Genomic DNA, 111342 nt, shown 5'->3' on the forward strand with positions numbered 1-111342 from the left:
AGGCAGGCGCGGGCGACCACCCCCACCCCCGCCCAGACCACCCCGCCGGAGGCGATCCCGAGTGAACGACGTGTCCGACGTCGCCCTCCGCCTGGCCATCGTCTTCGCCGTCTTCCTGGTCGCCCCGCTCCTCGTGGGGCAGACGGAACACAAGGTGATGGCCCACATGCAGGGCCGGCTCGGCCCCATGTACGCGGGCGGCTTCCACGGCTGGGCCCAGCTCGTCGCGGACGGGGTGAAGTTCGCGCAGAAGGAAGACGTGGTTCCGGCCGCCGCCGACCGCCGCGTCTTCCAGCTCGCCCCCGCCGTCGCCCTCCTCCCGTATCTCCTCGTCCTCGCCGTCATCCCGGTGGGGCCCGGCGACGGGGCGGTGGGCCAGGCCGTCGACGCGGGCATCTTCTTCGTGCTCGCCGTCATGGGCGTCGGCGTGCTCGGGTCGCTCATGGGCGGCTGGGCCTCCGCCAACAAGTTCTCCCTCCTCGGCGGCCTCCGCACCGCCGCGCAACTCCTCTCCTACGAGCTGCCGATGCTCCTGGCCGCCGCCTCCGTGGCCATGGCCGCCGGCACGGTCTCGCTCACCGGCATCCTCGACGGCTTCCAGTGGTGGTGGCTGCCCTGGCAGATCATCGGCGCGCTGGTCTTCTTCACGGCCGGGCTCGCCGAACTCCAGCGGCCCCCGTTCGACATGCCCGTGGCCGACTCCGAGATCATCTTCGGCGCGTACACCGAGTACACGGGGCTGCGGTTCGCCCTGTTCCTCCTCGCCGAGTACGCGGGCATCGTCGTCCTGTGCGCCCTGACCGCCGTCCTCTTCCTGGGCGGCTGGCACGGCCCGTTCGGCGCCGACGGGCTCGGCTGGCTCTGGACGCTGCTCAAGACCGCCGTGCTCGCGTTCGTCGTCATCTGGCTGCGCGTCAGCTACCCGCGTCTGCGTGAGGACCAGTTGCAGAAGCTCGCCTGGACCACGCTCGTTCCGCTCGCCCTCGCGCAGATCGCGCTGACCGGCATCGTGAAGGTGGCGATCAACTGATGCCCCCGCTCCCCGGATCCGGCCTGGCCAAGGGCCTCGCCGTCACCCTGCGCACGATGACGAGGAAGACCGTCACCGAGCAGTACCCCGAGGTCCAGCCCGAACTCCCGCCCCGCTCGCGGGGCGTCATCGGGCTGTTCGAGGAGAACTGCACGGTCTGCATGCTCTGCGCCCGTGAGTGCCCCGACTGGTGCATCTACATCGACTCCCACAAGGAGACCTCCCCGCCCGCCGCCCCCGGTGGCCGCGAGCGCAGCCGGAACGTCCTCGACCGCTTCGCCATCGACTTCTCCCTCTGCATGTACTGCGGCATCTGCATCGAGGTGTGCCCCTTCGACGCGCTGTTCTGGTCGCCCGAGTTCGAGTACGCGGAGACGGACATCCACGAACTCACCCACGAGCGCGACAAGCTCCGCGAGTGGATGTGGACCGTGCCGGAGCCGCCCGCGCTCGACCCGGCCGCCGAGGAGCCCAAGGAGATCGCCGCCGCCCGCAAGGCCGCGGACAAGCTCGCCGCCCAGCTCGCACAGGAGCAGCGGGAACAGCCGGCGGGGCAGGACGAGAACGGAGGGACCCCGTGACGTCGCACACCGCCCCTCTCACGCTCGCCTCAGCCGCCGGCGGCCACCCCGGCTTCCTGTCCCCGTCCGGCGTCGAGATCGCGTTCCTCCTCGTCGGCCTCGTCACCCTCGGGGCCGCCGTCATCACCGTCACGACCAGGCAGCTCGTGCACGCCGCGCTCTGGCTGGTCGTCGCGCTCGGCGGGCTGGCCGTCGAGTACCTGCTGCTCACCGCGGAGTTCATCGCCTGGGTGCAGGTACTGATCTACGTCGGATCCATCGTCGTCCTCCTCCTGTTCGGCCTGATGCTCACCCGGGCCCCCGTCGGCCGCTCCCCGGACGCCGACTCGGGCAACCGCCCGGTCGCCCTCGGGGTGGCCGTCGCCGCCGCGGCGGCCCTCGTCTGGGTCGTGACCGACGCCTTCCGCACCACGTGGATCGAGCTCGACGGACCGGCCCAGGGCTCCACCGAGGTCACCGGCGCCTTCCTGTTCCGCAACTGGGTCCTGCCCTTCGAGGCCCTCTCCGTACTGCTGCTCGCCGCCCTCGTCGGCGCGATCGTCCTCTCCCGCAAACGCGACACGGACGCGGATACGGGCACGGGCACGGCCGCCGACACGAAGGCCGAGGCCCCAGGGGCCGAAACCGCGGGCACCGATACGAAGGCCGAGGCCCGTCCCGCCCCCGGCGACAGGTCCACCCCCTCCCGCGCCCGTACGCCCCGTGAGGCCGACGCACCCGGCCAGGAGGAGCAGCGCTGATGCACCTCGCCTATCCCGCCGTGCTCGCCGCCCTCCTCTTCTGCGTCGGTCTGTACGGTGTCCTCGCCCGCCGCAACGCGATCCTGGTCCTGATGTCCGTCGAGCTGATGCTCAACGCCGTCAACCTCAACCTCGTTGCCTTCGACGTCTGGCTCCGCGACACCCTCCACTCCGGTCAGGCCCTCACGCTCTTCACCATCGCCATCGCCGCCGCCGAGATCGGCATCGGCCTCGCGATCGTCCTGGCCGTCCACCGCAACCGGGGCACCTCCGACATCGACCGGCTCCGCGACACCGCCGAGACCGACGCCGCCGAAGACCTCCCCGAGACCTCCGGGGCCGACGACGCGGACCGTCGGGGGCCCGCGACCCCGGCCGACGGGCCGGGCGGGAACGCGGGCACCACGAAGAAGAACGCAGGCAGGACGAAGAAGGCCGAGGCCACCGCGTGACCACCACGACCCTCGCCGCTCTCGTCCCCCTCCTCCCGTTCATCGGCGCCCTCGCCGTCCTCGCCGCAGGCCGTACCGCCCCCGGGTTCGTCCGGCCGCTCGCGATCCTCCCGACCCTCACCGCCGCCGTGCTCGCGGTGCTCGTCGCCGTCCGCCAGGGCGGCGGACGGGCCGTCGACGCCGCCACCCAGCTCACCCCCACCGGCTCGGTCCCCATCGACCTGGCGCTGCACCTCGACGGGTTCGCCGTCCTGGTCGCCGTCCTCGTCACCGTCGTCGCCACCTGCGTACAGCTCTACTCCACGGCCTACCTCCGCGACGACGCCCGCTACCCCTCCTACGCCGCCCTCGTCTCCCTCTTCACCTCCGCCATGCTGCTGGTCGTCTACTCCGGCGACCTGATGGTGCTCCTGGTCGGCTGGGAGGTCATGGGCATCTGCTCGTACTTCCTCGTCGGGCACTACTGGGAGACGCCCGAGGCCCGTGCCGCCTCCCTCAAGGCGTTCCTGGTCACCAAGCTCGGCGACGTCCCCTTCCTGATCGGTCTGTTCGCGCTCGCCGCCGACACCGGCAGCTTCCGCATCACCAAGGTCCTCGCGGCGGTCGGCAACGGCGGACTCGACCACCCGACCCTCATCGCCCTGCTGCTCCTCGCGGGCGTCGCGGGCAAGTCGGCCCAGTTCCCCCTGCACACCTGGCTGCCCGACGCGATGGCCGGCCCCACCCCCGTCTCCGCGCTCATCCACGCGGCGACGATGGTCGCCGCCGGCATCTACGTCGTGGCCCGCCTGCTGCCCGTCTTCGCGGCCTCCGGCGCGGCGCTCGTCGTCCTCGCCGCGATGGCGGCCGTCACGATGGTCGGGTCCGGGCTCGCCGCCCTCGCCCAGGACGACATCAAACGCGTCCTCGCCTACTCGACCATCGGCCAGCTCGGCTACATGTCGGGCGCCCTCGCGGTCGGCGACCGGGGCGCGGCCGTCTTCCACCTGATCTCGCACGGTGCGTTCAAAGCCGTCCTCTTCCTCGCCGCGGGCGTCGTCATCCACGCCGCCGGCACCAACTCGCTGGCCGTCATGGCCCGGACGGGCGGACTCGCCCGCCGCGTCCCGGACGCCTACTGGACGATGACGGTCGCCCTGCTCGCGCTCGCCGCCGTCCCGCCGTTCGCCGGCTTCTTCTCCAAGGAAGCCGTCCTCGTCGCCGCCGAGCACACCGCGCTGGGGGACCGGACCGTCGCCCCGGCCGCCGCGGGCTGGACGATCCTGGTCGCCGGGCTCCTCGCCGCCGTCCTGACCGCCGCCTACGCCGTACGCCTCTGGCTCCTCGCCTTCCGCGGGCGCGGGGCCGAGGCCCCCGACCACGGCCGGCAGCCCCTCGCGATGACCTCCGTCCTGTGGATCCTGACCGTGCCCACCATCGGCTTCGGCCTCACCGCCGGCCTGCTCGGCGACTGGTTCGACGGGCACGCCCTCACGCCGTCCCTCACCACCGCCGTCCTGTCCACCGGCGTCACGCTCGTCGGCGGACTCGTCACCTACGGCGCCTGGCGGCACACCACCGCCCTCGCCGCCCGCACCCCCATCGGCGCCGTCACCGCGCACCCCGGCGCGGAGCCCGCCCTCGTCGAAGCCGAGGCCATGAGGTCCCACACCGCCGTCTACGGCACCATCGCGGGCGCCCCCGACCCGGCCGACCCCGGCAGGCTCCTCCTCGGCCCCCTCCACCGCCACGCGGCCACCGGATTCCACCTCGACGCGCTCTACTCGGCGCTGTTCGTCCGGCCCGTCCAGGGGGCGGCACGGATCGTCCGCTTCCTGGACCGCGCGGTCGTCGACACCTACGTCAACGGAACGGGCGCCGTCACCCGCCTCCTCGGCACCGCCGTCCGCCGGGCTCAGACCGGCAACGTGCAGACCTACGTCAGCGCCCTGCTCGCCGGGTCCCTCGTCCTGGCGATCGCCGCCGTCGTCTTCGCCAACGTCAACGCGGGGTCGTGACCGTGATCGATATCAGCCCGTCCGTGATGCAGTTCCTTCTGGCGTTCATCGTCGTCGGCCCGCTCCTCGGCGCCGTCGCGGCCCTGCTCCCGGCCCCGCCCGGCCTCAAGGGCAGGAACCCCGACCAGGCCGTGCTCCGCCACGGCGTGACCGTCACCGGCGCCGTCCTCATCGCCGCGATCGTCCTGGCCGTCGGCTTCGACCACGACCACCCCGCCACGATGCAGGCCACCACCGACATCAGCTGGATCCCGGCGCTCGACGTCCGCATCCACCTCGGCATCGACGGCATCTCGCTCCCCCTCCTGGTCCTGACCGCGCTGCTGACCTTCCTCTGCGCGCTGTACAGCTACTTCAAGCCGCCCGCGGGCCCCTCACCGAAGGCGTTCGTCGCCCTCGTCCTCCTCCTGGAGTCCGGCACCCTCGCCACCTTCGCCGTCCTCGACCTGCTGCTCTTCTTCCTCGCCTTCGAGATGGTCCTCATCCCGATGTACTTCCTCATCAACCGCTGGGGCGGCGACCAACGGCAGGCGGCCGCCTGGAAGTTCATCCTCTACACACTGCTCGGCTCGGTCGTCATGCTGCTGGGCCTGCTCCTCGTCGGGCTGAAGAGCGGCACCTTCGACATGGTGGCACTCGCCACTGACAACGGCCGCGGTCTCACCACGTCCGTGCAGGTCATCGCCGTTCTCGCGATCGGACTCGGCCTCGCCGTGAAGACCCCGATGTGGCCGTTGCACAGCTGGCTGCCCGACGCCCACACCGCCGCCCCCACGGTCGGATCGGTGCTCCTCGCGGGCGTCCTGCTGAAGATGGGAACGTACGGGTTCGTCCGCATCCTGCTCCCCGCCGCCCCGGACGGCATGCGGACCTTCGCGCCGTACCTCGCCGCGTTCGCCGTCGTCGGCATCGTCTACGGCTCGCTCGCCTGCCTGGCCCTCGCCCGTACCGGGGCCAAGGGGGACCTCAAGCGGCTCATCGCCTACTCCTCCGTCGGCCACATGGGCTTCGTCCTGCTCGGCATCGCCACCATGACGCCCACCGGCGTCAACGGAGCGCTGTTCGCGAACATCGCCCACGGCCTCATCACCGGCCTGCTCTTCTTCCTGGTCGGCGCGGTCAAGGACCGCTACGGCACCGCCGACCTCGACACCCTCGCCGGAGCGACCGGCGCGGCGCTCTACGGCCGCGCGCCCCGCCTCGGCGCGCTGCTCGCCTTCGCCGCCGTCGCCTCGCTCGGCCTGCCCGGACTGGCCGGATTCTGGGGCGAGATGCTGACCCTGTTCGGCGCGTACAGCCCGGCCGAAGGGCTCAGCCGCCCGGCGTTCCGCACCTTCATGGCCATCGGGGCGTTCGGCACCCTGCTCACCGCCGCGTACATGCTCATCGTGGTCCGCCGCGTCTGCATGGGCGAGCACGCCCTCCCCGCCCGTACGACCCCGGCCACCACACCGACCCCGTCAGCTGCATCAGCCCCGGACGCCCCGCAGGCCCCAGCCGCACCAGGCACCCCGCAGCCCCCGGCCGCCACTCCGGCCCCGGCTGCCTCACCAACCTCCGGCCCCCTGCAAGCCCCGACCACCCCCGGCACTCTGCAAGCCCCGCCCACCCCCGGCGCCCCGCAGGCCCCGCCCGCCCCGCAGCTCGCCGACGTCCAGCCGTACGAAGCCGCCGCCTGGACCCCGCTCGTCGCCCTCACCGTCCTCGCCGGACTCTGGCCCGCCGTCCTCCTCGGCCTCACCGACCCGGCCGTGCAGAAGCTCCTCTCGGGAGGCAAGTCGTGACGGCGGCCCTCGGCGCCACCGCCGGCACCCTCATCGCGCACTCCCCGGGCCCGGCCGCCGTGCCCGCCCCGGGCGGCCCCGGCATCGGCGCCACGGCCGGAAGTCTCGCCGCGGCCGACGCCCCCAGCCTCGTCCAGTCCATCGACTGGCTCGCCATCGCGCCGCCCACGCTCACCGCGCTGGCCGCCCTGGTCGTCCTGGTGGCCGACCTGTTCCTGCCCGCGCCCCGCAAACGGCTCCTCGGCTACGGGGCCCTCACCGCCCTCGCCGCCGCCCTCGCCCTCCTGATCCCCCTGCGCGCCGGCGACCGCTCCACCTTCTGCCTCACCACCGGCGTCCAGGCGTGCAGCTACACCGTCGACCACTTCACCGTCGTCATCCAGGCCCTCGTCCTCGGCGGCGCGTTCCTCACCGTCCTCCTCTCGCTCGACGACACCCGCAGGCTGCCGGCGGGGGAGTACTGGTTCCTGCTCCTGGCCTCCGCCTCGGGAGCGGCCCTGCTGCCCGCCGCCCGCGACCTCGCCACCCTCGTCGTCGCCCTCGAAGTCGCCTCCCTGCCCGCGTTCGCCCTCGTCGGCATCAAACGCGGCGACCGGCGCTCCTCCGAGGCCGCGCTCAAGTTCTTCCTCTCCTCCGTCGTCGCGACCGCGGTCATGCTGCTCGGCGTCAGCTTCGTGTACGCGTCCACCGGCACCCTGCACCTCACCGAGATCGCCGCCCGGCTCGACGACGTGACCCCGGTCCTCGACACCCTCGCCAAGACCGGAGTGACCCTGACGCTCGTCGGCTTCGCCTTCAAGACGGCCGCCGCGCCCTTCCACTTCTGGGTCCCCGACACCTACGTCGGCGCGCCCCTCCCGATCGCCGCCTACCTCTCCGTCGTCGGAAAGGCCGTCGGGTTCTCGGGCCTCATCCTGGTGACCGTCGTCGCCTTCCCCTCGTACGCCGACGTCTGGGGGCCCGCCCTCGCCGTCCTCGCCGCGCTCACCATGACCGTCGGCAACGTCGCGGCCGTCCGGCAACGGGCCGACCGCGCCCGCAGCGCCGTCCGCCTCCTCGCCTGGTCCTCCGTCGCCCAGGCCGGCTACCTCCTCGTCCCGATCGCCGCCGCCGCGTACTCCAGCGACGAACAGATCGGCTCGACCGTCGCGTACGCCCTCATGTACGCCGTCGTGAACCTGGGCGCGTTCGCGGTCGCCGCCCTGGTCTCCCGTACGCACCCCGGCAACCGGCTCACCGACTACCGGGGCCTGTACGCCACCCGCCCCCTGGCCGCCCTGGCGCTCGGGTTCTTCCTGCTCTGCCTGGCCGGACTGCCGCCCGGCATCATCGGGCTCTTCGCCAAGGTGACCGTCTTCTCGGCGGCGGTGGACGCGGGGCTCGGCTGGCTCGCCGTCGTCATGGCCGTCAACGTGGTGATCGCCCTGTACTACTACCTTCAGTGGACCGCGAGCCTCTTCCGTACGCCGGAGGGAGCCCCGGAAACGGCCGCTCCGGACACCGGGGAAGAGCCCCGTGCCCGCCCGCGCCGATTCCGCGCCCCCACCCCCCTCACCACCGCGATCGTCCTCACCGCCGCCGCCGGAATCCTGCTCTCCGGAGCCCCGCAGGCGGTCCTGCGCTTCGCCTCCGTCAGCCTGTTCTGACCCCTCCCGCCCCCGCAAGATCGGTTTGCCCGCGGCCCCCGCCACAGGGCATGGTCTTGGCTGCATACGTCACGTATTCGACGTGGACACGTCGGGCTCAGGAGGAGAGAGAGCAGTGCTGAACGGGTTCAAGGACTTCATCCTGCGCGGGAACGTCATCTCGATGGCGATCGGCCTCGCCGTGGGAGCCGCCTTCACCGCCGTCGTCACGGGCTTCAGCAACGCCTTCATCACCCCGCTGATCGGTCTCGCCACCCGCGGCACCGGAGACTTCAGCAAGGCCCACTACACGGTCGACGGCGTCGACTTCCCCTACGGCCTCTTCGTCAGCGCCGCCATCGCCTTCCTGATCACCGCGGCGGTCCTCTACTTCTGCGTCGTGGTCCCCATGGCCAAGGTGCAGAACCGGTTCGCGAAGGAAGAGGCGCCCGACATCAAGGCCGCCCTCCGCGACTGCCCGCGCTGCTTCAGCGAGATCCCCGCCGTCGCCTCCCGCTGCGGGTACTGCACCAGCGAGGTCCAGCCCGACCCCGAGGCGCTCGCCCTGGCCAAGCTCCCCGCCCAGCAGCACTGACCGGGGACACACCCGCACAGCGCCACCGGGACGCATCACGGCGCCACCGGGACGAACCTCAGCGCCGGCGGGCACGCCACTGAGACGAACCTCACCACCGCGACGCACCGGCCCACCGGCACCCCCAGCTCCTCCACGGCGCACCCCGCCACCCGTACGGCCCAGCGCCCCTCCGTACGGGTCCGGGGGCCCGACCGGCCCGAACACGCGGCACCGTCCCCGCCCTCCGGCCGCACGCACAAGGGAACTAGCTCCTCCCGCCTGGCGTTGACCAGTGCAGGAGGCTCCACTGGGAGTGGAGCACCACCACGCAAAGGGTTCCCCTGCTGCACCACTTGGAGGGCGTACCGTGCACCGCCGGCACAACGGGCTGAAGACCGCCGTACTCCTCGGGGGACTGTCCGCACTCATCATCGTCATCGGCAGTTTCTTCGGCCGTACGGGACTCGTCGTCGCGCTCCTCGTAGCCGTCGGCACCAACGCGTACGCCTACTGGAACAGCGACAAGCTCGCCCTGCGCGCCATGCGCGCCCGCCCCGTCAGCGAGTTCGAGGCGCCGCAGATCTACCGGATCGTCCGCGAGCTGTCCACGGCGGCCCGCCAGCCGATGCCGCGCCTCTACATCTCGCCGACGCAGGCGCCCAACGCGTTCGCCACCGGCCGCAACCCGCGCAACGCCGCGGTCTGCTGCACCGAGGGCATCCTCCAGATCCTCGACGAACGGGAGCTGCGCGGCGTCCTCGGCCACGAGCTGAGCCATGTCTACAACCGGGACATCCTCATCTCGTCCGTCGCCGGGGCCCTGGCCTCCGTCGTGATGTTCCTGGTCAACTTCGCCTGGCTGATCCCGGTGGGCCGCTCCAACGACGACGAGGGGCCCGGCCTGCTCGGCATGCTCCTGATCATGATCCTGGGGCCGCTCGCCGCCTCGATCATCCAGCTCGCCGTCAGCCGCTCCCGCGAGTACGAGGCCGACTCCTCCGGGGCCCAGCTCACCGGAGACCCGCTGGCCCTCGCCGCCGCCCTGCGCAAGCTCGACGCCGGGACGAAGCAGCTCCCGCTGCCGCCCGAACCGAAGATCGAGACCGCGAGCCACATGATGATCGCGAACCCGTTCCGCCCCGGGCAGGGCATGGCGAAAATGTTCTCCACCCATCCGCCGATGGCGGAGCGCATCGCCCGACTCGAACAGATGGCAGGTCACCGCCCATGAAGACCCTTCTGAACATCATCTGGCTGATCCTCTGCGGGTTCTGGATGTTCCTCGGCTACCTGCTCGCAGGGGTCCTGCTCTGCATCACGATCATCGGCATACCCTTCGGGCTCGCCGCCTTCAGGATCGGCGTCTACGCCCTCTGGCCCTTCGGGTACACCGTCGTCGACCGCCGCGACGCCGGGTCGCCCTCGTGCGTGGGCAACGTCCTGTGGCTGGTCCTCGCCGGTTGGTGGCTCGCCCTGGGGCACATCACCACCGGCATCGCCCTGTGCATCACGATCATCGGCATCCCCCTGGGCATCGCCAACTTCAAGCTGATCCCCGTCTCCCTGATGCCCTTCGGCAAGGAGATCGTCCCCACCGACCAGCCCTTCGCTGCCCGCTGACCGACCGCCCCGCGCGGCGTTCCCGCCACCCCGCCGAAGCCCCTGAGCGGAACCGCCGCGCGGCCCCCGAGCAACCGAACACCTGCCCGCCGCGTCTTCGAGTCCAAGACCAAGCAAGGGGTAGGTGCAACGACATGAGCATCATCAGTTGGATCGTTCTCGGCCTGCTCGCCGGACTCATCGCCAAGATCCTCCTCCCGGGGCGCGACCCGGGCGGCGTCATCGGCACGACCCTCATCGGGATCGCCGGGGCCTTCGTCGGCGGCTGGCTCTCCAGCCAGTTCCTGGACCGGCCCATCAGCAACGACTTCTACGACACCGCGACCTGGATCGCCGCCATAGCCGGCTCCCTGGTCCTGCTGATCGCCTACCGGCTGCTGTTCGGCCACTCCCGCGACCGCCGCTGACCGGACTTCGACCGGTCCCGCTCACCCAGGGCCTGCCGTCGGACTGCCGCCTGCCGAGCGGCGACCACAGGCCCTACGCGTCCCGCGACGCCATCCCGGTCTCCCGCAGCGTCAGATTCAGCCGGCCGGCCCGCAGCCCCGCTGCCGGGTCGGCCGTTCCCGGGTACACCTTCGGCACCCCGTGGAACGCGAACCGCGACGGCCCGCCGAACACGAACAGATCCCCGGACGCCAACTCCACGTCCGTGTACGGCCGCCCCCGCCCCTCCGTGTTGCCGAAGCGGAACACGCACCGCGCCCCGATGCTCAACGACACCACGGGAGCGCCCGACCGCTCCTCCTTGTCCTGGTGCATGCCCATCCGCGCCGCGTCGTCGTAGAAGTTGATCAACGCGGTGTCCGGGGCGTACGCCCGCGCCGCGTCCTCGTCCCCGTACGCCTCGGCCACCGCGGCCCGCCCCAGATCGCCCAGCCACTGCGGGAAGGGCGCCACCCGCGCGCCGTTCACGTCGTCGGCCGTACGCGCGTACCGGTACGGCTGCCAGTGCCACCCCAGGCACACCGTCCGCACCGACATCACCCCGCCGCCGGGCAACACCGTCTGCCGGAACGGGACGGGCCCTCGCGCCCACTGACGGCACGCCACCACCAACTCCGCCCGCCGCTCCGGCGACAGCCACTCCGGCACATGGACGGCCCCCGGCGCCACCACCTGCCGGGGCCGTCGGAACAGCCCGTCGAGAGAGGGCCCGCCCAAGACCGGATCGTCCGGGACAGCGCCGCCTGGGACGGAGCCACCCGGGACGGGACCACCCGAAACCGGCCCGCCCAGGACCGGATCGTCCGGGGGCGGGCCGTCAGAAGGCGGACCGCCCGGCGAAGGGCTGCCGGAGCCCGGCCGGGGAGAGGGCGTCACGCTTCGGCCCGCCCCGCCCCGCCCTCGATCCCCAGCAACAGCTTCTTGCGCTCCAGCCCGCCCGCGTAGCCCCGCAGCGCCCCGTCCGCGCCGATCACCCGGTGGCACGGCCGCACGACCAGCAGCGGATTGCGTCCGATCGCCGTCCCCACCGCCCGCACCCCGGCGCCCGAGGCCCCGACCCGCGCCGCGACCTCCCCGTACGACACCGTGCTCCCGTACGGGATCGACTCCAGCGCCGCCCAGACGCGCCGCTGGAACTCCGTACCGACGCCCTCGGCCAGCGGAACGTCGAACCGGGTCGAGCGCCCCGCGAAGTACGCCTCCAACTGCCCGGCCACCTCCGTGAACGCCTCCGGGGCGTGGAGCCAGCCGTCCCGGACGACCGCCCCGCCCTTCTGCTCGGGCACCGACAGCGAGACCAGCCGGACCGAGCCGCCCCCGTCCATCGCCGCGCCTTCCGGCACCTCGCCCACCAGCAGCAACTCGCCCAGCGGGCTCTCCACCCGTGCGTACACCGTCGTCGTCATCGCCTGCTCACCTTCCCGATCCGTACCGCCAGTGTGCGCCCGGGCCACGCCCTCCCACTGGCGGTATTCGGACATCACGCCCGCACTCGGGGCCGCGCGCTGAGCGGGAGACGGGAACGCGGCGGGAGACAGGAAGAGGCACGCCGTCGAGGTCGGCCTCGGCGGTGTGCCCCCTGGTGCAGCGCATCCGGCTGCCGTGACTACCGGTAGTTCACGAACTGGATCGCGAACTCGAAGTCCTTGCCCTTCAGCAGCGCCTGAACGGCCTGCAGGTCGTCCCGGCTCTTCGAGCTGACCCGCAGCTCGTCTCCCTGGACCTGCGCCTTGACGCCCTTCGGGCCCTCGTCGCGGATCGTCTTCGCCACCTTCTTGGCGTTCTCCTGGGAGATGCCCTCCTCGATGGAGGCGAAGATCTTGTACTCCTTGCCGGAAAGCTGCGGCTCACCGGCGTCCAGCGACTTCAGCGAGATGCCGCGCTTGATCAGCTTGGACTGGAAGATGTCGAGGATCGCCTTGACGCGCTCCTCGCCGTTCGCCTCCATCAGGATCTTCTCGCCCGACCACGAGATCGAGGCGCCCGTGCCCTTGAAGTCGTAGCGCTGGGAGATCTCCTTGGCGGCCTGGTTGAGGGCGTTGTCGACCTCCTGCCGCTCGACCTTCGAGACGATGTCGAAACTGGAGTCGGCCATGACGTGTGGCTCCTTGCGTCGTATGTGCGGGGGATACAGCGCAAGCCTAGCCACCGCCACCCCGGGCAGCCGCCGATCAATGAGGTGGCGGAGCACCCCTGGTCATCAGGTATTGTTTACGTCGTCGCCAAGGAGCTCACCACGAGATCCGACGCGTCGTTCCAGGCGGTGTGCCCGAGTGGCCAAAGGGAGCAGACTGTAAATCTGCCGGCTCAGCCTACCCAGGTTCGAACCCTGGCGCCGCCACAGGACGAAAAGCCCCCGACCGGTTCTCCGGTCGGGGGCTTCTTCGTTGTCCGAAGGAGGCGCGGGACTCGGGCGGACGCCCTCCGCCGCCGCCCGGAGAGGCGCGAGGCCCGAGCGGATGCCTTTTCCCGCTGCCCGGAGAGAGGCGCGAGGTGGGCGGACGCCTTTCCCCGGCGCCCGCCCCGGGATGCCCCAACCCTGCGGTCAGTTGCCCGCGATGTCCTTCACGGCCACCGTGATCGGCTTGCCGCCCGATATCGCCTCCAGTGTGAGGCCCGCCGTCGCCGGGGTGTCCAGCAACTCCACCAGCGTGGCCGCCACGTCGTCGCGGGGGATCGGGCCGCGGCCCGTCGAGGCGGCCAGCAGGACCTGGCCGGTGCCCGCGTCGGTCGTCAGCATGCCGGGGCGCAGGATCGTCCAGTCCAGCGCGGTACGGGCGCGAACGGCGGCGTCGGCCGCGCCCTTGGCCCGCAGGTACACGTCGAAGACCTCGTCCCCCGCGTGATCGGGGTCCGCGCCCATGGCGGAGACGACGAGGAAGCGGCGGACGCCCGCCGCCTCGGCCGCGTCGGCGAACAGCACGGCCGCGTCGCGGTCGACGGTGTCCTTGCGGGCCGTGCCGCTGTTCGGGCCCGCGCCCGCCGCGAAGACGGCCGCGTCGGCGCCGCGCAGCACCTCCGCGGCCTGTTCCACGGTGGCCGATTCGAGGTCCAGCACGGCGGGTTCGGCGCCGGCGTCGGTCAGGTCCTGGCTCTGTTGGGGGTTGCGGATGATCCCTACGGCTTCGTCTCCGCGTGCGGCGAGCAACCGCTCCAGCCGCAGTGCGATCTGTCCGTGTCCACCTGCGATGACAATGCGCATACCCACGACCGTACGCCCGGCGGCGGGGTCGCGCTCAGTTCCTCGGCCCGCCGCCGGAACCCGGGCCCGGATCGGGGCGGCCCTGGCGCGGCAGTCCGCCGGGCCCCGCAGCGGCGTCCGGGTCGGAGTCGCAGTACTCCCGTACGGCGCTGGTGCGGGCGACGATCCGGCCGCGGTGGACCACGATGCGGCTGTAGCCGAGGGAGAGCGCGGCGGAGAGCCGGTCGCCGCGTACGGCGAGGAGTTCGGCGGGGAAGCCCGCCTCGACGCGCACGTCGGGCAGGCCGAGGGCCGCGCGGGCGGTCGTCGAGATCAGCTCGTACGCCTGCTCGGCGCGGAGCCCCGCCTGCGAGGCGAGGAGGTACGCCGCCTCCAGCGGATCGCCCCGGCCCACCGGGTTGGCCGAATCCCGCAGCGCCCCGCTCCCCGCCGCGACGCGCACGCCCGCCGAGCGCAGCAGCCGTACGGGGGCGGTCGTGCGGCGCTCCGAGCCGGCGCAGCCGCCCTGGGGGAGGCAGACCACGGTGATCCCGGCGGCGGCGAGCCCGTCGGCGGCCCGGGTCGCGGCGTCCAGGGGCAGGTGGGCCAGGCCGGCGCAGGGGCCAAGGACGACGCCGGGGCGCAGGCCGGCGGCCATCGAGGCGAGCCGGGCCAACCGGGCCGGATCGTCCCCGTCGGTGTGCAGGTCCACCGGGCAGCCGTGCTCTGCGGCGATCTCCAGGACGGCCTCGGTGTAGCCCGTCGGGTCGGGGTCGAGGTCGGGGCAGCCGCCGACGACGGCCGCGCCCATCTTCACCGCGTCCTTGAGCATGGCGAGGCTGTCCGCCCCGGCGATGCCGGTGAGCAGCCGGGGGACCGCGACCGGCAGGACGTCGGCGAGCCCGCGCAGGGCCCGCCGGGACTGCAGGACGGCCTCCAGCGGGGCGAGTCCCCGAACGTCGCCGATGCGGACGTGGGTGCGCAGGGCGGTGGCTCCGTGGCCGAGCTGGAGGAGAGCGGCCTCGGTGGCGCGGCGCTGGATGTCCTCGGTGCGGTGGGAGGCGGGTCCTGGGCTGCCGGGGCCCGCGCTGTCCGCGGTGAGGGCGGTGTCGCCGTGGGCGTGAACCTCGGCGGGTGCGGGGAGCAGGAGGTAGCCGCGGAGGTCGACGCGGGGGCCGCGGCCGGCGAGGCTGCCCGCGGTGCCGACGGCCTCGATCCGGCTGCCGCTGAGGCGTACGTCCACGGCCCGGCCGTCGATGAGCCTGGCGCCGCCGAGGACCAGGGCGGGGGGCTCGGCGGGGGAGGCCGCGTCCGCGCTGTCGGGCGCGTTGTCGTCGGGCCGCCGTGGCTGGCTGTCGGGCATCGCGCTCCTGGGGAGGGGGCAGATCTGAGGGGAGGGGGCAGATCACACGGAGTGACCACACCCTAGGTGGGTGCGGGGGCGGCGTCCGGGAGGAGCGAAATAGTCGTACCGGTGAGCCTGCTCCGGCCGCCGGACCGGCACGTTCCGCAGGGGCGTTCGAGCTGGATCAAGCCCTGATCAGCGGGTGTGGACGGCCCCGGAGCGAGGGGCCGAGGGCGGGGGAGAAACGGATTTGGGCAACGGGCCGGGGACCGTGTAATGTCTTCCTCGCTCGCCCCAATAGCTCAGTCGGTAGAGCGTCTCCATGGTAAGGAGAAGGTCTGCGGTTCGATTCCGCATTGGGGCTCTGGTGATCGGGAAACCCCGCTTCGGCGGGGGGACTCAGTCATCAAAGCGGTGTAGCTCAGTCGGTAGAGCAAGCGGCTCATAATCGCTGTGTCACCGGTTCAAGTCCGGTCACCGCTACTAACGGTAGCCGATGGTTGGGTCGGTCCTTCGATCGGCTACCCTTTTATGCGTTCATCCGTTCATCGTCCGTCCAAGGAGCACTCACGTGGCTGCCACCGACGTCCGCCCGAAGATCACGCTGGCCTGCGTGGAGTGCAAGGAGCGGAACTACATCACCAAGAAGAACCGGCGTAACAACCCGGACCGTCTTGAGATGAAGAAGCACTGCCCGCGCTGCAACTCGCACACCGCGCACCGCGAAACGCGCTGAATCAGGCTCGTACACGAGGCCGTCCCCTCTGGGGGCGGCCTCGTGTCGTTGTACGCGGCCGCCCTCGCACGGGGTGTGCCCGTACGTATTCGTTTTTCACCAGGTTTCTTTTCACCAGGTTCCATCAGGAGGTAGCGAGCTCATGGCGCTCGACCAGTCCTTCGTGGGGCGGACCTATCCGCCCACCCCGGCGTACGAGGTCGGCCGGGAGAAGATCCGCGAGTTCGCCGAGGCGGTGGGCGACGCCAACCCGGCGTACGTCGACGCGGAGGCCGCCCGTGCGCTCGGTCACGCCGATGTGATCGCGCCGCCGACCTTCGTCTTCTCGATCACCTACCGGGCCGCCGGGCAGGTCGTGCAGGACCCGCAGCTGGGCCTGGACTACAGCCGGGTGGTCCACGGGGACCAGAAGTTCTCCTATGTGCGGCCGGTGCGGGCGGGAGACCGGCTGACGGTCACCTCGACGATCGAGAGCATCAAGTCCATGGCGGGCAACGACGTCATCGACATTCGCGGGGACGTGCACGACGAGACCGGTGAGCTGGTGGTCACCGCGCTCACGAAGCTGGTGGCGCGCGCCGCCGAGGAGGCGTGATGACGGCGAAGGTCTCGTACGGTTCGGTCGAGGTCGGCACGGAGCTGCCGGCGCAGTCGTTCCCGGTGACGCGGGCCACGCTCGTGCAGTACGCGGGCGCCTCGGGCGACTTCAACCCCATCCACTGGAACGAGAAGTTCGCGCTGGAGGTCGGGCTGCCGGACGTGATCGCACACGGCATGTTCACGATGGCCGAGGCGGTCCGGGTGGTCACGGACTGGGTCGGCGACCCGGGTGCGGTCGTCGACTACGGGGTGCGGTTCACCAAGCCGGTCGTCGTGCCCAACGACGACAAGGGCGCGCTGATCGAGGTCAGCGGCAAGGTCGCGGCGAAGCTGGACGACAACCTGGTCCGGGTGGACCTGGTCGCCCTGTGCGACGGCAAGAAGGTGCTGGGGATGTCCCGGGCCGTGGTCCGGCTCGCCTGAGGCGTACCGGACCCGCCGCGCCGGCCGGGACACACCGGTCGGCACACGGGGACGGACGAGGGGCGCCCCTCCGCGGAACGCTGCGCGGAGGGGCGCCCCTCACTTGTGTGCGTTCGCCCCGTGGCCTTGCAGTCATGGTTATTGAGCAATAACTTACTTCCATGGCCAGGATGAGTGCGGAAGAGCGGCGCGAGAGCGTCGTACGGGCGGCGATCACCGAGTTCGCCCGGGGCGGCTACCAGGGGACCTCCACCGAGGCGATCGCCCGGCGGGTCGGTGTCTCGCAGCCGTACCTCTTCCGGCTCTTCCCCAACAAGCAGGCCATCTTCCTCGCCGCGGCCGAACGCTGCCTGGAGGACTCCCGAGAGGTCTTCGCCGAGGCGTCGGACGGGCTGGAGGGGGAAGAGGCGCTGCGCGCCATGGCGGAGGCGTACCACCGGCTGATCGTGGACGACGGCGACAAGCTGCTGATGCAGATGCAGATGTACGCGGCCGTCGCCGCGGCGGAGGCGTCCGGGGACCATGCCTTCGGGGAGTCCCTGCGGGCGGCCTGGACGCGGATGTGGGACGACGCGCACCTGGCGCTCGGGGCCGACGAGCACGGGACGACGTCCTTCCTGGCGTACGGGATGCTCATCAACACCCTCGCCTCGCTGGGCTTCCCGGCCGATCACCGCGTCTGGACCGGGTTCGCCTACGCGCCGCGGCTCTCCGAGTGAACGGCGCGACCCGGGCCCGCCCGGTTTCCTGCCCATAGAAGTTAGTGATCGATAACTCATCAGCAGGGGGAGAAGTGAAGGCACAGCACGACAGAGCCGGCCGCGGGGGAGCGGTCTGGGTCCTGGTCATCACGAGCGTCGCCGGATTCATGGCGGCCCTCGACAACCTCGTCGTCACGACGGCCCTCCCGTCCATCCGCGAGAGCCTCGGCGGCGGTCTGGAGGAGCTGGAGTGGACGGTCAACGCGTACACCCTGACCTTCGCCGTGCTGCTGATGCTCGGGGCCGCGCTCGGTGACCGATTCGGCAGACGGCGGCTGTTCATGTCCGGACTCGCCCTCTTCACCGCCGCCTCCGCAGCGGCCGCCCTCTCACCGGGCATCGAGGAGCTGATCGCCTTCCGGGCGGTCCAGGGCGTCGGCGCGGCCGTCATGATGCCGCTGACGCTCACCCTGATCGGCGCGGCGATACCGGCCGAACGGCGCGGGGCGGCCCTCGGGATCTTCGGCGCGGTCACTGGCGTGGCGGTCGCCAGCGGTCCGCTGATCGGCGGCTCGCTCACCGAGCACATCTCCTGGCAGTGGATCTTCTGGCTGAACGTGCCGATCGGCCTGGTGCTGCTGCCGCTGGCCCGTCTCCGGCTCACCGAGTCGTACGCTCCGAAGGCGCCGCTGGACATCCGCGGCACGGTCCTGGTCAGCGCGGGCCTCTTCGGCATCGTCTACGCCCTCGTCAACACCGCGAGCCACGGCTGGACCAGCCCCGTCGTCCTGACCGGGCTCATCGGCGGGGCGGCGGTGCTCGGCCTGTTCGTCCGCCACGGGCTGCGGGCCGCGCACCCGATGCTGCCGATGCGGCTCTTCCGGGGCCGGGCCTTCCTCGGGATCAACGCGGCGAGCCTGCTGATGTTCCTCGGGATGTTCGGGTCGATCTTCCTGCTCAGCCAGTTCCTCCAGTCCGGCCTCGGATACTCGCCCACCGAGGCCGGACTGCGGATGCTGCCCTGGACCGGGATGCCGATCCTGGTGGCCCCCGTCGCGGGCCTTCTCTCCGACCGCTTCGGCGGCCGTCCGGTGGTGGTCACCGGGCTCGCGCTCCAGGCCGTGGGCCTCGCCCTGTTCGCGCTGATCATCGACCCCGGGATGAGCTACGCGGCCCAGCTCCCCGCCCTGATCATCGGCGGCGTCGGCATGGCGCTGTACTTCGCGCCCGCCGCCAGTCTGGTGCTCTCCGGCGTCCGGCCGGAGGAGCAGGGCATCGCCTCCGGCGCCAACAACGCGTTGCGCGAGGTCGGTGGAGCGCTCGGGGTCTCCGTGCTCGCCGCGGTCTTCGCCGCGCGGGGCGGGTACGGCTCGCCGCGGCTGTTCGTGGACGGGACCGCGCCCGCGCTGTGGATCGGGGCCGGGGCGGTCGCCCTGGGCGCACTGGCCGCACTGCTGATCCCGGGGCGCCGCGCCGCCGGGCATCGGAGCCCGGATCAGGGGGAGCGGCCAGGACCGGTCGGGAGCCGGGAGGAGGGGCGGGGCCTGGGGCAGCGGAAGGCCCGGGACCCGGAGGAGCCGGGGCCGTATCCCGTGGCGGTCTGAGGCTCCTCACCGGCCGTGTGCCCGGCCCGGAGTCCGGGCCGGGCACACGGCCGGGCGGCCCCGTCCGGGCCTCGGACCGGGCGCACGGTCCGAGGCCCTCCGGCCGGCGACCCGGTCCGAGCCTCCGAACCCCAGGCCGGGCGTACGGCGCGGCCCCCGGCGCGCGGCCCGGGCACCGGCGTACGGCCTGTGGCCCCGGCGTACGGCGCGGACCCCGGCGTGCGGTCCGTGGCCCCGCACCGGCTGCGGGGCCACGGACCGTACTCTTGTCCCCGTGCAGGAACTCCACGACGCCCCCCTCGCCCCCCTGACCACCTTCCGGCTCGGCGGCCCCGCCACCCGGCTGCTGACCGCCACCACCGACGCCGAGGTGATCGCCGCCGTGGGCGAGGCCGACGCGAGCGGCACCCCGCTGCTGGTGATCGGCGGCGGCTCCAATCTGGTCATCGGGGACAAGGGCTTCGACGGAACCGCGCTGCGCATCGCCACGAAGGGCTTCACGCTCTCGGGCACGTCCCTGGAGCTGGCGGCGGGCGAGGTGTGGACCGACGCCGTCGCCCGCACCGTCGAGGCGGGCCTCGCGGGCATCGAGTGCCTGGCCGGCATCCCCGGATCGGCGGGTGCGACCCCCATCCAGAACGTCGGGGCGTACGGGCAGGAGGTGTCCTCCACCATCACGGAGGTCGTCGCCTACGACCGGCACACCCGGGCGACCGTGACGATTCCGAACGAGGAGTGCGCGTTCTCGTACCGGCACAGTCGTTTCAAGGCCGAACCCGACCGCTTCGTGGTGCTGCGTGTCCGATTCGAGCTGGAAGAGGCGAACGGGCTCTCCGCGCCGCTCAAGTACCCCGAAACGGCCAGGGCCATGGGCGTCGAGCAGGGTGAGCGCGTTCCCGCGTCGGCGGCCAGGGAAACCGTGCTGAGGCTCCGCGCCGGCAAGGGCATGGTGCTCGACCCGGAGGACCACGACACCTGGTCGGCGGGGTCCTTCTTCACCAACCCGATCCTCGAACCGGACGCCTTCCAGGACTTCCTCGTACGGGTCCGCGACCACCTCGGTCCGGACGTGGCGCCCCCGGCGTTCCCCGCCGGGGACGGCCGTACCAAGACCTCGGCGGCCTGGCTGATCGACCGGGCCGGCTTCACCAAGGGGTACGGCGACGGCCCCGCCCGGATCTCCACCAAGCACACCCTCGCCCTCACCAACCGGGGCACGGCCACCACCGAGGACCTGCTCGCCCTGGCCCGCGAGGTCGTCGCCGGGGTGTACGCGGTCTTCGGCGTCACCCTGGTCAACGAGCCGGTGACGGTCGGCGTCAGCCTGTAGGGCCCGGGAGCGCGGCCTCGGCCTGCAGGACCCCCGGCCCCCGCCGGGACGGACCGCCCCGGCCTCGGCCGCCCCGCGGAGGCCGGCCTCAGCCCGCCAGCCAGCCGTCGATCCCGGACAGCAGCTTCTCCCGTACGTCCACGGGGGCGGCCGATCCGCGCACCGACTGCCGGGCCAGCTCCGCCAGCTCCTCGTCGGTGAAACCGTGGTGGCGGCGGACCAGGTCGTACTGGGCGGCCAGCCGCGAACCGAACAGCAGCGGGTCGTCCGCCCCCAGCGCCATCGGCACCCCCGCGTCGAACAGCGTGCGCAGGGGGACGTCGGCCGGCTTCTCGTAGACGCCGAGCGCCACGTTGGACGCCGGGCAGACCTCGCAGGTGACCCCGGACTCGGCGAGCCTGCGCAGCAGCCGGGGGTCCTCGGCGGCCCGCACCCCGTGGCCGATGCGCGAGGCGTCCAGGTCGTCCAGGCAGTCGCGCACGCTGGAGGGACCCGACAACTCGCCGCCGTGCGGGGCCGCCAGCAGCCCGCCCTCCCGGGCGATGGCGAAGGCCCGGTCGAAGTCGCGCGCCATGCCGCGCCGCTCGTCGTTGGAGAGGCCGAAGCCGACGACGCCCCGGTCCGCGTACCGCACCGCGAGCCGGGCCAGCGTACGGGCGTCCAGCGGGTGCTTCATCCGGTTCGCGGCGATCACCACGCGCATGTCCAGACCGGTGTCCCGGGAGGCGCTGTCCACCGCGTCGAGGATGATCTCGATGGCCGGGATCAGCCCGCCGAGCAGCGGGGCGTACGAGGTGGGGTCGACCTGGATCTCCAGCCAGCCGGAGCCGTCCGCGACGTCCTCCTGGGCGGTCTCGCGCACCAGGCGCTGGATGTCCTCGGGGGACCGCAGGCAGGACCGGGCGATGTCGTAGAGGCGCTGGAAACGGAACCAGCCGCGCTCGTCGGTCGCCCGCAGTTTCGGTGGCTCGCCTCCGGTCAGGGCCTCGGGGAGGCGGACCCCGTACTTGTCGGCGAGTTCGAGCAGGGTGGTGGGCCGCATCGACCCGGTGAAATGCAGGTGCAGGTGGGCCTTGGGCAACAGACGTACATCACGCTCCATCGGAAGATCCTGCCGCACGAGCGGCCCGGAGCGGTAGCCGCTTTCCCCTCCAGGGGGTGGCTCGAACAAAAAAAGCGCCCCGGCCGCCGGATCTCTCCGGCGGCCGGGGGCGCTTCCCGTGCGCGGTGGGCGGGAGGGGTCAGGCCTTGGCCTCGCCCAGCAGCTTCTGGATCCGCGAGACGCCCTCGATCAGGTCGTCGTCGCCCAGCGCGTAGGAGAGCCGCAGGTAGCCCGGGGTGCCGAACGCCTCGCCCGGGACGACGGCGACCTCGGCCTCGTCCAGGATCAGGGCCGCCAGCTCGACCGTGGTGGCCGGGCGCTTGCCGCGGATCTCCTTGCCGAGCAGCTCCTTGACCGCCGGGTAGGCGTAGAACGCGCCCTCGGGCTCGGGGCAGAACACGCCGTCGATCTCGTTGAGCATCCGCACGATGAGCTTGCGCCGGCGGTCGAAGGCGGACCGCATCTCGGCGACGGCGTCCAGCGAGCCGGAGACGGCCGCGAGCGCCGCGACCTGGGCGACGTTGGAGACGTTGGAGGTGGCATGCGACTGGAGGTTCGTCGCGGCCTTGACGACGTCCTTGGGGCCGATGATCCACCCCACGCGCCAGCCGGTCATCGCGTACGTCTTGGCCACGCCGTTGACGACGATGCACTTGTCGCGCAGCTCGGGGACGATCGCGGGGAGCGAGGTGAAGGTCGCGTCGCCGTAGACGAGGTGCTCGTAGATCTCGTCGGTCATCACCCACAGCCCGTGCTCGACGGCCCAGCGGCCGATGGCCTCGGCGTCGGCCTCGCTGTAGACCGCGCCGGTCGGGTTGGACGGCGAGACGAACAGAACGACCTTGGTCCGCTCGGTGCGGGCGGCCTCCAGCTGCTCGACGGAGACCCGGTAGCCGGTGGTCTCGTCGGCGACGACCTCGACAGGCACACCGCCCGCGAGCCGGATCGACTCGGGGTAGGTGGTCCAGTACGGGGCGGGGACGATGACCTCGTCGCCCGGGTCGAGGATCGCGGCGAACGCCTCGTAGATGGCCTGCTTGCCGCCGTTGGTCACCAGGATCTGGGCGGGGTCGACCTCGTAGCCGGAGTCCCGCAGCGTCTTGGCGGCGATCGCGGCCTTGAGCTCGGGGAGCCCGCCGGCCGGGGTGTAGCGGTGGTACTTCGGGTTGCGGCACGCCTCGACCGCGGCGTCGACGATGTAGTCGGGCGTCGGAAAGTCGGGCTCGCCGGCCCCGAAGCCGATCACCGGACGCCCGGCGGCCTTGAGGGCCTTGGCCTTGGCGTCGACGGCGAGGGTCGCGGACTCGGAGATCGCACCGATGCGGGCGGAGACCCGGCGCTCGGACGGTGAAGTTGCAGCGCTCATGGGCCCCATGCTCCCAGACCGCGAAAGCCGTCGGCACAGGGGTTTCAGGGACCGGACAGGACTCGGACAGCATCCGGACAGGACCGGTCGGCAATGGTCTGTTCGACGCGGCGGCCCCGAGCACGTACACTCACCTGTCGTTGGCCTTCACCAGCCGAACCGTCCCACTCCCGGTACCCGGGAAAGATGGGGTAGGTTGGTGGAAACCACCAAAGGGTCGTAGCTCAATTGGTAGAGCACTGGTCTCCAAAACCAGCGGTTGGGGGTTCAAGTCCCTCCGGCCCTGCTACACACTCCTTCGCCAGGATGTGTGCGCATGTACGTACTTCATTGCACAGCCGTGCGGCTCCACCGGGCGCGGCACGGCCACGACCCGGAATCAGGTGAGTAGCGTGACGGACGCCGTGGGCTCCATCGACATGCCTGATGCCGATGATGAGGCTCCCGAGTCGAAGAAGAAGGCTCGGAAGGGCGGCAAGCGCGGGAAGAAGGGCCCTCTGGGCCGACTCGCGCTGTTCTACCGCCAGATCGTCGCTGAACTCCGTAAGGTCGTCTGGCCGACGCGCAGCCAGCTCACGACGTACACCACCGTGGTGATCGTGTTCGTCGTCGTCATGATCGGTCTTGTTACCGTTCTCGACACGGGCTTCGCCCGGGTCACCAAGTACGTCTTCGGCTGAGTCACGCGGAAGGCGTCGGACTCGGCGTCCCTTTCGCACGTTCCACCCTTTGTATCCAGGAAGAAGCAGCCATCGTGTCTGACCCGAACCTGAACGACGCCGTCGAGCCCGAGGCTGGCGCCTTCGAGTCCGCCAAGGACGAGCTCGACATCGTTGAGGCTGCTGATTCCGTGGACCCGGACCAGGCCGAGGCCGCGGACCTCGCCGCCGGTGAGCCCGCCGAGGAGGCCGCGCTCACCGTCGAGGGCGAGGAGTCCGACGAGGTCGAGGAGTCCGACGAGGACGCCGCCGCCGTCGAGGCCGTCGAGGACGAGGTCACCGAGGACGCCGACGAGGAGGAGGCCGAGCCGGTCGACCCCGTCGCCGCCCTCCGCGAGGAGCTCCGCACCCTTCCCGGCGAGTGGTACGTCATCCACACGTACGCCGGTTACGAGAAGCGCGTGAAGGCCAACCTGGAGCAGCGCGCCGTCTCGCTGAACGTGGAGGAGTTCATCTATCAGGCCGAGGTGCCTGAAGAGGAAATCGTCCAGATCAAGAACGGCGAGCGCAAGAACGTCCGGCAGAACAAGCTTCCCGGCTACGTGCTGGTGCGCATGGACCTGACGAACGAGTCCTGGGGCGTCGTGCGGAACACGCCGGGCGTCACCGGCTTCGTGGGCAACGCCTACGACCCGTACCCGCTGACGCTGGACGAGATCGTCAAGATGCTCGCCCCGGAGGCCGAGGAGAAGGCCGCCCGCGAGGCCGCCGAGGCCGAGGGCAAGCCGGCCCCGGCCCGCAAGGTCGAGGTCCAGGTGCTGGACTTCGAGGTCGGCGACTCGGTCACCGTCACGGACGGCCCGTTCGCCACGCTGCAGGCCACGATCAACGAGATCAACGCCGACTCGAAGAAGGTCAAGGGCCTCGTCGAGATCTTCGGCCGCGAGACCCCGGTCGAGCTCAGCTTCGACCAGATCCAGAAGAACTAGCACGTCCCGCCAGTATCTGGACACATGCCTACCCAGCAGGTCAGAGGGGCTTCGCGGCCGCTCTGACCTGCTGGGTTTTTGGTCGCACAGCTATACCCGTTATCGTTGTGCGGTATGCCTCCATCCGGATGACCGGAATGGCGGCGAAACACTCTCACTAGGACCCGGAGAGAGCAATGCCTCCCAAGAAGAAGAAGGTCACGGGGCTTATCAAGCTCCAGATCAACGCCGGTGCGGCGAACCCGGCCCCGCCGGTCGGCCCCGCGCTCGGTCAGCACGGCGTCAACATCATGGAGTTCTGCAAGGCCTACAACGCCGCGACCGAGTCGCAGCGTGGCATGGTCGTGCCGGTGGAGATCACGGTCTACGAGGACCGCTCCTTCACCTTCGTCACGAAGACTCCGCCGGCCGCCAAGCTGATCCTCAAGGCCGCGGGTGTGGAGAAGGGCTCCGGCGAGCCGCACAAGACCAAGGTCGCCAAGCTGACGGCCGACCAGGTCCGCGAGATCGCCACGACGAAGCTCCCCGACCTGAACGCCAATGACCTCGACGCCGCGTCGAAGATCATCGCCGGCACCGCCCGTTCCATGGGCATCACGGTCGAAGGCTGATTCAGCCCCGTAACCCCCAGTGGTAGGGCCAAGCGCTGGTCCGCACCACGACTCCGCACTCTGACACCACAGGAGCAGAAGTGAAGCGCAGCAAGAACCTCCGCGCTGCGGACGCCAAGATCGACCGGGAGCGCCTGTACGCCCCGCTCGAGGCCGTCCGTCTCGCCAAGGACACCGCCACCACGAAGTTCGACGGCACCGTCGAGGTCGCCTTCCGCCTGGGCGTCGACCCGCGCAAGGCCGACCAGATGGTCCGCGGCACCGTGAACCTCCCGCACGGCACCGGCAAGACCGCCCGGGTCCTGGTCTTCGCGACCGGTGACCGTGCTGCGGCCGCGGAAGCCGCCGGAGCCGACATCGTCGGCGCCGACGAGCTCATCGACGAGGTGGCCAAGGGTCGTCTGGACTTCGACGCCGTCGTCGCCACCCCGGACCTCATGGGCAAGGTCGGCCGCCTCGGCCGCGTGCTCGGTCCGCGTGGTCTGATGCCGAACCCGAAGACCGGCACCGTCACCCCCGATGTCGCCAAGGCCGTCACCGACATCAAGGGCGGAAAGATCGAGTTCCGCGTCGACAAGCACTCCAACCTGCACTTCATCATCGGCAAGGTCTCGTTCGACGAGACCAAGCTGGTGGAGAACTACGCAGCGGCGCTGGAGGAAGTCCTCCGTCTGAAGCCGTCCGCCGCCAAGGGCCGCTACATCAAGAAGGCCGCCCTGGCGACCACGATGGGCCCCGGCATCCCGCTGGACGCCAACCGCACCCGCAACCTCCTCGTCGAGGAGGACCCGGCCGCCGTCTGAGCCACCGTGCTCACCCGGTAGTCGCGTCGTACGCGTGCACGGTGTGGACGGGCCCCGCAACCTTTCGAGGTGCGGGGCCCGTCCTCGTATCCGGAGGGCCCCGGACGACGGTTCCGCGGGACTCCGCAGGACGGCCCCTGCCTGTCAGTGCGCTGTGACACTGTGGTGCGGGGGACGAAAGCCGATACGAGGGGCGGGACCGACACCATGAGGACGACCACGGCACGACGGATGGGTACGGCGCTGGCCGTCGCGGCGGCGCTGACGTCGATGGCCGCCTGCAGCGGCTCCGGGGGCACGGGGGGCTCCGACGGCTCCGGCAAGGCCGAGGCGGGCTCCGCGGCGGGCAAGGCGAGCCCCGTGGCCGCGCTGAAGCAGGTGCAGCAGAAGACCGGCGGCATCCGGTCCGCCAAGGTGGACGGCACGATCGAGATGGGCGACACCGTCTCCATGAAGCAGTCCGGGGCCATCGACTGGGCCGACGGCCTCACCGGCGAGATGAGCATCACGTACACCGGCGGCGCGATGGGCGAGGCGCTCAAGAAGTCCGGCGGCGACGGCTCGATGAAGGCGCGGTACTTCAAGGACGAGTACTACGCGAACATGGGCGCCGCCATGGCCGCCAACACCGGCGGCAAGAACTGGATCCAGTACTCCTACAAGGACCTCGCCGAGTTGGGCGGGGCCTCCGGCGAGGTCATGCAGGACCAGGCCCGCAACAGCACGCCCGAGCAGGGCGTGAAGGCGCTCCTGGCCTCCGGCGACGTGAAGAAGGTCGGCCAGGAGGACGTCCGCGGGGTCTCCGCGACGCACTACTCCGGCACGGTCGACGTGGCCGAGCTGACCGCGAAGAACAGCGAGCTGGACGAGAAGCAGCTCGCCGAGTTCAAGGAGCAGCTGGCCCTCGCCGGGGTGACCACCCAGACCGTCGACATCTGGGTCGACGAGAACGACCTGCTGGTGAAGAAAGCCGAGCGCGGCGAGATGAAGACCGGCGCGTTCAACTCGACGTTCTTCTACAGCGACTACGGCACCCAGGTCTCCGTGGAGAAGCCGGCGGCCTCGGACACCGTGGACTTCACCGAGCTGCTGAAGCAGGGCGGTACCCCGGGCGGCACCTCCTGACACCTGCCGCGGGGCACGGATTTGCCCGTCGCCCTTCCGGTCGCGTACGCTCACCAGGAAGCCAAAGACCGCTGGTCGTCGCTGTGCCTCGCAAGGGGACGGTGACCGAAGGTTCCGCTAAACCGGACGACCTGCGCAGGTGACTGTGGAACGCTCCCGGACTTGTTCGGTCGAGCTGCGCCCTGGCACTTGTGCTGGGGCGTTTCGTCTTTTCCGGCCCCTTCTGAGCGGTCCTCATCACCCGGAAGGAGGCCGACGCTCATGGCAAGGCCCGACAAGGCTGCCGCGGTAGCCGAGCTGACGGACCAGTTCCGCAGCTCGAACGCCGCCGTGCTGACCGAGTACCGGGGTCTCACCGTGGCCCAGCTCAAGCAGCTGCGCCGTTCGCTCGGTGAGAACGCCCAGTACGCCGTGGTGAAGAACACGCTGACCAAGATTGCGGCCAACGAGGCCGGGATCGACGCGCTCGACGACCTGTTCACGGGTCCGACGGCGGTTGCCTTCGTCACCGGTGACCCGGTGGAGTCGGCGAAGGGTCTTCGTGACTTCGCCAAGGACAACCCCAACCTCATCATCAAGGGCGGTGTCCTCGATGGCAGGGCGCTGTCCGCCGATGAGATCAAGAAGCTCGCGGACCTCGAGTCCCGCGAGGTTCTGCTCTCCAAGCTGGCCGGTGCTTTCAAGGGCAAGCAGACGCAGGCGGCGCAGGTCTTCCAGGCCCTGCCCTCCAAGTTCGTCCGCACCGCGGAAGCTCTTCGCGCCAAGAAGGAAGAGCAGGGCGGTGCCGGTACTCCGGCTCCCGCCGAGGCCGCCGAGTAATCACGCTCAGCGGTCCAGCGGGCTCCACGTACGCCCGCCGACATATACATCCGGCACCTGCCGAATAGTGGAAGGACGCCTGTCATGGCGAAGCTGTCCCAGGAAGACCTGCTCGCGCAGTTCGAGGAGATGACCCTCATCGAGCTCTCCGAGTTCGTGAAGGCCTTCGAGGAGAAGTTCGACGTCACCGCCGCCGCGGCCGTCGCCGTCGCCGGTCCGGCCGGCCCGGGCGCCGTCACCGAGGCCGCTGAGGAGCAGGACGAGTTCGACGTCATCCTCACCGGTGCCGGCGAGAAGAAGATCCAGGTCATCAAGGTCGTGCGTGAGCTGACCTCGCTGGGTCTGAAGGAGGCCAAGGACCTCGTCGACGGCACCCCGAAGCCGGTCCTCGAGAAGGTCGCCAAGGAGGCCGCCGAGAAGGCTGCCGAGTCCCTCAAGGCCGCCGGCGCTTCCGTCGAGGTCAAGTAACACCTCGGGAGTCCTCCGGGCTCCCCGGGCGCCGCAGGCGCCCACCTCCGGGCGCGTCAGCCGCCCGTGCCAAGGGCGATCACCCATCCGGGTGGTCGCCCTTCGGCGTGCCCGGGACGGTTGCCTTGCTCTTCCACCGGTGACGAGTAGGGTGATCTTCGCCGTGCGCCTCCCGCGGACGCCTGGCGGGGGTCTCGCGGGTCTTCCGGGAGTGGCCGGTGAAGGCGCCCGGCGGGTCCGATCGGACCGGTGGGCCTTGACGAACCGGGCGGGGCGCGCAATTCTCAGGACGCGTCATCATCTCGATCCGTATCCGAGGCATGGATCGAGAGTGAAGAGGGAAGTAAAGAAGCGCGCACCCCGTGCGGGGCTGCGAGGAGCAGGGCTAGACATAGGTGTTGAGAACAGCTGTTGAGAGCGACGCGGGTCTCTGAGAACCCCGACTGGACATCAGTGTGCCACTTGGCTACACTGACCCTTTGCGCTGCCTGTTAGCTGCCTCCTGCCCGTCACCAGGGGCATGCCCACGCTGAAGCACCGATGACCGACCCCCTCCGACCTGGTCGTTTGCGACCGATTCGGAACGGTCTGTCTATGTGCTCGGAGTGGGACCGGTACGCGCGTAGTGAGTCCGAGCCCTCGGAAGGACCCCCTCTTGGCCGCCTCGCGCAACGCCTCGACCGCGAATACGAACAACGGTGCCAGCACCGCCCCGCTGCGCATCTCTTTTGCAAAGATCAAGGAGCCCCTCGAGGTTCCGAACCTCCTCGCGCTGCAGACCGAGAGCTTTGACTGGCTCCTCGGCAACGCCGCCTGGAAGGCTCGCGTCGAGGCTGCTCTGGACAGTGGACAAGACGTCCCCACCAAGTCCGGCCTCGAGGAGATCTTCGAGGAGATCTCCCCGATCGAAGACTTCTCCGGGTCGATGTCGCTCACGTTCCGCGACCACCGCTTCGAGCCCCCGAAGAACTCGATCGACGAGTGCAAGGAGCGCGACTTCACGTTCGCCGCGCCGCTCTTCGTCACGGCCGAGTTCACCAACAACGAGACCGGCGAGATCAAGTCCCAGACGGTCTTCATGGGCGACTTCCCGCTCATGACCAACAAGGGCACCTTCGTCATCAACGGCACCGAGCGTGTCGTCGTGTCGCAGCTGGTCCGCTCGCCGGGTGTCTACTTCGACTCCTCCATCGACAAGACGTCCGACAAGGACATCTTCTCCGCCAAGATCATCCCCTCCCGGGGCGCCTGGCTGGAGATGGAGATCGACAAGCGCGACATGGTCGGTGTCCGCATCGACCGCAAGCGCAAGCAGTCCGTCACCGTCCTCCTGAAGGCTCTCGGCTGGACCACCGAGCAGATCCTCGAGGAGTTCGGCGAGTACGAGTCCATGCGCGCCACCCTGGAGAAGGACCACACCCAGGGCCAGGACGACGCGCTGCTCGACATCTACCGCAAGCTGCGTCCGGGCGAGCCGCCGACGCGCGAGGCCGCTCAGACGCTGCTCGAGAACCTCTACTTCAACCCGAAGCGCTACGACCTCGCGAAGGTCGGCCGCTACAAGGTGAACAAGAAGCTCGGCGCCGACGAGCCGCTGGACGCCGGGGTGCTCACCACCGACGACGTCATCGCGACCATCAAGTACCTGGTCAAGCTGCACGCCGGTGAGACCGAGACGATCGGCGAGTCCGGCCGGGAGATCGTCGTCGAGACCGACGACATCGACCACTTCGGCAACCGTCGTCTGCGCAACGTCGGCGAGCTCATCCAGAACCAGGTCCGCACGGGTCTGGCGCGGATGGAGCGCGTCGTGCGCGAGCGCATGACCACCCAGGACGTCGAGGCGATCACGCCGCAGACCCTGATCAACATCCGGCCGGTCGTCGCCTCCATCAAGGAGTTCTTCGGCACCAGCCAGCTGTCGCAGTTCATGGACCAGAACAACCCGCTGTCGGGTCTTACCCACAAGCGCCGCCTGTCGGCGCTTGGCCCGGGTGGTCTCTCCCGTGAGCGGGCCGGCTTCGAGGTCCGAGACGTGCACCCGTCCCACTACGGACGCATGTGCCCGATCGAGACCCCCGAAGGCCCGAACATCGGTCTGATCGGTTCGCTCGCCTCGTACGGCCGCGTCAACGCGTTCGGCTTCATCGAGACGCCGTACCGCAAGGTCGTCGACGGCCAGGTCACCGACGACGTCGACTACATCACCGCCGACGAGGAGGACCGCTTCGTCATCGCCCAGGCGAACGCGACCCTCAACGACGAGCTGCGCTTCACCGAGCCGCGCGTCCTGGTCCGCCGTCGTGGCGGAGAGGTCGACTACGTGCCCGGCACGGACGTCGACTACATGGACGTCTCGCCGCGCCAGATGGTGTCCGTCGCCACCGCGATGATCCCCTTCCTGGAGCACGACGACGCCAACCGCGCGCTCATGGGCGCGAACATGATGCGGCAGGCGGTGCCGCTGATCAAGTCCGAGGCCCCGCTGGTCGGCACCGGCATGGAGTACCGCTGCGCCACCGACGCCGGCGACGTCCTCAAGGCCGAGAAGGACGGTGTGGTCCAGGAGGTCTCCGCGGACTACATCACCGTCACGAACGACGACGGCACGTACACCACGTACCGCATCGCCAAGTTCATGCGCTCCAACCAGGGCACCTCGGTCAACCAGAAGGTCGTCGTCTCCGAGGGCGACCGGATCGTGGCCGACCAGGTGCTCGCCGACGGACCGGCCACCGAGAACGGTGAGATGGCCCTCGGCAAGAACCTGCTCGTGGCGTTCATGCCGTGGGAGGGTCACAACTACGAGGACGCGATCATCCTGTCGCAGCGCCTCGTGCAGGACGACGTCCTCTCCTCGATCCACATCGAGGAGCACGAGGTCGACGCCCGTGACACCAAGCTCGGCCCCGAGGAGATCACCCGGGACATCCCGAACGTCTCCGAGGAGGTCCTCGCCGACCTCGACGAGCGCGGCATCATCCGTATCGGTGCCGAGGTCGTCGCCGGCGACATCCTCGTCGGCAAGGTCACGCCCAAGGGTGAGACCGAGCTGACCCCCGAGGAGCGCCTGCTCCGCGCGATCTTCGGTGAGAAGGCGCGCGAGGTGCGCGACACCTCGCTGAAGGTGCCGCACGGTGAGATCGGCAAGGTCATCGGCGTCCGCGTCTTCGACCGCGAAGAGGGCGACGAGCTGCCGCCGGGCGTGAACCAGCTGGTCCGCGTCTACGTCGCGCAGAAGCGCAAGATCACCGACGGTGACAAGCTCGCCGGCCGTCACGGCAACAAGGGCGTCATCTCCAAGATCCTGCCGATCGAGGACATGCCGTTCCTGGAGGACGGCACCCCGGTCGACATCATCCTCAACCCGCTGGGTGTCCCGTCCCGAATGAACCCGGGACAGGTCCTGGAGATCCACCTCGGCTGGCTCGCCAGCCGCGGCTGGGACGTCTCCGGCCTCGGTGACGAGTGGGCCCAGCGCCTGCAGGCCATCGGCGCCGACCAGGTCGCCCCCGGCACCAACGTCGCCACGCCCGTCTTCGACGGTGCGCGCGAGGACGAGATCTCCGGTCTCTTCGAGGCCACGATCCCCAACCGCGACGGCGACCGCCTGGTCCAGCCCTCCGGCAAGGCCCAGCTGTTCGACGGCCGCTCCGGCGAGCCGTTCCCGGACCCGGTCTCGGTCGGGTTCATGTACATCCTCAAGCTGCACCACCTGGTCGACGACAAGCTCCACGCCCGTTCGACCGGCCCGTACTCGATGATCACCCAGCAGCCGCTGGGTGGTAAGGCGCAGTTCGGTGGTCAGCGCTTCGGTGAGATGGAGGTGTGGGCCCTTGAGGCTTACGGCGCCGCGTACGCCCTCCAGGAGCTCCTGACGATCAAGTCCGACGACGTGACCGGCCGCGTGAAGGTCTACGAGGCCATCGTCAAGGGCGAGAACATCCCCGAGCCCGGCATTCCCGAGTCCTTCAAGGTGCTCATCAAGGAAATGCAGTCGCTCTGCCTCAACGTGGAGGTGCTGTCCTCGGACGGCATGTCCATCGAGATGCGTGACACCGACGAGGACGTCTTCCGCGCGGCGGAGGAGCTCGGTATCGACCTGTCCCGGCGCGAGCCGAGCAGCGTCGAAGAGGTCTGACGGGCCGGTCGGCCGCCTCGCTCCGAGGCGGCCGGCCCTCCCCGGACCCGTTCAGACCATTGATTGAGACGAGACCCCGAAAGAGGGATTGACGACAAGTGCTCGACGTCAACTTCTTCGACGAGCTGCGGATCGGCCTTGCCACCGCGGACGACATCCGGACCTGGTCGCACGGCGAAGTCAAGAAGCCGGAGACCATCAACTACCGCACGCTCAAGCCCGAGAAGGACGGACTCTTCTGCGAGAAGATCTTCGGTCCGACCCGGGACTGGGAGTGCTACTGCGGCAAGTACAAGCGTGTCCGCTTCAAGGGCATCATCTGCGAGCGCTGCGGCGTCGAGGTCACTCGCGCCAAGGTGCGTCGTGAGCGGATGGGCCACATCGAGCTTGCCGCTCCCGTCACCCACATCTGGTACTTCAAGGGCGTTCCCTCGCGCCTCGGCTACCTGCTGGACCTCGCGCCGAAGGACCTGGAAAAGGTCATCTACTTCGCCGCGTACATGATCACGTTCGTGGACGAGGAGCGTCGTACCCGCGACCTGCCGTCCCTGGAGGCCCACGTCTCCGTCGAGCGCCAGCAGACCGAGAACCGCCGCGACGCCGACCTGGAGGCCCGCGCCAAGAAGCTCGAGACCGACCTGGCCGAGCTGGAGGCCGAGGGCGCCAAGGCCGACGTGCGCCGCAAGGTGCGCGAAGGCGCCGAGCGCGAGATGAAGCAGCTGCGCGACCGTGCGCAGCGCGAGATCGACCGTCTCGACGAGGTGTGGAGCCGCTTCAAGAACCTCAAGGTCCAGGACCTGGAGGGCGACGAGCTGCTCTACCGCGAGCTGCGTGACCGCTTCGGCACGTACTTCGACGGCTGCATGGGCGCCGCCGCGCTGCAGAAGCGGCTGGAGTCCTTCGACCTCGACGAGGAGGCCGAGCGCCTCCGCGAGATCATCCGCACCGGCAAGGGCCAGAAGAAGACCCGTGCGCTCAAGCGCCTCAAGGTCGTCTCCGCGTTCCTGCAGACCAGCAACAAGCCCAAGGGCATGGTGCTCGACTGCGTGCCGGTCATCCCGCCGGACCTGCGTCCGATGGTGCAGCTGGACGGTGGCCGCTTCGCGACCTCCGACCTGAACGACCTGTACCGCCGCGTGATCAACCGCAACAACCGCCTGAAGCGCCTTCTCGACCTCGGTGCGCCCGAGATCATCGTGAACAACGAGAAGCGCATGCTCCAGGAGGCCGTCGACGCGCTGTTCGACAACGGCCGCCGCGGTCGCCCGGTCACCGGTCCCGGCAACCGTCCCCTGAAGTCCCTGAGCGACATGCTCAAGGGCAAGCAGGGCCGCTTCCGTCAGAACCTCCTCGGCAAGCGCGTGGACTACTCCGCGCGTTCCGTGATCGTCGTCGGTCCGCAGCTCAAGCTGCACCAGTGCGGTCTGCCGAAGGCGATGGCGCTGGAGCTCTTCAAGCCGTTCGTGATGAAGCGCCTGGTGGACCTGAACCACGCGCAGAACATCAAGTCGGCCAAGCGCATGGTCGAGCGTGGCCGCACCGTCGTGTACGACGTCCTCGAAGAGGTCATCGCCGAGCACCCGGTGCTGCTGAACCGTGCGCCCACGCTGCACCGCCTCGGCATCCAGGCGTTCGAGCCGCAGCTCGTCGAGGGCAAGGCCATCCAGATCCACCCGCTCGTCTGCACCGCGTTCAACGCGGACTTCGACGGTGACCAGATGGCCGTGCACCTGCCGCTCTCCGCGGAGGCGCAGGCCGAGGCCCGCATCCTGATGCTGTCCTCGAACAACATCCTCAAGCCGGCCGACGGCCGTCCGGTCACCATGCCGACCCAGGACATGGTGCTGGGCCTCTTCTTCCTCACCACGGACGACGAGGGCCGCGACGTCAAGGGCACGGACCGCGCGTTCGGCTCCACGGCCGAGGCCACCATGGCCTTCGACGCCCGCGAGCTGTCGCTCCAGGCGAAGGTCGACATCCGCTTCCCGGTCGGCACCATGCCGCCCCGGGGCTGGGTGCCGCCGGTCGCCGAGGAGGGCGAGCCGGAGTACCAGCCCGGCGACTCCTTCCGGCTGCGGACCAGCTTGGGCCGCGCGCTCTTCAACGAGCTGCTGCCCGAGGACTACCCGTTCGTCGACTACTCGGTGGGCAAGAAGCAGCTCTCCGAGATCGTCAACGACCTGGCCGAGCGCTACCCCAAGGTCATCGTGGCGGCGACGCTCGACAACCTGAAGGCGGCGGGCTTCCACTGGGCGACCCGTTCGGGCGTCACCGTGGCCATCTCCGACGTCGTCGTGCCCGAGGCCAAGAAGGCCATCGTCAAGGGCTACGAGGAGCAGGACGAGAAGGTCCAGAAGCAGTACGAGCGCGGTCTGATCACCAAGGACGAGCGCACGCAGGAGCTCATCGCGATCTGGACCAAGGCGACCAACGAGGTCGCCGAGGCGATGAACGAGAACTTCCCCAAGACGAACCCCATCTTCATGATGGTTGACTCGGGTGCCCGAGGAAACATGATGCAGATGCGGCAGATCGCCGGTATGCGTGGTCTGGTGTCGAACGCGAAGAACGAGACCATCCCGCGTCCGATCAAGGCGTCCTTCCGTGAGGGCCTCACCGTTCTGGAGTACTTCATCTCCACGCACGGTGCCCGTAAGGGTCTGGCGGACACCGCCCTGCGTACCGCCGACTCGGGTTACCTGACCCGTCGTCTGGTGGACGTCTCGCAGGACGTGATCATCCGCGAGGAGGACTGCGGCACCGACCGCGGCCTGAAGCTGAAGATCGCGGTCAAGGGCGCCGACGGCGTACTCCGCAAGACGGACGACGTCGAGACGTCGGTCTACGCCCGCATGCTCGCCGAGGACGTCGTGGTGGACGGCAAGGTCATCGCGCCTGCCAACGTCGACCTCGGTGACGTCCTGATCGACGCCCTGGTGGGCGCCGGCGTCGAGGAGGTCAAGACCCGCTCGGTTCTGACCTGTGAGTCCGCGGTCGGCACCTGTGCCTTCTGCTACGGACGCTCGCTCGCCACCGGCAAGCTGGTCGACATCGGTGAGGCGGTCGGCATCATCGCCGCCCAGTCCATCGGTGAGCCCGGTACCCAGCTGACGATGCGTACCTTCCACACCGGTGGTGTGGCCGGTGACGACATCACCCAGGGTCTGCCCCGTGTCGTCGAGCTCTTCGAGGCCCGTACGCCGAAGGGTGTCGCCCCGATCTCCGAGGCCAAGGGCCGCGTGCGGATCGAGGAGACCGAGAAGACCAAGAAGATCGTCGTCACCCCGGACGACGGCAGCGACGAGACGGCGTTCCCGATCTCGAAGCGCGCCCGTCTGCTCGTGGGCGAGGGCGACCCGGTCGAGGTGGGCCAGAAGCTCACCGTCGGTGCGACCAACCCGCACGACGTGCTGCGCATCCTCGGCCAGCGCGCGGTCCAGGTCCACCTGGTCGGCGAAGTCCAGAAGGTCTACAACTCGCAGGGCGTGTCGATCCACGACAAGCACATCGAGATCATCATCCGGCAGATGCTGCGCCGCGTGACGATCATCGAGTCCGGCGACGCGGAGCTGCTTCCGGGCGAGCTGGTCGAGCGGTCGAAGTTCGAGACCGAGAACCGTCGTGTGGTCACCGAGGGCGGTCACCCCGCCTCCGGCCGTCCGCAGCTGATGGGTATCACCAAGGCCTCGCTCGCCACCGAGTCGTGGCTGTCGGCGGCGTCCTTCCAGGAGACGACCAGGGTTCTCACCGACGCGGCGATCAACGCCAAGTCGGACTCCCTGATCGGCCTCAAGGAGAACGTCATCATCGGTAAGCTCATCCCGGCCGGTACGGGTCTGTCCCGCTACCGCAACATCCGGGTCGAGCCGACCGAGGAGGCCAAGGCCGCGATGTACTCGGCCGTCGGCTACGACGACATCGACTACTCGCCGTTCGGCACCGGCTCCGGCCAGGCCGTCCCGCTGGAGGACTACGACTACGGTCCGTACAACCAGTAAGCGAGTCGGTTGAAACGCCGGAGGGCGGCCATCCCCGTGGGTCAGGGGGTGGCCGCCCTCCGGCGTGTGCGGGGCCGGGGCCGTTCAGCGGGACGGGCCGCCGCCTCCCTGGGGAGGGAGCTGGGGCCGCGGGCCGGTCTGGTGGGCCGGACCCCGGGGCGCCGCGGTCGGCTGAGCGGAGGTCGGGGGAGCGCCGGCCGCCGGTCCGGCGGCACCGCGCAGCCGGGCCGCGGCGGCGATGGAGGGGACGGCGGCCGTGGTGACCGCCGTGGCGGCTGCGGTCCGGTCCGTCGTGAACCGCGCCCGCTCCAGGTAGGGGCCCGGCGTGACCTTCCAGGAGACGACGTCCGGGTCGACCTCTTGGCGGACCACCCGTTCCATGAGGGTGGCCATCTCGACCGGGCCGATGCCGCCGGGGACGGGCGTGAGGTTCTGCGGGATGCCGTACGCCTCGGCCCGTACGTCTCCGCGCACGCTGCCGTCCGCCTGCGGTACGAAGCCGGAGTCGATCACGACGCGGTGGTGCGGCTGGATGTGGTCGGGGGTGAGGATGCCGGGGCTGCCGGTGACGGAGATGACGATGTCGGCGTCACGGACCCGCTCCAGCCGGTCGCCGTGGTCGAGGGTCATGGGGTCGTGTCCGTCGGCCCGGAGCATGGTCACGACTCCCTGCCCGACGAACCCCTTGCTGCCGACCACGGCGATGGCGGGTCGGTCGGTCGCGAAGGGCTCCGCGACCCGGTAGATGCCTTCGGCGGTCGCGCAGGCGGGGTAGGGGGACCGGCCCTTGAGCAGGGCGTCGATGTCCTTGGCCGGGTCCATGCCGTCCACGACGGGGGCCAGGTCGCGCGGTGGGGGGAACTGCACGATGATCGCGCGCGTGGCGGGGTCCGCGTTGTAGCCCTCCAGGACCTCGCGGAACTCGCCACGGCCGACGCCGGGCGGCAGGACGACGTGGTCCGCCCGGAAGCCGAGGTGCTCGAAGCTCTTGATCTTCTGTTCGGCGGAGATCCGGGAGGCTTCCAGGCGGACCCGCCAGTCGGGCGGGTCGGTGGCGGCCGGAGTGAAGCGGATGACCGCCACCTTCATGCCGGTCGGTTGCACGGCGGGCCGGTAGTGCGCGTACAGCTCGCGTGCCTGTCGCAGTACGTCCCGGCCCGAGACCAGTTCCGTCACGTCAAGGGCTCCAGCCCGGCCAGCACGTCGGGCACCGGAGCCAGGGGGCGGCCGTGGAAGAGGCGGGTCACCTCGTCGGCCGTCAGCCTCCGGTCGCCCTGATCGTCGTCCCGGTACCCGTCCCCCTCGACCTTCAGGGCGATCGCGGTGAAGGTCTCGGGGCCGCCGGGGTCGTGGGAGGAGAAGTCCCCGAAGTGCGCGATCCACAGCAGGGAGGCGAGATGGGGGCTCAGGTTCGCGCGGAGCAGCGGGAGCGCGGCGTCGGCGACATCGGCGAAGTCGTAGGTGATGCCGTGGGCCGGGCTGTCGGCCAGCTCGGAGACGACGGCCACGGCGTGACCGGTGTTCGGGTCGTACACGGCGCGCAGCAGGGAGTACGCCTGGCCGTTGAGCCGGTGACGCCAGCGGAACAACTGCGTGATCTGAGGAGGGGACACGTGACTCTCCAAGGTCGGACCAGGGCCGTCACTTCTGCTTGAGGACGGAGATGAGCAGACCGTTCACCGGGTTGGGCGTCAGGAAGACCCCGGCGCCCGGCAGGGCCCACTCGGGGACGCGCGTGCCGTCGGGGAGGAGGCGCGGGGCGCCGTCGCCGGCGGACAGATCGATCTCGACCGCCCCGGGGTCCTTCCCGGGGCCCGTGGCGAGTTCCCCGTACGCGGTCCCGTCGTCGGTGATCGACCGGACGAGCACGTCGGCCTTGCGGCTCTCGCCCGCGTCCAGGCAGGTGCCGTGGCGGCGCTGGAGGTCGAAGGCGACGGTGCCGGCGGCGATGAAGCGGCCGTTGGGGGAGGAGACGGCGTCGTCCCCTCGCGGCCGCTCGCAGACGATGCTCGCCTCCAGCTTGCCCGTGGCGGCGTCGTGGACGGCGACGAGCGGGGTGGAGAAGTTGCCTCCGGCCTCGGTGTGCCAGCGGGTGAGGAGGTGGCCGCCGATGGTCGAGACGTACTGGCCGTCCATGGAGGACTTGTCCATCATCGACCAGCCGCCGGGCGGGGCGTCGTCCTGGATGTGCCAGGATCCCGGCATCTCCGCCAGGTCGAGGACGTAATTGCTCACGACCCAGCCCTTGGCGGTCCTCACCTGCCCCCGCCCCTCGGCGCACGCGTCCGCGCACGCGTCGATGGTGCCGCTCGTCACGTCCACGGCGACGGCGCCCTTCTTCAGACCGTTCCAGTGGACCTGGAGCCCGCCGCCGTAGTCCTCGACGCGCAGGTCGTCCTGGCCCTTCCCCTTCTCGGAGTTCGGTCCGTACACCTCCACGGGGATGTCGATCCGGCGCTTCGGCGCCACGGCGGAGCCGGACGCGTCCATCGGGAAGACCAGGAGGCGGACCACCTCCTTGCCCTTGGCGAGGGCGTCCCCGCCCTGAACGCCGTGGGCCCACAGCACGACGTACTCGCGGCCGTCCTGGAAGGCGGTCGACACGGAGGGCAGTTCCGCCTCGTCGCCGTCGTAGGTGCCGTTGCCGGCCTCCGCCATGGAGGTGGGCGGCTCCCACGGCTCGCTCGTGAAGCGGATCCGGCCGGACGACGCGTCGCGGACCTGGACGACATACCCGTCCTCCGTCGTGTTGACGTAGGCGACGGTGCCGCTCCGGGCGCCCACGGCCACCGGCGGCTTCGAGGAGTACTTCGCCGGCATCCAGGCGAGCGACTGCTCCCAGCCCTTGTCGGCGGAGTAGGCGGGCGGGACGGTGAGGAGGACCGACGGGCCGGAAGGGGTAGGGGGCGCCGCGGACGTCTCCTTCCCGCCCTCGCCGCCCTTACCGGTCGGCGCCGGGTCGTCGGCGCCACCGCATCCGGTCAGAAGCACACCGGCCAGCGCGGCTCCCGCTACGACCTTCGGCATACGCATCATCGTCACGGCCTTTCTCGGTTCTCGTATCAGAACGCTTCGACCACCGGCACTGCTTTGGGCCGGTGGGAGCCCTGCTTGCACCCGGCGAACGGGCCCGAGGGGCTGCGGAGTTCGTGCATGACCGCCCCCAGGTGGTCGCGGTGCCACAGGGCGGGGCCGCTCGGGCCGGCCGCCGGGTCGGTGAGTTCCTGCCAGGCGAGCCAGAGACCGTGCAGCCGCGCGATCGCCTCCTGGTGCTCCCACCAGCGGGGGCACCAGGGCTCGGCGGAGGTGACCTCCCGGGCGTACACGGGCAGCAGGAGGGCGTGGACCCAGGTCGCCAGAAGCCGCAGCTCCTCCTCGTACGCCTCGCCGTCGAGGTAGAGGATGAACTGGGGCTCGGCCTGGCCCGGGTCGGCGGGGGTGCTCATCGGGACAGCTCCTTCGCGGCGCGGACGGTGATGGCGTGCTGCTCCGCCGCCGCGGCCGCCTGGATGCGCTCGGCGCCCGGCTCCGCGTACCACGGGCGCAGCCGGATGAGGGCGGGGCGCACCCCGGTGGCGAGGAGCAGCGCCGTGCCCTTGGGCAGCGCGCGGATCCGGTCGGCGGGAAGGATGCGCTGCAACCGGTACGAGGTGGAGCGGGTCCGGCCCTCCTTGCTCCGGGAGTGGCTGACGGTGCGTACGTCGTGCTCGCCGACCAGCCGGGAGACCTTCTCCACGAAGTCGGCGTCGTCGAGGCCCGCGCCGAGGAGCTTGACGGTCGCCGCGCCCCAGAGGGCGTCCATGCCGGCCTCGCCCCACACGCGGGAGCCCTGCCGGTAACTCTGGAGCAGGGTGACGATGTTGATACCGCGCGAGCCGAGGTGCGAGTAGAGGTCGGGCAGGTCGGAGATGCGGCAGACGTTGGCGGCCTCGTCGAGGATCGCGGTCATCGGGGGTTCGAGCCGCCCGCCCATCCGTTCGGCGGCGCGGACGCCCGCGCGCAGGACGGAGTCGGCGACGGCGGCGATGACGCCCGCGGCGGAACCGCCGCCGTCCTTGGAGAGCAGGTACAGGGTCCCGGAGCCGAGGACGTGGTGGTCCGGCCGGAACTCCGGCATCACCGGGTCGGGGGTCACCCACGCGGCGATCCGCGGATCGAGCAGGCAGCTCACGCACTGGCGGGCCGTCTCGTAGATGCCGTCCCGCGTCTCGACCGCCCCCTGGACGGTGCCGCGGAGCTGCTCGGCGAGGGCGTGCATGCCGGCGTCGCGCAGCAGGTCGATCGGGGTGCGGTCGGCCGGGTCGGCGAGCCAGCCGAGGACCTCGTCCACCTGCCGGCCGCCCCTGGCGGCGGCGTGGAAGAGGGCCGTCAGGGTGTTCTGGGCGGCGGAGATCCAGAAGTCCCGCTTGGAGGCGTCGTCGTTGACCGCGCCGACGAAATGGCCCGCCAGCCGTCGGGCGCCCTCGATGTCGCGGGCGTCGGCGAGCATGTCCCACCACAGGGCCCGGGGGGTGTGCGCGATGCCCTGGGGGTCGAACGTCCAGACCTGCCCGGCCCGTTCGCGTTCGGCCCGGGTCACGGTGTAGACGTCGGACTTGTTGGAGGTCAGCAGCACGCAGCCGCGGGCGCGCAGAACGCGGGGGACGGCGATGCCGGTGGACTTGCCCGCGCGCGGGGCCATCAGATCCAGCTCCACGTCCTCGTAACTGGAGCGCAGTTCGGGCCCGTTGGGATCGAGGTCGCCGAGGAGGTTGCCGGTGTCGTCGGGGGCGGGTTTGCCGCCGGTCGCCTTCTTCAGGCCGGGGCGGAGCTGGAGGGCGCGGGCCGCCGCGCCCTTCGGGAGCATCGCGGCGAGTTCCTTGCGGCCGGCGAGGCCGGGGGTGCGGCGGCCTCGCCCGCGGAACAGCAGGACGACGACCACGATCAGGCCGATCAGCAGCCCCGCGGTCACGGCGATGCCGGCGATCACGGAAGCCGCCGAGGCGTCCGGCCAGAGGGCGGCCGGCCCGTCCTGGACCAGTGAGGACAGGGTCGTGAGGCCGAACGGGGGCGGGTTCCAGCCCGATCCGGACACGGCGGCGCCGAGCGTCCCGCCCAGCCACACGCCGAGGAAGCCGAGGAAGACCACGGCGGCGGCGCCCACGATCAGCCAGGGCAGGTAGTCCTCGGCTGAGCTGGAGCCGCCCCGCGGCGGACGGTCGCTCATGGGCGTCCTCCCGAACGCGGCTGGGACGGACGGCCGGTCATCGGTGCTCCCCCGAGCGCGGCTGGGGCAGGTCCTTGCCGGCCCAGCGGGTGTTGGTGTTGTGCAGGTTGCGCTCGGTCTCGGTGATGGCGACCTTGATGGGGATGCCGGGCCGCCCGCCCACCTTGATCAGGAAGCGGCCCCGGCCGGGCGGCTCCGAGCTCGCCTCCGGGTTGGCCCAGCCGGGGGGTGACGACCAGGACGAGACCAGGTCGATCTCCCGCTGGGACATGCCGATCACCTTGCCGAGCTCCTCCATCTCGGTACGGGGCAGACCGGCGCACACCACCATGCCCGCGCGCTCGACGAAGCCGCGGGCCTTGGCCCGGTCGGCCTCGTTGCCCAGCGCCTCGGCGTCCTTCAGGGTGTGGGTGATCTTGGCGTCGCCGAGGCCGAGGGAACGGTTGAGGCGGGTGAGCGCGTCGATCCGCTCCACGATCCCGGAGGCGGCACGCAGGGGACGCCACAGCTCGTCGAGCACGGTGAAGAACCAGCGCTGCGGGGCGAGCCCGGCGTCCGCCAGGGCGTGCGCGGCGGCCACCGTGCCGAGCCCGTCGGACCAGGCGGCGAGCATGGCCGCCGCCGTGAGCTGGGTGTCCGCCTCGCCGATGCGGGAGATGTCCACGCACACGGCGGGTGCGTTCGGGTTGATACGGGTCGAGGTCTCCGAGGCGAAGGTGTCGCCCAGCGGACCGTCGAGCACGCCGATCAGCGAGCGGTGCAGGGGGTCGACGGCCTTCTGGTAGCGCTGCCGGTCGCCCCGGTCGAGGGTGACGGCGCGGACCCGGTCGGGGCCCTCGTCCAGCACCCTGAGCAGGTCGGGCAGGAGCGGCGGCCGGCCGGGCGTCGACCGTTCCCTCAGGTGGTGCAGGCAGGCCGAGAGGACCGACTGCTCGTGGTCGTCCATGGGGCGCCCGCGCATGATCGTGATGAGCGCGGCGACCATGTTCAGGACGCGGCCGTGGGCCTCGGCCAGCAGGACGCGGCCGGCCTCGCCGCCGATCCGCTCCGCGGCCTCGCCCATGGCCCCGGGGTCGAGGACGTTGATGCCGCCGACGCCGCGGCCGATGGAGATCACCTGGCCGCCGAGCGCCCGTACGGTGTCCGCGTAGTCGGGCTTGAGGTCGCCGAGCACCAGGGGGACCACGCCGGTGGCCGTCATGCCGATCAGCATCCGGTTGACCAGCGTCGACTTGCCGAGTCCCGGCATGCCGAGCATGAACAGGGACGGGTTCGAGATGTACCGGGCGCGGGTGAACCAGGAGATCGGGTCGCCGCAGACCGTGGCACCGGTGTGCAGGTGCTGGCCGAGCGGGACGCCGGTCATCGGCGCCCCCGAGCCGGCCGCGAACGGCCACAGACCGCATGCCTGGACCGTGGTGGCGCGCCACATCGAGGGCGGGTCCATATGGGCGACCTGTCCGCCGCCGGGGCCGGGCCAGCCGCGCGGGGGCGCGACCGGAGTCCGTCGGCGGGCGGCCTGCCTGGCCTGTGCGAACTCCTCCGCCTCCCCGGACCGCTTGGCGTTCTTCCTGCTCACAGCGTCTCCCTGAGCTGGTACGGGATGAGGGTGTACTCCCACGGAAGGAGGCCGACGGGCAGCGTGCAGGTGAAGGCGGACGCCTGCATGCGGTCGGCGGGGCGCATCAGGATGCGGGAGGACGCCTGGAGGTTGCGGATGGTGATCGACGCGTCCTGGAGCTCCTCCTCGTCGTCCACCGTGACCGTGACCATGAGGGAGAACTCGACCAGGCCGGCGCCGGACGCCTCCTCGGCCGCGGTCTGTTCGGCGGCCTGCATCTCGGAGGCGGCGCGGGCCTGCACCAGACCCCGGCGGGAGCCCGCCATGAAGTGGGCCGCGCGCCGGTCGGCCTCCACGATGCGGGCGGAGGTCGCGGGATCGATGGGCCGGTAGACGAGGGAGACGCGCTTGCGGCGGGTGCCCTGGGCGGGCTCCAGGAGACCGCGCAGCACGCTGGAGCGGACGGTGCCGCGTGGTGCCAGGGTGAGCATCCAGGTGCGGGAGACGCCGGAGTCGTGCTTGTAGCCGTCCACGGTCTCCACGGCCACGGCGGGGCCCGCGTCCTGCCAGCTCACGCCGGTGGACGCCTGGCCCGCGCGGACGGACAGCACGTCGGGCGCGATGGCCGGGTCGTAGGCCACCCGGACGATCTCCGCGATCCGCTCCTCGGACAGCGGCGAGGCGGAACCGCCGCCGGCCGCGACCAGGCCGGCCAGCAGTCCCGGCAGGCGCATCGCGAGGTCGGTGACCACGTCCTCGGGCTTGCGGCGCGGGCCGGGCAGGGTGCCGTAGGTGAGGGCGACGTACGTGTGCATCTCGGAGGAGGCGGACGGGTAGCGTGCCACGACCTCCTCCATCACCGCGCGGGCCGCCTCGGGGGCGTCCGGGGTGATCCGGGGCAGCACCTCGGCGGCCAGCCGGGTGCCGGTGTCGGGGGCCGTCTCCACCACGACCTGGGCGCCGCGCAGACCGGGCTCGTGCGACAGCCGGGACAGCCAGTCGCCCCAGGAGGCGACCCAGATGTCCACCTGCTCGGGGTCGACGAGGGAGCCGCCGTCGGGCTCGCAGGCGAGTACGACGGTGTAGAGGTTCCGGCCCGGGTGGTGCAGGACGCCGAAGGTACGGCCGTACGCGTCGGTGCCGTGCAGCATCTTCACGCGGGCGAGCAGCCCGGGCGGGGAGAAGTTGCCGCCGGGACGGCGTGAGAGCGGCCCGGAGACGTAGGTGTGCGAGCCTTCGGCCTTGCGCTTCAGCCAGCCGATCCGGATGGCGACCAACTGGTAGACGTTCCTTCCGTCCGCGGTCCGCAGGGCGAGCGGGCCGAGGAAGAGGGCGAGCGGGACGAGGACGGTGAGGGCGACGGAGATCGACACCAGTGAGGCGAGCAGGACGACCACGAGACCGCCGAACGCGACGACGGTCCCGAGCAGGCCGAGGGGCCCCAGCCCGGGCCGGCGGGGGCGCCGCCAGTTCCCGTAGGTGGGCCGCGCCATGGATTCGGTGGCCACGGGGATCCTTTCAGGTGAGGGGTGTACGGGTACGGGGGCTCCGTGCCCGGTCAGCGGGTGGGGCCGCCGGGGGTGGGCGTGGGTTGTCGGCGGTCAGCCGCGTGCGTGCTTCCTTCGCACGATCTCGTCGAGGTCGTCGTCCGTGATGGTGCCCAGCAAGGCGGCACCGTTGACGACGGCGAAGACGTTGTCCTGACCTGTTGATTCGATGACCAGGTCGTCGTGGATCTCTTCTTCGAAGTCCCAGGCGGCGCTGTCCGTGATCATCTCCTCGCGGGGGATGCCGCCCTTGGCGTAGCGCCTGAGGTACTCGTGGAGTGAGGGCTTCTCGGCCATGGGCGGTCTTTTCCTTGCTTCCAGCGGTTCGTTCAGCGGCGCGCGTTCTTGCGGCGCAGGATCTCTTCCGCGTCCTCGTAGGTGATGTCGCCGAGTACGACAGCGCCGTTGAGCAGGGACACGACGTTGTCCTGACTCGTGGGTTCGATGAGCAGCGGGTCGTGGATCTCTTCTTCGAAGTCCCAGGCGGCGATGGTCGCGATCATCTCCTCGCGGGGGATGCCGCCCTTGGCATAGCGCCTGAGGTATTCGCGGAGTGAGGGCTTCTCGGTCATGGGTCGGTCCTTCCGTGCCGTGCCGTCGTCGGTGGGTGAGGCTTGTGCGTTGTGTCGAGTCAGCGGGCCGGGCGACCGGGGGAGGGCGGGGTGTGCCGCGGGGTGGTGGGGCGGGTGCCCTGGTTCTGGTTCTGGGCCGGGGTGGTCTGTGGTGCGGCGGTTCGGGGGGAGCGCAGCTTTCCGGCGGCGGCGATACCGACGGAGAACTCGCCCCGGGCGTACGTGGGAGCCGTCTGCCGCGCGGGGACCGCCGTGCCGCTGCCGGTGGGGGTGAACGCACCGCGTTCGGTGGTGATCAGCCCGGTGGCCAGTCCCTGCTCGACGAACTTCTCGGCGTTCTGGCGGCTGATGGAGTGGCCGAGGCCGGTGGTGTTCTTTGCGTAGAGGGCGCGGATCATCTCCTGCGGGGCCATGCGGCCGCCGTAAGGGTCGGTGCCCTGTTCGTAGGCGATGCGGCCGGTCTGCCAGCGGGAGGCGTTCTGTGCGAGGGAGGTCTCCAGAGGGACCTCGACGGAGAGGATGACGCGCTGGTCGTATCCGCTCCGGGCGAGGTCGTTGAGGCGGGCGACGCCGGCCGTCTCGTTGGCGAGGGTGGCGTCGATGAGGAGGTTGTAGCCCTCGCGTTGGGCCCATTCTCCGACCTGGTCGTGGAGCGCCGACGCTTCGCGGTGGAGCAGCCCGGACATTTCGGCCGGGGTGAGTTCACGGCCGAAGGACAGGGCCATCTGCTCCGGGGAGAGCTGGGGCATGCCTCCGGCCTCGTAGAGGGCGCGCTTGAACTCGTCCGGGTCGAGGGCGACGTAGTCCTCCACTTTCAGACCGTGGGCGGAGGTGAGCAGCCGCCCCAGTTCGGAGTCCTCGTTCTGCCAGGAGCCAAGCCGGTGCTGCACCGTGCTCTTCCCCGCGCCGGGTGCGCCCGCCGTCAGCAGAACGGCGTTTCCCCCTCGCGGCCGGCCGGCGTACTCGGCTTTGAAGCGTTCGACGATGGAGGCATGCAGGGCGAGGCGTTCGCGGTGGTAGAGACCCTGGACGGTGAACTGTGCGGCGGTGTCCCCCGCACCAGGCGAGAGGTCTCCGCCTCGTCCCATACGTTGCTGCAACTCGGCGTACAGCTGAACGTATTCCCCCGTCAGCATTGGCTTCCCTTCGTTTCGACCACTGTCCGATCCGAATCAACTACGCGCGTTCTTGAGACAGAGGATCTCTTCTTCGAAGTCCCAGGCGGCGCTGTCCGTGATCATCTCCTCGCGGGGGATGCCGCCCTTGGCGTAGCGCCTGAGGTACTCGCGGAGTGAGGGCTTCTCGGTCATGGGGCGGTCCTTCTGCGTGGTGTCGCCGTCGGTGGCTGGAGCTTGTGTGTCGGGTTCGCGGGTGGGGCGGCACGGGTGCCGCACAGCCCCACCCACTGACGGCGCTACTGGTTGTGGCCCTTCATACCGTCGTTGTCGTCCAGCGAGCCCGCGACCTCGTTGGCCGCGTTCATGCCCGCCTGGGCGACCACCGCGGCGGCCTGGACCGCGACCATCGCGGGGCCCGCGGCCGCTGCGGCGCCACCGGCCGCCGCACCGCCACCGGCCGCCGCACCTCCGCCACCCGCGCCACCGGCACCGCCCGCGCTGGACGACGGGGCCGCGCCGGCTCCGGACGAGGGAGAGCCCGCGGGGCCCTTCGAGCCGCCGCCGCCCCCTCCGCCACCGCCGCCGCCCCCTCCTCCGCCTCCACCGCCACTGGCGATGCTGACCGCACCGCTCGCGATGCTGTTGGCGAAGTTGAGAGCCACGGTTCCGCCCGAGGTGCCGCCGAGCGCGGCGGTCGCCGGGACGATCAGCTTGAGCAGGGCGGGCAGGGCGAAGACGGAGAGGATGAGCATGCCCATGCCCGCGATGGTGTTCTCCAGCCCCGGGTCCTTCCTGCTCTGGGTCATGGACGTGGCCGAGTAGATGATCAGTGCCGCGGCAGGCTTGTAGAGCAGCCAGGCGATCAGCCAGCCGATGTGCTTCTTCCACCAACCGTCACCCCAGCCGGTCATGGAGGCGGCGGCGGCGATGGGGAGGGTGCCGATCAGCATGATGAGCACGCCGAGCCGGATGTACATCAGGATGATCTGGACGAAGCTGGCGAGCATGACCAGCAGGCCGAAGATCAGGATCAGGCCGGGGCTGGTCAGCGCGGTGACTCCGAGGATGGTCTCGGCGTTCTCCCCCAGGTTCGCCTTCCTGTACACCTCTTGGGCGTACGCGTCCGACGCCTGGTACAGCAGGGCGGCCAGCACGGGAGTGAGGGTCGAGACGAGGATGACCTTCCACATGCCCATGAACGCCTGCTGCATGGACTGGCCCTTGCGCTCGTAGGCCATCCTGATCGCGGCGACGAGGAGGGAGGCGACGGCCACGTAGGCGACGATCCACCTCGTCTCGCCGATGATCATGTCGAGCCCCGTGCCACCCTCGGGGTTGAGGCTGCTGCCGGTGCCGACCTTCATCCAGACGCCGTTGAGCGCTTTGAGGACTTCGGACGCGGCTTCCCCGATCGCGTTCGCGAAGGATTCGACGGCGCTTCCGACCACGCTGTCGACGGCGCCCTTGGCACCGTCCGTGAGGCAGTCCTTGAGGTTCTTCCCGCACTCGACGACGTCCCCGGGGCTCGGCAGGTTAGCCGCCATCCTTGCCTCCCCAGAGGACGAACCCCTCCGGCCCTCCCACGAAGCTGATGTTCTCCGTGAGCGAGCCCTTCAGGGTGGGGCGCAGCTTCCAGTCTCCGTCCTCCCAGACCACGGACGCGGTGGCCGTGCCGTACTTCCCGTCGGCGATGCGGATGAGGAGCATCGCCGTGGCCTGGTCCTTGGTGTACGTGAGCATGGAGAACCCGATATAGGTCCCGTCGCTGCCCGGGGCCCCTGCGGCGTCCTCGTCGGCCTCCTTGGACCGCGTCGCCATGAACGCGTCCTTGCCGGGGCCGGCGGCGACCTGCCGGTCGGCGACCGACCTCCACTCGCTCCCGCTCATCTTCGAGGTGATGGAGTGCACCGCGAGTACCGCTCCCAGCGGGGTACGTGCGAAGCAGGACCAGACGACGCCGTCGTACAGGAGGGGGCCCGCCGTCGCGGATACCGGGACGAGGTCCGCCTGGTAGACCTTCCACTTCAGGTCCGCCGGACTCTTCGGCGGGACGGCCTGGTCGCTGTCGTCCGTGCGGCAGCCTTCCGGCCGGGGGTCCTCCGCCCCGTTCGACTGCTTGCCCGAAGGAGTGCTCCGCGTGGGGTCGGCGGAAGGAGCCGCCGTCGCCTCCGCCCCCGGGCCGGCGTTCGTGTCCTCGTCGTCGCCGGCGAACACGACGAAGCCCCCGAGCAACGCCAACACCAGGAAGAACCCGGCGGACAGCAGCCATCCCGGCTGCTGCCAGAACGGCTTCTCCCACTCACCACTGCCGCTTCGCTTGCTACGAGGCATCATGGTTCCCTCTGCCCGGGTCAGTTGAAGACGAAGGAGACGAGCGGCCCCGCGGTCGCGACCAGGACGCAGCCGGCCAGCACCATGCCGAGCCGGCCCATGTGCTCCGAACCCTCGCCCCGGCGCATCGAGATCGCCATCATGGCTCCGGTGATCAGCACGCCCGCGACACCCGCCGCGGTGCCCGCCCAGGCGACGACGCCCAGTACGTCATTGACCTTGTCGGTGAGTTCCGCCGGCGCGTCCATGCCTGGATTGGGCACTTCGGCCGCGAGTCCGACGTCGCGGATCTTGCTCAACATGGAGAATCTTCCCCCCGTGGAAGTGAGTGGTTCCGGCTCAATTGTTCAGTGGCCGACGACGCTTCGGAGGAGCCGTCGCCGCCGCATCATGACAGGACTTCTTCGAGACGCGCCCGTTTACGGTCGCATCGGTGACGTACTCGGAACAGATAATCGGGCGAAAGGTCCCTAGAACAACAGGAATTCGACCAGCGGCCCCGCCGTTGCCCCGATGACGCACGCGCCCATCACGACTGCGAACTGCGTGAGATGCTCGTCACCGCTCCCTGACCGCAGGGCGATCGCCATCCGCGAGCCGATGATCAGGATGCCCAGGATGCCCGCGGCGCTGACCAGCCAGGCTAGGTAGCTGAGCAGCTTGTTGAGTGGCCCGGTCACACCCGCGCCGGGGGCGGCCAGCAACAGTTCCATCATGGTGACTTCCTAGAGACCGGTTCAGTTGCCGGCGACGAGTCGGCGGAGTGCGGCGACCTCGCGCGGCAGGGGCCCGGAGAGGTTACCGGTCCGCCAGGACGGCACCCAGGGGACCCGGTGGACGTCCACCACCGAGCCGATCACCTTGATCCGCCGGCCCAGCTCCCTCGGCAGGCGGCCGGGCGCGTCCGCGACCAGGACGACCGCGGAGAGCGTCACTCCCGGCGGAATCTCGTTCTGTCGAGCCGTGTTGAGGATCCGGGACACGGCCTGGAGGCCCGAGGCGTGGGTACGTGCCACCAGCAGGACACCGCCCGGCCGACCGGCTGCCACGTCCGGCCAGGCGAGACCGGAGTCGTGCCCTCCGAACAGCTGCGCCAGAGTGGAAGCGCCCGCCCCGCCATGGGCGTTCATCCACGAGAACCCGCCCTCCGCCGCGGAGGGTGCGGAGCCGCCGGGTGCGCCGATTTCGGCCTGCTGTGGGGCACGTGGGGCGGAGTGGCTCGGGGGCGACGGGGTCACCGGTCCGCGGAGCCAGATCTCCGGCCCGCCGATCGTTTCCACTTGCATACGTCATTGCCCCCCGTGTCGACGTCCGACAGCTCTCTCGCGTAGCGTCCGACAGTAATAACGTACTGCGAATCGCAGCTTGTTGGGCGCACCAGTGGTGTGAAGGGGGCGCCGGGCGGGCGGGAACGCGGCGCGGTGGAAGACATCGGGAATGCACTGACGGGGGAGCGATGTCGGAAAAGGGGGGAAGTGCCTTCGCGTGGCTCGCGGGAGGCACCGTGGCGCTGGTCGTCGTGCCGGTGTTCCTGTTCGCGGGGGTGGGGGCGGGAGGCGTCGGGCCCGACATGGCGGGCGTCAGCGGCGGTGTGCTGAACCCGAAGCACGTACCGCCGGAGTACCTGCCGTGGGTGCTGAAGGCGGGCTCCATGTGCCCCCAGATCACCGCGCCGGTCATCGCCGCGCAGATCGAGGCCGAATCCGGCTGGGTGAACGGTCTCACCTCGCCCGTCGGGGCCCAGGGGCTCTCCCAGTTCATGCCCGGAACCTGGGTCACCTGGGGCCGGGACGACGACGGCAACGGGCGGGTCGACCCCCTCGATCCGGGGGACGCGATCATGGCCCAGGGGCGCTACGACTGCGCCCTGGCCAAGCAGGTCGAGGGGTACAAGGCCCGGGGAGATGCGAACGGGCCAACGCTCGACCTCACCCTCGCCTCCTACAACGCGGGCCCGGGCGCGGTGCTCAAGTACGGTGGCATACCCCCGTACCAGGAGACCCAGGGCTACGTCGTCAAGATCAAGGCGGCCATGGCGAAGTACACGGCGATCAGTTCGGGCCCCGGCACGGGCACGATCCCCGCCGGGCAGCGGCTGGCCATGCCGCTCTCCGGCAACCCGCCGGTCACCTCGCCCTTCGGTATGCGCGTGCACCCCATCACCGGGGTCCGCAAGCTGCACTCCGGTATGGACTTCGGCGTGAAGCAGGGCGTGCCCATCCTCGCCGCGAAGGAGGGCGTCGTCACCTTCGCCGGCATGACGGCCGGTTACGGGAACCGCGTGATCGTCTCCCATGGTTCGATCGGCGGCAAGCAGATCGCGACGACCTACAACCACATGTCCGCCATCAACGTCTCCAAGGGGCAGAGCGTCGGTGTGGGATCGGTGGTCGGGCTCGTCGGCAGCACGGGCTACTCGACCGGCGCCCACCTCCACTTCGAGGTGCAGGAGAACGGCCAGTACGTCAACCCCGCTCCGTGGATCGGCAAATGAGCGGGTATCGGACGACGGGCGGGGACGGAAGGAGGACCACCGTGCGGAAGGGCATCGCCACCGTGCTCGTGACCGCCGTGGGGGCGGCCGTGCTGGCCGGCTGCGGTCTGAAGGACCTCCGGGAGGAGTCCGACGGCGCGGGCGGGGGGACGGATCCCGGCTCGGCGGCCTCCGACACCTTCACGCCCAAGGCGCCCGTCCCCCGGGGGAAGCCGCTGGACGGGGGGAGCCGGCTTCCCGCCGCGCCCAAGCCGGACGACGGGGACCCGACCTCGGTCGCCCGGACCTGGGCGACCGTCGCCTACGGCTACGACACCGCGTACGACCAGGGGCGCCAGGACGCGGTGCTCCGGACCCTGCCCTTCCTCACCACCGCACGCGCCTCCGCCGAGCGCGAGCACGTCTCGGCGGGGGGCACCGGGGGAGACTGGAACGTCTGGGCGGGGCACCGGGCGTGGACCACGGTGCGACTCACGTTCGAAGACGGCGACGACGACCTCCCTCCTGACACCCCGGTGCTGGCCTACCGCGAGATCTTCGTCGAGGGCACGGCGCACGGCCGGGACGGCTGGACCGGCCCCGGGCCCCGGCTCATGGCCTCGGTGAAGCTGACCCGCACGGTCGGCGGACCGTGGCGGGTCGCCGACGTCCGGGTGGTCGAGGAGGCACTGCCCCCCGCCGCCCGGCCCTCGGCCCCGGCCTCCCCCTCCGTCACACCGCCCGTACGAAAGAACTGAGTGAGGCATCCATGTCCGTGTTCAGCCGCCGAAAGCGGACGGAAGAGACTCCGCCGTCGGCTTCCGGGCCGACGGCGGTCGAGGTGCGGGTGCGCGCCGACGGGTACGCCGAGGTCGACGGCCGGCCCGTCGTGGCGGGCGTGGGGGAGACCCCCCAGGAGGCCGTGCTCGACTACGTTCACCGCATCGCCCTGACGTCCGGGCGGGCCGTGTCGGTCACGGTGCGCGACGAGCGGATCGGGTCGGTCGTGCCGCTGTGGGTGCTGGAGGACGGCGCGAGCGTCTTCTCGGGCCCCCCGGCGCCGCTGTCGGACGCGGGGGCCGGAGGCGCACCCGCACCGGCTCCCGTACAGGCCGCCGCACCAGCACCAGCACCAGCACCGGCCCCGGCACAGGCTCCCGCACCGGCCCCCGCCCATGGCTCCGCCCCCGCCCCGGCACAGGCTCCCGCCCATGGCTCCGCCCCGGCACCGGCCCCCGTAGAGGCCGCCGCCCCGGCACCCACGCCCGTCCACGGCTTCGTGCCCGAGGCGGTTCCGGCGGAGCAGCCCCCATCGCCCGCCGCCCCGGAACAGACACCCCGGAGCCCGCAGGAGCCCCCGGTCACGCCCTCGGAGCCCCCGGTCACCCCCTCGGAGCGGCCGGTTCCACCCCCGGCTCCGGTCCCCTCCCCGGCACCGGAACCCGCCCGGGCGGCGGCACCGCCCCCCGCCCCCCGGCCCCCCGCCGACGACCCGTTCGCCGGGCCCGTCGCCCGGATCCACGAGGCGCTCCAGACCGGGCGCATCGAGTGGGCCGCCACGCTCGCCCTGCAGAGCGTGGCCGAGGCCGCCGAGCGCCTCGGCCACGAAGCGCCGGAGACGCTGCGGCTGCGCGAGCTCAACGCGTACGTCGCCTTCGTCGCGGGGGACACCGGCCGGGCCTTCGAGGGCTCCCTGGAGATCGCCCGGATACGCGCCGCGCACGGCGACCCGCAGGCGCTGCAGAGCGTGCTGAACGCGGCGGCCGCCTGGCTCAAGGTCGCCGACCCCCGCGAGGGGCTCCGGATGGGGCGTGACCTGATCGCCCTCTGGTCCACCCTGCCCGCCGCAGACCAGGACCGGCTGGGCTCGGCCCGGGCCCGGATCGAGCGGCTGGAACAGCGCCAGGCGTAGAGGTCGGGGCCGGCAGGCCCCGAGGACGCGCGCCGGGACGGGTTCGCCGGGGCGATCGGGCAGCCTCCGCCCGCCCGATCGCAGGCCCCCACCCGGCCCTGTCCCATTTGTTTTGACCCAGGTCCGTGAGGTAGGTACGCTCAACCCTGTGCCTGGGGTGTGCCTGGGCTCGTGTGCGTGTCCTCAACCGCCTGCGAGCCCGTCGGTGGCCACCGCAATCTGCGCCCTTTCGCCTCCTCGGCGGCAGTCTGCAGTATTCGACACACCCGACCGCGTGGGTCGGCGATGTTCCAGGTTAGTTTCACGAACGGCACACAGAAACCGGAGAAGTAGTGCCTACGATCCAGCAGCTGGTCCGGAAGGGCCGGCAGGACAAGGTCGAAAAGAACAAGACGCCCGCGCTCGAGGGTTCGCCCCAGCGTCGCGGTGTCTGCACGCGTGTGTTCACGACCACCCCGAAGAAGCCGAACTCGGCCCTCCGTAAGGTCGCGCGTGTGCGTCTGACCTCCGGTATCGAGGTCACGGCCTACATCCCGGGTGAGGGACACAACCTGCAGGAGCACTCCATCGTGCTCGTGCGTGGTGGCCGTGTGAAGGACCTGCCGGGTGTTCGTTACAAGATCATCCGCGGCTCGCTCGACACCCAGGGTGTCAAGAACCGCAAGCAGGCCCGCAGCCGCTACGGCGCCAAGAAGGAGAAGTAAGAATGCCTCGTAAGGGCCCCGCCCCGAAGCGCCCGGTCATCATCGACCCGGTCTACAGCTCTCCTCTTGTCACCTCGCTGATCAACAAGATCCTCCTCGACGGCAAGCGTTCCACCGCCGAGCGGATCGTGTACGGCGCCATGGAGGGCCTCCGCGAGAAGACCGGCAACGACCCGGTCATCACGCTGAAGCGCGCGCTTGAGAACGTCAAGCCCTCGCTCGAGGTCAAGTCCCGCCGTGTCGGTGGCGCCACCTACCAGGTGCCGATCGAGGTCAAGCCCGGTCGCGCCTCCACCCTCGCTCTGCGCTGGCTCGTCGGCTACTCCCGCGCCCGTCGCGAGAAGACGATGACCGAGCGCCTCATGAACGAGCTGCTGGACGCCTCCAACGGCCTCGGCGCCTCGGTCAAGAAGCGCGAGGACACCCACAAGATGGCCGAGTCCAACAAGGCCTTCGCGCACTACCGCTGGTAGTCGCTACCCCATCGAGACCGAGAGAAGACTGAGCCATATGGCCACCACTTCGCTTGACCTGGCCAAGGTCCGCAACATCGGGATCATGGCCCACATCGACGCGGGCAAGACGACCACCACCGAGCGGATCCTCTTCTACACCGGTGTGAGCTACAAGATCGGTGAAGTCCACGACGGCGCTGCCACGATGGACTGGATGGAGCAGGAGCAGGAGCGCGGCATCACGATCACGTCCGCCGCGACGACCTGCCACTGGCCGCTCGACAATGTTGACCACACCATCAACATCATCGACACCCCGGGTCACGTCGACTTCACCGTCGAGGTGGAGCGTTCGCTCCGCGTCCTCGACGGCGCCGTCACCGTGTTCGACGGTGTCGCGGGCGTCGAGCCGCAGTCCGAGACCGTCTGGCGTCAGGCGGACCGCTACGGCGTTCCGCGTATCTGCTTCGTCAACAAGCTCGACCGCACCGGTGCGGACTTCTTCCGCTGCGTCGACATGATCGTGGACCGCCTCGGCGCGACCCCGATCGTCATGCAGCTCCCCATCGGCGCCGAAGCGGACTTCACGGGCGTCGTCGACCTCGTGTCGATGAAGGCCTTCGTGTACCCCGAAGAGGCCGCCAAGGGCGAGATGTACAACGTCGTCGAGATCCCGGACAACCTGCAGGAGTCCGCCGCCGAATGGCGCGGGAAGCTCCTGGAGGCCGTGGCCGAGAACGACGACGCCATGATGGAGCTGTACCTGGAGGGCAACGAGCCCACCCAGGAGCAGCTGCACGAGGCGATCCGCCGCATCACCCTGGCGTCGAAGGGTGGCGCCGACTCCGTCACCGTCACCCCGGTGTTCTGTGGCACCGCGTTCAAGAACAAGGGCGTCCAGCCCCTGCTCGACGCGGTCGTCCGCTACCTGCCCTCCCCCCTGGACGTCGAGGCCATCGAGGGCCACGACGTCAAGGACCCCGAGGTCGTCATCAAGCGCAAGCCCTCGGACGACGAGCCGTTCTCCGGCCTGGCGTTCAAGATCGCGAGCGACCCGCACCTCGGCAAGCTCACCTTCGTCCGGATCTACTCCGGTCGCCTGGAGGCCGGCACCGCGGTGCTGAACTCCGTCAAGGGCAAGAAGGAGCGCATCGGCAAGATCTACCGCATGCACGCGAACAAGCGTGAGGAGATCCAGTCGGTGGGCGCGGGCGACATCATCGCCGTCATGGGCCTCAAGCAGACCACCACCGGTGAGACGCTGTGCGACGACAAGAACCCGGTCATCCTGGAGTCCATGGACTTCCCGGCGCCGGTGATCCAGGTCGCCATCGAGCCCAAGTCCAAGGGTGACCAGGAGAAGCTGGGTGTCGCCATCCAGCGCCTCTCGGAGGAGGACCCCTCCTTCCAGGTGCACTCCGACGAGGAGACCGGCCAGACCATCATCGGTGGTATGGGCGAGCTTCACCTCGAGGTGCTCGTCGACCGCATGAAGCGCGAGTTCCGCGTCGAGGCGAACGTCGGCAAGCCCCAGGTCGCGTACCGCGAGACGATCCGCAAGGCCGTCGAGCGCATCGACTACACGCACAAGAAGCAGACTGGTGGTACCGGCCAGTTCGCGAAGGTGCAGATCGCCCTCGAGCCCATCGAGGGTGGCGACGCCTCCTACGAGTTCGTCAACAAGGTCACCGGTGGCCGCATCCCCCGTGAGTACATCCCCTCGGTGGACGCGGGTGCTCAGGAAGCCATGCAGTTCGGCATCCTGGCCGGTTACGAGATGGTCGGCGTCCGCGTCACCCTTCTCGACGGTGGTTACCACGAGGTCGACTCCTCGGAGCTCGCCTTCAAGATCGCCGGTTCCCAGGCGTTCAAGGAGGGTGCCCGCAAGGCCTCTCCCGTGCTCCTGGAGCCGATGATGGCCGTCGAGGTCACCACGCCCGAGGACTACATGGGCGATGTGATCGGCGACCTCAACTCCCGCCGTGGCCAGATCCAGGCCATGGAGGAGCGCAGCGGCGCTCGCGTCGTGAAGGGCCTCGTGCCCCTCTCGGAGATGTTCGGCTACGTCGGAGACCTCCGCAGCAAGACCTCGGGTCGCGCAAGCTACTCGATGCAGTTCGACTCCTACGCCGAGGTTCCGCGGAACGTCGCCGAGGAGATCATCGCGAAGGCCAAGGGCGAGTAACTCTCCCGAGCTCACGCTTTAGGCTTGTCACCGGAGCCTGGCGGGCATACGGCACAGCGCGCGAGCACTGTGCCGTATGCCCCCGGCGCCGGCACCCCAGCAAAGATCACCTGGCGCCGATGAAGCAAGGCGTACAGAACCACTCAGGAGGACCCCAGTGGCGAAGGCAAAGTTCGAGCGGACTAAGCCCCACGTCAACATCGGCACCATCGGTCACATCGACCACGGTAAGACGACCCTCACGGCCGCCATTACCAAGGTGCTGCACGACGCGTACCCGGACCTGAACGAGGCCTCGGCCTTCGACCAGATCGACAAGGCTCCCGAAGAGCGCCAGCGCGGTATCACCATCTCCATCGCGCACGTCGAGTACCAGACGGAGTCGCGTCACTACGCGCACGTCGACTGCCCGGGTCACGCGGACTACATCAAGAACATGATCACCGGTGCCGCGCAGATGGACGGCGCCATCCTCGTGGTCGCCGCCACCGACGGCCCGATGCCGCAGACCAAGGAGCACGTGCTCCTGGCCCGCCAGGTCGGCGTTCCGTACATCGTCGTCGCCCTGAACAAGGCCGACATGGTGGACGACGAGGAGATCCTGGAGCTCGTCGAGCTCGAGGTCCGCGAGCTGCTCTCCGAGTACGAGTTCCCGGGCGACGACGTTCCGGTCGTCAAGGTCTCGGCGCTCAAGGCGCTCGAGGGCGACAAGGAGTGGGGCGAGTCCGTCCTCAACCTGATGAAGGCCGTCGACGAGGCCATCCCGCAGCCCGAGCGTGACGTCGACAAGCCGTTCCTGATGCCGATCGAGGACGTCTTCACGATCACCGGTCGTGGCACCGTCGTCACCGGTCGTATCGAGCGTGGTGTCCTGAAGGTCAACGAGACCGTCGACATCGTCGGTATCAAGCAGGAGAAGACCACCACCACGGTCACCGGCATCGAGATGTTCCGCAAGCTGCTCGACGAGGGCCAGGCCGGTGAGAACGTCGGTCTGCTCCTCCGTGGCATCAAGCGCGAGGACGTCGAGCGCGGCCAGGTCATCATCAAGCCGGGTTCGGTCACGCCGCACACCGAGTTCGAGGCGCAGTCCTACATCCTGTCGAAGGACGAGGGTGGCCGTCACACCCCCTTCTTCAACAACTACCGCCCGCAGTTCTACTTCCGTACCACGGACGTGACCGGCGTCGTGACCCTCCCCGAGGGCACCGAGATGGTCATGCCGGGCGACAACACCGTCATGAGCGTCCAGCTGATCCAGCCGGTCGCCATGGAGGAGGGCCTGAAGTTCGCCATCCGTGAGGGTGGCCGGACCGTGGGCGCCGGCCAGGTCACCAAGATCGTCAAGTAGTTTCTGCTTGGCCTTCGGCCTGGTAGCTCGCTGAGCTGCAAGAAGGGCCCCGCACCTCGCAAGAGGCGCGGGGCCCTTCGTCATGTCCGGGGACGGGCGGGAGACCGCTACGGGCTCCGTGGGCGGGGGACAGCCGCGTCGTGCGCCGGGCCGCGGGAGACGGCCGTGGCGGGCGCTACGGGCGGGCCGGGGCCGGTGCGGTGGGCAGCGTCGCCGTCACGGTGAACGCCCCGCCCTCGGCGGTGGCGGTGAACGTCCCGCCGAGCGCGAGGACCCGGCCCGTCAGCCCCGCCAGTCCGGTGCCGTGCCGCTCGGACGCGGGCTGCCCGGGGGCGCGCTGTCCCGGGGCGGCCGGTCCGCCCTCCGGCGGCGCGCCGTCGTTGCGGACGGTGAGCCGGACCGTCCCGTCCTCCGCCCGCAGCGTGATCGCACAGTGGGTGGCCCGACTGTGCTGGAGTACGTTGCCCACGGCCTCGCGCAGGACGAAGCCGAGGCAGTCCACGGCCGCCGGACCGGGTTCGGCCCGGGGCGGCAGCACCGTCCGCACCTCCACACCGGACGCCGTGAGTACGCGCTGGGCGTGCGCCAGCTCCTCGGACAGCGAGCGCGCGCCCCCGTCCGGCCGGCTGATCGAGCGCACGTCGTCGTGGAGCCGCCGGGCCAGGGCGATGATCTCGGTGAGCGCGTCGCGGTCCCGTTCGCCGTCCCGGTCCCGTTCACCCCCGGGCGACGGGTCCGCCTCCCGCAGCGCGGCCTCGCCCCGCAGCGCGATCGCCGCCAGCGACGAGCCGACCATGTCGTGCAGGTCCTGCCGCATCCGGGCCCGCTCCCGCTGTTCGGCCAGGCGCGCCGTGTGTTCCCGGTTGGCGCCCAGCCGGGCCGCGAGGAGGGCGAGGTGGGCCACGGCGAAGACGGTGCTCGCGGTGATCGCCGTACTGAGCAGGATGCTCAGCGGACTGCGTTCGGTGGTGATCAGGTCGGTGGTGGAGAGCACGGGCCCGCTCGCGCCGACCGCCAGGGCGAGCGGCACGGAGGCGTTCGGCGGCAGGGTCAGCAGGACCGCCCCGGCGAGAAAGCCCAGCAGGCTCAGCCACCGGTAGTTGAAGAGCAGCAGCGGGAGGTACGTCAGCACCGCCTGGAGGAGCAGCAGCATCCACCGCAGGCGGTAGGGCAGCCGGTACGGCGGTGGCGCGTACTGGCCCAGCATCACCGCGGGCATGAGCACCAGCACGGTCAGGCCGGCCACGACCGTACGCCTGCCGAGCGGCGAGGAGGCCACTTCCAGGGCGACGAGCGCGAGCGACCCGACCACCAGCACGGCCAGCGCCCCGAAGGCCACCCCGAAGCCGTGCGGCGCGCCTGTTCCAGGGCGCACTGTGCCCCGCATGTCATCCCCCTGGGTGTCGCGGTGTTCTTCCTGACCCGGTCGATTCTCCCGCAGCGGCCGACGCTCACCGCTCCGGGAACGGGGGAGAAGCGCCGAGGTCCCGGTGGGAGCGGGCCCTGGCCACCGGCCGACAGGGGGCGGGCTGCGACAATTCACCCCGTGATCGAGGTGCTGGTGGTCGACGACCACGACGTGGTGCGATCCGGCCTGACGGCGCTGCTGTCGGCCGAGATCGGCATCGACGTCGTGGGCCAGGCGGCGGACGGCCCGGCCGCGCTCGACGCGGCGGAGCGGCTGCGTCCGGACGTGGCGCTCCTCGACATCGATATGCCGGGACTGGACGGGATCGCGGTCGCCGCCGCGCTCGCGGAGCGGCTGCCCGGCTGCCGCGCGCTGATGCTCACCGCCCTCGACCGCCCCGGTCACCTGCGCCAGGCGCTCGACGCGGGCGCCGCCGGATACCTGCTCAAGAGCGCCACCCCCGCCCAGACCGCCGACGCCGTCCGCCGGATCGCGGCGGGCGGCCGGGTCGTCGACCCCCGGATGCGGGGCGGTGAGCGGTCCGCCCCCAGCCCGCTCACCGGGCGCGAGACCGAGGTGCTGCGGTTGGCCGCCGCCGGGGCGCACTCCCGGGAGATCGCCGCCGACCTGTTCCTCAGCGTCGGCACCGTACGCAACCGGCTCTCGTCGGCGGTCGGCAAGCTTCACGCCCGTACCCTCGTCGACGCGGTGCGGATCGCGCAGGGCCAGGGATGGGTGTAGGGCCCCGGTACCTCAGGGCGGCGAGGTACGGGGGCCCTACGGTTCAGGGGGACGGCGGGCCGGTCAGGTGCCCGCCGTCCCGGTCGGCCGCGTCGGTCAGACGCCCGCGATCGACTGGATCCAGGACCGGTACGCGGTGACGTTCGTGTACGCGGTCGTGGTCTGCCGGTCGCTGGTGGAGGCGACGCCGACCTGGATGCCGTTGGCGGTCATCGGGCCGCCGGAGTCGCCGCCCGCGGTGATGCCGTTGCCGCGCCGGGCGCAGATCGCCGAGCCGCCGTACGCGTCGCTGCAGCCGCCGGTGACCGTCACGTTGGCGACCTTCAGGTAGCGCGACTGGCAGTTGGCCTCGGAGCCGCACTGCGAGGTGGCGCCCCAGCCCCAGACCTGGACGCTCTGCCCGACGCTCACCGAGCCGGGCGAGCCGAGGCGGGAGTAGGTCGCCTGCACGGAACGGTCGAGGCGCACCAGCGCCAGGTCCGAGCTGTGCGTGTAGGTCTGGGCGCCGTTGGCGACGACGCCGCCGCTGTGCTGGTCGAGGCTGCCGATGCGGAACGACAGGCCGCCGCCGGTGACGCAGTGCTTGGCGGTGAGGATCCAGGTCGGCGCGATGATCGTCGCCGAACAGGTCTCCCGGCCGTTCGAGAAGAGGCGGGCGGCCCAGGGGGCGTTGGTGGCCTGGCCGCCGCCGATGATCTGGGTGGTGGGCGGCGGGGCGTCCTGGAGCGGGGGCTCCGGGGCGGCCGACGCGGACGGTGCGAAGAGGGCGAGGACGCAGGCCGCTGCGGCGGCGGCAGCGGGCACGAGCCTGGATATACGCATGTTTCCTCGTTTCGCGCGACACGCTGGGGTGGGCGTGTCCGTGGGGGATGGTGGGCAACAGGGTGCCGGAGCGCGACGAGGCGGGGGTACTAACGTTTGGGCATAACGCCGGTTTATGGGGCGGGAGTTGACGCGGTGCCGTCCTCCGTGCGCGGCCGCCACGCCCAGGGCGCCGCGTCCGTCCCGAACCCCACGACCACCGGCCGCCCGTCCGCGCCCACGTGGAGCGCGGCGCCGTCCAGGGCCACCGGCCCCCGCGACCGTACGGCGGAGCCCCCGGCGGTCCGCAGCCGGATGCGGCCCTCCGGGGTCCGGCCCAGCAGGACCGGGCCGCCCGGCGCGGCGGCGGCGGTCACCGGACCGTACCCCCCGAAGCGCGGCGCGGCCCCGCCGGCGGACCGTACGACGGCGAGCCCCGGCCGGGCGGCGGGCCGGTAGTACAGCTCCACGGACCCGTCCGGCGCGGGGAGCGCACCGGGGGCGTGCGCCGGCGTGGGGGCGTCGGTGAGCTGAGCCCGGGCGGTGACCTCGGTGTCCGGGGCGTCCTGGGTCCAGTGGTGCACGGAGTGGTGCCCCGCCGCGTACACGTGGACCCGCCCGGCCGTGTCCACGACCGCGGTCGGTGCGTCCTGCACCTCGCCGCCGCCCAGATCGCGCCACGCGCTCCAGCGCCCGGACCCGGCGTCGCGCACCCGGGTGCTCAGCCCCTTCTCCGCGTTCCGTACGAAGAGGTGGACGCGGCCGTCGGGGGCCGCCACGGCGACGGGCACGCCGATCCGCCGCCCGTGGTCGGCGGACGCGGCGGGGTTGCCGAGCCCCCGCCAGGCGCGGAAGGGGCCGCCCGGTCCGCCCTGCTCCAGCAGCACGATCTCGCGCTCGTTGTCCGAGCCGTGCCCGCCGAGCGCCGCGAACCGCAGCCCGAACAGCAGGTGCCGCCCGTCCGCCGTCGCCGCCGCGCCCAGCACCGGGGCGAGCGGGCCGCCGCCGAGGTCGTCCGCCGCCTCGAAGAGCCCGCTGCCGGGCGCGCTCTCGCGCCACCGGACCGCGCGCAGCCCCAGCACCCCGTACACGGTGAGCCGCCCGTCCGCCCCGGCGGCGACGTGCGCGCGGGGCCCCGGATAGCGGTGGTGGGTGGAGCGCACCCAGCCCTTCCGGTTGGTCAGCGGCCGGTCGCCGCCCACGTTGTAGTCCCCGCAGCCGGACGGGTTGCCGCACTCCCAGTCGGCTGCGCCGCCGTACGGGACGAGGTGGGCGGCCTTGCGCTCCAGCACCTCGGGCGGCAGGTTCTTGGGCCAGTGCCGGTTGTAGTAGCCCCGGAAGGAGGCGACGGCGAACCCGGGCACGGGCTCCCCGGCCGCCGTGGTCCGCGCCACCCAGCGGATCAGCGCCGCCCAGGCGAAGCTGCCGGCGGCGGTGTGGTCGGCGTGGTCGGAGTACCCGCGCTGCTCGCTGTCCCGGCGGCGCTCGTACTCGCTGCTGAACTGGAGGTCGGGGTCCGGGTCGAGGGTGTGCACGACGGTCGGCCGGTACTGCTCCAGCAGCCCCGCGAGCACGTCGACGAGCCCGTCGTACGTGTACGAGCCGGCCCGCTCCAGCGGGGAGCCGTCCGCCACGACCGTACGCAGCACCAGCCGGCGGTCCTGCCAGAGGCTGGGCAGTCCGAGGCGGCCGCGCGCGGTGTGCATGGCGGTGTTGAGGAAGACCAGCTCGACCCGGCGCGCCCCGTCGGCCAGCACGTCGAGTTCGGCCCGGTGGCCGCCGGCCAGGGTGACCACGGACCTCTGCCACGGCGTGAACCGGTCGAGGCCGAGCAGCTCGGCGTACGCCTGGCGCAGCCCCTGGTGGCGGGCGGAGGAGTACGCGGCCCGGTCGGGGGCCGGGCGCGGGGCGCCGGGGATCTTGTTGACCCCGTCCGCCTCGCCCGCGGTGAGGTAGACGCAGACCACCGGGGTGCCCGCGTCGAGGGCCTCACGGGTGTCCGGGTTCATGAAGTACAGGTCGTCGTCCGGGTGGGCCAGCAGCTGCATGACCAGCGCCCGCCGGCCGCTCGCTATGGCCAGCCCCGGCGCGGGATCGGCGACCGGCCCGCGCCGCCGGGGGGCCGGCACGGAGCATCCGGCGGTGGCGGCGGCCGCGGTGGCCGCGAGGAGCAGGGCCCGCCGGGGCATCCGTATCCGGTCCGGGACAGATCGATCCACCACGCCGCGCACTCCGTCCGCTCCCGCTTCCCCCGCAGCGGGCGAACGGCCGCCCTGTCCTGCGTCACTCCCGCGTTCTTCGCGCAGGCCGGCGGCCGGTCGAGCCGCGCCTGCGGGGGAGTAGACGGAGATCGCGACGGCCGGGTTGCCCGGCCGGGGCGTGGAGTTGCGCACGGGGCGCACGGCCACCGGGCGCGCGCCGCGCGGGGAGCGAGAAGGACGAGGGCCGCATCCACAGGGGCGGTGTGATCGCCGCCATGGCCGGATTCCGGCAGGTCCGTCAGGCTGGTCCGCGGGGGTTTTGGTGCCGCCGGACGCGTGCCCGCGTTTGAGCCGACGCCCGCTCGGGGTAGTATTCCCGGCTCGATTGGCCAGGCCCGCGCCCCGTATGGCACACTGACCAGGTTGCTCGGTTGAGTGTCAATGCTGCGCGCCTCCCGCCGGGAGGACCGGAAGCGAGTCCCACAGTACTCGTCGGCCCCCAGGGCCGGACGTACGGGAATCTTCCGGGAAGCAAGGCAGGGCGCCGGCCAGGCACCCGGTGGGTGTTCCGCCCCCGGTTCCGCGGTCCTCGGGCCCGCACCCCCTTGGTTGGGATCTCTCCGGAGATTTTCGTAGAGGGGATGCGACACGCCCGACCGCGTGGGTCGGAGGGGGAGTCCAGAGAACCCCCGGGTTCCAGAGCGTTAAACAGAGAGACAGGACTACTAGTAGCCATGGCGGGACAGAAGATCCGCATCCGGCTCAAGGCCTACGACCACGAGGTCATCGACTCCTCGGCGAAGAAGATCGTCGAGACGGTGACCCGCACTGGTGCGTCGGTCGCGGGCCCGGTGCCGCTGCCCACTGAGAAGAACGTGTACTGCGTCATCAAGTCGCCGCACAAGTACAAGGACTCTCGCGAGCACTTCGAGATGCGCACCCACAAGCGCCTCATCGACATCCTCGACCCCACGCCGAAGACGGTTGACTCGCTGATGCGTCTCGACCTCCCGGCCGGCGTCGACATCGAGATCAAGCTCTGAGGGGACGGGCCGAGATGAGCAAGAACATCAAGGGCGTCCTGGGCGAGAAGCTCGGCATGACCCAGGTCTGGGACGAGAACAACCGGGTCGTCCCGGTGACCGTCGTCAAGGCCGGTCCGTGCGTCGTGACGCAGGTTCGCACCAACGACAGCGACGGCTACGAAGCGGTCCAGATCGCCTTCGGCGAGATCGACCCGCGCAAGGTGAACAAGCCCCTCAAGGGTCACTTCGCCAAGGCCGACGTCACCCCGCGCCGCCACCTGGTCGAGCTCCGCACCCCTGACGCCAGCGAGTACACGCTGGGCCAGGAGGTCACCGCCGCAGTGTTCGAGTCCGGCGTCAAGGTCGACGTCACGGGCAAGAGCAAGGGCAAGGGCTTCGCCGGTGTCATGAAGCGTCACAACTTCAAGGGCGGCAAGGCGTCCCACGGTGCCCACCGTGTGCACCGCATGCCCGGCTCCATCGGTGGCTGTGCCACCCCCGGCCGTGTCTTCAAGGGCATGCGCATGGCGGGTCGCATGGGCAACGAGCGCGTCACCACCCAGAACCTGACCATCCACGCGGTTGACGCGGAGAAGGGTCTGCTCCTCATCAAGGGCGCGGTCCCCGGTCCGAACGGCGGCCTCGTCCTGGTCCGTACCGCGGCCAAGGGGGCTTGAGGTAATGAGCACCATTGACATCCTTTCGCCGGCAGGCGACAAGGCCGGTACCGTCGAGCTCCCCGCGGAGATCTTCGACGCGAAGACCAGCGTTCCGCTGATCCACCAGGTCGTCGTCGCGCAGCTGGCGGCTGCCCGTCAGGGCACGCACAAGACCAAGACCCGCGGCGAAGTCCGCGGCGGTGGCAAGAAGCCGTACCGCCAGAAGGGCACCGGCCGCGCCCGTCAGGGCTCGACCCGCGCCCCGCAGTTCGCCGGCGGTGGCGTCGTCCACGGCCCGCAGCCGCGTGACTACTCGCAGCGGACCCCGAAGAAGATGAAGGCCGCCGCCCTGCGCGGTGCCCTCTCCGACCGGGCCCGTCACTCCCGCATCCACGTCGTCTCCGGCGTGGTCGAGAGCGAGATCTCCACCAAGGCCGCCAAGACGCTGTTCGGCAAGATCTCGGAGCGCCCCAACGTGCTCCTGGTCGCCGAGCGCTCCGACGAGGCCGCGTGGCTGTCCGCGCGCAACCTGCCCCAGGTGCACATCCTGGAGCCGGGCCAGCTCAACACGTACGACGTGATCGTCTCTGACGACGTGGTCTTCACCCAGGCCGCCCTCGAGTCCTTCGTGTCTGGCCCCCAGACCGCTGAGACCGAAGGGAGCGCCGCCTGATGAGTGAGGCGACCGTTACCAGCAAGACGTACTCGGACCCGCGTGACGTTCTCGTCAAGCCCGTGGTCTCCGAGAAGAGCTACGCGCTGCTCGACGAGAACAAGTACACGTTCATCGTCGCGCCCGGCTCCAACAAGACCCAGATCAAGCAGGCCGTCGAGGCGGTCTTCTCGGTCAAGGTCACCGGGGTCAACACGATCAACCGGCAGGGCAAGCGCAAGCGCACCCGCACCGGTTTCGGCAAGCGCGCCGACACGAAGCGCGCCATCGTGACCCTCGCCGAGGGCGACCGTATCGACATCTTCGGCGGCCCGACCTCCTAACGGAGGTCGAGTCGTCCGGAATCGGACGAGGACTGAGAAATGGGTATCCGCAAGTACAAGCCGACGACCCCGGGCCGTCGTGGCTCCAGCGTCGCCGACTTTGTCGAGATCACGCGGTCCACGCCGGAGAAGTCGCTGGTCCGCCCCCTGCACAACAAGGGCGGCCGTAACAACGCCGGTCGTGTGACCGTTCGCCACCAGGGTGGTGGCCACAAGCGCGCCTACCGCGTGATCGACTTCCGTCGTCACGACAAGGACGGCGTGCCGGCCAAGGTCGCGCACATCGAGTACGACCCGAACCGCACCGCGCGCATCGCGCTGCTGCACTACGCGGACGGCGAGAAGCGTTACATCGTCGCTCCCCGTGGCCTGTCGCAGGGTGACCGTGTCGAGAACGGTCCGACCGCCGACATCAAGCCCGGCAACAACCTGGCGCTGCGCAACATCCCGGTCGGTACGACCATCCACGCCATCGAGCTGCGGCCCGGCGGCGGCGCGAAGTTCGCCCGTTCCGCGGGTGCCTCCGTGCAGCTGCTGGCGAAGGAGGGCACCATGGCCCACCTTCGTATGCCGTCGGGTGAGATCCGCCTGGTCGACGCGCGCTGCCGCGCGACGATCGGCGAGGTCGGCAACGCCGAGCAGTCGAACATCAACTGGGGCAAGGCCGGCCGCATGCGCTGGAAGGGCGTCCGCCCGACCGTCCGCGGTGTCGCGATGAACCCGGTTGACCACCCGCACGGTGGTGGTGAAGGCAAGACCTCCGGTGGTCGTCACCCGGTCTCGCCGTGGGGTCAGAAGGAGGGTCGTACTCGTTCTCCCAAGAAGGCGAGCAACAAGTACATCGTCCGCCGCCGCAAGACGAACAAGAAGCGCTAGGAGCGGGTTTAGATGCCGCGCAGTCTCAAGAAGGGGCCCTTCGTCGACGGACACCTCATCAAGAAGGTGGACGTACAGAACGAGGCAGGCACCAAGAACGTCATCAAGACCTGGTCCCGTCGCTCGATGATCGTCCCGGCCATGCTGGGTCACACCATCGCGGTGCACAACGGCAAGATCCACGTCCCGGTGTTCGTCACCGAGTCGATGGTCGGCCACAAGCTCGGCGAGTTCTCGCCGACTCGCACCTTCCGCGGCCACGTCAAGGACGACCGGAAGTCGAAGCGCCGCTAAGCGCGGGGTGGAAACGACTATGACTTACACCGAAGGGACAACCATGGAAGCCAGGGCCCAGGCGCGGTACATCCGCGTCACGCCCATGAAGGCCCGCCGCGTGGTGGACCTCATCCGTGGCATGGACGCCACGGAGGCTCAGGCGGTCCTGCGTTTCGCCCCGCAGGCCGCGAGCGTGCCGGTTGGCAAGGTGCTGGACAGCGCCATCGCCAACGCCGCACACAACTACGACCACACCGACGCCTCTTCGCTGGTCATCAGCGAGGCGTACGTGGACGAGGGCCCGACCCTGAAGCGGTTCCGTCCGCGTGCCCAGGGCCGTGCCTACCGGATCCGTAAGCGGACCAGCCACATCACCGTGGTCGTCAGCAGCAAGGAAGGAACCCGGTAATGGGCCAGAAGGTAAACCCGCACGGGTTCCGGCTCGGCATCACCACGGACTTCAAGTCCCGCTGGTACGCCGACAAGCTGTACAAGGACTACGTCAAGGAAGACGTCGCCATTCGTCGCATGATGACGAAGGGCATGGAGCGGGCCGGCATCTCGAAGGTCGAGATCGAGCGCACCCGCGACCGCGTCCGCGTTGACATCCACACCGCCCGTCCGGGCATCGTCATCGGTCGCCGCGGCGCCGAGGCCGATCGCATCCGCGGCGAGCTGGAGAAGCTGACCGGCAAGCAGGTCCAGCTGAACATCCTCGAGGTCAAGAACCCCGAGGTGGACGCTCAGCTGGTGGCCCAGGCCGTCGCCGAGCAGCTCTCCTCCCGCGTCTCCTTCCGTCGGGCCATGCGCAAGAGCATGCAGTCCTCGATGAAGGCCGGCGCCAAGGGCATCAAGATCCAGTGCGGCGGTCGCCTCGGCGGCGCCGAGATGTCCCGCTCGGAGTTCTACCGCGAGGGCCGCGTGCCCCTGCACACGCTCCGTGCGAACGTCGACTACGGCTTCTTCGAGGCCAAGACGACCTTCGGCCGCATCGGCGTGAAGGTCTGGATCTACAAGGGCGACGTCAAGAACATCGCCGAGGTTCGCGCCGAGAACGCCGCGGCCCGCGCCGGCAACCGTCCGGCTCGTGGCGGCGCTGACCGCCCGGCCGGCCGCGGTGGCCGTGGTGGCGAGCGTGGCGGTCGCGGCCGTAAGCCGCAGCAGTCGCCGGCAGCCGAGGCCCCCAAGGCCGACGCCGCCGCTGCTCCGGCTGCTGAGAGCACCGGAACGGAGGCCTGACCGAAATGCTGATCCCCCGTAGGGTCAAGCACCGCAAGCAGCACCACCCGAAGCGCAGCGGTATGTCCAAGGGTGGCACGCAGGTTGCGTTCGGCGAGTACGGCATCCAGGCGCTGACCCCGGCGTACGTGACGAACCGTCAGATCGAGTCCGCTCGTATCGCGATGACCCGTCACATCAAGCGTGGCGGCAAGGTCTGGATCAACATCTACCCGGACCGTCCCCTGACGAAGAAGCCGGCCGAGACCCGCATGGGTTCCGGTAAGGGTTCTCCCGAGTGGTGGATCGCGAACGTCAAGCCCGGTCGGGTGATGTTCGAGCTGTCCTACCCGAACGAGAAGATTGCTCGTGAGGCGCTCACCCGCGCTGCTCACAAGCTTCCGATGAAGTGCCGGATCGTGCGGCGCGAGGCAGGTGAGTCGTGATGTCGGCCGGTACCAAGGCGTCCGAGCTGCGCGAGCTGGGCGACGAGGAGCTCCTCAACAAGCTCCGCGAAGCCAAGGAAGAGCTGTTCAACCTCCGCTTCCAGGCGGCGACGGGTCAGCTCGAGAACCACGGCCGGCTCAAGTCCGTCCGTAAGGACATCGCCCGGATCTACACCCTGATGCGTGAGCGCGAGCTGGGCATCGAGACGGTGGAGAGCGCCTGATGAGCGAGAAGACTGTGACTGAGACCAGCAACACCGAGCGCGGTTTCCGCAAGACCCGTGAGGGTCTCGTCGTCAGCGACAAGATGGACAAGACCGTCGTCGTCGCTGTCGAGGACCGTGTGAAGCACGCGCTGTACGGCAAGGTCATCCGCCGTACGAACAAGCTCAAGGCCCACGACGAGCAGAACTCCGCCGGCGTCGGCGACCGCGTCCTCATCATGGAGACGCGTCCGCTGTCCGCCTCGAAGCGGTGGCGCATCGTCGAGATCCTCGAGAAGGCCAAGTAATTCCTGAGGGGTTTCCCTCAGGTCAGTTCCGCCAGGCTCGGTGAGGTGCCTCTCCCATAGCGGAGGGGCACCCGCCGGGAACCGGCAGACGATCAGGAGATAGACGTGATCCAGCAGGAGTCGCGACTGCGCGTCGCCGACAACACGGGTGCGAAGGAAATTCTCACCATTCGTGTTCTCGGTGGCTCGGGTCGCCGCTACGCGGGTATCGGTGACGTCATCGTCGCCACCGTCAAGGACGCGATCCCCGGTGGCAACGTGAAGAAGGGTGACGTCGTCAAGGCCGTCATCGTTCGCACCGTCAAGGAGCGTCGTCGTCAGGATGGCTCGTACATCCGCTTCGACGAGAACGCCGCCGTCATTCTGAAGAACGACGGCGACCCCCGCGGCACCCGCATCTTCGGCCCCGTGGGCCGGGAGCTGCGCGAGAAGAAGTTCATGAAGATCATCTCGCTCGCGCCGGAGGTGCTGTAAGCATGAAGATCAAGAAGGGCGACCTGGTCCAGGTCATCACCGGTAAGGACAAGGGCAAGCAGGGCAAGGTCATCGTGGCCTACCCCGCTCAGGACCGCGTCCTCGTCGAGGGTGTCAACCGGGTCAAGAAGCACACCAAGGCCGGTCAGACGGCTCGCGGTTCGCAGACGGGTGGCATCGTGACCACCGAGGCTCCGATCCACGTCAGCAACGTTCAGCTGGTCGTGGAGAAGGACGGCAACAAGGTTGTCACCCGCGTCGGCTACCGCTTTGACGACGAGGGCAACAAGATCCGCGTTGCCAAGCGGACCGGTGAGGACATCTGATGACTGCCACCACTGCGCCGCGTCTCAAGACGCGCTACCGCGAGGAAATCGCCGGCAAGCTGCGTGAGGAGTTCTCGTACGAGAACGTCATGCAGGTTCCCGGTCTGGTCAAGATCGTGGTCAACATGGGTGTGGGCGACGCCGCCCGCGACTCCAAGCTGATCGACGGGGCCGTCCGCGACCTCACCACGATCACCGGCCAGAAGCCGGCCGTCACGAAGGCCCGCAAGTCCATCGCGCAGTTCAAGCTGCGCGAGGGCCAGCCGATCGGCTGCCACGTCACCCTCCGCGGTGACCGGATGTGGGAGTTCCTGGACCGTACGCTGTCGCTCGCGCTGCCGCGTATCCGTGACTTCCGCGGCCTGTCGCCGAAGCAGTTCGACGGCCGTGGCAACTACACCTTCGGTCTCACGGAGCAGGTCATGTTCCACGAGATCGACCAGGACAAGATCGACCGGGTCCGGGGCATGGACATCACCGTGGTCACCACGGCGACCAACGACGACGAGGGTCGTGCCCTGCTTCGTCACCTCGGCTTCCCGTTCAAGGAGAACTGACCGTGGCGAAGAAGGCTCTGATCGCTAAGGCCGCCCGTAAGCCGAAGTTCGGCGTTCGCGGGTACACCCGCTGCCAGCGCTGCGGCCGGCCCCACTCCGTCTACCGCAAGTTCGGCCTGTGCCGCGTGTGCCTTCGTGAGATGGCTCACCGTGGCGAGCTGCCGGGCGTGACCAAGAGCTCCTGGTAACTCTCCTTCGCCCCTTGGGCGTTGGAAGTTCCCGGAGACTCTCGGTAAGTATCTGGTCGGCAGGAGCCCCGCCTTTCATGCCGTAGGCTTGAAGGGTTGGGCGCCTGCCGCCCAAGACCGACTTACTACGCCGTAGGTCCCCGCACCGCACCCGTCCCGCCAGTGAGTGGGGAGAGGGATGGCGCATACAGGAAACCCCGGCGAGAGAGGCCGAAGGCCAATTCATGACCATGACTGATCCCATCGCAGACATGCTCACGCGTCTGCGTAACGCGAACTCGGCATACCACGACTCCGTCGTGATGCCGCACAGCAAGATCAAGTCGCACATCGCGGAGATCCTCCAGCAGGAGGGCTTCATCACCGGCTGGAAGGTCGAGGACGCCGAGGTCGGCAAGAACCTCGTCCTGGAGCTGAAGTTCGGCCCGAACCGCGAGCGTTCGATCGCCGGCATCAAGCGCATCTCGAAGCCGGGTCTGCGTGTGTACGCAAAGTCCACCAACCTGCCGAAGGTCCTCGGCGGCCTGGGCGTGGCGATCATCTCCACGTCCCACGGTCTCCTGACCGGCCAGCAGGCAGGCAAGAAGGGCGTAGGTGGGGAAGTCCTCGCCTACGTCTGGTAGTCGGGAAAGGAAGGAAAGCTCATGTCGCGAATCGGCAAGCTCCCCATCCAGGTTCCCGCCGGTGTGGACGTCACCATCGATGGCCGTACGGTCGCGGTGAAGGGCCCCAAGGGTTCCCTCTCGCACACCGTCGCCGCGCCGATCGAGGTCTCCAAGGGTGAGGACGGCGTTCTCAACGTCACCCGCCCGAACGACGAGCGTCAGAACAAGGCCCTCCACGGCCTGTCCCGCACGCTGGTGGCGAACATGATCACCGGCGTGACCGCGGGTTACTCCAAGGCGCTCGAGATCAGCGGTGTCGGTTACCGCGTCCAGGCGAAGGGCTCCAACCTGGAGTTCGCCCTGGGCTACAGCCACCCGATCCTCATCGAGGCGCCGGAAGGCATCACCTTCAAGGTCGAGTCGCCCACGAAGCTCAGCGTCGAGGGCATCGACAAGCAGAAGGTCGGCGAAGTGGCCGCCAACATCCGCAAGCTGCGGAAGCCCGACCCGTACAAGGCCAAGGGCGTCAAGTACGCGGGCGAGGTCATCCGCCGCAAGGTCGGAAAGGCTGGTAAGTAGCCATGGCATACGGTGTGAAGATCGCCAAGGGCGACGCGTACAAGCGCGCTGCCCGCAAGCGCCGCCACATCCGCGTCCGCAAGCACCTGTCGGGTTCGCCGGAGCGTCCCCGTCTGGTCGTGACGCGTTCCAACCGCCACATCGTGGCCCAGGTCATCGACGACATCGCGGGCCACACGCTCGCGTCGGCGTCGACCCTGGACACCTCGATCCGTGGTGGCGAGGGCGACAAGAGCGCCCAGGCCAAGCAGGTCGGCGCCCTGGTCGCCGAGCGCGCCAAGGCTGCAGGCGTCGAGGCCGTCGTGTTTGACCGCGGTGGTAACCAGTACGCCGGGCGGATTGCCGCTCTGGCTGACGCCGCCCGTGAAGCCGGGCTGAAGTTCTAAGCCCCGGTTCCAACGCACAGCGGACGTAACAGAGAGAGGTAATTCCCATGGCTGGACCCCAGCGCCGCGGAAGCGGTGCCGGTGGCGGCGAGCGGCGGGACCGGAAGGGCCGCGACGGTGGCGCAGCCGCCGAGAAGACCGCGTACGTCGAGCGCGTCGTCGCGATCAACCGCGTCGCCAAGGTTGTGAAGGGTGGTCGTCGCTTCAGCTTCACCGCGCTCGTCGTGGTGGGCGATGGTGACGGCACGGTCGGTGTCGGATACGGCAAGGCCAAGGAAGTTCCCGCGGCCATCGCCAAGGGTGTCGAAGAGGCCAAGAAGAACTTCTTCAAGGTCCCGCGCATCCAGGGCACCATCCCTCACCCGATCACGGGCGAGAAGGCAGCGGGCGTCGTCCTGCTCAAGCCGGCGTCCCCCGGTACCGGTGTTATCGCCGGTGGCCCGGTGCGCGCCGTGCTCGAGTGCGCCGGCGTTCACGACATCCTGTCGAAGTCGCTTGGTTCGTCCAACGCGATCAACATCGTGCACGCGACCGTGGAGGCCCTCAAGGGCCTGCAGCGTCCCGAGGAGATCGCGGCCCGCCGCGGTCTGCCCCTCGAGGACGTCGCCCCCGCGGCTCTGCTCCGTGCGCGTGCGGGAGCGGGTGCGTAATGGCTCGCCTCAAGATCACGCAGACCAAGTCGTACATCGGCAGCAAGCAGAACCACCGCGACACCCTGCGTTCGCTCGGGCTCAAGCGCCTGAACGACTCGGTTGTCAAGGAGGACCGCCCCGAGTTCCGCGGAATGGTGCACACCGTCCGCCACCTCGTGACGGTTGAGGAGGTTGACTGACATGGCGGAGAACAGCCCGCTGAAGGCCCACAACCTCCGGCCTGCCCCGGGCGCCAAGACCGCCAAGACCCGTGTGGGTCGTGGTGAGGCGTCCAAGGGTAAGACCGCAGGCCGTGGTACCAAGGGTACGAAGGCCCGTTACCAGGTTCCGGAGCGCTTCGAGGGTGGCCAGATGCCCCTCCACATGCGTCTCCCGAAGCTCAAGGGCTTCAAGAACCCGTTCCGCACGGAGTACCAGGTCGTGAACCTGGACAAGCTCGCGACGCTCTACCCCGAGGGTGGAGAGGTCACGGTGGCCGACCTGGTCGCCAAGGGCGCCGTGCGCGACAACCACCTCGTCAAGGTCCTCGGACAGGGCGAGATCTCCGTGGCGCTGCAGGTTTCGGTTGACGCCGTCTCCGGCTCCGCCAAGGAGAAGATCACCGCCGCCGGCGGTACGGTCACCGAGCTCGTCTGAGCCGCGGGACAGAACTGAGCCCGGTCGGCCGCCTCTTCGGAGGTGGCCGACCGGGTTTTTTCGTTTTGGGGCGCTGTACGGGAACCGTAAAGGCTCGGGAAAGGTTGAAGAGGTGTCCACCGCGACGGCGGTGGAGGAACGGAGGGACGGGCACGTCCCAAATCGTGTGGCTTGACCGGTCTTTCACGGCGTGGTCCGGCAGGCGGGCGATGCACCGGCGCGCGGTGCGTGTTTCCCGCCCAGTCCCGGGCCGGGTAGGGTAGCGCCGTTCATCTTTTGTGGCCTCCTTACGATGTAGGGCTGCCCTGTATCCGAACCCATCCAGACCCATCCAGACCCGTCGCCTCTGACGCATAGCGCGGGGGTCGCAGGAGGCACCGTGTTCACCGCGTTCGCCCGAGCGTTCAAGACGCCCGACCTGCGCAAGAAGCTGCTCTTCACGCTCGGCATCATCGTGCTGTACCGGCTCGGGGCGCACATCCCGGCCCCGGGTGTGGACTACTCGAAGGTGCAGCAGTGCATCGACCAGGCCGACTCGGGTGGTCTCCTCGGTCTGATGCAGATGTTCAGCGGTGGCGCCCTGTTGCAGATCACCATCTTCGCGCTCGGCATCATGCCGTACATCACGGCCAGCATCATTCTCCAGCTGCTGACCGTCGTGATCCCGCGCCTGGAGGCCCTGAAGAAGGAGGGGCAGTCCGGCACGGCGAAGATCACGCAGTACACGCGTTATCTGACGGTCGCGCTGGCCGTCCTCCAGGGCACCGGCCTCGTCGCCACCGCCCGCAGCGGCGCGCTCTTCCAGAACTGCTCCGTGGGCGGCCAGATCGTCCCGGACAAGTCGATCTTCACCACGGTCATCATGGTCATCACCATGACCGCCGGCACGGCCGCCGTCATGTGGCTCGGTGAGCTGATCACCGACCGCGGCATCGGCAACGGCATGTCGATCCTGATGTTCATCTCGATCGCCGCCACGTTCCCGGGCGCCCTGTGGGCCATCAAGGAGAGCGGCAAGCTCGCCGACGGCTGGATCGAGTTCGGCACGGTCATCCTGGTCGGCTTCGTGATGGTGGGCCTCGTCGTCTTCGTCGAGCAGGCCCAGCGCCGCATCCCGGTGCAGTACGCGAAGCGCATGATCGGGCGCCGTTCCTACGGCGGTACGTCGACGTACATCCCGCTCAAGGTGAACCAGGCCGGTGTGATCCCGGTCATCTTCGCCTCGTCGCTGCTCTACATCCCGGCGCTGATCGTCCAGTTCTCCGGTTCGCAGGCCGGCTGGGCGACGTGGATCCAGGACAACTTCGTGACCGGTACGCACCCGTACTACATCGCGACGTACTTCGTGCTGATCGTCTTCTTCGCCTTCTTCTACGTGGCCATCTCGTTCAACCCCGACGAAGTCGCCGACAACATGAAGAAGTATGGTGGCTTCATCCCGGGTATCCGGGCAGGCCGACCTACTGCCGAGTACCTGAGCTACGTGCTCAACAGGATCACTTGGCCGGGCTCGCTGTATCTGGGCCTGATCGCTCTGGTGCCGACGATGGCGTTGGCAGGCTTCGGCGGGGCTAACCAGAACTTCCCGTTCGGCGGGACGAGCATCCTCATCATCGTGGGTGTGGGTCTGGAGACCGTGAAGCAGATCGAGAGTCAGCTCCAGCAGCGCAATTACGAAGGGTTCCTCCGCTGATGCGAATCGTCCTCGTCGGGCCTCCGGGTGCCGGCAAGGGAACGCAGGCTGCGTACCTTGCCAAGAACCTGTCGATTCCGCACATCTCCACGGGCGACCTGTTCCGCGCCAACATCAGCCAGGGCACGGACCTTGGCAAGCAGGCCCGTGCCTACATGGACGCGGGGCAGCTGGTGCCGGACGAGGTCACCATCGGGATGGCCAAGGACCGCATGGCCCAGCCGGACGCCGTGAACGGCTTCCTGCTGGACGGCTTCCCGCGGAACGTGGGCCAGGCCGAAGCCCTTGACGTGATGCTCAAGGACGAGGGCGTGAAGCTCGACGCGGTCCTCGACCTGGAGGTCCCCGAGGACGAGGTCGTGAAGCGGATCGCGGGTCGCCGCATCTGCCGCAGCGACAGCGCGCACGTCTTCCACGTGACGTACAACCCGCCGAAGTCCGAGGGCGTCTGCGACGCCTGCGGCGGCGAGCTGTACCAGCGGGACGACGACAGCGAGGAGACGGTCCGCACCCGGCTGGAGGTCTACCACACGCAGACCGAGCCGATCATCGACTACTACCGGGCCCAGGGCCTGGTGGTGACCATCTCCGCGCTGGGCAAGGTCGCGGACGTGACCGCCCGCGCCATGGAGGCGCTGAAGTCCTCGAACGAGGGCTGAGCCTCCCTGTACCACCCCGCTGTGCAAGCCGGCCGCGGCGCCTCTGGGCGCCGCGGCCGACTGCTTGCGCCCGTATCGTTGAACACACACCGGCCGTACCCGTCACCGTCGATGCAGAGAGGCGCCGAGCAATGGTGCAGATCAAGACCCCCGAGCAGATCGCGAAGATGCGCGAGGCGGGGCTGGTGGTCGCCGCCATTCACGCCGCCACCCGCGAGGCGGCCGTCCCCGGCGCCACCACGCACGACCTGGACCAGGTCGCGCGCAAGGTGATCGCCGACCACGGCGCCAAGTCGAACTTCCTCGGGTACGGCGGGTTCCCCGCGACCATCTGCACCTCGGTCAACGAGGTCGTCGTCCACGGCATCCCGGACGAGAAGACGGTCCTCAAGGACGGCGACATCATCTCCATCGACGCCGGCGCGATCGTCGACGGCTGGCACGGCGACGCCGCGTACACGGCCTTCGTGGGCACCGGTCATGCACCGGAGCTGGTCGAGCTCTCCCGGGTGACCGAGGAGTCGATGTGGGCCGGGATCGCCGCGATGAAGGTGAACAACCGCCTGGTGGACGTGTCCCGGGCGATCGAGACGTACATCCGGCGCCAGCCCCGCCCGGCGACCGGCAAGTACGGGATCATCGAGGACTTCGGCGGCCACGGCATCGGCACCGAGATGCACATGGACCCGCACCTGCTGAACTACGTCTCCCGCAAGCGCGGCAAGGGCATCAAGCTGGTCCCGGGCGTCTGCCTGGCGATCGAGCCGATGGTCTCGCTCGGCACCCCGCGCACGGAGACCCTGGCCGACGACTGGACGGTCATCACGACGGACGGCACCTGGTCCTCGCACTGGGAGCACTCCATCGCGCTGACCGAACAGGGCCCGCTGGTCCTCACCGCGCCGGACTGCGGCAAGGCGAAGCTCGCGGAGTACGGCATCGAGGCCGCGCCGGACCCGCTGGGCTGATCCGGGTCCGGCGGACGGAGTCCGGCGCAGCGGGCCGAAGCCTGTGAGGCGCCCCGGCGCCGAGCCCGCGAGGGCTGCGTGGGGGAGAGGCCGGCATCGAGGCCGCGCCGGACCCGCTGGGCTGATCCGGACGAGGCTCCGACGCAACCCTTCCGGCAGGTCTAAGGATCACCGGGAGTGGGCAAACTTGACGGATTCGTCTTTTGGAGTCCGCTGACGTAGACTGACTCGTCGGCTCTGGTGCATCCGTGTGCCCGCATGTGGCGCACGAGGCGCGAGAGCCGATCAAGGTAGCCGATTCGAAAGGCGAAGCGTGGCCAAGAAGCAAGGTGCCATCGAGATTGAGGGCACCGTGATCGAGTCCCTCCCGAACGCAATGTTCAAGGTGGAGCTCCAGAACGGTCACAAGGTCCTGGCGCACATCAGCGGCAAGATGCGGATGCACTACATCCGTATCCTCCCCGATGACCGGGTTGTGGTGGAGCTCTCTCCGTACGACCTCACGCGTGGCCGGATCGTCTACCGCTACAAGTAGATCTTGCCCCCACCCCGTTTCGGCGGGTGATGGCACTGACCCGGAGAACCTGACATCCCATGAAGGTCAAGCCGAGCGTCAAGAAGATCTGCGACAAGTGCAAGGTGATCCGCCGCCACGGTCGGGTCATGGTCATCTGCGACAACCTGCGCCACAAGCAGCGCCAGGGCTGACGCACGACCGCCTGCATCTCGCAGTTCTTCGCGCGACGCACGTAATACGTACATACGCAGTACCCGTCCAAGCCACGGCTGACGACACCTCCGGCGGGGGCCGGGGACCCGGACGTACCACTGCTCCTCGTGAGCGGTCGGCGGTCGGGAGTGGAACTGCGGAAGACCCCCGATCTAACAACTGGAGCCATTGAATGGCACGCGTTTCAGGTGTTGACATCCCGCGCGAAAAGCGCGTGGAGGTTGCCCTCACCTACGTCTTCGGTATCGGGCGCACCCGGTCCAAGGAGATCCTCGCCGCCACCGGCGTGAACCCGAACACCCGCGTTCGCGACCTGGCCGAGGAAGACCTCGTCAAGATCCGCGAGCACGTGGACGCCAACCTCCGCACCGAGGGTGACCTCCGCCGTGAGGTCCAGGCCAACATCCGCCGCAAGGTCGAGATCGGCTGCTACCAGGGCATCCGCCACCGTCGTGGCCTGCCGGTCCACGGTCAGCGCACCAGCACGAACGCGCGTACCCGCAAGGGCCCGCGTCGCGCCATCGCCGGTAAGAAGAAGCCGGGCAAGAAGTAGTCCTCAGCGGACGCACTGCGGGCCGGACGTCCGGACCCCGCAGCAACCAGCGGTCTTCGCTGTAGGACCGATCACCTCCCCTCTCCATCTGGAGTCAAGACATGCCCCCCAAGGGTCGTCAGGGCGCAGCCAAGAAGGTGCGTCGCAAGGAAAAGAAGAACGTCGCTCACGGCCACGCGCACATCAAGAGCACGTTCAACAACACCATCGTCTCGATCACGGACCCCTCGGGCAACGTGATCTCCTGGGCCTCCGCCGGCCACGTCGGCTTCAAGGGCTCGCGCAAGTCCACCCCCTTCGCCGCGCAGATGGCCGCCGAGTCGGCCGCCCGCCGCGCGCAGGAGCACGGCATGCGCAAGGTCGACGTCTTCGTCAAGGGTCCCGGCTCCGGCCGTGAGACCGCGATCCGTTCGCTCCAGGCCACCGGCCTGGAGGTCGGTTCGATCCAGGACGTCACCCCGACGCCGCACAACGGCTGCCGTCCGCCGAAGCGTCGTCGCGTCTGACCCGCTACGGCCGGTGACGGCCGTGCGTCAGTAGCGCCGGGTCCGGGCGGTACATCCCGAAAGGGGCGTACCGCCCGTACCCTTGTTACATCTGTCGGGCATCAAATAGTGGGTGCCCACGACTGAAGGATCACCGCATGCTTATCGCTCAGCGTCCGTCGCTGACCGAAGAGGTCGTCGACGAGTTCCGCTCCCGGTTCGTGATCGAGCCGCTGGAGCCGGGCTTCGGTTACACCCTCGGCAACTCCCTCCGCCGCACCCTCCTCTCCTCGATCCCCGGTGCCGCTGTCACCAGCATCCGGATCGACGGCGTCCTGCACGAGTTCACCACCGTGCCGGGCGTCAAGGAGGACGTCACCGACCTCATCCTCAACATCAAGCAGCTGGTCGTCTCCTCGGAGCACGACGAGCCGGTCGTGATGTACCTGCGCAAGCAGGGCCCGGGTCTGGTCACCGCCGCCGACATCGCGCCCCCGGCCGGTGTCGAGGTGCACAACCCCGACCTCGTTCTCGCCACGCTCAACGGCAAGGGCAAGCTGGAGATGGAGCTGACCGTCGAGCGCGGTCGCGGCTACGTCTCCGCCGTCCAGAACAAGCAGGTCGGCCAGGAGATCGGCCGCATCCCGGTCGACTCCATCTACTCGCCGGTGCTCAAGGTCACGTACAAGGTCGAGGCGACCCGTGTCGAGCAGCGCACCGACTTCGACAAGCTGATCGTCGACGTCGAGACCAAGCAGGCCATGCGTCCCCGTGACGCCATGGCGTCGGCCGGTAAGACCCTGGTCGAGCTGTTCGGTCTGGCGCGCGAGCTCAACATCGACGCCGAGGGCATCGACATGGGCCCGTCCCCGACGGACGCCGCTCTCGCCGCCGATCTGGCTCTGCCGATCGAGGAGCTGGAGCTCACCGTCCGCTCGTACAACTGCCTCAAGCGCGAGGGCATCCACTCCGTGGGTGAGCTCGTGGCCCGCTCCGAGGCGGACCTGCTCGACATCCGCAACTTCGGCGCCAAGTCGATCGACGAGGTCAAGGCGAAGCTGGCCGGTATGGGCCTCGCGCTCAAGGACTCGCCTCCCGGCTTCGACCCGACCGCCGCCGCCGACGCCTTCGGCGCGGATGACGACGCGGACGCCGGTTTCGTGGAGACCGAGCAGTACTGATCGCCTCCCGGCTGGGGTGCCCGGTTCTTTCGAGGGCGCCCCGGGCCGGGGCTGAGGCTTTGTCCTCAATCGCCGGACAGGCTTGAATTCGGCCGCTGTCCGGCACGTACGACTTCCGTGGGGCGTCCGCCGCACGGGAACTGACACCGGTACCTGATACGGCCGGTGCAGCACACAAGGAGAATCACCATGCCGCGTCCCGCCAAGGGTGCCCGTCTGGGCGGCAGCGCCGCGCACGAGAAGCTGCTCCTCGCCAACCTGGCGAAGTCGCTGTTCGAGCACGGCCGCATCACGACGACCGAGGCCAAGGCCCGCCGCCTGCGCCCCGTCGCCGAGCGCCTCGTCACCAAGGCGAAGAAGGGCGACATCCACAACCGTCGCCTGGTGCTCCAGACGATCACGGACAAGAGCGTCGTCCACACGCTCTTCACCGAGATCGCTCCCCGGTACGAGAACCGCCCCGGTGGTTACACCCGTATCACCAAGATCGGCAACCGTCGTGGCGACAACGCCCCGATGGCCGTGATCGAGCTGGTCGAGGCGCTGACCGTGGCCCAGCAGGCCACCGGTGAGGCCGAGGCCGCCACGAAGCGCGCGGTCAAGGAAGACGCGGCCAAGAAGGACGAGGCCCCCGCGGCCGAGTCCGTCGAGGACGCCAAGCCGGCCGACGACGCCGAGTCCAAGGACGCCTGAGCGTTCTAGGGACCACGGGACGGGCCCGCATCACCCTTCGGGGCGGTGCGGGCCCGTTTCGCTTGACCAGGGTGAGCGGAGGGAGACGCGGTGAGTGACGAGGCCGAGCCCGGTTTCGTACGGGTACGACTGGACCTGTCCTACGACGGCAAGGACTTCTCCGGCTGGGCGAAGCAGACCAGCCGGCGCACGGTGCAGGGGGAGATCGAGGACGCGCTGCGGACCGTGACCCGCTCGGCGGTGACGTACGACCTGACGGTGGCGGGCCGTACGGACGCCGGGGTGCACGCACGCGGGCAGGTGGCGCACGTGGACCTGCCGGAGGCGGTCTGGGCGGAGCACGAGGAGAAGCTGCTGCGGCGGCTGTCGGGCCGGTTGCCGCAGGACGTACGGATCTGGCGCGCGGCCCCCGCACCCGCCGGGTTCAACGCCCGCTTCTCCGCGCTGTGGCGGCGCTACGCCTACCGGGTGGGCGACCGGCCCGGCGGGGTGGATCCACTGACGCGCGGTCATGTGCTGTGGCACGACCGGCCGTTGGACGTGGACGCGATGAACGAGGCGGCCGCGCCGATGGTGGGGGAGCACGACTTCGCCGCGTACTGCAAGAAGCGCGAGGGCGCGACGACCATCCGGACGCTCCAGAAGCTGAGTTGGGTACGGGACGCGGAGTCCGGGGTGCTCACCGCGACCGTGCAGGCGGACGCCTTCTGCCACAACATGGTGCGGGCGCTGATCGGGGCCGCGCTCTTCGTCGGCGACGGGCGGCGGCCGGCCTCCTGGCCCGCCGAGGTGCTGGCGGCGAAGGTGCGCGACCCCGGGGTGCACGTGGTGCGGCCGCACGGGCTGACGCTGGAGGAAGTGGCCTACCCGGCCGATGAGTTGCTGGCGGCGCGGGCCGTGGAGGCGCGCAACGTACGGACGCTGCCGGGGGCGGGCTGCTGCTGACGGTCGCCCCGAGGCGGGCGGCGGGGTCGCGGCGCTCGGGGGTTCGGCGGGCTGCCGGCCAGCCGTTGGGGTCGGGCGGGCGGCCGGGTCGCGGCGCTCCTCTGGGGGTGGCGGGGCCGCCGGTCAGCCGTTGGGGGCGGCCGCGGCCTGGGACGCCTGGGTCCGGCCCCGCTGGTGGATCTGGCGGAACGTGAAGTTCGTCAGGTCCTTGTTGACGGCGTAGACGGCGTTGTCGGCGGTGGTGACCCGCTTGCCGTTCTCGAAGCCGCCGATGGTGAAGTAGGCGTAGCGCCCGTAGGAGTTGGAGGTGCGCAGGCAGACCGTGCCGCCGCGGCAGAAGGCGCCGACGCCCTCGCCGCTGAGCGAGGCGAGGCCGCCCGACGCCTGGTCGACGGCCTTCTTCGCGCGGGCCTCGGTGGCGAAGACGGCGACGCCGACCGTCATGGCCACCCCGTCCTTGCGGTAGGTGGCGCGGAGCAGCTGGGTGCAGCCGTTGTTCGTGAGGACCGTGCCGAGCGCGCCCTGCGTGCCCGTGGCGCACTTCGCGGAGCTGCTGGTGGCGCCCTTGAGGTAGAGGCGGTCGCCCATGGCGAGCCGCTTGCCGGGGTAGAACCCGTCGACGGTGACCGGCGCCTTGTCCTTCTCGGCGCTGGATATGTACTCCTTGGGGTCCGGCGGGGGCGGCGGGGCGACCGAGGAGAAGGACGGCGCGGGCGCGGAGGTCTCCTCGGGGAGTTCCGCGGGGGCGGGCAACTGGCTCGCGCTCTTGTCGGCCTTGTTCCTGCCGTTGTCGTTCGACGTGACCACGGCGGTCGTCACGATCGCGCCGATCGCCACGGTGGCCAGCACGCCGCCGCCGATCATCAGGAGTCTCTTCCGGCGGGCCCGCGCCGCGGACTGGTCCGCCAGCGCCGCCCAGTCCGGAGTCCCGCCGTCCCCGGGCCCCCAGGAGGCCCCCCCTTGCCCAAAGCTCATGCGCGCAGTTTAGGGGGAGACGTAAACCGGTTGGGTCATCCGTTCGCGGACCGTGACAATGCTCTGTATGGGACATCTCGAAGCGGGCCACCTGGAGTACTACCTTCCGGACGGGCGGGTGCTGCTCGGCGACGCCTCGTTCCGGGTGGCCGACGGAGCCGTCGTCGCGCTCGTCGGAGCGAACGGGGCGGGCAAGACGACCCTGCTGCGGCTCCTGTCCGGTGAGCTCCAGCCGCACGGCGGAACGGTGTCGGTGAGCGGCGGCCTCGGCGTGATGCCGCAGTTCGTGGGTTCGGTGCGGGACGAGCGGACCGTGCGGGACCTGCTGGTCTCGGTCGCGCAGCCGCGCATCCGGGAGGCGGCGAAGGCGGTCGACGCGGCGGAGGAGAGGATCCTCACCGTCGACGACGAGGCGGCGCAGATGGCGTACGCGCAGGCGCTGAGCGACTGGGCGGAGGCGCGCGGGTACGAGGCCGAGACCGTGTGGGACATGTGCACCATGGCCGCGCTGGGCGTCCCGTACGAGAAGGCGCAGTGGCGCGAGGTGCGCACGCTCAGCGGCGGCGAGCAGAAGCGGCTGGTGCTGGAGGCGCTGCTGCGCGGGCCCGACGAGGTCCTGCTGCTGGACGAGCCGGACAACTACCTGGACGTCCCCGGCAAGCGGTGGCTGGAGGAGAAGCTGAAGGAGACCCGTAAGACGGTCCTCTTCGTCTCCCACGACCGGGAGCTGCTGTCCCGGGCCGCCGAGAAGATCGTGAGCGTCGAGCCGAGCCCGGCGGGCAGTGACGTCTGGGTGCACGGCGGGAGCTTCGAGACGTACCACGACGCGCGCAAGGAGCGGTTCGCCCGCTTCGAGGAGCTGCTGCGGCGGTGGCAGGAGGAGCACGCCCGGCTGAAGGCGCTCGTCCTGCGGATGCGGCAGCAGGCGGCGAACAGCCCGGACATGGCCAACCGCTACCACGCGATGCAGACCCGCTTCAAGAAGTTCGAGGAAGCCGGGCCGCCGCCGGAGCCGCCGCGCGAGCAGGACATCAAGATGCGGCTGCGCGGCGGGCGGACCGGGGTGCGGGCGGTGACCTGCAAGGGCCTGGAGCTGACCGGGCTGATGAAGCCGTTCGACCTGGAGATCTTCTACGGGGAGCGGGTCGCGGTCCTCGGCTCCAACGGGTCCGGCAAGTCGCACTTCCTGCGGTTGCTGGCGGGGGAGCCGGTGGCGCACACGGGGGAGTGGAAGCTCGGGGCGCGGGTCGTGCCCGGGCACTTCGCCCAGACGCACGCGCACCCGGAGCTGCTGGGGAAGACCCTGGTGGAGATCCTCTGGACCGAGCACGCCAAGGACCGGGGCGGGGCGATGGGGGTGCTGCGGCGGTACGAGCTGGAGCGGCAGGGGGACCAGGCGTTCGAGCGGTTGTCCGGCGGGCAGCAGGCGCGGTTCCAGATCCTGCTGCTGGAGCTGGCGGGGACGACCGCGCTGCTGTTGGACGAGCCGACGGACAACCTGGACCTGGAGTCGGCGGAGGCGCTGCAGGACGGGCTTGAGGTGTACGACGGCACGGTGATGGCGGTCACGCACGACCGGTGGTTCGCGAAGTCCTTCGACCGGTATCTGGTCTTCGGGTCGGACGGGGTGGTCCGGGAGACGACGGAGCCGGTGTGGGACGAGCGGAGGGTGGATCGCGTGCGGTGACCTCGGGCGGTCGGCGGTCGGCGGTCGGCGGGGGCGGGGTGCGGTGGGGTGCGTGTGCCGTGCGGCGCCGTTGCGGGGGCGCTGCCCCCGGGCCCCCGCGCCTCAAACGCCGGCGGGGCTGGAAAGGATCGCCTCAAGCGCCGGCGGGGCTGTGGTGGTGCGGCGGGGCTGGAAAGGCCGCCTCAAGAGCGCCGACGGGCTGGGACGGTGCGGCGAGACCGGGATGGCGAGGCCGGGCCGGGATGGTGCGGCGGGGCTGGAAGGGACCGCCTCAAGCGTGCGCGCGGTCGGGGTGGCGTGGTGGAGTCGGGAGAGGCCGCCTCAGGCATCGGCCGGGCCGGGATGGCGCGGCGGGGCCGGAATGGTGCGGCGAGGCCGGGCCGGGATGGCGCGGCCGGCCTGCCGCCCCCCCCAGGGGCGTTTTGACCCTCGTGGGGGGTGGCCGGTAGTCTTCTGGTTTGTTATGCGTATTGGCTGCGCTGTCATGGCGCGAAGAGCCGGTGCGTAGGTTCTCTGGAGCAGTTACCAGTGGCTCGCATACGGGCGTCGTTCCCGGCACTGTGAGCCCCAGCTGCATGATCGCTTCAGGGGTGCCATGCGTCTGGACCTCATCCACTAAGAAGCGAAGGCTACGAAGTGCGTACGTACAGCCCCAAGCCCGGCGATGTCACTCGCCAGTGGCACATCATCGACGCGCAGGACATCGTCCTGGGCCGTCTGGCCACCACGGCGGCGAACCTCCTCCGCGGCAAGCACAAGGCGATCTACGCCCCCCACATGGACATGGGCGACTTCGTCATCATCATCAACGCCGACAAGGTGCACCTGTCCGGCAACAAGAAGACCCAGAAGATGGCGTACCGCCACTCGGGCTTCCCGGGCGGTCTCCGTTCGGTGCGCTACGACGAGCTGCTCGCGAAGAACCCCGAGAAGGCCGTCGAGAAGGCCATCAAGGGCATGATCCCCAAGAACACCCTGGGCCGTCAGATGCTCTCGAAGCTCAAGGTCTACGCGGGCGACCAGCACCCGCACGCTGCGCAGCAGCCGGTCCCGTTCGAGATCACCCAGGTCGCGCAGTAGTTCCGGCCACCCCCTAAGACGTACAGAAAGATCTGAGGAGAATCGTGGCCGAGACCACTGTTGAGACCCCCGTCGAGGGCACCGAGGGCGAGGAGAACTTCGCCGAGGTGACCACCTTCGAGTCGGAGGTTCCCGTCGAGGGTGAGTACACCTCCGAGTCGCTCGCGGGCCGCTTCGGCGACCCGCAGCCCGCGGCCGGCCTGGGTCGTCGCAAGAACGCCATCGCCCGCGTCCGGATCGTTCCGGGCACCGGCAAGTGGAAGATCAACGGTCGCACCCTTGAGGACTACTTCCCCAACAAGGTGCACCAGCAGGAAGTCAACGAGCCCTTCAAGGTGCTCGAGCTCGACGGCCGCTACGACGTCATCGCCCGCATCTCGGGTGGCGGCGTCTCCGGTCAGGCCGGCGCCCTGCGCCTCGGCGTGGCCCGCGCGCTGAACGAGGCCGACGTGGACAACAACCGCGCCACGCTGAAGAAGGCCGGCTTCCTCTCCCGCGACGACCGTGCGGTCGAGCGCAAGAAGGCCGGTCTCAAGAAGGCCCGCAAGGCCCCGCAGTACAGCAAGCGCTAAATATCGCCTGCTCGACTGTCACGTACGCCCCGGCGGCACACACCGTGCTGCCGGGGCGTTCGTTTATCGACGCTCGCAGGCGTATAACGGCATGAGACGTTCATCTGACCGGCAGGTTGCGTGGTTCGGGCGGCGCCCGGCGGCACCGGACCGGACGCGCGGCTGTGGTCCGGTGGGCCGTACCGTCGTGCATCTCGGGGACGGTCGCGCCATGCCGCCCGGCGTGCCTTTTTGCAGGTTTTCGTCGGATTTCGTTGTTTGGATGCTCAGCGTGCGTGCTGTGCAGTAGTGGTTTGTGGTTTCGGAGCACTTCGGAGGACACCAGTGGGACGACTCTTCGGTACGGACGGGGTACGGGGTGTCGCCAACGCCGATCTGACGGCCGAGCTCGCGCTCGGTCTCTCGGTCGCGGCGGCGCACGTACTCGCCGAGGCGGGCACCTTCGCGGGCCATCGCCCGACGGCCGTGGTCGGACGTGATCCGCGGGCATCCGGAGAGTTCCTGGAGGCCGCCGTCGTGGCGGGCCTGGCCAGCGCCGGGGTGGACGTGCTGCGGGTGGGCGTGCTGCCGACGCCCGCCGTCGCGTACCTCACCGGGGCGCTCGGCGCGGACATCGGCGTGATGCTCTCCGCCAGCCACAACGCGATGCCCGACAACGGCGTCAAGTTCTTCGCGCGCGGCGGCCACAAGCTCGCCGACGAGCTGGAGGACCGGATCGAGACGGTCTACGAGCAGCACCGCACCGGTGCGCCGTGGGACCGCCCGACCGGCGCCGGCGTCGGCCGGGTCACCGACTACGCGGAGGGCTTCGACCGGTACGTCGCCCACCTCATCGGCGTCCTGCCCAACCGGCTCGACGGCCTCAAGGTCGTCCTGGACGAGGCGCACGGCGCCGCCGCCCGGGTCTCGCCCGAGGCGTTCGCACGGGCCGGCGCCGAGGTCGTCACCATCGGCGCGGACCCGGACGGCCTGAACATCAACGACGGCTGCGGCTCCACCCACCTGGACCTGCTGCGCGCCGCCGTCGTCGAGCACCGCGCCGACCTGGGCATCGCGCACGACGGCGACGCCGACCGCTGCCTCGCCGTGGACGCGGCGGGCGAGGAGGTCGACGGCGACCAGATCCTCGCCGTCCTGGCCCTCGCGATGCGGGACGCCGGCCAGCTCCGCAAGCAGACCGTCGTCGGCACGGTGATGTCGAACCTCGGCTTCAAGCTGGCGATGGAGCGCGAGGGCATCGAGCTGGTCCAGACGGCGGTCGGCGACCGGTACGTCCTGGAGTCGATGAAGGCCGAGGGCTTCGCGCTCGGCGGCGAGCAGTCCGGGCACGTCATCGTCCTGGACCACGCCACGACCGGCGACGGCACGCTGACCGGCCTGATGCTGGCGGCCCGCGTCGCCGCCACCGGCCGGAGCCTCGCCGAACTGGCCGGGGTCATGGAGCGCCTGCCGCAGGTCCTCATCAACGTCCCCGACGTCGACAAGACCCGGGTGAACACCTCCGCCGAGCTGGCGTCGGCCGTCGCCCAGGCGGAGCGGGAGCTGGGCGAGACCGGGCGCGTTCTGCTGCGCCAGTCCGGTACGGAGCCGCTGGTACGCGTCATGGTGGAGGCCGCCGACATCGAGCAGGCCCGCGCCGTCGCCGGCCGGCTGGCCGACGTCGTGAAGTCCGCACTGGGCTGACCCGCCCGGACGCCGCCGGCGGCTGACCGGCCTGGACACCGCCGGCGGCTGCTCCGTCCCGGACGCCGCCGGCGTCTGCCCCGTCCCGGGCACTGCCGGCGGCTCAGCCGCCCACGGAGGCCCCCGGCGTGCTCGCCGGGGGCCTCCGCGTACGCCGGACCTTCCACAGGCCCTTCTGGAGCAGCAGCGTCAGCGTGCCCGCGAGGATGATGCCGCCGAGGTTGGCCAGGAGCTGCTGGCCGGAGCCGACGGTCTGCTGGTAGTCCGAGTAGCTGAACGCGACGGCCGCGTTGGCGGCGGCCGGGACCGTCGTCACCGAGATCGCCACCCCGATCAGCGCCCCGGACTTCGCGGAGGTCAGCGAGAGCGTCCCGGCGATGCCCGCCAGGAACGCCACCACGAACGACATCCAGTCCGGGTGCCAGATGAACCCGGTGTTCGGCCGGGCCTTGTCGATCATGTCGTGGCTGAACAGGCCGAACGCGTCCATCAGCCAGGCGAACCCGGCCGTGGCGATCATCGCCAGCGCGAACCCGCCGATGAGCGCCCACAGCGACCGCGCCACCAGCCTCGGCGCGCGCTGCACCACGGCCGTGGAGATCCCGGCCAGCGGCCCGAACTCCGGGCCGACCGCCATCGCGCCCACGATGAGGACCGCGTTGTCGAGCATCACACCGCAGGCGGCGAGCATGGTGGCGAGGGCGAGGAAGGAGACGTAGGTGACGGAGAACGTCGACTCCTCGTGCGTCGCCTCCGTCAGCTCCTCCCACAGCACCGCGTCGGCGCTGTCGCCCGGGGCCTCCTCCTCCGCCCGGTCGGCGTGGTCGGAGAGCGTCAGCTCCATGTTCTCCATGGTGATCGACCCGGACTTCTCCAGGCCGAGGCCGCGCAGATCACGGATCAGCTCGTCGCCCGCCTCCCGCGCCACGTCGCACATCACCACGTCCCCGGCGGGGGAGCGGGCGGCGCCCGGCAGGACCACCAGGTGGGCGGTGCCGACGGTGGACTCCAGGACGGAGACCACCGCGTCGGTGGTGTCGGCGGGCACGATCAGACGCAGGTGCAGCACGCGGTCGGCCCTCCCGGGGCGGGTCGGTCAGAGCTTGCGCAGGGACAGCTTGCGGACCTTGTGGTCCGCCCCCTTGCGGAGCACCAGGGTGGCACGGCCGCGCGTCGGCGCCACGTTCTCCAGCAGATTCGGCTTGTTGATGGTCCGCCACATGGTGCGCGCGTAGTCCAGCGCCTCCTCCTCGGAGACCTGGGTGTACTTGCGGAAGTACGAGGACGGGTCCTGGAACGCGGTGGCGCGCAGCTTGCGGAAGCGGTTCAGGTACCAGGTCTCGATGTCCTCGGCGCGGGCGTCCACGTACACGCTGAAGTCGAAGTAGTCGGCCAGCCCGACGCGGGTGCGGCCGTCGCTGCCGGGCAGGGCGGGCTGGAGGACGTTGAGGCCCTCGACGATGAGGATGTCGGGGCGGCGCACGGTGAGCCGCTCGCCGGGGACGATGTCGTAGATCAGGTGCGAGTAGACCGGCGCGGTCACCTCGTCCTTGCCCGCCTTGATGTCCGCGACGAAACGGGTCAGGGCGCGCCGGTCGTACGACTCCGGGAACCCTTTGCGCGAGGTCAGCCCGCGCGCCTGGAGCTCCTTCATCGGCAGCAGGAACCCGTCCGTGGTCACCAGCTCCACCCGCGGGTGCTCCGGCCAGCGCGCCAGCAGCGCCTGGAGGATACGGGCGGTGGTGGACTTCCCGACGGCGACGCTGCCCGCGACCCCTATGACGAAGGGGGTGCCGCGCTGTGCCCCGTGCCCGTTCCCGGCGTCCCCGAGGAAGGTGTTCAGCGCGCCGCGCAGCCCGGAGGTGGCCTGGACGTACAGGTTGAGCAGCCGGGAGAGCGGCAGATAGACGTCCCGCACCTCGTCGAGGTCGATGACGTCCCCGAGCCCGCGCAGCCGCTCCACCTCGTCGGCGGTCAGCGGCAGCGGCGTCTTGTCCCGCAGCGCGCTCCACTCCTCGCGCGAGAGATCGACGTACGGGGTCGGCGCGTGCTCGGTGCGGCGCTGGGGGCTCCGTGCGGGCGATGTGATCACCCTTCATTGTTACGGGAGTTTTAACGCGGCGGGGGGTGGGGTCGGTCACGTGGGTGGCGGGGCGAGGGGGCGCGGCGCGGAGCTTTCGGGACGGGGCGGGGTGGCCCCGGGGCCGGTGTCCGCTCCCCTGTGGCGGGCACCGGGTCTGGGGCCGGGTTCGAGGGGGCGGGGGGTCAGGGTTTCTGGCCCTTGGCGTCGACCACGGCCGCCCTGGTGCGGGCGACGTTCATCAGGATGTCGCCGCGCTTGAGGACCTGGGGCGTCAGTTCTTCGGGTCCGGGGGCCTCGTGGGTGCGGGTGACGACGTCGCGCTCGCCCGCGTAGCCGTAGTCCACCGGGTCGATGAGGATCTCGCGCCGGGTGTTCCGGTCGTACGCGCGGGTCACCGCGATGACCTGGCGGCCGGAGGCGTCCCGGATCAGGTGGTCGGTCACCCCGACGCCCTCGACCGTCGCCATCGCCCGGTAGATCCGGGCCATCGCGGCGGGCGGGAGCGGGTAGGACTGGAGCAGGACGTACAGGGCCCGGAAGCTGTGCTCGGCCTCGTCCTCGCGTTCGCCGTACTCGCCGTCGCCGGAGGGGAAGACCTCCCGCAGCTTCGCGAGGAGCGCCCGCGGGTCCTCCGGCAGGGCGGCGGCGATCCGGTACGACTCGCGGGCGGTCCGGTAGTCGGTGTCGGACGCGTCGTTCTCCGCCGCCTTGTCGTCGTACGGGACCCAGGAGTCGGGGCTGTATCCCCCCATGTCCATCTGCTCCCGGACCTCGGCGGGCACCTCCGCCCAGCCCTCCTCCTGCTCGGGGTTCTCCTCCCGGAGGTAGATCCACTGGTCCGTCCGGGGCTCCGGCGGGGCCTCCTGCCGGTCCAGGAAGTCGGCGGCCCGCCCCAGCGCGGCGGCCGGGCTGGTCAGGTCGAGGTCGCCCGTCACGGTCGCCGGGGCCGAGGGCCGGGGCGCGGGGGCGTCGAGGACCTGGGTGAAGAGCAGCGCCCCCGCCGTGACCGCCGCGACCGCGCCGAGCGAGGCGATCCGCCAGTCGGTCCGCAGCCGGTACGAGCGGCGGCCCCCGCCCCCGATGGCGTCGGTCAGCCGCTTGCGGCCGGGGGCGAGGGCGGCGCGGTCGGGTACGGGGGCGTCGGCGCGCAGTCCCCGCAGCTCGGTCATTTCGTCCATGACGGGTTCAGCTCCTTTCCGGCGGCGGAGGCGGTGGAGGCGGGCGATGCGGACGGCTCCGCGGTGAACGCGGGGTCGGTGCTCAGGGACGCCCGGACCTTGCGGCGGGCCCGGTTCAGCCGGGACCGGACCGTGCCCAGCGGTATCCGCAGCGCCTCGGCGACCTCCTGGTAGCCGAGGTCCGCCCACGCCACGAGCAGCAGGACGTGCCGGTCGCCCGGGGACAGCGCTGCCAGCGCGCCGGCCAGCGGGGCCTGCACGGCGAGCCGGTCGTCCGAGCGGTCGCTCCAGGAGGCGGCGACGGGGTCGTGGCCGGTCCGGGCCAGCGCCTTGAGCGCGCGGACCTCGGTACGGCGATGCTTGCCGATCAGGTTGGCGGCGATGCCGTACAGCCAGGGCCGGGCCAGCCGGTGGGCCGTGTCGTAGCGGTCGCGGGTGCGGAACGCGATGAGGAAAGTCTCCGCCGTGATGTCGTCCGCCGCGCCCTCCCCGAGGCGGCGGGCGGCGTAGCGGTGGATGTCCGGGGCGTGCCGGTCGTACAGCCCGGCGAACAGTTCGGGCTCGTCGAGGGACTGCGCGATGACGTCGGCGTCGTCCCCGCCGTCGCCCGCGCCGTGTTCCGCGTCGGGGCGGGCCGGAGGTGGTCCGGTCACTGCGCCTCCAGGGTGCGTCGGTCGTGTGGCTGTCACCCCTGTTGTCCGCAGCGGCCGGAAAGGTTCACGGCCGGCCTCGGGAGGGGGGAAGGGCAGGCGGGCGAGCTGACGGGCGGGCGGGCTCCCGCGTGGAGCCCGCCCGCCGCCTCCGGCAGGTCAGCCGCGTCCCGGGCGCAGCGAGCGCAGCGCCCCCAGCGCCCGGCCCTTCAGCCCGCCGCGCCGTGCGGCCGGCTGCGGGATCTCGTCCGGGTCGCGCTCCGGCATCGGGACGACGGCGGCGGCCGGGACCGCCGCGTCGATGACCGCCATCCGGGCCGGGGTGAGCTTGGCGTACAGCGTCGGCTCCACCTCCACCACGAACGCGTCGAAGCCGATGAGGTGCCGGGCTCCGTCCGGGAAGACCCGCATCGCCGCGCAGGCGTCGTACCGTACGGTGATCTGCCCGCCCGGCGTGACCAGGGTGACCGCCTCCGGTCCGACGGCCAGGCTCACGGCGTCGCTCGCCCGGGACCGGTGCACGGTGCCCGCCGGGTCGGTGACCGGGGCCGACCACTGCGGCGCGGCGGTGAAGCCCGCCCAGTCCACGGACCGCCCCGGCACCTGGATCAGCGCGGAGTCGTACAGTTCGCCGGCCACCTCGCGCAGGTCCTCGACGGTGACGGCGTCCAGCTCCGCCCGGTGCTCGTCCGGGGTGAGGTTCGGGTGCCCGGTGAGCAGGTTCAGCGCGTACGAGGGCAGAGCGGCCGCGCCGGTGTCCGGGCCCTCGTACTGCTTGAGCGTCTTCGCCCGTGCCGAGTCGAGTTCGGCCTGGTCGATGGTCCCGGCCCGCAGCCGCGCCAGTACGTCGATGAACCCGCCGACCACCGCGTCCTGCTTCTGCGGGAGCGCGTCGGCGAAGGCGGTGAGGGTCGCGTGGTCCCGGTCGCGCGGCTGGTAGCCGCAGTCGGCGGTGTAGGAGTAACCGCCCTTCTGCCGCAGGTCCGTGAAGAGCGCCCGGCTCAGCACCTCCGCGAAGAGCACGGCCGCCGTGCTGCGCCGCACGATGCCGTCCAGGACCACCCCGCCGCTGCCGCCCGTGAGGTAGGCGGGGGTGACGGGCAGGGCCGACGTCGGTTCGGGCAGCGGCTGCCGCCGCCCGGCGGGCAGGGTCAGGTCCAGGCCCTCGGGCACGGTGCCGGAGGCGATCCACAGGACCGCGTTGTCCCGGGTGAACCAGGTCGCGGCCCAGGCGCGCACCGCGTCGGCCGTCAGATGCAGCGTGCCGTACTCCGGGTAGCTGGCCAGGCCGTAGCCCCGTGCGCCGTAACGCCACAGCGGGAGCTGGTGGTTGGGGCCCCGGCCGCGGCCCGCCTGCTCGGTGCGCAGGATCTCCCGTTCGGTGGCGAGGCGTTCGACCGGCAGGTCGCGCAGGGAGGCGCAGACCCCGTTGAGGTAGGCGACGACCTCCTCGGCGGTGCCGGAGACCACGAAGTGGGTGTGGGTGGCGGCGGTGGACCCGTTGTAGTGCAGGTCGGACACGCCGTGCCGGTGCAGCGCCAGGTGCTCCACGAGGTGGGTGAGGCCGGCGGTGGCCAGCGTCTCGTCCGCGGCCCCGACCCGGAAGAACAGCCCGGCGACGACCGGGCCGCCGCCGGACGTGGGCGCGAGCAGGGTCGGGATGCCGTCGACCTCGGTGGTGACCGGGCCGTCGATGGTCGCGGGTCCGTCGGTGGTGGCGGAGCCGTCGGTGGGGCCCGTGCCCTCCGGTGCGGCGGTGTGTGCGGTCTCGGCGGGGCCCTCGACGGAGGCCGGGCTCCCCGTGTCGGCCGGCCCGCCGGTGAGGGCGGGGCCCTCGATCTGCTGGGTCATCGTCGTTCAGCCCTTCGCCAGTGCGCGTCTGCGGTGCTTGAGGAACTGCACTTCCCGGTCGCCCCAGTAGCCCCAGGGCAGTTCGGTCGCCTTGTCGCCGAGCGTGCGGAAGTACGGGGCGGCCTCCCGGTAGTGGCCGCCGAGGCTCAGCGCGCCCGCGAAGTCGTTGTGGTCGCCCACCCAGTGGAAGCCCGGCCGGTAGTCCGGGTGCCGTACGGAACGGTCGGCCGCGGCCAGGATCTCGTCGCGCACCTCCGCCGAGCGCAGGTAGTCGCCGGGCCGGTCGTCGCTGTCGGCCAGCCAGCGTTCCAGGTGCGCCTGCGCCACCAGGCGGCCCGCGTGGCTTCCGGCGGGCGCCGCGTCCAGACACCCCCGGGCGAACCCGAACGTCTCCTCCCAGCGGCCGCCCCACTTCGGGCACAGCTGCTGGAGCAGCAGGATCTGCGCCTGGATGTGGTGCGGGTGGTGCTCGGCCAGCCGGTCGTACCGCCGCCGCGCCTCGCTCGCCCCGAGCTCCAGGCCCCGGGCGGTCGTCAGCCGGTACGACCAGGCCAGGGCGTACGAGGGTTCGTCGGCGCACACGCCGATCAGCAACTGCTCGGCCCGCCGCAGCCAGCCGTGGAACTGCTGGAACTGCTCACGCGACACGTGTTCCGCCGTGTACGCGCTGCGGATGTCCCAGCCGACGTCGATGTAGCGGGCGGCAAGCAGGGTACGGGCCAGCGGCGACCCGTGGGCGGCGACCTCGCGCTCCAGGAAGCGTTCGGAGGAGCTGAGGTCGGCGACGAGCTCCGCCGCCACCGCCCGCTCGTCCTCGTCGTCGCCCAGGAAGTCGAAGTACGCCTCCACGGTGTCCCAGTCGTTCCCGCGTACGGCGGTGCGGAGGTCCACGAGGGAGGGGATCTGGCGGCAGAGGTCGAACTCCGCGCGGATCAGGTCGGGTTCGGTCGGAGACACGTCGGTCCTCGGATGCTGGCTGCGGACGCGACCGGTGGGGGGCCGGGCGCGGGGAGCGCGCGGCGTGTCGGCGAACGGGCAGGTGACGGCAGGGAAACGGCGGGGCGAGCGGAGGAGGGGAGACGCCGAGAAGGGCGTCCGGTGTGATGATCGGAACGGGAGGCTAGCACCCTGCGCGCGGTGCACGCAGGGGAGTTTCGGGGTCTGCCCGACATCGGTGTCGGATCGTGCCCTGAGTCCGCGTCGTCCCTGGTGGGCGGCGTGCGGGCCGTTGGCTACGGGACCGGTCGGCGCCGTCCCGGGGCGGTGCCGACCGGGGCGGCGTCACGGCTGCTTGAGATGGGCCAGCACGGTGAGGCTGAGGCCGCTGATGGTGGCGAAACACAGACCGCCTGCGCCGAGCGCGGCGAGGGCGTCGGCCTCCAGGTGCCGTACGACGAGGTAGCCGGTGAAGAACGCGATGACGCCCGTCATGAGGCACACCGCGACTTTCAGGTGCGTGATCTTCGCGTTCGCCCGGTCCAGCTTCTCGGACAGGGCGCGGTTGTCCGCCTGGAGCTGCGTGAGGGAAGTGGCCATGGTGGGAAGCGTCCTTACTGGTCCCGGGAGCCGCCCGGGAGGCAGGAGGCTCCGACTGCGCCGTGCAGCCAGGACCGATGGAACAGGCAGCCGGACCAGGGGGGCATCAGTGATCGGCAGCGGAACGGCCTCGGAATCAATCCGAGGCGCGCCCACTCCGCGTACAGCGCGTACACGCAGGTGAGAGCGCCATCAAGCGCAGCCGACGCGGGAGGTTTCGAGCCCGTTCCAAGCCGGTTCGGGGTTCGGCGGGACGGTGTGGCGGGCGGCGGGTCATGCTGTTCCCTCCGGATCTCTTGCTGCGGAGGGTCAGAGCGGTATGGCGGGCGAGTGGTGGAGCGATCTTCGTGAGGCGGGGGACTGGTCGCAGTACGGGAAGGTGCTGTGTGAGTTCCGCGTGCGGTACACGTACCCCACGCTGCAACTCCGGGAGCGGGCTGACGAAGTCCTCGACCACACGCCCGAGTTGAAGCGGGTGCTGGGCGCGGCGCCTTCGGGGACGACGTTCTGCAACCACTCCAGCTCCAACCGGGGCACTGCGCCGGACTGGCGCTACGTCGAGTTGCTGCTGAGGATCGCCACCCGCAAGCACGCCCTGCTGACGAAGGCCCCTGATCAGGGTGATGCCCTGGTGGGCTGGTGGGCACAGCAGCACCAGCGGCTCGGCGGATCGACCGGCACCTTCCGTGTCACCGCGTCGCCGGACGTACCGCAGGAGCTGATCGAAGCGTTCGGCGGCCCGGCCGCCGGGACGACTCCGCCCACCGAAACGGTTGACGGTCCGGGGCCGGTCGCCGAGCCCGCCGTGCCACGCCCCCGACCGGCCGCTCCCCCTCCGCCGTCGCCGGCAGTCGCCCCGGTCCTGATCGGTTCCCTGCCCACGCGGGCCTCGGCCTTTCAGGACCGCACCGGGGTGCGGGACAAGGTCGACCGGGCATGCGAGGGACGTGCCACGACGGCCATGACCCAGGTCTTCTCCGGGGGCGGCGGAGTGGGCAAGTCCCAACTGGCCGCCTCCTACGCCCACCAGGCACTCGCGGCGGGCACCGAGGTGGTGGTGTGGGTCGATGCCGCCGAGTCCGACCAGATCACCACCCTGTACGCCCAGGCGGCCCGGCGCCTTGAGGTCGCCGGCACCGGGAGCGAGAACGCCGAGAGCGACGCGCGGGCGTTCATGGACTGGCTCTCCACGACCACCCGTTCCTGGCTGGTGGTCCTGGACGACCTCACCGATCTCGACGCCGCCGACGCCTGGTGGCCACCTCCCGCACTCACCGGCAACGGTCGGGTCCTGGCCACCACCCGCCGCCGCGAAGCCCTGCTTTCCGGCGCGGGCAGGACGGTGATCCCCGTCGACACCTACACCCCTGACGAAGCCGCCGCCTACCTCCATGAGCGCCTCACCGCCGAAGGCATCACCGACCCGCCCGAGGACCATGCCGCGCTGGCCACCGCACTGGGCCACCTGCCACTGGCCCTCTCTCATGCCGCCGCCTACATGATCAACGAAGGCGTGAGCAGTTCCGAGTACCTCGACCTCTTCACCGACAGCACCAGACGCCTGGTCGACGTGATGCCTCGGGGCGCCGACACCGAGCGATACGGCCGCGAGGTGGCCGCCGCCCTGCTCCTCTCCCTGGACGCGGCGCAGAAGAGCGACCCTGTCGGGCTGGCCACACCCGCGCTACGCCTTGCCGCAGTCCTGGACCCCGCAGGTCACCCCCGGACCCTCTGGGCCAGTGCGTCCCTCGATGCTCATATGCGTGCCCAGCGTGGCGAGCAGGCGGATTCCGGCCCGGCCCCCACGGGTGCGGCCCGGTCCGCGCTCCGTCTGCTGCACCGCTACGGCCTGCTCACCGACGACGCCCGCAACGGCGCCCGTGCCGTGCAGATCCACGCCCTCACCGCTCGCGCCGCCCTGGAGATCACGCCCCCCACCGAACTGCCCGCGATCGTGGACGCCGCCGCCAACGCCCTGGTGGAGATCTGGCCGGAGGCCGACCACACGGACCGCGAGTTGCACGCTGTCCTCCGGGCCAACACCGACGTCCTGCACACGCACGCAGGGGATCTCCTGTGGCAGGCCGATGGATACAGGGTCCTGGACCGAGCCGGACAGAATGTCCTCAACGCCGGCCTGCACACCGCCGCAACCATCTACTGGCAACGTCTGGCAGCCGACAGTGAGCGGTTGCTGGGTTCCGATGATCCCGACACCGTGAGTGTCCGGGCGAATCTGGCCGCCTCGTATGGGCAGGCGGGGCGGGTGCAGGAGGCCATCGGTATCGAGGAGCAGGTGGTGACCGACAGTGAGCGGTTGCTGGGTTCCGATGATCCCGACACCGTGAGTGCCCGGGCGAATTTGGCCGCCTCGTATTGGCAGGTGGGGCGGGTGCAGGAGGCCATCGGTATCGAGGAGCAGGTAGTGGCCGACAGAGAGCGGCTGCTGGGTTCCGAGCATCCCGACACGGTGAGTGCTCGGGCGAATCTGGCTGTCTCGTATGGGCAGGTGGGGCGGGTGGAGGAGGCGATCGTTATCGGGGAGCAGGTGGTGGCCGACCGTGAGCGGCTGCTGGGTTCCGACCATCCGGACACTTTGCGTGCCCGGGCGAATGTGGCCATGTCGTATGGGCGGGCGGGGTGGGTGGAGGAGGCGATCGTTATCGGGGAGCAGGTGGTGGCAGACGGTGAGCGGCTGCTGGGTTCCGAGCATCCGGACACCGTGAATGCCCGGGCGATTCTGGCTGCCTTGTTGTGGCGGGCGGGGCGGGTGCAGGAGGCGATTGGTATCGAGGAGCGGGTGGTGGCCGATAGTGAGCGGCTGTTGGGTTCTGAGCATCCGGACACGGTGCGTGCCTGGGTGAATCTGGCTGTCTCGTATGGGCAGGTGGGGCGGGTGGAGGAGGCGATCGTTATCGGGGAGCGGGTGGTGGCCGATAGTGAGCGGTTGCTCGGCCCCGACCACCCCGACACCGTGCTTGCCCGGGAGAACTTGGCCGCCATGAGAGGTGAATGACCCAGCGCAGCGAAGTCGGGCGTCGGTGAACTCATGACCAGGCACGGTCGGGCGAGGTGAGACCGCACCACCCCACCACGCCCACCCGCCCTACCCAAGAGCCCCCAGGTCCCCCTCCACGACCGTCTGGATGATCTGCGGCCGGTCCCACAGCGCCAGGATCTCGTTGGCGATGGCCACGATGGGCAACGGGTCCTGGTCGCCGTACGCCGTGATGGACGCGGCCGACAGGCTGCGGGGGACCGCGTCCGCGTCGAGGAGGACGCGCCAGTCCTGCGGGCCGAGTTCGAGGTACTCCAGGCCGGTGAGCGCGGCGATCTCCAGGGGGTCGGCGAGCGTGCCCGCGTACGCCAGGAGGGTGCGCAGGCGGGGCAGCCCGGTGACCGGGGCGAGGCCGAACGGTGCGCCGTCCCACACCCCGATCGAGAGGACTTCCAGGTCGGGGTGGGCGGCTTCCCGGACGCTCTGGATGCTCGCGTGGTTGACGCGGGCCACGAGCGGTGGCCCCTCGTTGTGGCCTGGTTGCCCGTGTCGTTCCCGGTCCAGGACCCAGTCCGTGAGCGAGTCCGCCAGCAGGTCGGCGCCGACGCTCTCCTCGTGGCCGATCAGGATGATCTGGCCCGTGTGTCCGCGCGGGCCGGGCGTCAGGTCCACCGCCAGTCGGTCCCCTCCGCCGTTCTCCGCGAAGACGATCCACCCGGGTGATCCGACGACGCCCTGCACCGCCGCGTCGGGCCGGGTGTGGACTGCCTCCATGGCCGCGTGGGCCCAGTAGCAGTGACGGGTCGACGCCTCGGCGAGGTACAGCTCGTCCACGGAGGAGAGTTCGCAGCGCACTGCGGCGAAGACGGTGTTCGCCGCCTCGTAGTCGTCGTCCCAGTCCTCCCAGCGTCCCCGGGTCACCCGGTAGAGCGCCTTGAGTTCCTCGGGCAGGCGGACGCCCAGGCGCGCTTCGGCGGCCGCGATCTCCTCCTCCGTCGCGCCGATGGCGTCGGGCAGCCGCTCCCGCAGCGTCCGCTCCACCGTCTCCGGGTCCGCCGAGGAGGCCGGCCCCGCCGCGTACGTCGCATCGGGGAGGCGGCGCCAGGGCTCGGGAAGAGCCCCCTCGACCAGGACGAGCGCACCGGGATGGGCGGTCCCGATCCCGGGTTCCACCGCCGGGCTGGGGCCGAGCAGACGCAGTACGGCCGCCCCGGCCGGGTCGATCTCCGCCGAGAACGAGACGTCGTCGACACCGGCCTCCGCCAGCGCGCTCTGCACCCGCTCCACCGCGTCCAGCTCGTCCTGCATGTCCTCGGCCTGGGAGGCCTGACCGCGCGGTGGCACCCGGCGCGGGAGGGCCAGACTCCAGCCGCCCCGCCCGATGCTGCCCGACACCCGTACGGGCTCGTCACCGGGTTCGGAAGAACCGGCCCTGCCCGCCTCGGCGGCCCGCAGGAGCCTCAGCACGGGTTGCCAGGTCGCGAAGTCGGCCATCGAGTGCCCGGGGAGTCTCTGAGAAGCCACGCCCAGACCGTACGCGGGGTGGCGCGGGCGGGGGAGTGCGGGGCCGGGCCGTACGCGGGGTGGCGCGGATGAGGGAGTGCGGGGCCGGTGAGGCGGGTGCGGGCCGGGCCGTGGTGGGCCCGGCCCCGCTGCTCACGCGTCCTGCGGGTACCAGCGCAGCTCGACCGTGTTGCCGTCCGGGTCGAGTACGTAGACCGAGGTCGCCGAACCCCGGGCCCCGAAGCGGGGCACCGGCCCCTCCTTCACGGTGAACACCCCGGCGTCGATGACCTCCTGCCAGTCGAGCGGCTCGACCACGAGGCAGATGTGGTCCACGTTCGACTCGCCGCGCGGGCGGTCCAGCAGGTCGATGATCGTCGTCGGGCTGACCCGGACCGAGGGGAACGGCACCTTGCCCGCCCGCCACTCCTCCACCCGGACCGGCTCCAGGCCCAGCGGCCCGCAGTAGAACGCGAGGGCCTTCTCGACGTCCCCGACGTTGAGGACGAGGTGGTCGAAGTCCTTGACGCGAACAGTCGGCGGCAGGGACACGATCAGACCTCCGACGCGTACGTGACGAAGTCGGCCCAGGCGGCGGGGGTGAATCCGAGGTGGGGTCCGCCGGTGGGGAGTTGCTTGGAGTCGCGGACGTGGACGGTGGTGGGGGCGGCGGCGACCTCCACGCAGGACGGGCCGTCGTTGGTGCTGTAGCTGCTCTTGATCCAGGTCAGCTCGGGGGTGCTCATGTCTCTCCCAGCAGTTTCTCGATGAATTCCCGCGACAGCCGGGGCGTGAGGGCCTGCGACCGGATGAGGTTGTAGCGCATCTCCAGGATCTGCACCTGCCTCGGATCGCTGATCAGCCCGCTGATGAGCTGGACCTCGTTGAGCCCGACGGTCTTTCCATCATTGAGCTTAAGGATGCGGTGCGAGCCCCCCAGCCCCGCGTGCTCCTCCGCCTCCATCGGCATGACCTGGATCTCCACATGCCGCAACTGGCTCAGCTCCAGCAGACGTTCGAGCTGACGACGCAGCACCATTCTGCCCCCGGTGCGCCGCCGGAGCGTCGCCTCTTCCTGGACGAAGGTCAGCAGGGGAGCGGGGCGGCGGTCGAAGACCACCTGCCGGGCCATGCGAGCGGCCACCAAGCGCTCGATGTCGTCCTCGGCGTACGAGGGACGCCGCTCGCGATACAGCGCGCGGGCGTACTCCTCGGTCTGGAGCAGCCCGTCGATCACGCCGTTGGCGTACGAACCGATCTCGACCGCCTCCGCCTCCAGCTTGGCCAGGTCGCGGACCTTTCTCGGGTACCGCGCCTCCTCCACGTCCTTCTTCATCGCCGCGACCTTGCCGGCCGCCCCGACCGCCGTGTCCGTGCGGTCCAGGAAGTCCGGCTGCGGGATGCGCCGCCCGCCCTCCACCTTGAAGACCATGTTCTCGCTGTAGCCGATGAGCGAGCCCAATTCCGCCGCCCGTAGCCCGGCCGCCTCGCGCCACAGCTTGATCTGCCGGCCCACGGCAGCGATGACCGCGCCGGAGTCGTCCTCCAGGCCGAACTCCTGGTCCTCTTCCGTTCCGTCGATCATCTGGCGTCCTCGCCCCCATTCCGTGCGCCCGCGCGGCGGGCACCGTACGTACGGGGACAGGCCCGTACACACCAGGGACAGTGACGGGCCGTACCCGCGCCGATGCTTCTCAGCGTAGTGACGAGCCGCCACTCTGAGTGACATGAACCAAGAAATCACCCAACCGAGGGCGCGCACCGGACAGTTCGCCGTCCAGTTCTCCGCCACCCGCCGGGGCGCCCGGCTCGCCCGGCTGCTCGCCACCGAGCAACTCCGCTCCTGGGGTCTGCCGCTGGAGAACGCGAGCCTCGTCGTCGGCGAGCTGGCGGCCAACGCGGCGCTGCACGGGTGCGTCCCCGACCGGGACTTCCGGATTCTGCTGGGCGTCTACGGCGACGTGCTGCGGATCGAGGCCGTCGACACCCTGGGGGACCGCCTTCCGGAGAGGTGCGACCCGGACGCCGAATCCGAGGGCGGACGCGGGCTGTTGCTCGTCGAGGCGCTGTCGGTGCGGTGGGGTACCGAGCACGGGCCCTTCCCGCGCAGACGGTCTGGGCCGAGGTGGCGCTCACCGGATCGTGACAGTCGCGACCCGGTGGCTCGGGGGAAGGCCGCCGGGATCGCGTGCCACCGGGTCGCGGTCCGCCGCGACCCGGTGACGCGCGACGCAAAAGCTTTTGAGTACTTGTCTGTGATTCCTGGAGAGAACACCCCACCCAACCCCCTGAGCGGACCTCTGCGGGTCCCGCGTCAGCGGGCGTGAGGAGGCATCACTCGCGCGGGTGAACTGTGCCAACCGGGCTGGATTTTCGCCCTGTTGGCGGGCATATGCTCACGCTGACCAAACCAGACATGAGACGGCCCCCGGCCGGGACTGGCATCCCGACCGAAGGCCTGACCAGCGAGGAAGTACAGGAGCTTCCCCATGGCTACCCAGCAGGTTAGCGCGCCTCCGCGCGCGCCGTCCGCCGGTGTCGTACACGTCAACATCCGGCTCACCGACGGCTACACGATCATTTCCAACCGGCTCTCCCAGCACCGTGGCCTGTCGCTGCTGGCCATCGGCCTCGGCACCCACATCCAGTCGGTCCCCGACGGGTGGCGCGTCGGCGTCAAGGCGCTCGCCGCGATCTTCCCGGAGAGCGAGGCCCGTATCGCCGCCGCCCTGCGCGAACTGGAGCGGCACGGGTTCCTGCGCCGCGTCCGGGAGCGGGTGCCGGGCGGGCGGGTGGCCACGCGCACGGAGTCGTACAACCATCCTGAGGCGGCGGCGCGGGGGAGGGGTGCGGCGGCGGCCGGGCCGGTGAGGGTGCCGGTTGCGGAGCCCGCGTCCGTACGTGTCCCGGCGCTCAACGACGAGCCCGAGCCCGTACGCATCCCTGTGCTGGACCCCGAGCCCGTGCCCGTACCGGCGCTGAACCTCGCGCCCGTACCTGCGCCGGACTCCGTGCCTGCGTCGTGGCCCGTACGCGTACCGGCTCCCGAGTCCGTGCGGGAGGCCGTCCCCGTACGCGCCGCCGCACCCGCGCCGGAAGCCGTACGCGACGCGGCCCCCGGCCCGGAGCTCACCCCCGCACCGGCTCCCGCTCCCGCCCCGGAGCCCGAACGGCGGCTCGTGCCGTCGCCCACCGCGCCGAAGCCACCGCCCCGGCCACTGCCCAGCCCGTCCGGGACCGATGCCGCGCTGACCGGCGAGGCCGTACGGCTGCTGGCTCGACTCCACGTCACCGCGCCCCGGTTCGTCCTCTCCGAGCAGGACGTCGAGCGGCTGGCCCCGGGTGTCGCGGCCTGGCTGGAGCGCGGGGTGCGGCCGGACGCCGTACGGGCGGCGCTCACCGACGATCCGCCCGTGCCCCTCCGCCATCCGGCCAAGCTGCTGCGGCACCGGCTCATCGCGCTGCTCCCGCCCCCGCTCCTCGTCGCCGCGCCCGTCGTCCCGCTCCGGAACTGCGACGGCTGCGACCGCAGCTTCCGCTCGGCGGGGCACGACCGGTGCCGGGACTGCCGTGAGGCACGCGCCTACGCCGAAGGGGCCCGCCCGGCCGGGGTGTGACCGGGCGGGGCCGCCCGGACCGGTCCGGGCGTCGGCCCCTGGTGGCGCGCTCAGTCGTGTCTGCCTCCGTGGTGGTCGGCCAGGCGGGTGAGCAGGTCCGTCAGAATCCGCCGGTCGGCCGCGCCCAGCGGGGCGAGGAACTCCTCCTGTGCGGCGGCGAGCAGGCCGTCGAGGTGAGTGAGTTCCCGGCGGCCCTCCGCCGTGATGCTGACGATGTTGCGGCGGCGGTCCTCCGGGTCGGGCGCCCGCTTAAGGAGCCGCCGCGCGGCCAGGTCGTTGACGGTGGCCACCATGTCACTGCGGTCGATGCCCGTGCGCCGGCCGAGAGCGGCCTGACTGGAGGGCCCGTACTCCTCCGACGCGGCGAGCAGCGCGTAGTGGTAGCGCCGTACGCCCGCTTCGGCGAGCGCCCGGTCCACGATCCGGTTGGCGGCCAGGGCCGCCTGGTTGGTCAGCCTGCTCGGCAGTGCCCGCAGCCGTCGCGGGGTCCCCTCGTCGTTGTCCACGGACCGCAATCTAACAATTCGTTGGCCACGCCCACGATCGAGGATATTGTGGGTCGAGCCAACGTTGGCACTTCCAACGATATGGAAGGTCGCAACCATGATCAAGCCGTTCCGCATCGACATCCCCCAGGCCGACCTCGACGACCTGGCCGCCCGGCTCTCCCGCACCCGCTGGCCCAACGAGATCGTCGACGCCGGGTGGGACTACGGATTCCCGCTCGCACGTCTGAAGGGGCTGGCCGACCGCTGGCGCGCCCGCTACGACTGGCGCGAGCACGAGGTCGGGCTCAACGAACTGCCCCACTTCACCACCGAGATCGACGGTCAGAACGTGCACTTCGTCCACGTGCGGTCGGCGCGACCGGACGCCCTCGCGCTGGTCCTCACCCACGGCTGGCCCGGGTCCTTTCTGGAGTTCCTCGACGTGATCGAGCCCTTGGCGCGCGACTTCCACCTGGTGATCCCGTCGATCCCGGGCTACGGCTTCTCCGGGCCGACCCGTGAGCGGGGCTGGGACGTCGTCCGGGTCGCACGGGCCTGGGCGGAGCTGATGCGCCGCCTCGGTTACGAGCGCTACGGAGCGCAGGGCGGCGACTTCGGGTCGGCCGTCTCGACGGCGCTCGGCGCGGTGGCCCCCGAGCGCGTGGTCGGAGTGCACGTCAACTACCTGCCGACCAGGCCGGATCCGGAGGCGGGGATCGAACTCTCCGAGGAGGACCGCGCCCGGCTGGAAGAGATCCGCCGGCTGATGGCGAACCGCCCGCCCTACCAGGCCCTCCAGGCGACCACCCCCCAGACCATCGGCTACGCCCTCACCGACTCGCCGGTGGCGCAGCTCGCCTGGATCGCCGAACGCTTCGCCCAATGGGCTGACCCCCGTGCGCCGGTGGACGACGAGCGGATTCTCACCGATGTCTCGCTGTACTGGCTGACCGCCACCGCCGCGTCCTCGGCGCGGCTGCACCGCGAGACGGCTCGGGGGCCCTGCCGTGCCCGGTGCCGCTGGGGGTGGCGGTGTTCGCCCACGACATCACCCGCTCGGTGCGGCCACTGGCCGAGCGGCTGTACGACATCCGGCACTGGTCGGAGTTCGACCGGGGCGGCCACTTCGCCGCCATGGAGGTGCCGGACCTCTTCGCCGCGGACGTCCGGGACTTCTTCCTCGGGCTCACCGGACGCGGAGCGCCGTGAAAGGCGTGCGTCGGCCGGTCGGTCCGCCCCGGCTTCCCTTCCGGTGCCCGTCCAGGTGTGGGCGCCGCCCGTGGTGGGTGCACCGGGTGGCGCGCGCGACGGCCGCACCGGACGGCGGGAGCGCCATGCCCGCACCGGACGGCGGGCGCGCCACGCCCCACCCGATGGCGTCTGCATTTCGGTCAGGGCGGGCGTCGTTGCCGGTGCGTGGGGGAGGTGTGGCCGGATTGTCAGTGTTGACCTGGCCATGACATAGCCCGACCCTGGGCCCGTCGCGCAGCTCCACCCCCACCCCCACGGACCCAGGAGAAGCCAGCATGCGACTCGTCACCCCACGGGCGTCCCGGCCGAGAACCCGGCCGGCGAAGCCCCGCCGCACCGCCGCCCTCGCCGTCCTGCTCGCCCTCGGCCTCGCCGCCCCCGCCGCCACCGTGGCGACCGCCGGGCCCTCGGCCCCGGACGCGGCCGTCGCCGCGGACGAACGGACGCTCCAGTACGAGATCCCCGGGCGCACCACCCCCGCCGCCCGCACCGACATCGCCCGCGCGGGCGTCTCGATCGACGAGGTCCACGACCACGGCGTCGTGGTCACCGCGGACGCCGCCCAGGCCCGCAAGCTCCGGGCGCGCGGCCACACCCTGGAGGCCCTGCCCGCGCCGGTCGCCGACCCGCACGCGGCGGACGGGGTGAGCGCCCTCGACTTCCCGCCCGCCGACTCCCGCTACCACAACTACGCCGAGATGAACGCGGAGATCGACGCCCGTATCGCGGCGAACCCCTCGATCATGAGCAAGCGCGTCATCGGCAAGACGTACCAGGGCCGGGACATCATCGCGGTCAAGGTCAGCGACAACGTCGCCACCGACGAGGCCGAGCCCGAGGTCCTGTTCACCGCCCACCAGCACGCCCGCGAGCACCTGACCGTCGAGATGGCGCTCTACCTGCTGCGCGAACTGGGCCAGGGGTACGGCTCCGACTCCCGAATCACGCAGGCGGTCAACGGCCGCGAGCTGTGGATCGTGCCGGACATGAACCCGGACGGCGGCGAGTACGACATCGCCTCGGGCTCGTACCGGAGCTGGCGCAAGAACCGGCAGCCCAACTCCGGCTCCAGCGCGGTCGGCACCGACCTCAACCGCAACTGGGCCTACAAGTGGGGCTGCTGCGGCGGCTCCTCCTCCAGCACCTCCTCCGAGACGTACCGGGGTGCGGCCGCCGAGTCCGCGCCCGAGACGAAGGTCGTGGCGGACTTCGTGCGCAGCCGGGTGGTCGGCGGGAAGCAGCAGATCAGGGCGGCCATCGACTTCCACACGTACAGCGAACTGGTGCTGTGGCCCTTCGGCTACACGTACAACGACACCGCCCCCGGCATGACCGCCGACGACCGCAACGCCTTCGCGGCCGTGGGCAAGAAGATGGCGGCGAGCAACGGGTACACCGCCGAGCAGTCCAGCGACCTCTACATCACCGACGGGTCGATCGACGACTGGCTGTGGGGCGCGCAGAAGATCTTCGGCTACACCTTCGAGATGTACCCGCGCTCGGCCTCCGGCGGCGGCTTCTACCCGCCCGACGAGGTCATCGAGCGCGAGACGTCCCGCAACCGGGACGCGGTCCTGCAACTGATCGAGAACGCGGACTGCATGTACCGCTCCATCGGCAAGGAGGCGCAGTACTGCTCCTGACGGGGTGAGTCCGGCAGGCCGCTCCGGTGCGGGGCCCACGTGGGCCCCGCACCGGAGCGGTGTCGTGTGCGCGAGAACGCGTACCGGTGTCAGGTCACGTCGTGGACGTTGTTCTCTCCGGTCGCCCCGGCTCCCCGGCACGGGAATTCCGTCACAGGAATGATGTGTCGTCCGCATTCCTCCCGCGAGCCGTCTCCGGCCTTATGGTGCCGATATGTGCGGAATCGTGGGTTATGTCGGTGGACAGTCGGCGCAGGACGTCGTCGTCGCGGGACTCAAGCGCCTCGAATACCGGGGCTACGACTCGGCGGGCGTCGCCGTGCTCGCGGACGGCGGGCTCGCCGCCGCGAAGAAGGCGGGGAAGCTCGTCAATCTGGAGAAGGAGCTGAAGGACCGGCCGCTGCCGGCCGGGCGGACCGGGATCGGGCACACCCGGTGGGCGACGCACGGCGCGCCCACCGACGCCAACGCCCACCCGCATCTGGACAACGCGGGCCGGGTCGCCGTCGTGCACAACGGGATCATCGAGAACTTCGCCGCCCTCCGCCGCGAGCTGACCGGGCGCGGCCACGCCCTGGAGTCCGAGACGGACACGGAGGTCGTCGCCCATCTGCTGGCCGAGGCGTTCTCGGCGGGCGGGGACCTCGCCGACGCGATGCGGCAGGTGTGCCGGAGGCTCGAAGGGGCCTTCACCCTCGTCGCCGTCCACGCCGACCAGCCGGACGTCGTCGTCGGCGCGCGGCGCAACTCGCCGCTCGTCGTGGGCGTCGGGCAGGGCGAGTGGTTCCTCGCCTCCGACGTCGCCGCCTTCATCGCGCACACCCGCTCCGCGATCGAGCTGGGCCAGGACCAGGTGGTCGAGCTGAGCCGCGAGGGCGTCGCCGTCACCTGGTTCGACGGGCAGCCGGCGGACGTGCGCGAGTACCACGTGGACTGGGACGCCTCCGCCGCCGAGAAGGGCGGTTACGCCTCCTTCATGCTCAAGGAGATCGCCGACCAGCCCCAGGCCGTCGCCGACACCCTCCTCGGCCGGGTCGACGGGGAAGGGCTCCTCCACCTGGACGAGGTGCGCATCCCGGCCGCCGAACTGCGGGAGGTCGACAAGGTCGTCATCGTCGCCTGCGGCACCGCGTTCCACGCCGGGATGATCGCCAAGTACGCCATCGAGCACTGGACCCGGCTGCCCTGCGAGACCGAGCTGGCCAGCGAGTTCCGCTACCGCGACCCGATCCTCGACCAGCGCACCCTCGTCGTCGCCATCTCCCAGTCCGGCGAGACCATGGACACCCTGATGGCGCTGCGGCACGCCCGCGAACAGGGGGCGAAGGTCCTCGCCATCTGCAACACCAACGGCTCGACCATCCCCCGCGAGTCCGACGCCGTCCTGTACACGCACGCCGGGCCCGAGGTCGCCGTCGCCTCCACCAAGGCGTTCCTCACCCAGCTCGTCGCCTGCTACCTGGTGGCGCTCTACCTCGGCCAGGTGCGCGGCACCAAGTGGGGCGACGAGATCCGCACGGTGGTGCGCCAGCTCGCGGACGTGCCCCGCGAGGTGGACCGCGTCCTGGAGACGATGGAGCCCGTGCGCGCGCTGGCCCGCTCCCTCGCCCACCACGGGACCGTGCTGTTCGTCGGCCGGCACGTCGGCTACCCGGTCGCCCTCGAAGGCGCGCTCAAGCTCAAGGAACTCGCCTACATGCACGCCGAGGGCTTCGCGGCCGGCGAGCTGAAGCACGGGCCGATCGCGCTCATCGAGGAGGGCCTGCCCGTCGTCGTCATCGTCCCCTCGCCGCGCGGCCGTTCCGTCCTCCACGACAAGATCGTCTCCAACATCCAGGAGATCCGGGCCCGGGGCGCGCACACGATCGTCGTCGCCGAGGAGGGCGACGAGGCCGTCGTCCCGTACGCCGACCACCTCATCACCGTCCCCGCAACGCCTACGCTGCTTCAGCCGCTGGTCGCCACCGTGCCGCTCCAGGTCTTCGCCTGCGAGCTGGCGACGGCCCGCGGCAACGAAGTGGACCAGCCGCGCAACCTGGCGAAGTCCGTGACCGTGGAGTGAACCGGGGCGCGCGTCCCGGACGATGGGGATGGCGAGGGTGGGTTCGTGATCATCGGAGTCGGTATCGACGTGGCCGAGATCGAGCGGTTCGGGGCGGCACTGGAGCGGACGCCCCAACTCGCCGACCGGCTCTTCGTCAGCGGTGAGCTGACGCTGCCGAGCGGCGAGCGGCGCGGAACCGCCTCGCTCGCCGCCCGGTTCGCCGCGAAGGAGGCCCTGGCCAAGGCGCTCGGCGCGCCGGGCGGGCTGCTCTGGAGCGACGTCGAGGTATGGGTCGAGGAGAGCGGGCAGCCCCGGCTGCGGGTGACCGGCACGGTCGCCGCCCGCGCCGCCGAACTGGGCGTACGGTCCTGGCACGTCTCGCTCAGCCACGACGCGGGGGTGGCGTCGGCGGTGGTCATCGCGGAGGGGTGAGCCCTCCGAAGCGCTGACGACCCGCCGCCTTCCCCCCGCCGCCACCGGGTGACGGAGCGTCGAGTCCCGGGCAGGTGGGGAGTCGAGCGGGCGAGCGGGCGGGGACGGGAGTCGAGGGGGGCGAGCGGCCGGGTGACGGGGAGTCGAGGGGGCGAGCGGGCGGGTGACGGAGAGTTGAGGCCCGGACAGGCCGGGTGACGGAGAGTTGAGGCCCCGGCAGGCGGGGTGACGGGGAGCCGAGGGGTGGGCGGCCGGGTGACGTGCGGCGGCCCGCCCGCCACACCCGCGCGACGCTGGCATCCGCCCGCGTGATCGCGGAGGGTGGGACCCATGCGACGTGCCTACAGCGTGGAGACCGTACGGGCCGCCGAGGCCGCCCTCATGCAACGCCTCCCGGAGGGCGCGCTGATGCAGCGCGCCGCCGCCGGGCTCGCCGCCGCCTGCGGCGACCTGCTGCGGCGCAACGGCCGGGTGTACGGGTCCCGAGTCCTGCTCCTCGTCGGCAGCGGCGACAACGGCGGCGACGCGCTCTACGCGGGCGCCCGCCTCGCCCGCCGGGGCGCGGGCGTCCGGGCCCTGCTGCTCGCCCCGGACCGGGCACACCCCGGCGGCCTCGCCGCGCTGCGGGCGGCCGGGGGACAGGTCGTGGACGGGCCGGACGGGCTCGGCGTGCTCGACCTCGTCGTGGACGGCATCACCGGGATCGGCGGGCGCGGCGGGCTGCGGCCGGACGCCGCCGAACTGCTGCACACCGTGACCCGGGACCGTACCCCGGTGCTCTCCGTGGACCTGCCGAGCGGGGTGGAGGCCGACACCGGGGAGGTGCACGGCGACGCGGTCCGGGCCGACGCGACCGTCACCTTCGGCACCTACAAGCCCGGCCTCCTCATCGACCCGGCCGCCGAACACGCCGGGGCCCTGCGCCTGGTGGACATCGGACTCGGCCCGGAGCTGCCCGAGCCGCCGGACCTGGAGGCGCTCCAGTACGCGGACGTGGCGGCGCTGCTGCCGGAGCCCGGGGCGGAGAGCGACAAGTACCGGCGCGGGGTCGTCGGCGTCGTCGCCGGGTCCGCGCGCTACCCGGGCGCCGCCGTCCTCGCGGTCGCGGGCGCGCTGCACGGCGGGGCCGGGGCCGTGCGGTACGTCGGGCCGGGCGCGGACGCGGTGATCGCCCGGTTCCCCGAGACGCTGGTGCACGCCGGTCCGCCCTCGCGGGCCGGGCGCGTCCAGGCGTGGGTCGTCGGACCCGGGCTCGGGGACGGCGAGGACGCGGCGAGGGCCGTCGCCGACGTGCTGGCCACCGACGTCCCCGTACTGGTCGACGCGGACGGGCTGCGCCTGCTGGACGCGGAGACCGTGCGGACCCGGACCGCCCCCACCGTCCTCACCCCGCACGCGGGCGAGGCCGCCGCCCTCCTCGGCGCGGCCCGGGACGAGGTCGAGAGCGGGCGGCTCGCCGCCGTCCGCGAACTGGCCGCCCGCTACCGGGCCACCGTCCTCCTCAAGGGCTCCACGACCCTGGTCGCCGAGGCCCGGGACACCCCCGTCCGGGTCAACCCGACCGGGACGTCCTGGCTCGCCACGGCGGGCAGCGGCGATGTGCTCTCCGGGCTCACCGGCTCCCTCCTCGCCGCCGGGCTCGCCCCGCGCGACGCCGCCTCCGTCGGCGCGTACCTGCACGGCCTCGCCGCCCGCCACGGCTCGGACGGGGCCCCGGTCTCCGCGCAGGACGTGGCGGCCGGCATCCCGGCCGCCTGGCGCGACGTGCGGGCCGGCTGAACCCGGGGGACAGTGGAAGGCCCGGACGAGCGGGGGGCGGGCCGAGGCGAGGAGGGCGGCGGGAGATGGCGCGTGAGAGCGGCCCCGTACGCGTAGGCGCGATTCCGCACACGTACGCCCCTGTTCGCGGACGAAGGGCGGCCGGACATGGCGCGTGACAGCGACCCCGTACGCGTACGCCGGGCGTACGACCCCGTCGAGGACGACGACGGCACCCGGGTCCTGGTCGACCGGCTCTGGCCCCGGGGCGTCTCCAAGGAGCGGGCCGACATCGACCTGTGGCTGAAGGACGTCACGCCCTCGGACGAGCTGCGCTCCTGGTACCACCACGACCGCGAGGACCGGCACGACGCGTTCGTCGAGCGCTACCGCGCCGAACTCGACGACGCGACGCACACGGAGGCGGTCGACCGGCTCGTGGACCTGGTGCGCGAGGGCGGGCCGGTCACCCTCGTCACCGCCGCCAAGGGCGTCGCCGACAGCCATGTGCCGGTCCTGCTCGACCACCTCAAGCATGTGATGAAACGTACATAGGCCCGGACAACGGCGTGCGC

General features: G+C 70.7%; 115 protein-coding genes, 4 tRNA genes and 2 pseudogenes. 82 read left to right on the plus strand and 39 right to left on the minus strand.

Annotated elements, in window-relative coordinates; all coding sequences use genetic code 11:
• The first annotated feature begins 61 nt into the window (after nt 1-61).
• From IF19_RS0113925 to IF19_RS0113980, 11 genes are all read left to right on the plus strand, one after another.
• Nucleotides 62-1030: a complex I subunit 1/NuoH family protein gene (locus IF19_RS0113925; protein ID WP_030112870.1), complete on the plus strand. Its 969-nt coding sequence runs from the start codon at nt 62-64 to the stop codon at nt 1028-1030.
• Nucleotides 1030-1611 (plus strand): NuoI/complex I 23 kDa subunit family protein, encoded by a 582-nt coding sequence (locus tag IF19_RS0113930; RefSeq protein ID WP_030112869.1) that lies wholly within the window; start codon nt 1030-1032, stop codon nt 1609-1611. The genes IF19_RS0113925 and IF19_RS0113930 overlap by 1 nt, the downstream gene beginning before the upstream one ends.
• Entirely contained in the window at nt 1608-2351 is a 744-nt protein-coding gene (locus IF19_RS0113935; RefSeq protein ID WP_030112868.1) for an NADH-quinone oxidoreductase subunit J family protein, read from the plus strand. Before IF19_RS0113930 ends, IF19_RS0113935 begins: the two co-directional genes overlap by 4 nt.
• Nucleotides 2351-2803, plus strand: a complete 453-nt coding sequence (gene nuoK / locus IF19_RS0113940) for an NADH-quinone oxidoreductase subunit NuoK (protein WP_030120078.1) — start codon at nt 2351-2353, stop codon at nt 2801-2803. The genes IF19_RS0113935 and nuoK overlap by 1 nt, the downstream gene beginning before the upstream one ends.
• Nucleotides 2800-4800 carry an NADH-quinone oxidoreductase subunit 5 family protein gene (locus IF19_RS0113945; RefSeq protein ID WP_030112866.1) on the plus strand — a complete coding sequence of 667 codons (2001 nt, stop codon included), beginning with the start codon at nt 2800-2802 and terminating at the stop codon, nt 4798-4800. The genes nuoK and IF19_RS0113945 overlap by 4 nt, the downstream gene beginning before the upstream one ends.
• Nucleotides 4797-6584 (plus strand): NADH-quinone oxidoreductase subunit M, encoded by a 1788-nt coding sequence (locus IF19_RS0113950; RefSeq protein ID WP_030289982.1) that lies wholly within the window; start codon nt 4797-4799, stop codon nt 6582-6584. The genes IF19_RS0113945 and IF19_RS0113950 overlap by 4 nt, the downstream gene beginning before the upstream one ends.
• A complete protein-coding gene (locus IF19_RS0113955) occupies nt 6581-8230 on the plus strand; it encodes an NADH-quinone oxidoreductase subunit N (RefSeq protein WP_030112864.1) in 1650 nt (549 codons plus the stop codon). The genes IF19_RS0113950 and IF19_RS0113955 overlap by 4 nt, the downstream gene beginning before the upstream one ends.
• A 115-nt stretch (nt 8231-8345) precedes the next feature.
• Nucleotides 8346-8804 carry a large conductance mechanosensitive channel protein MscL gene (gene mscL / locus IF19_RS0113960; RefSeq protein ID WP_030112863.1) on the plus strand — a complete coding sequence of 153 codons (459 nt, stop codon included), beginning with the start codon at nt 8346-8348 and terminating at the stop codon, nt 8802-8804.
• A 349-nt stretch (nt 8805-9153) separates the two neighbouring features.
• Nucleotides 9154-10017 (plus strand): zinc metalloprotease HtpX, encoded by an 864-nt coding sequence (gene htpX / locus IF19_RS0113970; protein ID WP_030277895.1) that lies wholly within the window; start codon nt 9154-9156, stop codon nt 10015-10017.
• Entirely contained in the window at nt 10014-10406 is a 393-nt protein-coding gene (locus tag IF19_RS0113975) for a YccF domain-containing protein (RefSeq protein WP_030112860.1), read from the plus strand. The genes htpX and IF19_RS0113975 overlap by 4 nt, the downstream gene beginning before the upstream one ends.
• Before the next feature lie 134 nt (nt 10407-10540).
• A complete protein-coding gene (locus IF19_RS0113980) occupies nt 10541-10813 on the plus strand; it encodes a GlsB/YeaQ/YmgE family stress response membrane protein (RefSeq protein WP_030277894.1) in 273 nt (90 codons plus the stop codon).
• Between the two features lie 73 nt (nt 10814-10886).
• Here IF19_RS0113980 and IF19_RS0113985 read toward each other — a convergent pair whose 3' ends face one another.
• The 3 genes from IF19_RS0113985 to IF19_RS0113995 form a co-directional block, all read right to left on the minus strand.
• Nucleotides 10887-11570, minus strand: a complete 684-nt coding sequence (locus IF19_RS0113985; protein WP_032748608.1) for an alpha-ketoglutarate-dependent dioxygenase AlkB family protein — start codon at nt 11568-11570, stop codon at nt 10887-10889.
• Nucleotides 11571-11725: 155 nt separating this feature from the next.
• Entirely contained in the window at nt 11726-12259 is a 534-nt protein-coding gene (locus IF19_RS0113990) for a methylated-DNA--[protein]-cysteine S-methyltransferase (protein WP_030112857.1), read from the minus strand.
• A 200-nt stretch (nt 12260-12459) separates the two neighbouring features.
• A complete protein-coding gene (locus tag IF19_RS0113995) occupies nt 12460-12948 on the minus strand; it encodes a YajQ family cyclic di-GMP-binding protein (protein ID WP_030112856.1) in 489 nt (162 codons plus the stop codon).
• Between the two features lie 164 nt (nt 12949-13112).
• Here IF19_RS0113995 and IF19_RS0114000 point away from each other — a divergent pair.
• Nucleotides 13113-13194: transfer RNA gene (locus IF19_RS0114000), tRNA-Tyr, on the plus strand.
• Between the two features lie 204 nt (nt 13195-13398).
• Here the strand turns inward: IF19_RS0114000 and IF19_RS0114005 are convergent.
• Together IF19_RS0114005 and IF19_RS0114010 are read right to left on the minus strand one after the other, a co-directional pair.
• Nucleotides 13399-14055 (minus strand): SDR family oxidoreductase, encoded by a 657-nt coding sequence (locus tag IF19_RS0114005; protein WP_030112855.1) that lies wholly within the window; start codon nt 14053-14055, stop codon nt 13399-13401.
• A gap of 34 nt (nt 14056-14089) precedes the next feature.
• A complete protein-coding gene (locus IF19_RS0114010; protein ID WP_030112854.1) occupies nt 14090-15397 on the minus strand; it encodes an amidohydrolase family protein in 1308 nt (435 codons plus the stop codon).
• 273 nt (nt 15398-15670) lie between these two features.
• Between IF19_RS0114010 and IF19_RS0114015 the strand changes: the two genes are divergently transcribed.
• The 8 genes from IF19_RS0114015 to IF19_RS0114050 all read left to right on the plus strand — a co-directional run bounded on the left by IF19_RS0114015 (nt 15671) and on the right by IF19_RS0114050 (nt 20773).
• A tRNA-Thr gene (locus IF19_RS0114015) sits at nt 15671-15743 on the plus strand.
• Nucleotides 15744-15789: 46 nt separating this feature from the next.
• A tRNA-Met gene (locus IF19_RS0114020) sits at nt 15790-15862 on the plus strand.
• An 88-nt stretch (nt 15863-15950) separates the two neighbouring features.
• Complete coding sequence (rpmG, locus tag IF19_RS0114025; RefSeq protein WP_003956487.1) at nt 15951-16115, plus strand: 50S ribosomal protein L33; 165 nt, start codon at nt 15951-15953, stop codon at nt 16113-16115.
• 142 nt (nt 16116-16257) lie between these two features.
• Nucleotides 16258-16710: a MaoC family dehydratase N-terminal domain-containing protein gene (locus IF19_RS0114030; RefSeq protein WP_030112853.1), complete on the plus strand. Its 453-nt coding sequence runs from the start codon at nt 16258-16260 to the stop codon at nt 16708-16710.
• A complete protein-coding gene (locus IF19_RS0114035; protein ID WP_030112852.1) occupies nt 16710-17138 on the plus strand; it encodes a MaoC family dehydratase in 429 nt (142 codons plus the stop codon). The genes IF19_RS0114030 and IF19_RS0114035 overlap by 1 nt, the downstream gene beginning before the upstream one ends.
• Nucleotides 17139-17308: 170 nt before the next feature.
• Nucleotides 17309-17857, plus strand: a complete 549-nt coding sequence (locus IF19_RS0114040) for a TetR/AcrR family transcriptional regulator (protein ID WP_030112851.1) — start codon at nt 17309-17311, stop codon at nt 17855-17857.
• A 74-nt stretch (nt 17858-17931) separates the two neighbouring features.
• Nucleotides 17932-19443 (plus strand): MFS transporter, encoded by a 1512-nt coding sequence (locus IF19_RS0114045; protein WP_030277891.1) that lies wholly within the window; start codon nt 17932-17934, stop codon nt 19441-19443.
• Between the two features lie 274 nt (nt 19444-19717).
• Nucleotides 19718-20773 carry a UDP-N-acetylmuramate dehydrogenase gene (locus IF19_RS0114050; RefSeq protein ID WP_030112848.1) on the plus strand — a complete coding sequence of 352 codons (1056 nt, stop codon included), beginning with the start codon at nt 19718-19720 and terminating at the stop codon, nt 20771-20773.
• 88 nt (nt 20774-20861) lie between these two features.
• Here the strand turns inward: IF19_RS0114050 and IF19_RS0114055 are convergent, their stop codons facing one another.
• Nucleotides 20862-21875, minus strand: a complete 1014-nt coding sequence (locus IF19_RS0114055) for an adenosine deaminase (RefSeq protein ID WP_030112847.1) — start codon at nt 21873-21875, stop codon at nt 20862-20864.
• A 139-nt stretch (nt 21876-22014) separates the two neighbouring features.
• Nucleotides 22015-23241 carry a pyridoxal phosphate-dependent aminotransferase gene (locus tag IF19_RS0114060; protein ID WP_030112846.1) on the minus strand — a complete coding sequence of 409 codons (1227 nt, stop codon included), beginning with the start codon at nt 23239-23241 and terminating at the stop codon, nt 22015-22017.
• A gap of 213 nt (nt 23242-23454) precedes the next feature.
• Between IF19_RS0114060 and IF19_RS0114065 the strand changes: the two genes are divergently transcribed.
• From IF19_RS0114065 to IF19_RS0114110, 10 genes are all read left to right on the plus strand, one after another.
• Nucleotides 23455-23527: transfer RNA gene (locus IF19_RS0114065), tRNA-Trp, on the plus strand.
• 106 nt (nt 23528-23633) lie between these two features.
• Nucleotides 23634-23921, plus strand: a complete 288-nt coding sequence (secE, locus tag IF19_RS0114070; RefSeq protein ID WP_030112845.1) for a preprotein translocase subunit SecE — start codon at nt 23634-23636, stop codon at nt 23919-23921.
• 74 nt (nt 23922-23995) lie between these two features.
• Nucleotides 23996-24889, plus strand: a complete 894-nt coding sequence (nusG, locus tag IF19_RS0114075; RefSeq protein ID WP_030112844.1) for a transcription termination/antitermination protein NusG — start codon at nt 23996-23998, stop codon at nt 24887-24889.
• 176 nt (nt 24890-25065) lie between these two features.
• The gene (gene rplK, locus IF19_RS0114080) at nt 25066-25500 is read left to right on the plus strand and encodes a 50S ribosomal protein L11 (protein WP_030112843.1); all 435 of its coding nucleotides are present in this window, start codon (nt 25066-25068) and stop codon (nt 25498-25500) included.
• 80 nt (nt 25501-25580) lie between these two features.
• Complete coding sequence (rplA, locus tag IF19_RS0114085; RefSeq protein WP_030112842.1) at nt 25581-26303, plus strand: 50S ribosomal protein L1; 723 nt, start codon at nt 25581-25583, stop codon at nt 26301-26303.
• Between the two features lie 207 nt (nt 26304-26510).
• Nucleotides 26511-27428 carry an SCO4651 family lipoprotein gene (locus tag IF19_RS0114090; RefSeq protein ID WP_030112841.1) on the plus strand — a complete coding sequence of 306 codons (918 nt, stop codon included), beginning with the start codon at nt 26511-26513 and terminating at the stop codon, nt 27426-27428.
• Nucleotides 27429-27689: 261 nt separating this feature from the next.
• Nucleotides 27690-28247 (plus strand): 50S ribosomal protein L10, encoded by a 558-nt coding sequence (gene rplJ, locus IF19_RS0114095; protein WP_030112840.1) that lies wholly within the window; start codon nt 27690-27692, stop codon nt 28245-28247.
• 84 nt (nt 28248-28331) lie between these two features.
• Nucleotides 28332-28715, plus strand: coding sequence for a 50S ribosomal protein L7/L12 (gene rplL / locus IF19_RS0114100; RefSeq protein ID WP_030112839.1), 384 nt, complete (start codon nt 28332-28334; stop codon nt 28713-28715).
• A 655-nt stretch (nt 28716-29370) separates the two neighbouring features.
• Nucleotides 29371-32856: a DNA-directed RNA polymerase subunit beta gene (rpoB, locus tag IF19_RS0114105; protein WP_003966995.1), complete on the plus strand. Its 3486-nt coding sequence runs from the start codon at nt 29371-29373 to the stop codon at nt 32854-32856.
• Nucleotides 32857-32954: 98 nt separating this feature from the next.
• Entirely contained in the window at nt 32955-36854 is a 3900-nt protein-coding gene (locus IF19_RS0114110) for a DNA-directed RNA polymerase subunit beta' (protein WP_030112838.1), read from the plus strand.
• Between the two features lie 84 nt (nt 36855-36938).
• Here the strand turns inward: IF19_RS0114110 and IF19_RS01000000134730 are convergent, their stop codons facing one another.
• The 16 genes from IF19_RS01000000134730 to IF19_RS0114190 all read right to left on the minus strand — a co-directional run bounded on the left by IF19_RS01000000134730 (nt 36939) and on the right by IF19_RS0114190 (nt 50319).
• Entirely contained in the window at nt 36939-38030 is a 1092-nt protein-coding gene (locus IF19_RS01000000134730) for a tetrahydrofolate dehydrogenase/cyclohydrolase catalytic domain-containing protein (protein WP_063744222.1), read from the minus strand.
• Nucleotides 38027-38467, minus strand: a complete 441-nt coding sequence (locus tag IF19_RS0114120) for a hypothetical protein (RefSeq protein WP_043246807.1) — start codon at nt 38465-38467, stop codon at nt 38027-38029. The genes IF19_RS01000000134730 and IF19_RS0114120 overlap by 4 nt, the downstream gene beginning before the upstream one ends.
• 28 nt (nt 38468-38495) lie before the next feature.
• Nucleotides 38496-39881: a hypothetical protein gene (locus tag IF19_RS0114125; RefSeq protein ID WP_030112835.1), complete on the minus strand. Its 1386-nt coding sequence runs from the start codon at nt 39879-39881 to the stop codon at nt 38496-38498.
• A 35-nt stretch (nt 39882-39916) separates the two neighbouring features.
• Nucleotides 39917-40300 (minus strand): DUF4913 domain-containing protein, encoded by a 384-nt coding sequence (locus tag IF19_RS0114130; protein ID WP_030112834.1) that lies wholly within the window; start codon nt 40298-40300, stop codon nt 39917-39919.
• Nucleotides 40297-42060: a type IV secretory system conjugative DNA transfer family protein gene (locus IF19_RS0114135; RefSeq protein ID WP_030112833.1), complete on the minus strand. Its 1764-nt coding sequence runs from the start codon at nt 42058-42060 to the stop codon at nt 40297-40299. Before IF19_RS0114135 ends, IF19_RS0114130 begins: the two co-directional genes overlap by 4 nt.
• 37 nt (nt 42061-42097) lie before the next feature.
• Nucleotides 42098-43507 carry an ATP/GTP-binding protein gene (locus IF19_RS0114140; RefSeq protein ID WP_223859374.1) on the minus strand — a complete coding sequence of 470 codons (1410 nt, stop codon included), beginning with the start codon at nt 43505-43507 and terminating at the stop codon, nt 42098-42100.
• Between the two features lie 128 nt (nt 43508-43635).
• The gene (locus tag IF19_RS0114145; protein WP_202478603.1) at nt 43636-45114 is read right to left on the minus strand and encodes an SCO6880 family protein; all 1479 of its coding nucleotides are present in this window, start codon (nt 45112-45114) and stop codon (nt 43636-43638) included.
• Nucleotides 45115-45222: 108 nt separating this feature from the next.
• Nucleotides 45223-45465 carry a hypothetical protein gene (locus IF19_RS0114150; RefSeq protein WP_030277890.1) on the minus strand — a complete coding sequence of 81 codons (243 nt, stop codon included), beginning with the start codon at nt 45463-45465 and terminating at the stop codon, nt 45223-45225.
• Between the two features lie 32 nt (nt 45466-45497).
• Nucleotides 45498-45740 (minus strand): hypothetical protein, encoded by a 243-nt coding sequence (locus IF19_RS0114155; RefSeq protein WP_030112830.1) that lies wholly within the window; start codon nt 45738-45740, stop codon nt 45498-45500.
• A gap of 59 nt (nt 45741-45799) precedes the next feature.
• Nucleotides 45800-46876: a zeta toxin family protein gene (locus IF19_RS0114160; RefSeq protein ID WP_030112829.1), complete on the minus strand. Its 1077-nt coding sequence runs from the start codon at nt 46874-46876 to the stop codon at nt 45800-45802.
• 36 nt (nt 46877-46912) lie between these two features.
• A complete protein-coding gene (locus IF19_RS1000000137645; RefSeq protein WP_156095443.1) occupies nt 46913-47050 on the minus strand; it encodes a hypothetical protein in 138 nt (45 codons plus the stop codon).
• A 104-nt stretch (nt 47051-47154) separates the two neighbouring features.
• Nucleotides 47155-48402 carry a hypothetical protein gene (locus tag IF19_RS0114170; protein WP_050493763.1) on the minus strand — a complete coding sequence of 416 codons (1248 nt, stop codon included), beginning with the start codon at nt 48400-48402 and terminating at the stop codon, nt 47155-47157.
• Nucleotides 48392-49189 (minus strand): DUF8175 domain-containg protein, encoded by a 798-nt coding sequence (locus tag IF19_RS0114175; protein WP_030112827.1) that lies wholly within the window; start codon nt 49187-49189, stop codon nt 48392-48394. The genes IF19_RS0114170 and IF19_RS0114175 overlap by 11 nt, the downstream gene beginning before the upstream one ends.
• Before the next feature lie 20 nt (nt 49190-49209).
• Complete coding sequence (locus tag IF19_RS0114180; protein ID WP_030112826.1) at nt 49210-49491, minus strand: hypothetical protein; 282 nt, start codon at nt 49489-49491, stop codon at nt 49210-49212.
• A gap of 168 nt (nt 49492-49659) precedes the next feature.
• Nucleotides 49660-49905: a hypothetical protein gene (locus IF19_RS0114185; protein WP_030112825.1), complete on the minus strand. Its 246-nt coding sequence runs from the start codon at nt 49903-49905 to the stop codon at nt 49660-49662.
• A gap of 21 nt (nt 49906-49926) precedes the next feature.
• The gene (locus IF19_RS0114190) at nt 49927-50319 is read right to left on the minus strand and encodes a DUF6668 family protein (RefSeq protein ID WP_306471651.1); all 393 of its coding nucleotides are present in this window, start codon (nt 50317-50319) and stop codon (nt 49927-49929) included.
• Nucleotides 50320-50693: 374 nt separating this feature from the next.
• On the opposite strand from IF19_RS0114190, the gene IF19_RS1000000138670 reads away from it, so the two are divergent.
• The 7 genes from IF19_RS1000000138670 (at nt 50694) to tuf (ending at nt 58269) form a co-directional block, all read left to right on the plus strand.
• Nucleotides 50694-51683: a peptidoglycan DD-metalloendopeptidase family protein gene (locus IF19_RS1000000138670; RefSeq protein ID WP_275589738.1), complete on the plus strand. Its 990-nt coding sequence runs from the start codon at nt 50694-50696 to the stop codon at nt 51681-51683.
• Between the two features lie 41 nt (nt 51684-51724).
• The gene (locus IF19_RS0114200) at nt 51725-52420 is read left to right on the plus strand and encodes a hypothetical protein (RefSeq protein WP_050493762.1); all 696 of its coding nucleotides are present in this window, start codon (nt 51725-51727) and stop codon (nt 52418-52420) included.
• 11 nt (nt 52421-52431) lie between these two features.
• Nucleotides 52432-53574, plus strand: a complete 1143-nt coding sequence (locus IF19_RS1000000137970) for a hypothetical protein (protein ID WP_030112821.1) — start codon at nt 52432-52434, stop codon at nt 53572-53574.
• A 332-nt stretch (nt 53575-53906) separates the two neighbouring features.
• A complete protein-coding gene (gene rpsL, locus IF19_RS0114210) occupies nt 53907-54278 on the plus strand; it encodes a 30S ribosomal protein S12 (RefSeq protein ID WP_003948652.1) in 372 nt (123 codons plus the stop codon).
• Nucleotides 54279-54280: 2 nt separating this feature from the next.
• On the plus strand, nt 54281-54751 hold the full coding sequence (rpsG, locus tag IF19_RS0114215) for a 30S ribosomal protein S7 (RefSeq protein ID WP_003966970.1): 471 nt from the start codon (nt 54281-54283) through the stop codon (nt 54749-54751).
• A gap of 37 nt (nt 54752-54788) precedes the next feature.
• Nucleotides 54789-56918, plus strand: a complete 2130-nt coding sequence (gene fusA / locus IF19_RS0114220) for an elongation factor G (RefSeq protein WP_030112820.1) — start codon at nt 54789-54791, stop codon at nt 56916-56918.
• Nucleotides 56919-57075: 157 nt separating this feature from the next.
• Entirely contained in the window at nt 57076-58269 is a 1194-nt protein-coding gene (tuf, locus tag IF19_RS0114225) for an elongation factor Tu (protein WP_030112819.1), read from the plus strand.
• A 175-nt stretch (nt 58270-58444) separates the two neighbouring features.
• Here tuf and IF19_RS0114230 read toward each other — a convergent pair whose 3' ends face one another.
• Nucleotides 58445-59656 (minus strand): sensor histidine kinase, encoded by a 1212-nt coding sequence (locus tag IF19_RS0114230; RefSeq protein WP_030311220.1) that lies wholly within the window; start codon nt 59654-59656, stop codon nt 58445-58447.
• Nucleotides 59657-59815: 159 nt separating this feature from the next.
• Between IF19_RS0114230 and IF19_RS0114235 the strand changes: the two genes are divergently transcribed.
• Complete coding sequence (locus IF19_RS0114235) at nt 59816-60418, plus strand: response regulator transcription factor (RefSeq protein WP_030276816.1); 603 nt, start codon at nt 59816-59818, stop codon at nt 60416-60418.
• A gap of 96 nt (nt 60419-60514) precedes the next feature.
• On the opposite strand, the gene IF19_RS0114240 is transcribed toward IF19_RS0114235, so the two are convergent.
• A complete protein-coding gene (locus IF19_RS0114240; protein WP_030112815.1) occupies nt 60515-61240 on the minus strand; it encodes a S1 family peptidase in 726 nt (241 codons plus the stop codon).
• Between the two features lie 113 nt (nt 61241-61353).
• The gene (locus IF19_RS0114245; protein WP_030276818.1) at nt 61354-63408 is read right to left on the minus strand and encodes a PIG-L family deacetylase; all 2055 of its coding nucleotides are present in this window, start codon (nt 63406-63408) and stop codon (nt 61354-61356) included.
• Nucleotides 63409-64154: 746 nt separating this feature from the next.
• On the opposite strand from IF19_RS0114245, the gene rpsJ reads away from it, so the two are divergent.
• From rpsJ to truA, 31 genes are all read left to right on the plus strand, one after another.
• Nucleotides 64155-64463: a 30S ribosomal protein S10 gene (gene rpsJ, locus IF19_RS0114250; protein ID WP_003948644.1), complete on the plus strand. Its 309-nt coding sequence runs from the start codon at nt 64155-64157 to the stop codon at nt 64461-64463.
• Nucleotides 64464-64477: 14 nt separating this feature from the next.
• The gene (gene rplC / locus IF19_RS0114255) at nt 64478-65122 is read left to right on the plus strand and encodes a 50S ribosomal protein L3 (RefSeq protein ID WP_030112814.1); all 645 of its coding nucleotides are present in this window, start codon (nt 64478-64480) and stop codon (nt 65120-65122) included.
• 4 nt (nt 65123-65126) lie between these two features.
• Nucleotides 65127-65777 carry a 50S ribosomal protein L4 gene (gene rplD, locus IF19_RS0114260; RefSeq protein ID WP_030112813.1) on the plus strand — a complete coding sequence of 217 codons (651 nt, stop codon included), beginning with the start codon at nt 65127-65129 and terminating at the stop codon, nt 65775-65777.
• Nucleotides 65777-66100 (plus strand): 50S ribosomal protein L23, encoded by a 324-nt coding sequence (rplW, locus tag IF19_RS0114265; RefSeq protein WP_003966958.1) that lies wholly within the window; start codon nt 65777-65779, stop codon nt 66098-66100. The genes rplD and rplW overlap by 1 nt, the downstream gene beginning before the upstream one ends.
• 39 nt (nt 66101-66139) lie before the next feature.
• The gene (gene rplB, locus IF19_RS0114270; protein WP_030112812.1) at nt 66140-66976 is read left to right on the plus strand and encodes a 50S ribosomal protein L2; all 837 of its coding nucleotides are present in this window, start codon (nt 66140-66142) and stop codon (nt 66974-66976) included.
• 12 nt (nt 66977-66988) lie between these two features.
• Nucleotides 66989-67270 (plus strand): 30S ribosomal protein S19, encoded by a 282-nt coding sequence (gene rpsS, locus IF19_RS0114275; RefSeq protein WP_003966956.1) that lies wholly within the window; start codon nt 66989-66991, stop codon nt 67268-67270.
• A 43-nt stretch (nt 67271-67313) separates the two neighbouring features.
• Nucleotides 67314-67661: a 50S ribosomal protein L22 gene (rplV, locus tag IF19_RS0114280; RefSeq protein ID WP_004571827.1), complete on the plus strand. Its 348-nt coding sequence runs from the start codon at nt 67314-67316 to the stop codon at nt 67659-67661.
• Entirely contained in the window at nt 67661-68491 is an 831-nt protein-coding gene (gene rpsC / locus IF19_RS0114285; protein WP_003966954.1) for a 30S ribosomal protein S3, read from the plus strand. Before rplV ends, rpsC begins: the two co-directional genes overlap by 1 nt.
• Before the next feature lie 5 nt (nt 68492-68496).
• The gene (gene rplP / locus IF19_RS0114290) at nt 68497-68916 is read left to right on the plus strand and encodes a 50S ribosomal protein L16 (RefSeq protein ID WP_003966953.1); all 420 of its coding nucleotides are present in this window, start codon (nt 68497-68499) and stop codon (nt 68914-68916) included.
• A complete protein-coding gene (gene rpmC / locus IF19_RS0114295) occupies nt 68916-69140 on the plus strand; it encodes a 50S ribosomal protein L29 (RefSeq protein ID WP_003966952.1) in 225 nt (74 codons plus the stop codon). The genes rplP and rpmC overlap by 1 nt, the downstream gene beginning before the upstream one ends.
• On the plus strand, nt 69140-69427 hold the full coding sequence (rpsQ, locus tag IF19_RS0114300; RefSeq protein ID WP_030112810.1) for a 30S ribosomal protein S17: 288 nt from the start codon (nt 69140-69142) through the stop codon (nt 69425-69427). Before rpmC ends, rpsQ begins: the two co-directional genes overlap by 1 nt.
• Nucleotides 69428-69532: 105 nt before the next feature.
• Complete coding sequence (gene rplN / locus IF19_RS0114305) at nt 69533-69901, plus strand: 50S ribosomal protein L14 (RefSeq protein ID WP_003966950.1); 369 nt, start codon at nt 69533-69535, stop codon at nt 69899-69901.
• Between the two features lie 2 nt (nt 69902-69903).
• Nucleotides 69904-70227 (plus strand): 50S ribosomal protein L24, encoded by a 324-nt coding sequence (gene rplX / locus IF19_RS0114310; protein WP_003966949.1) that lies wholly within the window; start codon nt 69904-69906, stop codon nt 70225-70227.
• Entirely contained in the window at nt 70227-70784 is a 558-nt protein-coding gene (rplE, locus tag IF19_RS0114315) for a 50S ribosomal protein L5 (protein ID WP_006126888.1), read from the plus strand. The genes rplX and rplE overlap by 1 nt, the downstream gene beginning before the upstream one ends.
• 2 nt (nt 70785-70786) lie before the next feature.
• Nucleotides 70787-70972, plus strand: coding sequence for a type Z 30S ribosomal protein S14 (locus tag IF19_RS0114320; protein WP_003948630.1), 186 nt, complete (start codon nt 70787-70789; stop codon nt 70970-70972).
• 224 nt (nt 70973-71196) lie between these two features.
• Nucleotides 71197-71595, plus strand: coding sequence for a 30S ribosomal protein S8 (rpsH, locus tag IF19_RS0114325; RefSeq protein ID WP_003966947.1), 399 nt, complete (start codon nt 71197-71199; stop codon nt 71593-71595).
• A gap of 21 nt (nt 71596-71616) precedes the next feature.
• Nucleotides 71617-72156, plus strand: a complete 540-nt coding sequence (gene rplF / locus IF19_RS0114330) for a 50S ribosomal protein L6 (RefSeq protein ID WP_006126889.1) — start codon at nt 71617-71619, stop codon at nt 72154-72156.
• 2 nt (nt 72157-72158) lie between these two features.
• Complete coding sequence (gene rplR / locus IF19_RS0114335; protein WP_018490822.1) at nt 72159-72542, plus strand: 50S ribosomal protein L18; 384 nt, start codon at nt 72159-72161, stop codon at nt 72540-72542.
• Nucleotides 72543-72589: 47 nt separating this feature from the next.
• Complete coding sequence (rpsE, locus tag IF19_RS0114340; protein ID WP_006126891.1) at nt 72590-73192, plus strand: 30S ribosomal protein S5; 603 nt, start codon at nt 72590-72592, stop codon at nt 73190-73192.
• Nucleotides 73192-73374, plus strand: coding sequence for a 50S ribosomal protein L30 (gene rpmD, locus IF19_RS0114345; protein ID WP_003966943.1), 183 nt, complete (start codon nt 73192-73194; stop codon nt 73372-73374). The genes rpsE and rpmD overlap by 1 nt, the downstream gene beginning before the upstream one ends.
• A 1-nt stretch (nt 73375) precedes the next feature.
• A complete protein-coding gene (gene rplO, locus IF19_RS0114350; protein ID WP_030112809.1) occupies nt 73376-73831 on the plus strand; it encodes a 50S ribosomal protein L15 in 456 nt (151 codons plus the stop codon).
• Nucleotides 73832-74210: 379 nt separating this feature from the next.
• Nucleotides 74211-75524, plus strand: coding sequence for a preprotein translocase subunit SecY (secY, locus tag IF19_RS0114355; protein WP_030112808.1), 1314 nt, complete (start codon nt 74211-74213; stop codon nt 75522-75524).
• Nucleotides 75524-76183, plus strand: coding sequence for an adenylate kinase (locus IF19_RS0114360; RefSeq protein ID WP_030112807.1), 660 nt, complete (start codon nt 75524-75526; stop codon nt 76181-76183). Before secY ends, IF19_RS0114360 begins: the two co-directional genes overlap by 1 nt.
• A 131-nt stretch (nt 76184-76314) precedes the next feature.
• Complete coding sequence (map, locus tag IF19_RS0114365; RefSeq protein WP_030192609.1) at nt 76315-77151, plus strand: type I methionyl aminopeptidase; 837 nt, start codon at nt 76315-76317, stop codon at nt 77149-77151.
• Between the two features lie 313 nt (nt 77152-77464).
• Nucleotides 77465-77686 carry a translation initiation factor IF-1 gene (gene infA / locus IF19_RS0114370; RefSeq protein WP_003956442.1) on the plus strand — a complete coding sequence of 74 codons (222 nt, stop codon included), beginning with the start codon at nt 77465-77467 and terminating at the stop codon, nt 77684-77686.
• 59 nt (nt 77687-77745) lie between these two features.
• Nucleotides 77746-77859, plus strand: a complete 114-nt coding sequence (gene rpmJ, locus IF19_RS0114375; RefSeq protein WP_003956441.1) for a 50S ribosomal protein L36 — start codon at nt 77746-77748, stop codon at nt 77857-77859.
• 194 nt (nt 77860-78053) lie between these two features.
• Nucleotides 78054-78434, plus strand: coding sequence for a 30S ribosomal protein S13 (gene rpsM, locus IF19_RS0114380; RefSeq protein ID WP_006126897.1), 381 nt, complete (start codon nt 78054-78056; stop codon nt 78432-78434).
• Nucleotides 78435-78535: 101 nt separating this feature from the next.
• Nucleotides 78536-78940, plus strand: a complete 405-nt coding sequence (gene rpsK, locus IF19_RS0114385) for a 30S ribosomal protein S11 (protein WP_003956432.1) — start codon at nt 78536-78538, stop codon at nt 78938-78940.
• Between the two features lie 137 nt (nt 78941-79077).
• Nucleotides 79078-80100, plus strand: coding sequence for a DNA-directed RNA polymerase subunit alpha (locus IF19_RS0114390; RefSeq protein WP_003966937.1), 1023 nt, complete (start codon nt 79078-79080; stop codon nt 80098-80100).
• A gap of 189 nt (nt 80101-80289) precedes the next feature.
• Complete coding sequence (rplQ, locus tag IF19_RS0114395) at nt 80290-80793, plus strand: 50S ribosomal protein L17 (RefSeq protein WP_030112805.1); 504 nt, start codon at nt 80290-80292, stop codon at nt 80791-80793.
• Nucleotides 80794-80883: 90 nt separating this feature from the next.
• Nucleotides 80884-81738 (plus strand): tRNA pseudouridine(38-40) synthase TruA, encoded by an 855-nt coding sequence (truA, locus tag IF19_RS0114400; RefSeq protein ID WP_030112804.1) that lies wholly within the window; start codon nt 80884-80886, stop codon nt 81736-81738.
• A 123-nt stretch (nt 81739-81861) separates the two neighbouring features.
• Here truA and IF19_RS0114405 read toward each other — a convergent pair whose 3' ends face one another.
• Nucleotides 81862-82713 carry a hypothetical protein gene (locus IF19_RS0114405; RefSeq protein ID WP_030112803.1) on the minus strand — a complete coding sequence of 284 codons (852 nt, stop codon included), beginning with the start codon at nt 82711-82713 and terminating at the stop codon, nt 81862-81864.
• 67 nt (nt 82714-82780) lie between these two features.
• Here IF19_RS0114405 and IF19_RS0114410 point away from each other — a divergent pair, with 67 nt between their 5' ends.
• The 4 genes from IF19_RS0114410 to glmM all read left to right on the plus strand — a co-directional run bounded on the left by IF19_RS0114410 (nt 82781) and on the right by glmM (nt 87735).
• Entirely contained in the window at nt 82781-84400 is a 1620-nt protein-coding gene (locus tag IF19_RS0114410; RefSeq protein ID WP_030112802.1) for an ABC-F family ATP-binding cassette domain-containing protein, read from the plus strand.
• A gap of 636 nt (nt 84401-85036) precedes the next feature.
• Entirely contained in the window at nt 85037-85480 is a 444-nt protein-coding gene (gene rplM, locus IF19_RS0114415; protein ID WP_003966932.1) for a 50S ribosomal protein L13, read from the plus strand.
• Nucleotides 85481-85524: 44 nt separating this feature from the next.
• Nucleotides 85525-86052 carry a 30S ribosomal protein S9 gene (gene rpsI / locus IF19_RS0114420; protein WP_030112801.1) on the plus strand — a complete coding sequence of 176 codons (528 nt, stop codon included), beginning with the start codon at nt 85525-85527 and terminating at the stop codon, nt 86050-86052.
• Nucleotides 86053-86376: 324 nt separating this feature from the next.
• A complete protein-coding gene (gene glmM / locus IF19_RS0114425; RefSeq protein WP_030112800.1) occupies nt 86377-87735 on the plus strand; it encodes a phosphoglucosamine mutase in 1359 nt (452 codons plus the stop codon).
• 103 nt (nt 87736-87838) lie between these two features.
• Here glmM and IF19_RS0114430 read toward each other — a convergent pair whose 3' ends face one another.
• The 7 genes from IF19_RS0114430 to IF19_RS0114460 form a co-directional block, all read right to left on the minus strand.
• On the minus strand, nt 87839-88804 hold the full coding sequence (locus IF19_RS0114430; RefSeq protein WP_030112799.1) for a DUF389 domain-containing protein: 966 nt from the start codon (nt 88802-88804) through the stop codon (nt 87839-87841).
• A 27-nt stretch (nt 88805-88831) separates the two neighbouring features.
• A complete protein-coding gene (coaA, locus tag IF19_RS0114435) occupies nt 88832-89827 on the minus strand; it encodes a type I pantothenate kinase (protein WP_030112798.1) in 996 nt (331 codons plus the stop codon).
• Nucleotides 89828-90000: 173 nt separating this feature from the next.
• On the minus strand, nt 90001-90996 hold the full coding sequence (locus IF19_RS0114440; RefSeq protein WP_030276821.1) for a CU044_5270 family protein: 996 nt from the start codon (nt 90994-90996) through the stop codon (nt 90001-90003).
• Entirely contained in the window at nt 90984-91649 is a 666-nt protein-coding gene (locus IF19_RS0114445; protein ID WP_030112796.1) for an RNA polymerase sigma factor, read from the minus strand. Before IF19_RS0114445 ends, IF19_RS0114440 begins: the two co-directional genes overlap by 13 nt.
• 156 nt (nt 91650-91805) lie before the next feature.
• A complete protein-coding gene (locus IF19_RS0114450; RefSeq protein ID WP_078580510.1) occupies nt 91806-93497 on the minus strand; it encodes a M16 family metallopeptidase in 1692 nt (563 codons plus the stop codon).
• Nucleotides 93498-93503: 6 nt separating this feature from the next.
• Entirely contained in the window at nt 93504-94454 is a 951-nt protein-coding gene (locus IF19_RS0114455; RefSeq protein ID WP_063751387.1) for a hypothetical protein, read from the minus strand.
• A 324-nt stretch (nt 94455-94778) separates the two neighbouring features.
• Entirely contained in the window at nt 94779-95033 is a 255-nt protein-coding gene (locus IF19_RS0114460) for a hypothetical protein (protein ID WP_030112792.1), read from the minus strand.
• Nucleotides 95034-95352: 319 nt separating this feature from the next.
• Here IF19_RS0114460 and fxsT point away from each other — a divergent pair, with 319 nt between their 5' ends.
• Nucleotides 95353-98049, plus strand: a complete 2697-nt coding sequence (fxsT, locus tag IF19_RS0114465) for an FxSxx-COOH system tetratricopeptide repeat protein (RefSeq protein ID WP_050498999.1) — start codon at nt 95353-95355, stop codon at nt 98047-98049.
• 90 nt (nt 98050-98139) lie between these two features.
• Here fxsT and IF19_RS0114470 read toward each other — a convergent pair whose 3' ends face one another.
• From IF19_RS0114470 to IF19_RS0114485, 4 genes are all read right to left on the minus strand, one after another.
• Complete coding sequence (locus IF19_RS0114470; protein WP_030112790.1) at nt 98140-99555, minus strand: cell wall assembly regulator; 1416 nt, start codon at nt 99553-99555, stop codon at nt 98140-98142.
• A gap of 132 nt (nt 99556-99687) precedes the next feature.
• Complete coding sequence (locus IF19_RS0114475; RefSeq protein WP_030192645.1) at nt 99688-100086, minus strand: VOC family protein; 399 nt, start codon at nt 100084-100086, stop codon at nt 99688-99690.
• 2 nt (nt 100087-100088) lie between these two features.
• Entirely contained in the window at nt 100089-100280 is a 192-nt protein-coding gene (locus tag IF19_RS0114480; protein ID WP_030112787.1) for a DUF397 domain-containing protein, read from the minus strand.
• Nucleotides 100277-101119 (minus strand): helix-turn-helix domain-containing protein, encoded by an 843-nt coding sequence (locus IF19_RS0114485; RefSeq protein WP_030112786.1) that lies wholly within the window; start codon nt 101117-101119, stop codon nt 100277-100279. The genes IF19_RS0114480 and IF19_RS0114485 overlap by 4 nt, the downstream gene beginning before the upstream one ends.
• A gap of 142 nt (nt 101120-101261) precedes the next feature.
• Between IF19_RS0114485 and IF19_RS01000000134735 the strand changes: the two are divergent.
• Nucleotides 101262-101680, plus strand: a pseudogene (locus tag IF19_RS01000000134735) (ATP-binding protein).
• Nucleotides 101681-102023: 343 nt separating this feature from the next.
• Entirely contained in the window at nt 102024-103151 is a 1128-nt protein-coding gene (locus IF19_RS0114495; protein WP_030112785.1) for a hypothetical protein, read from the plus strand.
• Nucleotides 103152-103201: 50 nt separating this feature from the next.
• Here the strand turns inward: IF19_RS0114495 and IF19_RS0114500 are convergent, their stop codons facing one another.
• Nucleotides 103202-103657, minus strand: coding sequence for a MarR family winged helix-turn-helix transcriptional regulator (locus IF19_RS0114500; RefSeq protein WP_030112784.1), 456 nt, complete (start codon nt 103655-103657; stop codon nt 103202-103204).
• A gap of 97 nt (nt 103658-103754) precedes the next feature.
• On the opposite strand from IF19_RS0114500, the pseudogene IF19_RS01000000134740 reads away from it, so the two are divergent.
• The 6 genes and pseudogenes from IF19_RS01000000134740 (at nt 103755) to IF19_RS0114530 (ending at nt 111322) form a co-directional block, all read left to right on the plus strand.
• Nucleotides 103755-104848 (plus strand): annotated as a pseudogene (locus tag IF19_RS01000000134740) (epoxide hydrolase family protein).
• Between the two features lie 317 nt (nt 104849-105165).
• The gene (locus IF19_RS0114510) at nt 105166-106533 is read left to right on the plus strand and encodes a M14 family metallopeptidase (RefSeq protein ID WP_030112783.1); all 1368 of its coding nucleotides are present in this window, start codon (nt 105166-105168) and stop codon (nt 106531-106533) included.
• 214 nt (nt 106534-106747) lie between these two features.
• Nucleotides 106748-108595 (plus strand): glutamine--fructose-6-phosphate transaminase (isomerizing), encoded by a 1848-nt coding sequence (glmS, locus tag IF19_RS0114515; RefSeq protein ID WP_030112782.1) that lies wholly within the window; start codon nt 106748-106750, stop codon nt 108593-108595.
• 45 nt (nt 108596-108640) lie between these two features.
• On the plus strand, nt 108641-109009 hold the full coding sequence (locus IF19_RS0114520) for a holo-ACP synthase (protein ID WP_030112781.1): 369 nt from the start codon (nt 108641-108643) through the stop codon (nt 109007-109009).
• Between the two features lie 330 nt (nt 109010-109339).
• Nucleotides 109340-110788: a bifunctional ADP-dependent NAD(P)H-hydrate dehydratase/NAD(P)H-hydrate epimerase gene (locus IF19_RS0114525; RefSeq protein WP_030192663.1), complete on the plus strand. Its 1449-nt coding sequence runs from the start codon at nt 109340-109342 to the stop codon at nt 110786-110788.
• 147 nt (nt 110789-110935) lie between these two features.
• Nucleotides 110936-111322: a DUF488 domain-containing protein gene (locus IF19_RS0114530; RefSeq protein WP_030112778.1), complete on the plus strand. Its 387-nt coding sequence runs from the start codon at nt 110936-110938 to the stop codon at nt 111320-111322.
• Nucleotides 111323-111342: the final 20 nt, after the last annotated feature.

Source organism: Streptomyces californicus, assembly GCF_000717645.1.
GTDB classification, from domain to species: Bacteria; Actinomycetota; Actinomycetes; order Streptomycetales; family Streptomycetaceae; genus Streptomyces; species Streptomyces californicus.

Excerpts from the sequence above, each read along its gene's own strand:
- IF19_RS0113930 (WP_030112869.1), top strand. The coding sequence starts at position 1,030 with ATGCCCCCGCTCCCCGGATCCGGCCTGGCCAAGGGCCTCGCCGTCACC.
- nuoK (WP_030120078.1), top strand. The coding sequence starts at position 2,351 with ATGCACCTCGCCTATCCCGCCGTGCTCGCCGCCCTCCTCTTCTGCGTC.
- IF19_RS0113975 (WP_030112860.1), top strand. The coding sequence starts at position 10,014 with ATGAAGACCCTTCTGAACATCATCTGGCTGATCCTCTGCGGGTTCTGG.
- IF19_RS0113980 (WP_030277894.1), top strand. The coding sequence starts at position 10,541 with ATGAGCATCATCAGTTGGATCGTTCTCGGCCTGCTCGCCGGACTCATC.
- IF19_RS0113990 (WP_030112857.1), bottom strand. The coding sequence starts at position 12,259 with ATGACGACGACGGTGTACGCACGGGTGGAGAGCCCGCTGGGCGAGTTG.
- IF19_RS0113995 (WP_030112856.1), bottom strand. The coding sequence starts at position 12,948 with ATGGCCGACTCCAGTTTCGACATCGTCTCGAAGGTCGAGCGGCAGGAG.
- IF19_RS0114005 (WP_030112855.1), bottom strand. The coding sequence starts at position 14,055 with ATGCGCATTGTCATCGCAGGTGGACACGGACAGATCGCACTGCGGCTG.
- IF19_RS0114010 (WP_030112854.1), bottom strand. The coding sequence starts at position 15,397 with ATGCCCGACAGCCAGCCACGGCGGCCCGACGACAACGCGCCCGACAGC.
- IF19_RS0114030 (WP_030112853.1), top strand. The coding sequence starts at position 16,258 with ATGGCGCTCGACCAGTCCTTCGTGGGGCGGACCTATCCGCCCACCCCG.
- IF19_RS0114035 (WP_030112852.1), top strand. The coding sequence starts at position 16,710 with ATGACGGCGAAGGTCTCGTACGGTTCGGTCGAGGTCGGCACGGAGCTG.
- IF19_RS0114040 (WP_030112851.1), top strand. The coding sequence starts at position 17,309 with ATGAGTGCGGAAGAGCGGCGCGAGAGCGTCGTACGGGCGGCGATCACC.
- IF19_RS0114055 (WP_030112847.1), bottom strand. The coding sequence starts at position 21,875 with ATGGAGCGTGATGTACGTCTGTTGCCCAAGGCCCACCTGCACCTGCAT.
- IF19_RS0114060 (WP_030112846.1), bottom strand. The coding sequence starts at position 23,241 with ATGAGCGCTGCAACTTCACCGTCCGAGCGCCGGGTCTCCGCCCGCATC.
- rplK (WP_030112843.1), top strand. The coding sequence starts at position 25,066 with ATGCCTCCCAAGAAGAAGAAGGTCACGGGGCTTATCAAGCTCCAGATC.
- IF19_RS0114090 (WP_030112841.1), top strand. The coding sequence starts at position 26,511 with ATGAGGACGACCACGGCACGACGGATGGGTACGGCGCTGGCCGTCGCG.
- rplJ (WP_030112840.1), top strand. The coding sequence starts at position 27,690 with ATGGCAAGGCCCGACAAGGCTGCCGCGGTAGCCGAGCTGACGGACCAG.
- rplL (WP_030112839.1), top strand. The coding sequence starts at position 28,332 with ATGGCGAAGCTGTCCCAGGAAGACCTGCTCGCGCAGTTCGAGGAGATG.
- IF19_RS0114125 (WP_030112835.1), bottom strand. The coding sequence starts at position 39,881 with ATGCCGAAGGTCGTAGCGGGAGCCGCGCTGGCCGGTGTGCTTCTGACC.
- IF19_RS0114130 (WP_030112834.1), bottom strand. The coding sequence starts at position 40,300 with ATGAGCACCCCCGCCGACCCGGGCCAGGCCGAGCCCCAGTTCATCCTC.
- IF19_RS0114135 (WP_030112833.1), bottom strand. The coding sequence starts at position 42,060 with ATGAGCGACCGTCCGCCGCGGGGCGGCTCCAGCTCAGCCGAGGACTAC.
- IF19_RS0114140 (WP_223859374.1), bottom strand. The coding sequence starts at position 43,507 with ATGGACCCGCCCTCGATGTGGCGCGCCACCACGGTCCAGGCATGCGGT.
- IF19_RS0114145 (WP_202478603.1), bottom strand. The coding sequence starts at position 45,114 with ATGGCGCGGCCCACCTACGGGAACTGGCGGCGCCCCCGCCGGCCCGGG.
- IF19_RS0114150 (WP_030277890.1), bottom strand. The coding sequence starts at position 45,465 with ATGGCCGAGAAGCCCTCACTCCACGAGTACCTCAGGCGCTACGCCAAG.
- IF19_RS0114155 (WP_030112830.1), bottom strand. The coding sequence starts at position 45,740 with ATGACCGAGAAGCCCTCACTCCGCGAATACCTCAGGCGCTATGCCAAG.
- IF19_RS0114160 (WP_030112829.1), bottom strand. The coding sequence starts at position 46,876 with ATGCTGACGGGGGAATACGTTCAGCTGTACGCCGAGTTGCAGCAACGT.
- IF19_RS1000000137645 (WP_156095443.1), bottom strand. The coding sequence starts at position 47,050 with ATGACCGAGAAGCCCTCACTCCGCGAGTACCTCAGGCGCTACGCCAAG.
- IF19_RS0114170 (WP_050493763.1), bottom strand. The coding sequence starts at position 48,402 with ATGGCGGCTAACCTGCCGAGCCCCGGGGACGTCGTCGAGTGCGGGAAG.
- IF19_RS0114175 (WP_030112827.1), bottom strand. The coding sequence starts at position 49,189 with ATGCCTCGTAGCAAGCGAAGCGGCAGTGGTGAGTGGGAGAAGCCGTTC.
- IF19_RS0114180 (WP_030112826.1), bottom strand. The coding sequence starts at position 49,491 with ATGTTGAGCAAGATCCGCGACGTCGGACTCGCGGCCGAAGTGCCCAAT.
- IF19_RS0114185 (WP_030112825.1), bottom strand. The coding sequence starts at position 49,905 with ATGATGGAACTGTTGCTGGCCGCCCCCGGCGCGGGTGTGACCGGGCCA.
- IF19_RS0114190 (WP_306471651.1), bottom strand. The coding sequence starts at position 50,319 with ATGAACGCCCATGGCGGGGCGGGCGCTTCCACTCTGGCGCAGCTGTTC.
- IF19_RS1000000137970 (WP_030112821.1), top strand. The coding sequence starts at position 52,432 with ATGTCCGTGTTCAGCCGCCGAAAGCGGACGGAAGAGACTCCGCCGTCG.
- rpsG (WP_003966970.1), top strand. The coding sequence starts at position 54,281 with ATGCCTCGTAAGGGCCCCGCCCCGAAGCGCCCGGTCATCATCGACCCG.
- fusA (WP_030112820.1), top strand. The coding sequence starts at position 54,789 with ATGGCCACCACTTCGCTTGACCTGGCCAAGGTCCGCAACATCGGGATC.
- IF19_RS0114230 (WP_030311220.1), bottom strand. The coding sequence starts at position 59,656 with ATGCGGGGCACAGTGCGCCCTGGAACAGGCGCGCCGCACGGCTTCGGG.
- IF19_RS0114240 (WP_030112815.1), bottom strand. The coding sequence starts at position 61,240 with ATGCGTATATCCAGGCTCGTGCCCGCTGCCGCCGCCGCAGCGGCCTGC.
- IF19_RS0114245 (WP_030276818.1), bottom strand. The coding sequence starts at position 63,408 with ATGCCCCGGCGGGCCCTGCTCCTCGCGGCCACCGCGGCCGCCGCCACC.
- rpsJ (WP_003948644.1), top strand. The coding sequence starts at position 64,155 with ATGGCGGGACAGAAGATCCGCATCCGGCTCAAGGCCTACGACCACGAG.
- rplC (WP_030112814.1), top strand. The coding sequence starts at position 64,478 with ATGAGCAAGAACATCAAGGGCGTCCTGGGCGAGAAGCTCGGCATGACC.
- rplD (WP_030112813.1), top strand. The coding sequence starts at position 65,127 with ATGAGCACCATTGACATCCTTTCGCCGGCAGGCGACAAGGCCGGTACC.
- rplW (WP_003966958.1), top strand. The coding sequence starts at position 65,777 with ATGAGTGAGGCGACCGTTACCAGCAAGACGTACTCGGACCCGCGTGAC.
- rplB (WP_030112812.1), top strand. The coding sequence starts at position 66,140 with ATGGGTATCCGCAAGTACAAGCCGACGACCCCGGGCCGTCGTGGCTCC.
- rpsS (WP_003966956.1), top strand. The coding sequence starts at position 66,989 with ATGCCGCGCAGTCTCAAGAAGGGGCCCTTCGTCGACGGACACCTCATC.
- rplV (WP_004571827.1), top strand. The coding sequence starts at position 67,314 with ATGGAAGCCAGGGCCCAGGCGCGGTACATCCGCGTCACGCCCATGAAG.
- rpsC (WP_003966954.1), top strand. The coding sequence starts at position 67,661 with ATGGGCCAGAAGGTAAACCCGCACGGGTTCCGGCTCGGCATCACCACG.
- rplP (WP_003966953.1), top strand. The coding sequence starts at position 68,497 with ATGCTGATCCCCCGTAGGGTCAAGCACCGCAAGCAGCACCACCCGAAG.
- rpmC (WP_003966952.1), top strand. The coding sequence starts at position 68,916 with ATGTCGGCCGGTACCAAGGCGTCCGAGCTGCGCGAGCTGGGCGACGAG.
- rpsQ (WP_030112810.1), top strand. The coding sequence starts at position 69,140 with ATGAGCGAGAAGACTGTGACTGAGACCAGCAACACCGAGCGCGGTTTC.
- rplX (WP_003966949.1), top strand. The coding sequence starts at position 69,904 with ATGAAGATCAAGAAGGGCGACCTGGTCCAGGTCATCACCGGTAAGGAC.
- rplE (WP_006126888.1), top strand. The coding sequence starts at position 70,227 with ATGACTGCCACCACTGCGCCGCGTCTCAAGACGCGCTACCGCGAGGAA.
- rpsH (WP_003966947.1), top strand. The coding sequence starts at position 71,197 with ATGACCATGACTGATCCCATCGCAGACATGCTCACGCGTCTGCGTAAC.
- rplF (WP_006126889.1), top strand. The coding sequence starts at position 71,617 with ATGTCGCGAATCGGCAAGCTCCCCATCCAGGTTCCCGCCGGTGTGGAC.
- rplR (WP_018490822.1), top strand. The coding sequence starts at position 72,159 with ATGGCATACGGTGTGAAGATCGCCAAGGGCGACGCGTACAAGCGCGCT.
- rpsE (WP_006126891.1), top strand. The coding sequence starts at position 72,590 with ATGGCTGGACCCCAGCGCCGCGGAAGCGGTGCCGGTGGCGGCGAGCGG.
- rpmD (WP_003966943.1), top strand. The coding sequence starts at position 73,192 with ATGGCTCGCCTCAAGATCACGCAGACCAAGTCGTACATCGGCAGCAAG.
- rplO (WP_030112809.1), top strand. The coding sequence starts at position 73,376 with ATGGCGGAGAACAGCCCGCTGAAGGCCCACAACCTCCGGCCTGCCCCG.
- IF19_RS0114360 (WP_030112807.1), top strand. The coding sequence starts at position 75,524 with ATGCGAATCGTCCTCGTCGGGCCTCCGGGTGCCGGCAAGGGAACGCAG.
- map (WP_030192609.1), top strand. The coding sequence starts at position 76,315 with ATGGTGCAGATCAAGACCCCCGAGCAGATCGCGAAGATGCGCGAGGCG.
- rpmJ (WP_003956441.1), top strand. The coding sequence starts at position 77,746 with ATGAAGGTCAAGCCGAGCGTCAAGAAGATCTGCGACAAGTGCAAGGTG.
- rpsM (WP_006126897.1), top strand. The coding sequence starts at position 78,054 with ATGGCACGCGTTTCAGGTGTTGACATCCCGCGCGAAAAGCGCGTGGAG.
- rpsK (WP_003956432.1), top strand. The coding sequence starts at position 78,536 with ATGCCCCCCAAGGGTCGTCAGGGCGCAGCCAAGAAGGTGCGTCGCAAG.
- IF19_RS0114390 (WP_003966937.1), top strand. The coding sequence starts at position 79,078 with ATGCTTATCGCTCAGCGTCCGTCGCTGACCGAAGAGGTCGTCGACGAG.
- rplQ (WP_030112805.1), top strand. The coding sequence starts at position 80,290 with ATGCCGCGTCCCGCCAAGGGTGCCCGTCTGGGCGGCAGCGCCGCGCAC.
- IF19_RS0114405 (WP_030112803.1), bottom strand. The coding sequence starts at position 82,713 with ATGAGCTTTGGGCAAGGGGGGGCCTCCTGGGGGCCCGGGGACGGCGGG.
- IF19_RS0114410 (WP_030112802.1), top strand. The coding sequence starts at position 82,781 with ATGGGACATCTCGAAGCGGGCCACCTGGAGTACTACCTTCCGGACGGG.
- IF19_RS0114440 (WP_030276821.1), bottom strand. The coding sequence starts at position 90,996 with ATGGACGAAATGACCGAGCTGCGGGGACTGCGCGCCGACGCCCCCGTA.
- IF19_RS0114450 (WP_078580510.1), bottom strand. The coding sequence starts at position 93,497 with ATGACCCAGCAGATCGAGGGCCCCGCCCTCACCGGCGGGCCGGCCGAC.
- IF19_RS0114460 (WP_030112792.1), bottom strand. The coding sequence starts at position 95,033 with ATGGCCACTTCCCTCACGCAGCTCCAGGCGGACAACCGCGCCCTGTCC.
- fxsT (WP_050498999.1), top strand. The coding sequence starts at position 95,353 with ATGGCGGGCGAGTGGTGGAGCGATCTTCGTGAGGCGGGGGACTGGTCG.
- IF19_RS0114480 (WP_030112787.1), bottom strand. The coding sequence starts at position 100,280 with ATGAGCACCCCCGAGCTGACCTGGATCAAGAGCAGCTACAGCACCAAC.
- IF19_RS0114485 (WP_030112786.1), bottom strand. The coding sequence starts at position 101,119 with ATGATCGACGGAACGGAAGAGGACCAGGAGTTCGGCCTGGAGGACGAC.
- IF19_RS0114495 (WP_030112785.1), top strand. The coding sequence starts at position 102,024 with ATGGCTACCCAGCAGGTTAGCGCGCCTCCGCGCGCGCCGTCCGCCGGT.
- IF19_RS0114510 (WP_030112783.1), top strand. The coding sequence starts at position 105,166 with ATGCGACTCGTCACCCCACGGGCGTCCCGGCCGAGAACCCGGCCGGCG.
- glmS (WP_030112782.1), top strand. The coding sequence starts at position 106,748 with ATGTGCGGAATCGTGGGTTATGTCGGTGGACAGTCGGCGCAGGACGTC.
- IF19_RS0114525 (WP_030192663.1), top strand. The coding sequence starts at position 109,340 with ATGCGACGTGCCTACAGCGTGGAGACCGTACGGGCCGCCGAGGCCGCC.
- IF19_RS0114530 (WP_030112778.1), top strand. The coding sequence starts at position 110,936 with ATGGCGCGTGACAGCGACCCCGTACGCGTACGCCGGGCGTACGACCCC.